The sequence below is a fragment of the Amycolatopsis sp. MJM2582 genome (assembly GCF_000754115.1).
GTDB classification, from domain to species: Bacteria; Actinomycetota; Actinomycetes; order Mycobacteriales; family Pseudonocardiaceae; genus Amycolatopsis; species Amycolatopsis japonica.
In genome coordinates this window covers 2013360-2111476 of record NZ_JPLW01000001.1, presented here as the reverse complement: position 1 = coordinate 2111476, position 98117 = coordinate 2013360, and the positions used below count along the sequence as shown (strand labels likewise).

The following is a 98117-nucleotide window of genomic DNA, read 5'->3' as shown; positions in this document are numbered from 1 at the left end:
TGGATTCACGTGGTGGTTGCAACACGCATTGTTTGTTGGTTGAACAGTAGTGCTTCGAGGGCTTCGGTGGGTGTGTGCCAGTCGAGGGTTTGGCGGGGGCGTCCGTTGAGTTCGGTGGCGACGCGGGCGAGGTCTGCGGCGGTGTGCTGGGTGAGGTCGGTGCCTTTGGGGAAGTATTGGCGGAGCAGGCCGTTGGTGTTCTCGTTGGTGCCGCGTTGCCAGGGTGCGTGCGGGTCGCAGAAGTAGATGTCCATTCCGGTGGCCAGGGTGATCTGCTGGTGGTGGGCCATTTCTTTGCCCTGGTCCCAGGTCAGGGATTTGACCAGCAGGGGTGGCAGGGTGTGGATGATCTCGGTCATGGCGGTGGCGACGGTGGCGGCGTCTCTGCTGTGGGGCAGGTGCAGCAGCATCACGAACCGGGTGGTGCGTTCGACCAGGGTCCCGATCGCGGATTTGTTGTCCTTGCCCAGGATCAGGTCGCCTTCCCAGTGGCCGGGGACGGCGCGGTCGGCGGCCTCGGCGGGGCGTTCGCTGATGTTGACCATGTCCTTGATCCCGCCGGGGGTGCGTTCCCGGCGGGCCTGGGCCTGCCGGCGGGGCATCCGCAGCGCCCGCCCGGTCCGCAGTGCCTGGGTGAGTTCACGGCGCAACGCGCCCCGGCCCTGGACATACAGTGCTTGGTAGATCGTTTCGTGTGACACCCGCATCTCCGGCTGGTCGGGGAACTCCAGCACCAGTCTCCGCGCGATCTGACGCGGGGACCACTTGCGGTCCAGCCTGTCCTGCACCACCTGACGCAACACCGGGTCCGCGGCCAGTTTCGCGGTCTTCGGGCGGGTCGCGCGTTCCTCGGCCGCGTGCTGGGCACTGACAGCCCGATACACACCCGACCGGCCGGTGTTACGGGCCAGCTCGCGAGACACCGTCGAGGCCGGGCGGCCGATCGCCCGCCCGATCGCCCGGGGCCCCAGCCCCGCCGCGGTCAGACAGGCGATCTCTTCCCGCTCGGCCAGACTCAACCGGACCGGCCCAGGCCGACAAGGTGCGTTACCGATCACCCCGCCAGCCTGCCGGAACAACCGCACCCCCGTCGTCGGGGACAACCCCACCGCCCGCGCCGCCGGCTTCGCCGCCACCCCCGCACGAACCTGATCCCAAAACCCCACCCGCACCGACCGCGGCAACCACCGAAACACCCGCACAACCCGCCCCTTCCCAGCAGACGGTGTTGCAACAACCCCATGACTCCGAGAGGCCTTCACGGACTGGGACACCCAGGCGTGGCGTGAGCGAAGGCGTGACTCACGTGATCGAGGACGTGACTCGCGTGATTGGAGGCCGCACTCGAGGTGTTCCGCCGCCGATCACGCGAGTTCCGGCTTCAATCACGTGAGTTGCGGCTTCAATCACGTGAGTGCGGTGCCACGGCGCCGGTGGTAATGCCACGTCACCGCCGCGAGCAGCGGTCCCCAAAGCACCAACGGCGCGTAGAGGACGACGACCAGCCAGTACGCCCAGGGCTCGCCCGCCATTTCACCGATGAAGGTCGTGTACACGAAGAAGCCTCCGTAGACCGTCGTGGCCAGTGCGCCGAGCGAGGAGACGACCACCACCTTGCGAGCGGAAACGGGTTTGCCGCCGACGAAAGGAAGCCATCTCGGCCAGGTCTCACCCCACGGCTGGATGAGACCGAGCGCCAGGAAGGCGACGGCTTCCGAAAACACGGCGAGGAACACGAGATAGAGCGAGCCCCAGCCGGGAGTGTTCAAGCTGTCCAATTCGGACTGAGCCAGCCCGAACGGGATCCCGACCGCGAGCCCCAGCCGCCAAAGGCCGGACGGGACGTTCACCAGTGCGACGGTGTGCGCCGACCACTTCGCCCATCCGGGCACTCCTGGAACGCTGCGAAACGCTGTGCTGTCCATAGCTTGAAGCCTCGTCGGACGCGCTTCGCGGCGGTTCCCTCCGGTGGTGCTTCGGGCTCCCCCACGAGAGGGGAACGCACCTGACTCGTGAGTGGTAAAGACGGTTCTAGCCGTCCTTACCACTCACGAGCGTTTGGGCGTTTCGCCGGACACCTGGCGCCCGACGGACTAGCTTCACCCCCGTGGCGACCCCGAACGACTACCGCGCCATCGCGCGCAAGACCGACCGTCCGATGTGGATCTGGGCGGGCTGCGCGCTGGTCAGTGCGCTGCTGCTGTTCGGTGTCGGCATCGTCGTCGCGATCACCGTGCTGAACCGGGACGACGAGCCCGAAGCCGAGCTCCCCGCGACCTGGCCGTCCAAGTCCGGGCAGGCGCTCCGCCCGGTCACGATGCCGACGGGCGAGATGGTGGCCGCGCTGACGGACGAAACCGCCGCGCAGGTGCTGTGCCAGGCGATCCCGGAGCAGCGCTGGGAGGAGATCCTCGGCGGCCGCACGCTTCGCGAGGCCGGCCGGTCCTGCCACGCGGTCACCGCGCAGCTCGACGTCAGCGCGCAGATGGCGCCGGCGCTGCCGGACGACACGAGCCGCGGGCTGCCCACGAGGACCACGGTCGCGGGCAAGCTCGCGGTCATCGCCACGAACGAGGACGGCACCAGCCTGAGCGTCGAACTCGTCGAGGTCGCGCCGCACAACGGCGCCTCGCCCGTGCTGCATGTCTCGATCCGCGGCAGGACCGTGAAGAGCCCGGAAACCGAGAAGAAGGCGAGGGCGCTCGCCGAAGCGCTGATCGCCGGTGCGATGCCGCCGGGACCGAAGTTGCCGAAAATCGGCGAGGACGGCGAGATCCCGCTGGAGAAGACCGAACCCGGCCCGATCAAGGACAAGCCGCTGCCGGTGATCTCCTGGCTGCTGTGCGGTGAACTCGGCCGCGCGCTCGGCGTGCCCATCGACACCGCGAAGCCGAACTTCTTCGCCTCGTGCGAGTTGAACGGCGTGACCGCGGACTACAGCGAGTTGTCCACCGCCGTCGCCCCGACCACGACCGTCGCCGGGCTGCCTGCCCAAGTCGACGGACGAGGCGTCGTCGTGCAGCTCACCGACGATCCGGCCGGGCAGACGCTCAGGTTCAAGGGCACCGGCGACCTCGTGGCACTCGCCGAGAAGGTGGTGCCGCCGCTGCTCGGCCGTTAGGCGCGGTAGTTCGACAAGAGGTCGCCGAGCAGCGTCTCGTACGCCGTCCGCTCGAAGCGGGCGCCGGTGAACCGGTACTCCTCCGGGTCGTCGAACGGCTCGTAGTCGGTTTGCCAGCCGAAGGCCCGCCACTCGACCACGTCGTCACCGAAGACGACCTCGACGCTGTAAGCACCGCAGCCGAGATCGCCGCACAGCGGACACACCAGCAGCGCGACCCGGCCGTCGTCGAAATCGCCCGGCAAGCCGCCGAGGAGACGGCGAAGCGTACCGACCGCCGCCTCCCGCCACAGCTCGTCGTCCAGGAACAGCGGCGTCCGCTGCTCAGCGGGAACCATCGAGCGCAGCGCGACGCCGTCGATCGTCCAGTCGAGGAACCCGGTCCCCGACGGTTCGACGCCGAGCCGATTCACACCCGCTCCCGCTTCAGCACGCGCAGTCCGTTCCCGAACCGCCGCACCGGCAGGCTCACCCCGCCACGCCGGATCAGCACGACGGCGCACACCACTGCGGCGAGCGCCGAAATCGCGCCGCCGATGTAGAACGGCGAGCGGCCGCCGAAGGCGTCGGCCATCCAGCCCGTCATCGGGCCGCCGATGGGGTTGCCGCCGATCAGCACCAGCACGTACAGGCCCATCACCCGGCCGCGCATCTCCGGGCTGACCGCGGTCTGCACGAGCGCGTTCGCCGTGTTCAGGAAGGTGATCGTGGCGAAGCCGAGCGGGATCAGCGCGAGCCCGAAGGTCAGGTACGTCGGCATGAACGCGGTGATCACCTCGAACGCGCCGAGCAGGAACGCCGAGACCAGCAGCAGCCGCACGCGCGGACCGCCGCGGCTGTTGCGACGGGCCGACATCAGCGCGCCGGTGAAGGTGCCGACGGCGACCAGCGTCGACAGCAGGCCATAGCCGTCGGCGTTGGTGTGGAAGACGTTGGCGGCGACGATCGGCAGCGACGTGAAGTACGTGATGCCGAACGTGCTCACGAAGAACACCAGCACCATCACGGTCATCAGGTCACTGCGCCGCCGGACGTACCGCAGCCCCTCGACGAGCTGCCCCTTCTCGCGCGGGATGGCCGGGCCGCGGAAGAGCTTGTCCGGGTTCATCAGCACCAGCGCGGCGATGACGGCGCCCGTGCTCACCGCGTTCGCCATGAACAGCCAGCCGGTGCCGACCCAGGTGATCGCGAAACCCGCGATGGCCGGGCCGACGATCCGGGCCATGTTGAAGATCGACGAGTTGAGCGCGACGGCGTTGGTGACCTTGTCCCTGCCCACCATCTCGGCGACGAACGACTGCCGCGCGGGCACCTCCAGCGAGGCCGTCACACCGAGGGTGAAACAGAGGAGGTACACGTGCCAAAGCGCCGCGATCCCGCTCAGGTCGAGGGCACCGAGGATCACCGCCTGCGTGAGCACGGCGATCTGGATACCGATCAGCAGCCGTCGTTTGTCGACGCGGTCGGCCAGCACACCCGCCCACAGCGAGAGGAACAGCGTCGGCGCGAACTGCAGCGCGACCGCGATGCCGAGCGCGATCGGGTCGTTGCCGCTGAGGGTGAACACCAGCCAGTCCTGCGCGATGCGCTGCATCCAGGTGCCGATGTTCGAGATGACCTGGCCGGTGAAGAAGAGCCGGTAGTTGCGGACCTTCAGCGAGGAGAACATGCTCCCGCGCGGCTTCTCGCGCGCGGGAGGTGGCGGTGGTGCGGGTTCCCGGGTAACGGTGGTCTTGGAAGGACACTGTGTTTCGCTACCCGTGGTCGTCACCGCTGTTAGTTCCCCGCCATCCTGTCGATGATCTCGGAGGCGCGAGAGAGCACTTCGCGTTCTTCGGCGCTCAACTCCGCCAATTGCTTGTCCAGCCAGATCTCCCGCGCGGTGATCTGCTCGATCACGTAGGCCCGGCCGCGATCGGACAGTTCGACGATGGCCTGGCGGCCGTCCGTCGGATGCGGCCTGCGCTCGACGTAACCCATCTCCTCGAGCGCGGCGATCACCCTCGTCATCGAAGGTGGCTGGACACCTTCCTTCGCGGCGAGCTGGCCAGGGGTCAGCGCACCGCATTTGTGCAACGTCGACAACGCGGACACCTGGGTCAGCGAGATGCCGTCACCGGCACGCTGGGCCCGTAGCCGTCGATTGAGCCGCACCACCGCGAGACGCAGGCGGCTCGCCAGTGAGCGCTCGTGCGTGTCTCCGGACATATAGTTAGCATACCTCACGATCGGATCATCGGCCCGTGAGATCGCCCACGGATGACATAACCGCTGGTCAGTTGAACGCGGCCTGGATCGGCCCGACCGCGAAATAGGCCACGAACATCGCCGCGATACCCCACATCAGCGGGTGCACGCCCTTGGCCTTGCCGGTGACCGCGCGGATGACGACGTAGCTGACGAAGCCGGCGCCGATGCCGTTGGCGATCGAGTAGGTGAACGGCATGACCACGATCGTCAGGAACGCGGGCAGCGCGACGGTGAAGTCGGAGAAGTCGATCTCCTTGACCTGACTCATCATCAGCGCGCCGACGACGACCAGCGCCGGAGCGGCGGCCTCGACCGGGACGACCTGATACAGCGGGGTCAGGAACATGGCCGCGATGAACAGCACGCCGGTGACGACGTTCGCGAGCCCGGTCCTGGCGCCCTCGGCGATACCGGACGCGGATTCGACGAAGACGGTGTTCGAACTCGACGACGCGAAGCCGCCCGCCACCGCGGCGGTGCCGTCGACGAACAGCGCCTTGCCGACGTTCGGGAGCTTGCCGTCCGCCGGGAGCAGCCCGCCCTCCTTCGCCAGGCCGGTCATCGAGCCCATGGTGTCGAAGAAGTCCGCCAGCACCAGCGTGAACACCAGCAGCACGACGGTGATGATCGGCAGCCGCGTCCAGGCGCCGAAGGAGATCTCGCCGACCAGCGAGAGGTCCGGCAGGCCCAGGACCTGATCCGGCAGCGCCGGGTAGCCGAGGTTCCAGCCCAGCGGGTTCACGCCCTTGGAGGGGCCGACCTTGGTGATCGCCTCGACGACGATCGCCAGCACGGTCGACGCGAGCACACCGATCAGGATCGCGCCCTTGACCCGCTTCGCCACCAGGATGCCGGTGACCAGCAGGCCGACGACGAACACCAGCGTCGGCCACGAGGCGATCGAACCGTTGATGCCCAGCCCGACCGGCACGGTCGTCTTCGCGTCGTCCGGCACGCGGCGGACGAAACCGGCGTCGACCAGGCCGATCAGGCAGATGAACAGGCCGATGCCGACCGCGATCGCGGATTTCAGCGGCGGCGGCACGGCGTTGAACACCGCCGTCCGGATGCCGGCGAACACCAGCAGGACGATGACCAGGCCTTCGATCACCACCAGGCCCATCGCCTCCGGCCAGGTCATCTGGGAGGCGAAGGTGACCGCGATCAGGCTGTTGATGCCGAGGCCGGTGGCGATGGCGAACGGGTAGTTCGCGACCAGGCCCATGATGATCGTCAGCACGCCGGCGACCAGCGCGGTCACCGCGGCGACCTGCGGCACGGGGAGGATGTTGCCGAGGACGTCCTTGTGCGCGCCCGCGTCTTCGGCGGAGAAACTGCCGAGGATCAGCGGGTTCAGCACCACGATGTAGGCCATCGTGAAGAAGGTGACGATCCCGCCGCGGATCTCCCGCCCCGGTGTCGAGCCGCGCTCGCTGATCTTGAAGAACCGGTCCAGTGTGGACCGGGTGCGCTGCTCCGCCATCGCGTACCACCCTTCGCCCGTTGCCGGGTACCCTTCCCCACGTGGGCGAATCGATCAATTCCGGGGAAGTAAACGGTTCATTGCGGCCAACGCCGGAGCTGCCGAAGCGGCTGACCGACCTGACGCCGGTCGTGATCGTAGGTACCTCGCTCTGGGCGGTCGCGACCGTGGTCCTGTTCTTTGTGACCGACGGCATCTGGGTGCAGACGGCGTTCTCCGGCGTCGTGCTCGGCTTCATCGGGCTCGCGATCATCGCCTGGCAGCGCGCCGCCGCCCGCCGGGGCTCGAAGAGCGCCCAGCGCCTCTAAGGACCGCATTCAGAGGACGAAACGCGGTCAGTTCAGGAGGGCCGAGGGCGAGGGGTCGTCGAGCAGGGCCGTCAGGACGTGACGGTCGGCCCAACGGTCTGTGGCCCAGGCGAAGGCCCGGCCGAGGCCCTCCGGAGTGTCGGCGGCGTGCAGCCTGCCGTCGGACCACCAGGCGACCTCGTGTTCCGCGTCCTCGAAGGTCACCGTCAGCGCCTCGTGCAGCAGCACGCCACCCTCGGGCAATTCGACGCCCAGCTGATCGGCGGCCAGCCGGAGCGCGGACAGCTCCGTCCACGGCACGTACTCGCCGTCTTCGGTGACCTTGGCGTCGAGACCGCTCGCCACCGGCAGGTCCAGCAGTTCCGCCAGCGCGGCGGCGCCGCTCGCCGAGACGACCATCCGCTCCGGCGGCAGCACGGCCGCGAACCACGGCACGTCGAGCACGACGGCGTCGCGAGCATCGACGGCCGAGCCGTCCGCGGCGCGGACCCGGTCCGGCGCGGGAACGTCCACTGTGTACTCGGCGAGGGCCGCGTGCGCGCGGGAAGCGAGCCCGGGGCTCACCTTGCGCTCGGGATCCCCGAGCCGATCCAAGAGATCCTCGACGTCTTCGGCATCCGCGCCCAGCTCCGTCCGGACACCGGCGGCGAGCAGGATCTCCTTGCTCAGCCCCGAATCCGGGACGACGTCGTAGAGCCCGGCCAGCGCCGACGCTTCCGGCATCCGCCAGTCGAGCGGGGCGTGCCCGTCCAGCAACGCGTACCGCGCGAGCCACCAGCCGGTGTGCCCGCCGGGTTCGGTGAGGGCCCGCCAGGTCTCGGGACGCGCCGCGAGCAGGCGCAGCGCCTCCGGCCAGGCGTCGTCACCGACGAGGTCGAGGTCCCGCACGGCGAGCACCCGTGACGGTGGCCGTTCCCGGGAGTCCCACCACTCGTGTTCCTCGGGCAGCCCGTGTTCGGGTTCGAGGGGTTCGTCGTCGGTGACGATCGCGAACGAATCGAGCACGCCGACCGCGACGAGCGTGGCCACCGGCCAGTCTTCGGCGAATTCCTCGTCCAGCACGGACAAAGCGCCGTCTTCTTCGAACACCTCGGGGTCGAAGATGTCGCCCAGCGGTGACGTCGGCAGCACGAGTTCGTCCGCCCGACGCCAGCCGTCCTCGCTCGGCAGGGCCAGCGCACCCGCCCAATCGGGGGCTTCGTCGCCGACCTCGGCGATCAGGCGGAGCACCGCGCCCGCGAGCGCCATACCGTCCAAACCGGACCGGACGTCTTCGACGCTGCGTTCGACGGCCGCGCTCAGCGCGTCGGCTTCCAGCAGGTCGCTCGCCTCGGCGTGCTTGGCACCCAAGCGTTCCAGCAACGGATGCGCGGCGGCCGGATGCACCAGCCGCAGGCCGATGATGTCCACATCGGACAGGAGTTCGAGCAGTTCCGCCGAGCCGCCGACAAGCAGCGCGTCGCGGACGCCGGGCAAGGTACGGCCGTCGGACATCGGCACCGGCAGCGCGCCGAGATCGTCCTTGGTGAGGTCGTGTGCTTCGAGCGCCGGGAGCAGCACGTCGTAGAGCGAACGCCACCACGAGGGCTCGCGCTGGGCCCCGGTCAGCAGTTCGATGGCTTCGGCGGGCGAAAGCGTCCGCGCGCCGACCGCGCGAAGGTCCACACCGGACAGTGAAATCAGTCCGGGTACGAGATCGGCCAGCAGCGGCGCCAATCCCGGCACGTCCACCGAAAGGACACGCGCCTGACGCCCCGGCAGATCGTCACCCTCCTGCGCGGGAAGCCAAGGCGAGTCGGTGAGATTCTCCAGGATGGCCTCGCGCAGCGTTCCGTCCACAGTGGAACGCGGAAAGCCGGCGCCGGGCACGAGCGCCAGACGTTCCTTGCCCGGCAAGGAACAGACGAGATCGACGTACTCCCGGGCGGCGTTCTTCAACGCGGCGGTCAGCTCCGGCCCCGGAAGCGCGCGGCGCCGGGACGGCTCGATCGGAAGCGTCGCGATCAGCCTGGCGGGCAGGGAGAGCTCGTCGTCCGTGGGGGTCGGCGCGTGCAGGACGTCTTCGCCGAGCGGCCGGGGCGAACCGGATCCGTCGAGCGGGACGGCCCAGACGACCTCGCCGCGATGCACCTGCCAGTGCTCGGAACCGTCCGGCGACGCGAGCTCGACGACGCCGTCACCGAGATCGGAGCGGCGCCAGACACCGCCTTCGACCTCGACGCTCTCCAGCCAGGGCAAGGTGAGCAGGAGATCACCGATGTCGTTCTTCAGATCCGCCAGCAAGGCCCGGACATCGACGCCTTCGCGCAGCGGAAGGCGGACTTCGGTGGCGAAACCCTCGGGCACAGGAGGCTCGTCGTCGGCGACCGGCCACGGCAGCCGCAGCACGGGAACGTCGCCGGTGCGATCGGCTTCGGCCCGCGTGCGTTCCGCGGAGAACGCGACCCCACCGGTCACCGAAACGATCCTCGGCTCGGCGGAAACCGTGAGCACGGCGGCGAATCCGACGCCGAACCGGCCGACGGTCTCCTCCCCTTTGCCGGAAGCGCGAAGGGAGGCAAGGGATTCGACGCCGCGTGCGTCCAGGGGCGCACCTGTGTTGGCGAACCTCAGCTCACCGTCCACAACGGACACCCGGAGCGTGCCACGATCACCGGCGGCCAGGGCGGCGTCGGCGGCGTTCTGCGCCAGCTCGACGAACAGCCGGTCGCGATAGCCGCCGACCCGCAGGTCGTTCTCGGTGTTCGTGTCCTCGGTGAACCGCGTCGGCGAATCGGCCCACGCCCGCAGGACGGCGGCGCGGAGCCGCTCGGTGCCGAACGGGTCAGTGCTCACTGGCGCTTTCGGCCTCGACCTGCGCTTCGTCGGCGGTTTCCACGACCGGCTCGGCGGCCTCGGGTTCGACCTCCGGCTGGACCTCGGCGGTCTCGGGCGCCTCGGCCACCGGGGCCTCGGACTCGTCGACGACCGTGGCTTCGGCGGGCTCGGGTTCGGGAGCCTCGGCCGGCGTTTCCGGAGCGGGCTCGAAGTCCATCAGCGAGTCGTCGTAGACCAGTTCCGCCACCGGCACCGACGAGGTCACCTCGACCTCGATCTCGGAGTGTGCGCCGCAGCCGTACTCCACGTCGACGACGTGGCCGTCCGCCGGGGAGATGTCGTTGGTGCACGCGCCGAAGGCCGCGCTGAGCGACCCGGCGAGCGGCACGAAGAACCCGCAGCTCCCGCAGACGTCCGGCGCGCTGCGCGCCATGTCCGACCGCGGGCCGAACTCGCCGCTGTGCCAGCGGGCGGCGGCGTCGAGCCTGCCGTGCCGGGACAGCACGTGGACCCGGCCGAGCCCGATCTCCTTGGCGACCGCCTCGACCGCGGGGTCGTCGGACTCCAGGTACGCCGGGGCGAGCCGCGGGTCGTCCTTCTCCACCGGGAAGATGTCGCCGACGCCGAGGTCGCCCGCCTGCACCCGGCGGTCCCACGGCACCCAAGCCGGGGCGACACGCGCGTCCGGACCGGGGATCAGCACGACCTCGCTGACCGTGATCGGCTCGTCCTCACCGGCGAGCGCGACCGTCACCGACCAGCGCCAGCCTCGATACCCCGTCACGGTCGCCTCGAACAGGTGGCTCGCGGAGACCGCGTCCTCCCGGTCCACGCCGACGTGCGCGCCGACCTGTTCGGCACCGGCGTCCTCCAGCACCGCCGCGCGGGCCAGATCGACCGCCTCGGCGAGTTTGCGCTGGATGGAGCCGTCGTCCAGGGTCAACAGCAGGGTCATGCCCCCATTCTGCCGCACGCGATATCGCGGTCCATGTCAGGCTGTCCGCGTGCGCACGCTGATGACCACCTCGCTCCTGCTGGCCGCCGTCCTCGGTGGCTGCGCCGCCGCGCCGGTGAGCGACGCCGCGCCGCCCGCGCCCGAGAAACTGAAGGTGCGGGTGCTCTCGACGTTGCCCCACGATCCGGGCGCCTTCACCCAGGGCCTCGAGTTCTCCGGCGAGACGCTGTACGAGGGCACCGGCCTGGTCGGGAAGTCGTCGATGCGGGCCGGGCCCGCGGGTGCGGCGCCGGCGGTCCGGCAGGAACTGCCCGGTCTGTTCGGCGAGGGCATCACCGTGCTCGGGGCGACGGCCTGGCAGATCACCTGGAAGGACGGCGTCGCGATCGAACGGGACGCCAAGACGCTGGCCGAGCTGAGGCGGGTGACGTACACGGGCGAGGGCTGGGGCCTTTGCCATCACGACGGGCGGCTGGTGATGAGCGACGGCTCGTCGAAGCTGACCTTCCGCGACCCAGTGTCCTTCGCGCCGACTGGCGGTGTCGATGTCGGCCGTGACCAGCTGAACGAGCTGGAATGCGTCGGCGACTCCGTGTACGCGAACGTCTGGCAGACCGACCGGATCCTGCGGATCGACGCCGCGACCGGGCGGGTCACCGGCGAGATCGACGCCTCCGGCCTGCTGGACGGGGCCGAGCGGGGCGCCGCGGACGTCCTCAACGGCATCGCGGCGGTGCCCGGGACCGACGAATTCCTGATCACCGGCAAGCTCTGGCCCAAGATGTTCCGCGTGAAATTCGTCCCGGTCCCCTAGAAAGCAGTGGTGAACGCGCGAAGCGAGTCCCGCGTAAGGCAGGATTGAAGCGTGGGAATCTTCGGCTCGAACTCTGGACCCGACGGCACGCGTAACGGCCGGTCGGGCAAGGAGCGTGGCCGCAAGAGCAAGCGGAAGTGGACGCCGGAGCCCGGCGCCGCCCAGGCACGCAGCTGGTCCGCACCGCCGACGACCAGGGTCGATCAGCAGCCGGTGCCGCCCCCGCCGCCGCGCGCGGCCCGCCCCCACCCCCAGTACCAGCCGCATCCGGCCGGGCCGACCGCCGACGAGGCGCGCACCGGCGCGATCCCGATGGGACACCATCAGCCACCCCCGCCCCCGCCGCCGAGGACTCCTCCGCGTGGGGCACGGCCGTACCCGGATCCTTCGCAGCGGCAGACCGAACCCGTCCGGCGTCGTCCGGGCGGGTTCTACGACGAACACCCGCCGGGCAGCGGCGAGTACGAGCACTACGACACCGGCGGTTACGCGGGCGAGCCGCGTGAGGTGCCGGAGCCGCCGCACGAGCATCCGACGACCGCGGTCCCGCCACGCGCCGGCTCTCTGCCGAAGATGCCGAAGAAGATCACGGTCACCCGGGTCGCGGCGATGCGCAGCCGTCAGCTCACCGGGCAGGCCGTCGGCGCGTTCCAGCGCGCGACGAAGGCGGACGGTGCCGACAAGTCGGGCCTCACTTCGCTGACGTACGCGGTGATGCTGAACTACGCCAGCGACGCCGCGATGGCGATCGCGCTGGCGAACACCTTGTTCTTCGCCGCCACCAGCGGGGAGAGCAAGGGCAAGGTCGCGCTCTACCTGCTCATCACCATCGCGCCGTTCGCGCTGGTCGCGCCGGTGATCGGCCCGGCGCTGGACAAGATCCAGCGCGGACGGCGGCTGGCGATGTGCGTGTCCTCGGCGGGGCAGGCGCTGATGGCGATCGTGATGGCGCTGCACTTCGACGACTGGCTCCTGTACCCGGCGGCGCTGGGCATGATGGTGCTCTCGAAGTCGTTCACAGTGCTCAAGGCAGCGGTGACCCCACGGGTGCTGCCGCCCGAGATCACGCTGTCCAAGACCAACGCGCGGCTGACCGTGTTCGGCCTGGTCGCGGCCGGCGCGTTCGGCGCGCTCGCGAGCGGGGTCAACGCGATCTGGGGTTCGCAGGGCGCGTTGTGGTTCACCATGCTGATCTGCGTCGCCGCCGCTGTGCAGTCGATGCGCATCCCGTCCTGGGTCGAGAAGACCGAGGGCGAGGTGCCGGCGTCGCTGTCCGCGCATCCCGAGCGGCGGGTCAAGAAGCAGCGGCAGCCGATGGGGCGGCAGATCGTCGTCTCGTTGTGGGGCAACGGCACCGTCCGCGTGCTGACCGGATTCCTGATGATGTTCTCCGCGTTCGCGGTGAAGGCGCAGGCCGAAGGCAGCGGGCAGAGCCCGTTCGACCAGTTGCTGCTGCTCGGCATCATCGGCGCCGCGGCGGGCGTGGGTGGTTTCCTCGGCAACGCGCTGGGTTCGCGGCTGCACTTCGGCAAACCGGATCAGGTGATCCTGGCCTGTGTCGGAGCCTGTCTCGGCATCGCGATCATCGCCACCGTGGCGGCCGGACTGGCGACGGCGGCGATCGTGGCGCTCGTCGGCGCGACCGCGAGCGCGCTGGCGAAGATCAGCCTCGACGCCGTCATCCAGGAAGACCTGCCGGAGGAGTCGCGCGCCTCGGCGTTCGGGCGGTCGGAGACCGTGCTGCAGATGTCCTGGTGCTTCGGCGGCGCCGTCGGCCTGCTGCTGCCGCCGACGTACTGGATCGGCTTCCTGGTGCTGTCGATCCTGCTGGCCGTCGGGTTCACGCAGACGTTCATGGTCCGGCGCGGGACCTCGCTGATCCCGGGTCTCGGCGGCGACCGGCCGCTGCGCCCGGAGCCGACCAGCGAAACGCCGGTCCCCTCGCAGCCCGGTGACTCCCGGTGGCGGCCGGGCTCGTAATCTTCACCGTATGCGGCGACTTCGTATTTTGGCCCTGCTCGCGGCGGGTGGTTTCGTGGTGGCCGGTTGCGCGGCCCCCGGCCCCGAAGAGGTGACCTTCTTCGCCGACGGCAAGACGGTGAACGTCGGCCCGCTGGCGTCGTGCGACATCAAGACCGCCCAGTGCACCACCAGGCCCGACGCCGCGGGCAAACTGCGGATCCGGCCGGGGAAGCCGGTGCAGATCTCGGTGCCGAGCGCGATCGCGGAAACGCCGTGGAAGGTCACGGTGCAGTACGTGAACGGCCAGGGCGAGCCGCAGGAGCTCAAGCAGGACATCATCACGTCGCTCGACCGGTTCGCCTACACCGTGACGACGCCGCGGCCCGACGACCAGATCCTCGTCGTCGAGGTCGCGCAGGCTTCGGTGCTCAGCCGGACCGGACGGCCGGAGGACGCCGAGGCGGTCACGACGGCCATCTGGTCGCTGCAGGTCGAGCCGCCTGCCGCCTGAGGGAGCAAGGGACCTTTGCTACCACCGCGCGGCGTCCCTGAGCTGATTGCGCGTGAAGGCCCCCTTCCCTCGACTGAGCCGAGGGAAGGGGGCCTTCACGCGCGATGAGGGTGGGGAGCGCCGATCAGGGATCGAGGTCCCGCGCGACCGCGCGCATGATCTCGGCGATCTGCTTGGTGTTCTTGCGGTCCGGGTAGCGGTTGCGCCGCAGATCCGGCTGCACCTTGAGTTCGAGCAGCTTGATCATGTCCTCGATGAGCCCGTGCAGCTCCTCGGCGGGGCGGCGGCGCGCCTCGGCGACCGAAGGCGGCGGATCCAGCAGCCGGACGGAGAGCGCTTGCGGGCCGCGGCGGCCGTCGGCGACACCGAACTCGAGGCGCTGCCCGGCCTTGAGCCCTTCGACGCCCTGCGGCAGCGCGGCTTTGCGGATGTAGACGTCGGCGCCCCCATCCTGGGTGACGAAACCGAAACCCTTCTCCGCGTCGTACCACTTGACCTTGCCGGTCGGCACTTCCCTCACCAATCCTTTGCTGTCCCGCTCACAACGAACGCGCCCGGGGGCGTACCCAGGGCGCGCGTCCCATAAGCGTATCTCGCCACAGGCCCTGTGGAGAAGCGGATACCGGCGGATACCCTCTCCTTCATGGAGACCGCAGTAAAGGAGGCCGCTGTGGCCGTCCCCGAAAAGCCCGGCAAACCGATCCTCATGCGCGTCGGCATCGGCCTGTTCGCGCTGGGCATGATCGCCGTCACAGCGGTTTTCGTCATGTTCGCCGCCGGGCTCGAGAACCTGCCGGTGTGGCTCTCCGCCGCGGCGGGCGTGATCACTCCGCTGGGGCTCGCCCTCGGCCTGATCGCCCTTATCCGCGAGGCTCGCCGAAAGAGCTGAGCCAGCCGGGGAACTCGGTCAGCGAGTCGAACACCACGTCGGCTCCTTCCGCGAGCAGCTCGTCCTTGGTGCACGGGCCCGTTGTGACCCCGATCGGGACCGCGCCCGCCGCCAGCGCGCCGCGGATGTCGCCGACGTGATCCCCGACGTAGACACTGGCGCCGTGCTCGGTGAGCGCGGCGGCCTTCTCCGTCGACCACAGTTCCCCGACCAGGACGTCGACCTCCAGGCCGAGCGCGTCCAGGTGCAGTTTCGCGTTGGGCGCGTATTTGCCGGTGACGACGACGGTGCGCCCGCCCGCCTCGCGGACGGCGTGCAGTGCTTCGGCCGCGCCGGGCATCGCGACCGTCACGGGCACGACCGTCTCCGGATACATCGCGCGGAACCGTGCCACCAGCTCCGGGATGCGCTCCTCCGGCGCGCCGAAACCCCGCAGGCTGGCGTCGAGGGGCGGGCCGAGGTTGGCCGCGAAGTATTCGCCGTCCAGCGGCAGGCCGGATTCCACGCCGAGCGCGTTCATCACCGCGACCATGCCCGGCCGCGGATCGATCAGTGTCATGTCGAGGTCGAACCCCACGGTGATGCCCACACGATCACGGTAGCCGCCACCACCGACCGATTTACACCGGACGGACACCCGTCAACTTCTTTGACATGCGCGTGATCTGTGTCAAGCTGGAAATGTGGGCGAGATCACGAGCTTCTCCGATCGGACCAAGGCCTCCCTGCGGGAGGCACTGCTCGACGCGGCCACCGAGCTGCTCACCGAACACGGCTACACGGCCCTGCGGATGGCGGACGTCGCCGCCCGCGCCGGTGTGAGCAGGCAGACCGTCTACAACGAGTTCGGCAACAAGGGCACGCTCGCCGAAGCCGTGGTCCTCCGGACTACTTCGGAGTTCCTGGAAGGCATCCGCCTGCGCGTCCAGGACGCACAGGACCTGCGCGACGGGATCCGCGAGGCGGTCGTCTACACGATCGAGCACGCCCGTGAGAACCGGCTCGTCGCCACCACGCTGGGCACCGAAGCGGGCGAGGACCTGCTTCCCCTGCTCACCACCAAGGGCGAACCGATCCTGACCGCGGCCACGGAGGTCGCGGCCGGGCAGTACCGCGAGTTCGAGCCGTCGCTCTCCCCGGAATCCGCCACGTTGCTGGCGGAGACCGTGGTGCGGCTTTCCCTGTCCCATCTCGTCATGCCGACGCATTCGGCCGACGAGGCGGCGGCGGCGGTCGTCGCCGTGCTGGCACCCGCGATACGGGCGCTGACCACCGATTCGAAGGGGACATCATGACCGACACGCTCTCCGAACTGCGGACCGGTTTCTCCTCACTGCGCAAGGGCGGGCTGAACTGGGACTCGTTCCCGCTGCGGCTGTTCGTCAAGGGGAACAAGAAGTTCTGGAACCCGGCCGACATCGACTTCTCCCGTGAACGCGAAGGCTGGGAAAGCCTCAACCCGGAACAGCAGCGATCGACGACCTATCTGGTGGCACAGTTCATCGCGGGCGAAGAGGCGGTCACCGAAGACATCCAGCCGTTCATGCGGGCGATGTCCGCGACCGGCCGCTTCGGCGACGAGATGTACCTGACTCAGTTCTGTTTCGAGGAGGCCAAGCACACCGAGGTGTTCCGTCGTTGGATGGACTCCGTCGGGCTGACCGAAGACCTGCACCCGTACGTCGCGGAGAATCCCCACTACCGCAAGCTTTTCTACGAAGAGCTGCCGCAATCCCTGCGCGCGCTGGAAGACGATCCCAGTCCGCTCAACCAGATCCGCGCGAGCGTCACCTACAACCATGTCATCGAGGGCAGTCTCGCGCTGACCGGGTACTACTCGTGGCAGCTGATCTGCACGCAGCACGACATCCTGCCGGGTATGCAGGAACTGGTGCGCCGTATCGGCGACGACGAACGCCGCCACATGGCGTGGGGCACCTTCACCTGCCGCCGTCACGTGGCCGCCGACGATTCGCTGTGGGACGCGGTGCAGCAACGGATGGGCGAACTGCTCCCCCACGCGCTGGGCATGATCCAGTGGGTGCAGGACCAGTTCGAGGAGATCCCGTTCGACAACGATCCCGAGGAGATCATCCAGTACGCGGCGGACCGGGCGCAGCGGCGTCTCGGCGCGATCGAGTCCGCGCGCGGGATGCCGGTGGAGCAGATCGACCTCGACTACTCACCGGAGAACCTCGAAGAGACCTTCGGCGAAGAAGACGCGAAGGCGATCGCTGCGGCTGCGGCCAACTCCGCGGCCTGAGGAGTGCCGAAGGACGCTTTCACATGCGGGTCATCTTGGGCTGAAGGGGCCCTTCACCGCATCTGACGCGGTGAAGGGCCCCTTCAGCTCGTTAGGCTCAGAGCCCGATCGCGCCGAGGGTGCCGCTCAGGACGCCCTGGTCGCCTCCGCCATGAGTACTGGAGTGGGTCTCGCTGGACCCGGCACCGTCCTGGCCCGCCCAGCCGCTGTGCTGCCGGTACTGGCTGTCGCCGTTCTCACCGGCGGTCGCGGACGTGCTGCTGTGCGCGGCCCCGTCCGGCCCCGCGGCGGCCGAGTTCTCGTGGAACGAGCTCGATCCGCGATGGGTGTCGGACTGCACGCTGTGCGTCGCTGCGCCGTCCGGTCCGGCCTGGACCTCCGTGCTGCCATAGGTGTCCGCCGAGGCGATACCGGCGGCTCCGAGTGTCAGCGGCAACGCCAGTGCCGAAGCGACCAAAGTGCGGCGAATCGTACGCATGAGAATTCCCCGTTTCCTTACGGTTGTGGGATTTCTGTTCGGGACGCTGTCACCGTCCTGACCATAGGCTGCCCGTCGCGGCGGAAGCCCATGCGCACGAAAGCTGTGAACGATCACACCGCTTCGGAGGCCCATCCGAAGCGGTCAGGCCTCCGAAACGGCGGTCAGGCGTGTTCGGTCGCCGCCGCCTTCTCCAGCCCGAGGATGCTGATCGACTCCGCCCGCATCTCGACCTTGCGCACCTTGCCGGTCACCGTCATCGGGAACTCCTCGACGACATGCACGTAACGCGGGATCTTGTAGCGCGCCAGCTTGCCCTCGCAGAACTCCCGCACCGCTTCGGCCGTCAGCGGCTCCGCACCCTCGCGCATGCGGACCCAGGCCATGAGTTCCTCGCCGTACTTCTCGTCCGGGACGCCGATCACCTGCGCGTCGAGGATGTCGGGATGCGTGTAGAGGAATTCCTCGATCTCGCGCGGGTACAGGTTCTCGCCGCCGCGGATGACCATGTCCTTGATGCGGCCGGTGATGTTGACGTATCCGTCGGCGTCCATGATCGCGAGGTCACCGGTGTGCATCCACCGCGCCGCGTCGATCGCCTCGGCCGTCTTGTCGGCCTGTTCCCAGTAACCCAGCATCACCGAGTAGCCGCGGGTGCAGAGTTCGCCCGGTTCGCCGCGCGGCACGGTCAGCCCCGTCTCCGGATCGACGACCTTGACCTCCAGATGCGGTCCGACCCGCCCGACCGTCGACACTCGCCGCTCGACCGAGTCGTCCGCGCGGGTCTGCGTCGAAACCGGCGACGTCTCGGTCATGCCGTAGCAGATCGACACCTCCGCCATGCCCATCCGATCGATGACCTGCTTCATCACCTCGACCGGGCACGGTGAGCCGGCCATGATCCCCGTCCGCAGCGAGGACAGGTCGTGGGAAGCGAAGTCCGGGTCGGCCAGTTCGGCGATGAACATCGTCGGAACCCCGTACAGGGACGTGCATTTCTCGGCCGCGACGGCTTCGAGGGTGGCCTTCGGCTCGAACGCGGGCGCCGGGATGACCATGCAGGCGCCGTGGCTCGTCGCCGCGAGATTGCCCATCACCATGCCGAAGCAGTGGTAGAAGGGCACGGGGATGCAGATCTTGTCGGCTTCGGTGTAGTTGCAGAGTTCGCCGACGAAGTAGCCGTTGTTGAGGATGTTGTGATGGCTGAGGGTGGCGCCCTTGGGGAAGCCGGTGGTGCCGGACGTGTACTGGATGTTGATCGGGTCGTCCGCGGAGAGTTCGGCCTGCCGCTTCACCAGCGGCGCGCGGTCGGCCTTGCGCCCGATCTCCAGCATCGACGGCCACTCCGGGCTGTCGAGCAGCACGACGTGTTCCAGCGCCGGGCACTTCGGGCCCGCTTCGGCGATCATGCCCGCGTAATCCGAGGTCTTGAACGAGTTCGCGGCCACGATGAGCTTGATCCCGGCCTGGTTCAGCACGTATTCGAGCTCGTGCGAGCGGTACGCCGGGTTGATGTTGACCAGGATCGCGCCGATCTTCGCGGTGGCGTACTGGACGCAGGTCCACTCCCAGCGGTTCGGCGACCAGATGCCGACGCGGTCGCCCTTGGCGATCCCGAGGTCGAGCAGGCCCAGCGCGAGCGCGTCCACTTCGGCCGCGAGTTCGGTGTACGTCCAGCGTTTCCCGGCAGCGCGGTCGACGAGCGCGTCCCGGTCGCCGAAGGCGGCGACGGTGCGATCGAAGTTGTCGCCGATGGTGTCCCCCAGCAGCGGGGTGTCCGAGATTCCCGATGCGTAGCTCGGTACTGCGGGGGCGTCGGGCATGGAGACTCCTGCGTTCGGCGGCATCGACGCGTCGAGTCTAGGAACGTGGCGTGACGGCGGCCACCTGCAAGTGGAGACCACCTCAGGGGAAACCCGGAGGCCCGCTCCGGCGGCGGCCGATATCGTCGAGGGCATGCGCCTCTACATCGTCGACGCCTTCACCTCCGAAGCCTTCGCCGGTAACTCCGCCGGCGTGGTGCTGCTGGACGCTCCGGGCGACGCGGGCTGGATGCAGTCCGTCGCCGCCGAGCTGAAGCACGCCGAGACGGCCTTCGTCGAGGTCGGTGGCGACGGGCCGAAGTCGCTTCGCTGGTTCACGCCGGAGACCGAAGTCGACCTCTGCGGGCACGCGACGCTGGCGACCGCGCACGTCCTCGGCGGCGAGCAGACCTTCACGACGAAAAGCGGCGAGTTGCGTTGCCGCGCCGAGGACGGCTGGGTGTCGATGGACTTCCCGTCGGATCCGCCCCGCGAGTCGGACGACGATCTGTCGTCGATCCTGCCGGGGCTGGAGTTCGAGTACGTCGGGCGCAGCAAGCACAACCTGTTCGCGGTGGTCGACGACGCTTCCGTGGTGCGCTCGCTCGCCCCGGACCTGGCCGCGCTGCGCGCGCACTGGACCGGACGGCTCATGGTCACCGCACCGGGTGACGTGGACGGGATCGACTTCGTCACCCGGTTCTTCGCACCGGGCGTCGGCATCGACGAAGACCCGGTCACCGGCTCCGCGCACTGCGTCCTCGCGCCGTACTGGGCCGCCCGGCTCGGCCGCGACAAGCTCGTCGGCGAGCAGGCCTCGGCCCGCGGCGGCATCGTCCGGGTGAAACTCGAAGGCGACCGTGTCCTGCTTTCGGGGCAGGCGGTCACCGTGGCCAGCGGGGAGTTGCACGTCTGATGCGCCTGATCCTCAACGTCATCTGGCTCGTGCTGTGCGGCCTGTGGATGGCGCTCGGCTACATCGTCGCCGGCATCATCTGCTGCATCCTGATCGTCACCATCCCGTTCGGACTGGCGTCGTTCCGGATCGCGGCGTACGCGCTCTGGCCGTTCGGCCGCACCGTGGTGGACCGGCGAGACTCCGGCGCCGCGTCGACGATCGGCAACGTCATCTGGTTCATCTTCGCCGGCCTTTGGCTCGCCATCGGGCATGTGCTGACCGGGGTGGCGCTGTGCATCACGATCATCGGGATCCCGCTGGGCGTGGCGAACTTCAAGATGATCCCGGTGTCGCTGATGCCGCTGGGCAAGGAGATCGTGGAACTCCCCTGAGGCTCAGTCCTCGGGCTCCCACGGCAGCGGGATGATCAGGCACGGACCGCCGACGAACAAGCCGCCGTCGATCCCCAGCGCCTTCCCGCCCGCGTAGAGATACGGTCCCTCGATCTGCGCGGGGTGGATCCCCAGCTGGTCGGCGATGACGCTGTGCCCGTGCACGATCCGCTCGCCGCCGAGCCGGTCCATGAGCTGTTGCGCGACGTCGGCGCCCTCCGGGCCACGGAAGGCGTACCGCGTGGTCATCCGCCGCCACACGTCCCACCAGGCTTCGATGTCGCTGCCTTCGAGGATCTCGCGGCCACGCGCGTTGATCCCGTCGATGTCCTCGCCCCAGCCGAGGTACTCGAGCGTGTCCGAATGCATCAGCAGGTGATCCGCGGCCAGCGTCAGCAGCGGGCGCGAGGTCAGCCACTCGATATGCTGTGGGGTGAGCCTGTCCTGGTCTTCGAGCAGCCCGCCGTTGATCTCCCAGCTGCGGGCGAAGCTGCGCGGCCCGAAGTCGGACGGCACCTCCGTGTCGCCGAAGTGGTACATCCCGAGCAGCAGGATCTCGTGGTTGCCCAGCAGCGTCCCGCAGTGCCCGCCCGCCGTGGCGGCCTGGCGTTCCAGCCGCATCACGAGGTCGATGACGCCGACGCCGTCGGGCCCCCGGTCGACGAAGTCGCCGAGGAACCACAGTGTCGCTTCACCGCCGGCCCAGTCGTCGTCGGAGTCGAGCAGCCCCTTCTCCCGGAGCGCCTCGGCCAGCTCGTCCCGGTGTCCGTGCACGTCACCGACCACATAGGTCGGGGACGTGGGCTGATCGTCGTGCATCGTCTGACGATAAGCCCTCCGCATGCCGTCGTGTCGCTCAGCCTTCGCCGAACGGGTCGGCGGTGCGCCCGACCAGATCGGCGATCGAGTCGATGATCTTGGTCGGCCGGTACGGGTAGTGCTCCGCGCTCTCCCGCGTGGAGATGCCGGTGAGCACCAGGATCGTCTGCAATCCGGCCTCGATTCCCGAGTGGACGTCGGTGTCCATCCGGTCGCCGATCATCAGCGTCGACTCCGAATGCGCGCCCAGCCGCCGCAGCGCGGAACGCATCATCAGCGGGTTCGGCTTGCCGACGTAGTACGGCGAGCGGCCGGTCGCCTTCTCGATCAGCGCGGCGACCGAACCGGTGGCGGGCATCGAGCCCTCCATGCTCGGGCCGGTGGCGTCCGGGTTGGTGGCGATGAACTTCGCGCCGCCTTCGATCAGCCTGATCGCGCGGGTTATGGCGCTGAAGCTGTACGTCCGCGTCTCGCCGAGCACGACGTAGTCCGGGTCGCGTTCGGTCAGCACGTAGCCGACCTCGTGCAGTGCCGTGGTGAGCCCGGCCTCGCCGATCACGAACGCCGAGCCGTTCGGCCGCTGCGACGCGAGGAACTTCGCGGTCGCCAGCGCGGAGGTCCAGATGGCCTCCTCGGGGATGTCGAGACCGGTCCGCTCGAGCCTCGCCCGCAGGTCGCGCGGGGTGTAGATCGAGTTGTTGGTCAGCACCAGGAAGCCGATGTCGTTGGCGCGCAGCTCCTTGAGGAACTCGTCCGCGCCGGGCACGAGATGCTCCTCCTGCACCAGCACGCCATCCATGTCGCTGAGGTAGGTCCAACGGCGCTCGTTCATACCTCTCACCCTAATGATCCGAGACGGCGTGAACAGCCACGGACGCCGCCTTGACCGAAAGATTGACCGGTGTGCCGGGTTCGAGCGCCAGTTCGGCGACCGCGGCCGGGGTGAGGTCGGCGGCGAGACCCGCCGCCCAGCCGTCACCGCGGGCCCGGACACGGATCACCGGTCCGTGTGGTTCGAGCGCGTCGACGATTCCCTCGACGGTGTTGCGCGGGCTGCCCCGGTGCTCGCCGTCGCGCAGGTACACGGCGACGGCGCTGGGCGCGAAGACGGCGACAGCTGCTTCGCCCTCGACGACGTCCTCGGCCGGGATACCGGCCAACTGCCCGCCTGACGTGCGCAAACCGCCTTCGACGGCGACGCCGGGCACCAGGTTCAGCCCGGCGATCCGCGCGGTGAACGCCGTGCGCGGCGCGGAAAGGACCTTGCGGGTCTCGCCGCGTTCGACGATCCGGCCGCCGTCGAGGACGGCGACGTGATCGGCCAGCGCCAGCGCGTCGAGCGGGTCGTGCGTGACCAGGACGGTCGGCGGTCCGGAACGCAACACCCGGCGGAGCAGCCCCCGGATGGCGGGCGCCGCGTCGACGTCCAGCGCCGCGAAAGGCTCGTCGAGCAGCAGAAGTCCGGGTTCGGCGGCCAGCGCCCGCGCGATCGCGACCCGCTGCGCCTGCCCGCCGGAGAGCTGGGCGGGCCGTCGATCGGCGAGTTCGAGCGCGTCCACTTCGGTCAGCCAGTCCCGCGCGCGCCGCTTCGCCTCGGCGCGCCCGGCTCCGGTCGAGCGCGGCGCGAAGGCGACGTTGTCCAAAGCCGACAGATGAGGGAAGAGGAGGGCGTCCTGGGAGAGCAGGCCGATCCCGCGCGCGTGCGGCGGCAGGCCCGCCAGGCCGCGCCCACCGAGCGTGATCCGTGCCTGGTCCGGCCGGAGCAGACCGGCGAGACAGCCGAGCACGCTGGACTTGCCCGACCCGTTGGGGCCGAGCAGCGCGAGCACTCCGCCGTCGGGGACTTCGAAGCCGACGTCCAAGGTGAACTCGCCGCGCCGGAGCGCGATCTCGGCCGAGAGGGTCACGACCGGACTCCTTCGAGCGCACGCGGCCGGGCGAGCGCGATCACCGCGACGGCGACCAGGATGAGCAGCAAGGCGAGCGCCACGGCGCTGTCGACGTCGACCTCGGCCTGGGTGTAGACCTCCAGCGGCAGCGTCCTGGTCACCCCTTCGAGGCTTCCGGCGAAGGTGATCGTCGCGCCGAACTCGCCCAGCGCCCGCGCGAAGCTGAGCACGATGCCCGAGCCGAGCGCGGGCAGCAGCAGCGGCAGCGTGACCCGGCGGAACACCGTCCACGGCTTGGCGCCGAGCGTCGCGGCGACCCGTTCGTACCGGTCACCGGCGCCGCGGAGGGCGCCTTCGAGACTGACCACCAGGAACGGCATCGCCACGAACGTCTGCGCGATGACCACCGCGGCCGTGGTGAACGGCACCTGCTCGCCGGTCAGCGTGGTCACCAGGACGCCGAGGAAACCCTTGCGGCCCAGCAGGTACAGCAGCGCCAGGCCGCCGACCACCGGCGGCAGGACCAGCGGCAGCAGCACCACCGCGCGCAGCACGCGGACACCGCGCGCCCCCGAACGCGCGAGCACCACGGCGAGCGGGACACCGAGCAGCACACAGGCCACAGTGGACAGTCCAGCGGTGAGCAACGAGAGCTTGAGCGCGTTCAGCGACGACGTCGAGGTGATGAGGCTCGGGAAGCGCGTCAGGTCCGACCGCACCAGCAGGCCGACGACCGGCAGCACCACCAGCGCCAGTGCGCAGATCGCCGGCGGCCAGAGCACCCACGACACCCCCGCATTTAGTCCTCTGAATGCGGTCGTTGCGCGTGCATCTACCGCATCCAGAGGACGAAACGCGGGGTCACGGCGCGCCAAAACCGACCTTCGCCAATTCCTTCTTGCCTTCCTCACTGAGGACGAAGTCCCTGAACAGCCCGGCGAGCTGAGCCTGCGGAGCGTCCTTCACCACCGCGATGGGATAGCTGTTGATCGCGCCCGCGGCCTCGGGGAAGTCCACTTTGTCCACCTTCGCGGCCGCCGATGTCGCGTCGGTGACGTAGACGAGCCCGGCGTCGGCGTCACCAGACTGCACCTTCGCGAGCACCGACTTGACGTCCTGCTCCTCACTGGCCGGTTTGAGCGTGACCCCGGACGACTGCTGGACCTTCTTCGCGGCCGACCCGCACGGCACCTGCGGAGCGCAGACGACCACGGTCAATCCGTCCTTCGCGAGGTCGGCGAGGCCCTTGATGCCCTTGGGGTTGCCCTTGCCGACCGCGATGGCGAGCCGGTTGGTGGCGAACACCGACGGCTGCCCGTTGAGCAGCTCTCCCTTGGCAGCCTTGTCCATATTGGCCTGATCGGCGGAGGCGAACACGTCCGCCTTCGCGCCCTGGGTCAGTTTCTGCACCAGCGCCGAGGAGCCCTCGAAGCTGAACTTCACGGTCACCCCGGAGTTCTGCGCCTCGAACCGCTTGCCCAGCGTCCCGAACGACTCGGTCAGCGACGCCGCCGCGAACACGGTCAGCGTCTTGGCCTCCGCGGCCGGCTCCCCGGAACCGCAGGCGGTCGCGGCCAGTGCCAGCGCGAGCAGGGCGGGGGCGAGTCTCCTCATCGGCTTCCTTCCGGGGTTTCGATCACGACGGTGGTCGCCTTGACGACGGCGACCGCGAGCACCCCCGGCCGCAGCCCGAGTTCGCGGACGGCTTCGGCGCTCATCAGGGAGACCACGCGATGCGGGCCGCACTGCAGCTCGACCTGTGCCATCACCTTGTCCGTGACGACTTCGGTGACGAGGCCGACGAAGCGGTTGCGCGCGGAGCGGCCGACGTTCGACGGATCCTCGGGCTGTTCGGCCTGCGCCTTGGCGAACGCGGCGAGCTCGGCGCCGTCGACGACCTTGCGGCCCGCCGAGTCGTCGAACGCGGTGAGCTGGCCGGCGCGGACCCAGCGGCGGACGGTGTCGTCGCTGACGCCGAGCAGACGAGCGGCCTCAGACAACCGAAATTGCGGCATGCCTGGAAGATTACTTCCGCAGATACGGAAAAGCTATGTGGAACCGGGGAGTTCGTCGCGAAGACCGTCGAGCACCGCGCTCTGGAATCGCTCCAGCACTTTCCGCTCTTCGGGAGAGAACTGTTCGAGCACCGACTTCATGTTCGTGTACGCGGATTCGAAGAGCGGCGCGTACCGCTCCATGCCGCCGGGAACGACCTCTATCAGGACCTTCCGGCGGTCGGCGGTGTCGCGGACGCGGCGGGCGAGACCCGCCTTCTCGAGCCTGTCCATGACGCCGGTCACAGCGCCCGTCGACAGCCCGGTCAGCTCCGCGATCCTGCCCGCTGTCAACGGTCCCGGCGCCTGCCCGGCGAGTTCGAGCACCTTGTGGTCGGTGGCGGACAGGCCCATCCGCTCGGCGATACGCGCGTGCCGGAGAACGGTCAGTGTGCTGCTTTCCCTCCCGAGATGGGCGAACCGGGCCAATTCGTCCGCCGAGAGCGGATATTTCGCCATCCGGAAACCCTTCCGATTCGGTGCGAAATGAGATTCTAGACAGTCGGTTTTCGCCCGCTTCGGGGTTAGTCTGGTGTCAATGACAGCAGTCGATCTCGGGTTTCCCCGTGTCCCCGGTACACGTGGTCGCCCCAGCGTGCCCAGGCCGGACAACCCCGCTCTGATCGACACCTTCGGCCGCGTGGCGACCGACCTGCGGGTGTCGCTCACCGACAAGTGCAATCTGCGCTGCACCTACTGCATGCCCGCCGAAGGGCTCGAATGGATGCCGAGCGCGGACGTGCTGACCGACGACGAACTCGTGCTCCTGCTGCGGATCGCCGTCGAACGGCTCGGGATCACCGACATCCGGCTCACCGGCGGCGAACCGTTGCTGCGCCAAGGGCTGGAGAAGATCGTCGAGCGGGTCGCGGCGCTCGAACCGCGACCGCGGCTTTCCATGACCACCAACGGGATCGGGCTCGCGAAACGCGCGAAGTCGCTCGCCGACGCCGGGCTGGACCGCATCAACGTCTCGCTGGACACCGTCGACCGCGCGCTGTTCGAGACGATCACGCGTCGCGACCGGCTTTCGCACGTACTCGCCGGGATGGCCGCCGCACGCGAAGCCGGGCTGGACCCGGTGAAGGTCAACGCGGTGCTGATGCGCGGGCTGAACGAAGACCAGGCCGTGCCGCTGCTGAAGTTCTGCCTCGCCGAGGGGTATCACCTGCGGTTCATCGAGCAGATGCCGCTGGACGCGCAGCACGGCTGGAACCGGGGCGACATGATCACCGCGGAGGAGATCCTCGGCATGCTCGGCGAGGAGTTCTCGCTGTCGCCGTTCCCCGCCGCGCGGGGCGGGGCGCCCGCCGAACGCTGGCTGGTCGACGGCGGCCCCGGCGACGTCGGCGTGATCGCGTCGGTGACCCGGCCGTTCTGCGGCGCCTGCGAGCGGACCCGGCTGACCGCGGACGGCGCGGTGCGCTCGTGCCTGTTCAGCAACGACGAGACGGATCTGCGTGCCCTCGTGCGCGCGGGCGCGCGCGAAGAAGAGGTGGCGGACGCCTGGCGGGCGACCATGTGGGGCAAGCTCGCCGGACACGAGATCAACGAGGCCGGGTTCGCGCAGCCGATCCGGCCGATGAGCGCGATCGGCGGCTGACATGGTGACCATCGTGGTGCGGTACTTCGCTTCGGCTCGCGCAGCCGTCGGCCTCGACGAGGAGAAGGTGACGCTCCCGGACGGCGCCCGCGTCGCCGACGCCGTCGCCCGCCTTCGCGAACTCCACCCGGAGAAGCTGCCGAAGCTGCTCGACGCGGTCTCCTATCTACTGGACGGCGTCGCGGTGCGGGATCTCACGCGGCCGCTGACCGACGCGGCCGAACTGGACGTCCTGCCCCCGTTCGCCGGCGGCTGACCCGCCGCCGACCATCGCTGACCTGCGCGAACCTCGAAAGTGGTAGCAAAGGTCCCTTGCTCGCCGTCTCGAGTTCACCGTCCGGTCGCCGAAGCAGCCGAGGATGCGCCAGTGATCACTCCCCGCCGTATCCTCGCCGCGCTGCTCGCCGCGGTCGCCGCCACGAGCCTCGCGACCGCCCCGGCCTCCGCCCATGAACGCGCCGTCAGGCCGCTGCCGCAGGCGCACAGCCACAACGACTACGAGCACACCCGTCCGCTGCAGGACGCGCTCGATCAGGGCTTCACCAGCGTCGAGGCCGACATCTACCTGGTGGACGGGCAGCTGCTGGTCGCCCACGACCTCGCGGACACCCGCCCGGACCGCACTCTGGAATCGCTCTACCTGGAGCCGCTGCGCAAGCGCGTGCTGGCCAACCACGGCGTCGGCGTCTACCGGCAGCGCGCGGAGTTCCAGCTGCTGATCGACGTCAAGGGCGACGCGAACAGCACCTACGCGGCGCTCGAGAAGCGGCTGTACGACCCGCGCTACTCCTTCCTCTTCTCCCTGTACGCGTTCGGTCACGTGAAGAAGCGGGCCGTCACCGCCGTGATCTCCGGCGGGCGACCCAAGGACGTGATGCTCGGGCAGAAGTTCCGGCTCGCCTTCTACGACGGCCGGATCAAGGACCAGAACGACCTCGGCATCGGCTCGGACCCCCGCGTCACCCCGCTGGTCTCGGACTCCTGGACGGGGCTGTTCACCTGGACGGGCGAAGGCCCCTTCCCCGCCGAGGAGCGGGCGAAACTGCACGACCTGGTCAAGCGGGCCCACGCGGCGGGTCAGCGCGTGCGCTTCTGGGCCACGCCGGACGCCGCCGGGCCCGGCCGTGACGCGTTGTGGAAAGAGCTGGTCGCCGCCGGGGTCGACCACCTGAATACGGATGACCTGCCAGGGCTGGCGAACTTCTTGAGGTCTCGCTAAAGTGCGCGGCCCATTCGCGCGCGAAGGCGCACGAATGGGCCAGTCATCCCTTAATCCACGTGATGCAAGCCTCACGATCCGTGAATTATCTCGGTCAGGAAACGGCCAGATAACGGCCCGCTGACCTGCGTAAACAGCCGAATCGTTATAGGTTGCGTGCTGTTACTGTGATGTAGGTCACAGCTCGAATAATTTCCGTCCCGGCCGTTCGTTACGTACCGTCGCTTTTCGGTTGGCCCCGACCGACCACGCAACACCGGGAACCCGTAGCGCCGAGCCCTGTCCAACGGATTCCCGGACCCAACCCCGAGCGAAAGCATTTCCGGACAGGGACGAGGGGACCGAGCCGACGCGTCGTGCGTCAGGCGAAGTCAGCCGGCCCGCAACGGCCGGCCAAGACCCGCGGGTCTTCCCTCAGCACCGACTCGTAGGCGCAGGGAGCGAGATTTATTCACATGTCTTACCGAGGCAAGCACCGCAAGATGTCCGCCGCCACCCGTCACATCGCCCGCGTCGCCATTGCGGGTGTCGCGGTCGGCGCTCCCCTCGCAATCGCCGCGACCCCCGCGTCGGCGACCAACTGGGACGCCATCGCGCAGTGCGAGAGCAGCGGCAACTGGAGCACCAACACCGGTAACGGCTACTACGGTGGTCTGCAGTTCTCGCAGAGCACCTGGCGCGCCTACGGCGGCACCGGCAGCGCGCACAACGCGTCGCGTGAGCAGCAGATCGCCGTCGCCGAGCGGGTCCTCCAGGGCCAGGGCATCGGCGCGTGGCCGCACTGTGGCAAGAAGGGCGGCTCCGCCAGCCCCGCCAAGGCCAAGTCGAGCGCCCCGAAGGCCACCAAGAAGGTGACCCCGAAGAAGTCGACCGCGCCGGTCCAGAAGCAGCAGGCTCCGGCCCCGGCCGCGAACGTCGCCAACTCGAACCCGGCGGGTGACTACACCGTCGTGGCCGGCGACACGCTGTCGAAGATCGCTTCCAAGTTCAACGTCCAGGGCGGCTACCAGAAGCTGCAGGAGCTGAACAAGGACTACGTGTCGAACGCCGACTTCATCGTCGTCGGCCAGAAGCTCGCCACCAAGTGAGCTCTTGAGCACGAGTAAGTCGTGATGCCCGCGGGATTCCCCGCGCGGCCACGTCACGACTGACAAGGCCCCACCGCGCCATTCCCCCGGCGGTGGGGCTTTGTCGTGTCCGGGGCCGGTCGTGCCTCCAAGTGTCATGAAAGGGCCGTTCAGGACGAAAAACGTCCTGAACGGCCCTTTCATGACACTTGGCGGGCCCGGGGCCGGCTCACCCCACTACGGCGAGTTGACCCATTCGTCGCTGCCGTCGCTGAAATGCTGGTGCTTCCACACCGGCAGCCGCGCCTTGACCTCGTCGACCAGCTCCGAGCAGGCCGCGAAGGCCTGGCCCCGGTGCTCGGCCGCCACGGCGCACGCCAGCGCGACGTCCCCGATGGCCAGCGCGCCCAGCCGGTGGCTGACGGCGACCGCCCGCACACCTTCCCATTTCCCCGAGAGGTCCGCGACGACCTCCGCGAGCACGTCGGCGGCGCTGGGGTGCCCTTCGTACGCGAGCCGCTCCACCGACCGTCCGCCATCGTGGTCCCGGACGACCCCGCCGAAGGTGACGACGGCGCCCGCGGCCGCGTCGTCCACCAGCCGGGCGTGTTCTTCGACCGAGAGCGGCTCGTCGACCACCGCGATCCGTGCGACCCGAACGCTCACTGCTGTGCCTCCCGTGGGTGGTCGCCGCCCGCCAGCTGGTCGACGGCGTGGTCGAGGATCCCGTCCAGTACGCCCAGGCCGTCCTTCACCCCGCCGCGTGAACCGGGCAGGTTCACCACGAGGGTCAGGCCCGCGACGCCCGCGACGCCGCGCGAGAGCACGGCGGTGGGCACCTTGGGCAGTCCGGCGGCGCGGATCGCGTCCGCGACGCCGGGCAGTTCGTAGTCGAGGACGGCGCGGGTGACGTCCGGGGTGCGGTCCGTCGGCGAGATACCGGTGCCGCCGGTCGTCACGATCACCTGGACTCCGGCCGCGACGGCGTCCCGCAGGGCTTCGCCGACCGGTTCGCCGTCCTGGACGACGACGGGCGCTGGCACTTCCCAGCCGCGTGAAGCGAGCCAGTCCGTGATGACCGGGCCGGTCGTGTCCTCGTAGACGCCCTTCGCGGCACGATTCGACGCCACGATCACCCTCGCGACCCGGTTCACGGCCGCTCCCAGGTCCCGGTCTTGCCGCCGTCCTTGCGGATCAGGCGGACGTCGTCGAGGGTCGCCGCCGGATCGACGGCCTTGATCATGTCGTGCAGGGTCAGCCCGGCGACGGCGACGGCGGTCAGCGCCTCCATCTCGACGCCGGTCCGGTCGTTCGTCTTCGCGGTCGCGGTGATGTGCACGGCGGTCTCGTCGAGGACGAACTCGACCTTCACGCCGGACAACGCGATCTGGTGGCAGAGCGGGATCAGCTCGGGCACCTTCTTCGCGCCCATGATGCCCGCGATCCGCGCGGTCGCGAGCGCGTCGCCCTTGGGGAGCCCGTCCGTCGCCAGCAGGCCGAGCACCTCGGCCGTGGTGTGCACGGTGCCGCCCGCCAGCGCGGTGCGGGCGGTGGGCGTCTTGCCGGAAACGTCGACCATACGGGCGGCGCCCGTATGGTCGACGTGGCTGAGTTCACTCACGCCCAGCAGGCTAGTCCTCAGTACCTGTCGGCGGAGCCGAGGTCTGTCCGGCGAGGCGCCCACGCGTGAACCCGCCCGGCCGAAGGCCTCGCTATCGCGGTGGCAGGCGCCCTACCGGCTCACCGTGAGGTGGATTACCGGCCGGCGCCTGCCGACGCCGATCGCGATCGCGGGTTCACCTCAGAAGGTTCAGAACATCCGCTGCTTCGAGCGAACCTCGCCGAGGGCCTTCTCCCGTTCCTGCCGCTGCTCCGGCGTCATCGAGGCGAAGAGCCCGCCCCGGTCCGCGGCACAGGCCGTGTCGTGCGCGGGACGCTTGCCGTCCACGAGGAACCGGTTGACGGCGTTGTTGCCGCAGGCGTTCTCCGAGCTCAGCCAGACCCCGTGCCCGCCGTCGTCGACCGACACCATCCGCGCCCGGTCGCCCAGCGCGCGCCGCATCTCCTTGGCCCCGCTCAGCGGGGTCGCCGGGTCACGCAGGTTCTGCACGACCAGGATGTTCGACGGACCCCGGTCGCCGATCCGCACCTGCGGCTCGATCGGCTCGGACGGCCAGTAGGCGCACGCCCAGATGTTCGCCGCGGCGGCGCCGAACATCGGGTACCGCACCCGGTCCTTCTCGACGTTGCGCTGGTAGGCCGCGACCTTCTCCGGCCAGTTCACGTCGTTGCACACCACGTGCAGCTGCGCGGACAGCAGCTGCGCCACGTCGAGCTGCTGAGCCTGAGCGGTCTGCTTCACGACGCCTTCGGTGTCGAGCGCCTGCCACTGCTGGGCCAGCACCGGGAAGGAGCCGGTCGAATACAGCGAACCGAACGTGCCGGCCCGGAAGGCCGCGCCGTCCACCCCCGGCACCGCGCCGCCGTCGAGCTTGGCGACGAGTTCGTAGAACTTCGCCGTCACCTGCTGCGGAGTGCGGCCGAGCCCGTAGCTCGCGTGCCGCGCCGCCGCCCACTTCGCGAAGTCCGGGAAGCGGTCCTGGAACCCCTCCGCCAGCCGGCGGGACCCGGTCGTGTCGAGCCCGCCCGGACCGGTCGCGCTGTCGAGCACGACGCGATCGGTCTGCCGCGGGAACAGCGTCGAATACACGGCGCCCAGGTACGTGCCGTAGGAGACGCCGTAGTACGAGAGCTTCTCCTCGCCCAAGGCCTCCCGGATGCGGTCCATGTCGCGGGCGGTGTTGGCCGTGGTGATGTACGGCAGGTTCGCGGCCGTCTTCGAGTCGGCGCACTGCTTCGCGACGCCCTTGACGTACTTCGCGCGTTCCGCCACCGCTGCGGCGTCGCGCGCGTACAACGGGACGTTGCTGACCTGCTGCTCGGGCTTGAGATCGCAGGTGACCGGCGTGCTGCGGCCGATCCCGCGCGGATCGAAGCCGATGATGTCGTACGCGTCGAGCACGCTCGACGGCATGCCCGCCGCCCGCAACCCCGCGGGCATGGTCAGCCCGGGGCCGCCGGGGCCACCCGGGTTGGTGAGCATGATGCCGCGCCGCTTCGCCGGTTTGGTGCTGGCGAGCTTGGAAATGGCGACGTCGATGGTCTTCCCGCCCGGGTTGCGGTAATCGAGCGGGACCTTCAAGGTGGCGCATTCCACGCCGGGCGCGGCCGCGTCCTCCGGACACGGCCCCCAGCTGACAGACGAAACCGCGGCGGACGCCGTGGCCGGTACGAGTACCGCCATGGTGACCGCCGCGGCCGTGAGTGTCCCGATCCTGCTCAGGACAGAGCGAGTCATCCCCAAACCCCCGTCATGATCGACTTCCTGGTCGGAGCCGAGCCTATGAGCGGGCCATCGGCGGAGTCGTCACCCTGAAGTCGGCCTCGATGTCGGTCTCAGTGATGACGGCGCCGCCGAATGGAGCAAGGGACCTTTGCTACCACGTCCTACGACTGAGCAGCCTTCGCTGCTTTCGCCGCCTTCTTCACCGCTTCGGCGACCGCGGGGGCGACGGCGTTGTCGAACACGCTCGGCACGATGAACGAAGCGTTCAGCTTGCCGTTGTCCACGACGTCCGCGATGGCGTCGGCGGCCGCGAGGAGCATCGAGTCGTCGATGTGGTGCGCCTGCGCGTCGAGCAGCCCGCGGAAGACGCCGGGGAACGCGAGCACGTTGTTGATCTGGTTCGGGAAGTCGCTACGACCGGTGGCGACCACGGCGGCGTGCTTCTGCGCCTCCAGGGGGTCGATCTCCGGGTCCGGGTTGGCCAGCGCGAACACGACGGCGTCGGACTTCATGGTCGCGACCTGCTCGGCCCCGAACAGGTTCGGCGCGGAGACCCCGATGAACACGTCGGCGCCGACGAGCGCCTCGTGCAGCGTGCCCGCCTGCTGTTCCTTGTTCGTGTGCCCGGCGATCCAGGTCAGGTTCTCGTCGAGGTTGCCGCGCGCGGAGTGCACGATGCCGTCGATGTCGGCGGCCACGATGTCGCCCGGGTTCTTGCGCAGCAGCAGGCGGATGATCGCCGAACCCGCCGCGCCGACGCCGCTGACGACGATCTTGCAGTCTTCGATGTTCTTCCCGACCACGCGCAGGGCGTTGCGCAGCGCGGCGACCACGACGATCGCGGTGCCGTGCTGGTCGTCGTGGAAGACCGGGATGTCGAGCTGTTCACGCAGGCGCTTCTCGATCTCGAAGCAGCGCGGCGCGGCGATGTCCTCGAGGTTGATGCCCGCGTACACCGGCGCGAGCGCCTTCGCGATCATGATGATCTCTTCGGTGTCCTGGGTGTCCAGGCAGACCGGCCACGCGTCGACGTCGGCGAACTTCTTGAACAGCGCCGCCTTGCCCTCCATCACCGGCAGCGCGGCGGCCGGGCCGATGTTGCCGAGCCCCAGCACCGCGGAACCATCGGTGAGCACCGCGACGGTGTTGCGCTTGATGGTCAGGCGGCGCGCGTCCTCGGGGTTCGCCGCGATCGCCTGGCAGACGCGGGCGACACCCGGCGTGTACGCGCGGGAGAGGTCGTCACGGTTGCGGAGCGCGACCTTGGGGCTGACCTCGATCTTGCCGCCGAGGTGGATCAGGAACGTCCGATCGGAGACCTTGCGCACGCGGACGCCCGGCAGCGAGTCCAGGGTCTGCGTGATGTCCTGCGCGTGGTTCTCCGACAGGGCGTTGGCGCTGATGTCGACGACGATCGAATCGGGGTGCGACTCGACGACGTCGAACGCGGTCAGCACGCCGCCGACCCGGCCGACGGCGGTGGTCAGATCACCCGCCGCGGTGGACGACGCGGGGGCCTCCACCCGGACGGTGATCGAATATCCCGGACCGGGAACCGGCATGGCACTACCCCCGCTGAGGAAAGCTCGAATAGGTCGATCGAAAACCTACTCCCGTGACGACCGCCACGAACCCTCGCAGGGGTAACCCGCCAGTAGCTTCTTACCGGTTGATCTCGGTCTCGGGGTGCACGTACGGCACCGCGTCGAGGGGGAAGGTCACGTCGCCGAACGGGGACAAGGCGCCCTGCCGATCGGACGCGAGCTCGGTGACGGGGTGCTCCCCGTCCTCACCGGGCCACGTGGGGTCGATGCCCGCGCGCTTCTTGTTATCGCCCTTCGCCACAACGTCCTCCAGAGCATGGTCAAGCCGTTCTCGAGGGACAGTCTGCCCGAACGCGGCTGCCGGGCCACCACCCGCCCGGTATCCTGGTCTTCTATGCCCGCGCCATCCCTGGCGGACTGGCTGCGCCAGGAGTCCGACGACGCCCTCGCCGCGCTGCTGCGCACGCGTCGCGACCTGTCCACGCCGCCCCCGTCCGACACCATCGTGCTCGCCACCCGGGCAGGCACGCCGGGCTCCGTCGCGCGTGCCTGCGAAGACCTCGACACGTTCACCCTCGCCGTCCTCGACGCCCTGCTGCTGGCCGGAGCGGACACCGAGCCGGTCCCGGCCGCCGAGGTGGCGCGGCTCGCGGGCACGGAGATCGGCGAGGCGCTGACACTGCTGCGCAAGCGGGCCCTGGTCTGGGGCGAGGACGACGCGCTGCGCGTCCCGCCGTCGGCCCGCGACGCGCTCGGCCCCTTCCCCGCCGGGCTCGGGGCGTCGTCCCCCTCGCTCGCCGGAACGGATATCGAGGCCGCGCTCGCGGAGGTCGGCGAGGACGAACGCGCCCTGCTGACGACGCTGGCCGCCGGGCCGCCGATCGGCCGCACCCGCGACGCGTCGGCCGACGTCCCGCTGGAACGGGCGCAGAACCCCGTCCAGCGCCTGCTCGCCAGGGGACTGCTGCTGCGCCGGGACGATCAGACCGTCGAGCTGCCGCGTGAGATCGGGATCGCGCTGCGCGGCGGGGTGGTCTTCGAGCAGGCGTCGCTGCGCGAACCGGAGCTCCCCGTCCATCCGCATCAGCAGTCCACTGTGGACACGACGGCGGCCGGCGAAGCGATGGAATTCCTGCGCCAGACCGAAAACATGCTTCGCGCCTGGTCCGAGACGCCACCGCCGGTGCTGAAGTCCGGCGGGCTCGGCGTCCGCGAACTGAAGAAGCTCGCGAAGGATCTCGACGTCGACGAGGCGCGGGTGACCCTGCTCGCGGAGATCGCGGTCGGCGCCGGTCTGGTGGCCGACAGCGAAGCGACCACGCCGGAATGGGTGCCGACGACGCTCACGGATTCGTGGCTCGCGTCGCCGACCGCGCAGCGCTGGATGACGGTCGCGCAGGCCTGGCTCGAACTGCCCCGGCTGCCCGGTCTCGCCGGCGGGCGGGACGCGAAGGACAAGCCGATCGCGCCGCTTTCGGAAGACCTGCGCCGTCCGCTGGCGCCCACTTCGCGGCGCCGGATCCTCCTCGCGCTGGCGGCGCTGCCCGAAGGCGCCGGTGTGAAGAGCACCGACGAACTGGTCGCGGCGCTCGCCTGGCGCGCGCCGCGGCGGGGCGGGCGGCTGCGGGACGAGACCGTGCGCTGGACGATGGCCGAGGGGGCCGCGCTCGGCCTGATCGGCCTCGGCGGGCTCACCACAGCGACCCGGGCGCTGCTGGCCGAGGACCGCCCGGGGGCGATCGAGGCGATGATCGACGCGCTGCCGCGTCCGGTGGACCACGTGCTGGTCCAGGCCGACCTGACCGTGGTCGCGCCGGGGCCCTTGGAAGCCGAACTCGCGGCCGAGATGACCGCCGTCGCCGACATCGAATCGGCCGGGCACGCGACCGTCTACCGGATCACCGAGACGTCCGTGCGGCGCGCGCTCGACACCGGGCGGACCGCGGGCGAGCTGCACCAGCTGTTCACGTCGAAATCGGCGACGCCGGTGCCCCAATCGCTGAGTTACCTCATCGACGACGTCGCCCGGCGGCACGGGCGGCTGCGTGGCGGTGCCGCTGAGTCGTTCCTGCGCTGCGACGACGCGTCGCTGCTCGCGGAGGTCATGGGCAGCCCCGTCGCGACGGAGTACGGCTTGCGGATGATCGCGCCGACCGTGCTCATCAGCGCGTACCCGCTCGCCGAAGTCCTCGACGCGCTTCGCGCCGCCGGGTTCGCTCCGGCCGCCGAAGGCCCCGACGGACGCGTCATGGACATCAGGCCGTCCGGACGTCGCCTGCCCGCGAAGGCGCGTGCCGCGCGTCGCGCGCCTGGAGAGCCTGCCGGGCTGACCGACGAACAGGTCGGCAAGATCGTCGCGCACGTCCGGGCAGGCGACGCCGCTTCGGCGCGCCGCCGGGGCGAGACGGTGCGCGCGCCGCAGGGAGGCGGCGCCGGGGACACGTCCGCGACGCTGGCGTTGCTCTCCCAGGCGACCATCGAGCGCCGCGAGGTGTGGATCGGGTTCGTCGACTCACGCGGGACGGCGAGCCAGCGGGTGGTGCGGCCGCTGCGGGTCGGCGGCGGGGTCCTCGAAGGGACCGACAACGAGCGCTACCCGCTGCACCGGATCACGTCGGCCGCCCTCGTCGAGGACTGACCACCCCGCATTTAGTCCTCTAAATGCGGGGAGTCAGGCACACCGTGAAGCGGCGTCCCGAAGGCCACCCTTGAGACATCCAACGTCCTGAAGGTGGCCTTCAGGACAGCCACGGCCGAGAGCACCGGCACGCATTTAGAGGACGAAATGCGGGCGGTCAGAGGGCGCGCAGGCCTTGCAGCACGCGTTCCATGAAAGCGCGCGAAGAGGAATCACCGAGGATCAGCTCCGTCTGGTGGATCAGCACCAGGCCGGCGTCCGCCATGTCGCCCACGAGCACCTTCACCACGCCTAACGGCAGCCGCAGATGCGCGGCGATCTCCGCGATCGAGCGGGTGTCCAGGCAGAGGTCGCAGATCTGCCGGTGTTCCGGGGTCCGCACGCCGCGGTACCGGCGGCCGTCCTCACTGGTCGACACCAGCGCCTCCAGCGCCAGGTCGTGCGCGGTGCGGGTGCGCCCACCGGTGCGGGTGTAGGGCCGGACCCGGGAGCCCGAAGCCGGCGGCAGGTAGACCGAAGCCGGGGCGACGTCAGTGGGCCGTGGAGGAGGCGACTGCCGGATCGGTGAGGGCATCGGAGGCACCGGCTCGGGAGGCGGCGCGGGCGGGCGCCGCGGCATCACCGTGCTGATCGAGCTCAGCTCGAACCGGCTCGGCGAATCGAAGGCCTCGCGTTCGGTGCCCTGATAGAGGGAGTCCCAGCCGGAGGGGTCCGGTTCGGTGAATCCGCTGATCTTCATCGGTCACCCACGTACGCCGCCCTGCAGCTGCGCCCGCAGCTCGGGGGTGATCTGCTGGCCGACCCGCTCGACGAGCAGCGTCATCTCGTAGGCCACGGTGCCGATGTCACAGGTCGGCGCGGCCAGCACGGCGAGTGACGAGCCGTCGGCGACCGACATGAGGAAGAGGTAGCCGCGTTCCATCTCGACGACGGTCTGGTTGACCCCGCCCGCGTCGAAGCAGCGGGCCGCGCCGGCGGTGAGGCTGATCAGCCCGGAGGCGACCGCGGAGAGCTGTTCGGCCCGTTCCTGCGGCAGCCCGTCCGACGGCGCGAGGAGAAGCCCGTCCGCGGAGACCAGCACGGCGTGCGCCGCACCGGGAACCCGGCGCGCGAAATCCGTGATGAGCCAGCCGAACGAGCTTTGCTGCCCGGATGCCGTCACAAGTCCCTCCTCGCTGCGTCAAGACCACCTGGGCGGCGTGGTCCGGGCGTCTCCCGCCCACCAGCACCGATCCCGGTGCCGACGAGCCGAAAGACGCCTCCACCCAGCGTATTCGTCCCGTCGATCGTGTCGAGCCCGCCACCCGGCCGACCGCGTTAACCGAACGTAAACGTCCAGCCGCGCACCGCGTCGACACATCGTGAACCACGCATTCGTGGGTCACCCTGTGGTGGCCTGGCGCGACCAGGTGTGAACCGGCGTCCGCGCAGGTCACCGACGTTGTGACCACTCGATCGGGGGTCGTCGGCGCCGGATCGCGTGAAAGGGGTCGCCCCGCGTTCGATCCGACCGGTGACGCCACTCCCCGAAGCGGGTGAAGCCTGCCGAGTTCACTCCAACGGCCGCATCCGCTCCGGGCTTTTGTCCCTTTTACCCAGCGCGCAACGCCGAATCGTGTGCGATGGCGTGCTGCACGACCGAGATCAACACCTGCTTGGCGGACTCACGTTCCCGGGCGTCACAGGCCATGATCGGCACGGACGGTGAGATCGTCAGCGCGTGCCGGACGTCCTCGATCTGGTGGTGCAGCAGCCGGTCGAAGCAGTTGATCGCCACGACGTACGGCAGCTTCCGGTTCTCGAAGAAGTCGATCGACGGGAACGCGTCGGCGAGCCGCCGCGTGTCGACCAGCACGACGGCACCGATGGCGCCGACCGCGAGGTCGTCCCACATGAACCAGAACCGGTGCTGGCCCGGCGTACCGAACACGTACAGCACCAGGTCCGAGTCCAGCGAAATCCGGCCGAAGTCCATGGCCACGGTCGTCGTCGACTTGTTCGGGGTGGCCGAATTGTCGTCGACGCCGGTACTGGCCTCGGTCATCATGGCCTCGGTGGTCAGCGGATCGATCTCCGAAACCGCTCCGACCAGCGTGGTCTTCCCCGAGCCGAATCCGCCAGCGACCACGATCTTGGCCGACGAAGTCGGTCCGGTCACCTGCGGCGCATTCGCGTCGGAGTCAAATTCTCCGAAGCCCACTGAGCACCCTCTCCATGAACTCGATACTCGGCCGGTCACCCACGTTCTGGCTGGCGGTGTGCACCAGGACCAGACCGAGGCCGGCCACGTCTCCGATCAGCACCCGGACCACGCCGAGCGGCAGGCGCAACAGCGCCGCGACTTCGGCGACGGACCGGGTGTCCAGGCAAAGGTCGCAGATCGACCGGTGTTCGGGGACGCGTACCCGGTCGAGCACACGTCCCTGTTCGCTGGTCGAGATCAACGCCTCGATGGCAAGGTCGTACGTCGGCTTGGTCCGGCCCCGCGTGCGGAAATACGGCCGGACCAGGCCGGAGGATTCGACGTCGGTGGTGTACTGCTCGTCGACGAACTCGTTCTGCGCCTGCTGCGGCAGGGCCGCGGCGAGCGGGTCGGCGGCGGCCGCCGCCGCCCGGCGCTCCTCCTCCTTGTCGAAGGAGAACTTGGCGAACTCGCCCGAGTCGTAGAGCGGACCGCTGCCACCACCGAACAGCTCCGCCCCCGGCCCGCCGAGCAGGCGTTCCCGGTAGTCCGAGACGCTGAAGTCGGCGGGTCCCTGTCCCGCGTTCGAATCGGTCAGCCAGCGGGAGGCTTCGTCCGGGGCCACGGGGTCGTTGTCCGACCCCTGTGCCCTTCGCGATCGCCATTCGCGGTCGACCCGGTCCCGGAAGGACGTCCAGTCCTCCCGGCCGTCGTCTCGTTCCGACCACCCGCCGGAGAAGTCGTCACCGAGCCGGCCATCGCCCCTCAAGCGCCCGTCGTCCACGGCATTCTCCTCGGTTCCCGGTCGCTCAGCGGCGGACCGACGCGCCCTGCAGCTGCGCGCGCATCTCCGGTGTCAGCTGTTGCCCCACCCGTTCCACCAGCAGGGTCATCTCGTAGACGACCAAGCCGATGTCGCTCTCCGGCGACCCGAGGACCGCCAGGCAGGAACCGTCGGACACCGACATCAGGAAGAGGAAGCCGTTGGCCATCTCGACCACCGTCTGCGCGACCGTGCCGCCCTCGAACACCTTCGCCGCACCGCGCGCGAGGCTCGTGAGCCCCGACGCGACCGCCGCCAGCTGATCGGCCCTGTCCTTGGGAAGTCCCTTCGAGGATGCCAGCAGCAAACCGTCCGCCGACACCACCACGGCATGCGCCGCGCCCGGGACCCGGTGCACGAAATCCGTGATCAGCCAGGCAAAGCTGCTCGTGTGTCCTTTACCCTGCGCCTGGCCGCCAGGCTGCGCCGGACCACCCGGCTGCATCGCACCCGCCCGTGTCACTGTCACTCCTTACTGCTGTCATCGGCAGAGGTATCCCTGCCGGTCACCGGAACGCCGTTGTCATCCAGCGCATCGAGCGGGCGTTCCTTCAACGCGTGCCGTCCCGACGTGTAGCCCTTCTGGAAGCTTGCCATCCGACTCCGCGCCGCCGTCGCCGAGCGGGCGATCGCACCCGTTCCCGGCATTCCGGAGGTCTTGTCGGCGAACGAGTCTTCCTTCTTCGGCTCGTTCCCGCCGATCGAGCCGGGGACGAGGTACTGGTTCGGCACCCGTTTGGGCAGGCCCGCCGGGGTGATCTCGTCGTTCCGGTCTTCGTACAGGACCTGCGCCGCCTGCCAGCCGTCGTCCGACGCGCTGCGCCAGCCATTGTCCTGGAGCACCGTCTCCGGCGGAACACTCCGTGGGGTCCGAGTGGGCAATGCCTCTCCGGAAGTGTCCTCGGCCGCGGATTCCGCCGCTTCGGCGCCGCCGTTGGGGGTCCGCACGGGCAGTTCGGACTCGACCGGCTCGGTGTACGTCGTCGGGGAGTCGCCCCCGGTCTCGTCACCTTCGCTGAACCAGCGCGAGAGCACCGACTGGTAGATCGGCAGCCGCCGGGTGGGCACGTCGTCGTCGAGCGCCGACTTGCCCGCGTCCGAAGACTCCGCGGGCTCCTCAGGCTTGTTCCGCGGCTCGACCGGCGTGTACTTCGGCTCCCGCTTCGGCAGCACCAGTGACGCGAACTGGGTCTCGGTGCCGCTGGAGGCGCCGTCGCCGTTCGCCGGCGAGATGTCTTCGGCCGTCGGCCACGCCGGGGCCTCTTCGGCGGGGGACGCGGGGCTGAGGAACGGCCCGGCCGCGTTCTTGCCCGCGACCAGGTCGTCGAGGCTGATCGGCTGATCGAGCGGGACGAGCCCGCCCTGCGACGCGACCGGCTGCGGAGCGGCCGGCGGCTTCGACGGCGGCGGCGGGGTCATCTCCAGGCCGCGGTCGGAGGCGGGGATGTTCGGCAGCGAGGTCGACATCTCCGACACCGACGGCATCGAAGGCATCGACGTTTCCGACCGGTTCGCCGGCGGCGGGGTGTTGCGCGCGCCGGGCCGCATCTGCGTGAGCAGCTCCGCGGGTACGACGACCCGCGCGATCACGCCGCCCTCGATGTCCTCGTTCTCCCGGAGCCGGACCTCGATGCCGTGGCGTCGCGCCAGGCGCGCGACCACGTACAGGCCCATCCGCCGGGTCACCGAGACGTCCAGGTCCGGCGGGTCGGCCAGCCGCTGGTTGACCTCGGCGAGCCGTTCCTCGGTCATGCCGACACCGTGGTCGGTGACCTGGATGGCGAGCGCCTTCTTGCGGGTGATCACCGCGCGGACGGTCACCTTCGTCTCCGGCTCGGAGAAGTAGGTGGCGTTGTCCAGGAGTTCCGCGAGGACGTGCACGAGGTCATGGATCGTCAGGCCCTGGACGGCGACCTCGGGGACGATCCCGATCTCGATCCGGGCGTACTGCTCGATCTCCGAGACCGCGGCGCCGATGACGTCGGCGGCGGGCACCGGCTTGGGCACCGACTTCGCGAGACCGGCGCCCGAGAGCACCAGGAGGCTTTCACCGTTGCGGCGCAGCCGCGTGGCGAGGTGGTCGAGCTCGAACAGGCTGGCCAAGTGGTCCGGGTCCTGCTCGTCGGCCTCGAGCCGGTCGATCACGCCCAGCTGGCGTTCCACCAGCCGCTGCGACCGGCGGGACAGGTTCACGAAAATGCCGTTGACGTTCTCGCGCAGGAGGGCCTGTTCGGCGGCCATCTTGACGGCCTGTTCGTGGACGACGTCGAACGACCGCGCCACTTCACCGATCTCGTCACGCGAGGTGACGGGCACCGGCTCGACCGACCGCTTCGAGGCGTTGACCGGGTCCGGGTCGTCGAGGATCGCTTGCACGGTTTCCGGCAGTCGTGTGTAGGCCACGTCGAGCGCCGTCTTCCGCAGCACCCGCAGCGGGCGCAGCATCAGGCGGGCGATGACGAGCATCAGGAACAGCGCCGCGAGCAGCGCCAGCAGCACGACCGCGCCGCCGATCCAGGCCGAGTTGATCGCGTCGGTGGCCAGGCCGTCGGCCTGTGCCCGCAGCTGGCCGAGCAGGTTGGTCTCGACCGCGCGCAGCTTGTCCAGCGCGACCCGGCTGTCGTTGCCGAGGGCGACGTTGTCGATCGCCGGCGGCTCGTTCTGCTGGTGCAGCGAGAACGCCATCGTGGTGATCCGGCGCCGGTCGTCGACCTCGGGACCGGAGAAGGTGTCCGAGTAGAGCTGCCGCTGTTCGGGGCTGGCGTTGTTGAGGAACGCCGCCGTCGAGGCGTCGCCGCTGGCGACCGCCGAACGCGCCTGGTCGAACAGGTCGCCGGGGAATCCGGAGCGGAAGGAGGCGATCAGCAGCGCCGCGTCACCGCGGGCGATGAACTCCTTGCTCTCACTGATGGCCTGCACGGTGACGCCGAGCCGGAGCACGTCGCGGTTCGCCACCGCGGTGGTCACCTCGCGGCCGAGCTGGACCAGCGAGTCGAGGATGCCGGAGTAGGCGATGAGGATCGGGGTGTCGCCCAGCAGCGAGGTGTTCATCGCGCCGCGCAGCGGGCGCAGGGCGTCGAGCCGCTGCAGACCACGCGAGTAGCGGTCCCTCGTGTCCTGATCGTCCGGGTTGATCTGGTTCGCCGAGGCACGCAGGTCGTCGATGGCGCGGTCGACCTTGGCGATCTGCGCGTCGAGACCGTTCTGGCGCGACGGGTCACCGGAGGCGATCTTGGCGACGGCGAGCGCGCGTTCGCTCTGCAGCTCGTGCACCACGAGGGTGATCTTGTCGGCGAACGCGACCTGGTCGGCCGTGTCCTGGAACCGGGCCGCTTCGCTGCTGTCGTCGATCACGCGGAGCGTGCCGAGCGCGAGCGCGGTCAGCGTCGGAATGATCAGGACGGCCGCGAGCTTCGATCGCAGACGCCAGTTACGCAGGCCCAGGAACGACCCGGCCTTCCCACCAGGACCGTCTCCGGTTTCCCGCGCAGGGGTCCCTCCCACCCCCGCGGTGTCTTCGTTCGGCACCGCCGCACCACCATCATCTTCATTCGGGCCGGGAAAGCCCATTTTGGACATGCCGTTCTGCTGCTGCCTGGGTCGGTTGTCGGAGACCACTACCCGCACGCTCCTGCCACCCGGCAGGGAGACGTTGGACGCGAGTGCTCACTCTGACGAATGAGGAAGTCGTCTTTGACGCAGTCTCTCAAGTGCACTTGGCCGAAATCCCGCCTGACGTCATTGGTCTATTCGGCCTAACCCGCCAGTGCGCGGGCGCGCACCAGTGAAGCACGGTCGTGTCCGACATCAGGATCGCGTTCGACACAGAGTGCCTTGCACCTCGGGAAAGGTCCAGAGCGTTCGGCCATCCAAGGCACTCTCTTTCACTACATCAGTGGTCCACACCTCACTACCGGTGCATGAGGGTAGCGAACGGGCGGCCCAGATGTAACCCTTCGGTCAAGACCTGCAAGTAAGCCCCGGACGGGTCTTGACCCGTTGACGCTCATTCGTCAACAAGTCCCCGCCTCGAACACGCCCCGTTGTGTTCACTTCTGACAAACAACCTGTTCGGGTGATCGTTACCACTTGGGATCATGGGATGACCACCCATTGTGAGCACAGTGTGTGTTCTCTACAGTGGGCCCGTGACTCGACAAAGAGTCACTTCCGAATTCCACATCAGGCCACGTCATCACGTGTCCTCCCCCTCGATCAGGAGCACCACTTTGCTTGGCTCTGCAAGCTCGAAGAAGGCCTTGGGCATCAGCCGGGGTCGACGTGGAGCCCTCGCATTCGCGATGGCGGCCGTCGTCTCGGTATCGGTCAGCGGCTGCGGCCTGCTCGGCGGGGACGATTCGTCCTCCTCCGGCGGCTCGGGGAGCCTCGAGAAGTCGAAGATCAAGATCGCCGTGATGTCGACCATCGACCTGGCCCCGCTGCGCCTCGCCCAGGACGGCGGCTACTTCAAGAACGAGGGCCTCGACGTCGAGGCGGTGGAAGCCGCGACCGGCCAGGTCTCGCTGACCAAGCTGATCGGCGGCGAGGTCGACATCGCGTACGCGAGCTACACGCCGTTCTTCATCGCGATGAGCAAGGGCACCGCCGACATCAAGCTGGTCGCGGACGCTTCTTCCGCGGGCCCGAAGAGCACGATGCTGGTCACGCTGCCGACGTCGTCGGTGAAGAGCGTCAGCGACCTGGCGGGCAAGAAGATCGGCATCACCGCGCCGAACACCGTGTCCGACACGCTGTCCAAGTCGGTCATGAAGGACCACGGCGTCGACGCCAGCAAGGTCCAGTGGGTGCCGATCCCGCTGCCGAACATCGGGACCGCGCTCAAGAACGGCGACATCGACGCCGGCTTCCTGACCGAGCCGTTCATCACCCAGACCGCGAAGCAGGCGGGCACCGTCCCGGTCGTGGACACCGCCACCGGCGCCACCCAGGACTTCCCCACCGCGGGCTACGGCTCGCTCGGCAAGTTCGTGTCGGAGAACCCGAAGACCGTGGCCGCCTTCCAGCGCGCCATGCAGAAGGCCACCCGGGACGCGGCGGACCGCTCCAAGATCGAGCCGCTGCTGGTCAAGTACGCCAAGATCGACCAGGACACCGCCGCGCTGACCACGCTGCTGACGTTCCAGTCCACCCTGGACCCCCGCCGTATCCAGCGGGTCCCGGACCTGCTCCTGCAGATGGGCGCGATCCAGACCAAGATCGACGTCGGCCCGATGATCGCGGCGCAGGCCACCAGCTGACGACGCGGCATTACATCTAATAGTCACATTTCTCGGAAATTGATCACTGAAAGTAATGATGTCCAAGCGGGTGATCAGGTGATCGGGCGAATGGCCTAAAATGATCACCCGCTCACGACACCCATTGTGAGCAGGTGGGCAAATCTCTAAGGTGACCGCGTGCCTGGCGGAATGAAGCCACGACACGGATGAAAAAACCCAACGGTGATTCATTGTTTCCGAGGAGCTGGCTTTGTTTCGAAACGCCATGAGCAGGAGCGGTGTACGTAGAGGACGGGGTGCCATCGGCGTCGCCCTGAGCGCGCTCATGCTGGCCACCTTGGGCGCCTGTGGCGCACTCGGCGGCGAGGACACGTCCAAGGCGTCGGGTGGCGAAGGCGGCCTTGAGAAGCCGAAGATCAAGGTGGCCCTGCTGCCCGTCGTCGACCTCGCGCCGCTGCGGCTGGCGCAGGAAGGCGGCTACTTCAAGGCCGAAGGTCTCGAGGTCGAAGCGGTCGACGCGCCCAGCGGCCAGCAGGCGATGACCAAGATGATCGGTGGCGAGGTCGACATCGCCTTCTCCACCTACATGCCGTTCTTCGTGGCGAAGAGCAAGGGCGCGGCCGACATCCGCCTCGTCGCCGACGCGGTTTCGGCCAGCCCCAAGAGCAACGCGGTCGTCACCGTGCCGACCTCCTCGGTCAAGACGATCAACGACCTCGCGGGCAAGAAGATCGCGATCACCGACAAGAACACCGCCTCCCACCTGCTCACCGTCTCGGTGATGAAGGACCACGGCGTCGACACCAGCAAGGTCCAGTGGGTGCCGATGGCGCTGCCGAACATCGCCTCGGCGCTCGCGGCGGGCCAGGTCGACGCGGGCTACCTGCCCGAGCCGTTCCTGACCCAGGCATCCAAGGTCGTCGGCGCGACCCCGGTCGTCGACATCTCGACCGGCGCCACCCAGGACTTCCCCCTGGCGGGCTTCGGCGCGCTCGGGTCCTTCGTGGACAAGAACCCCAAGACGCTGGCCGCGTTCCAGCGCGCACTGGGCAAGGCCGTGCGCGACTCGGCCGACCGCTCCAAGATCGAACCCCTCATCGTCAAGTTCGCCAAGGTCGACGCGGAAACCGCTTCACTGCTCACGCTGCCGACGTTCGGGTCCACTTTGGACGCCCGTCGCCTGCAGCGGGTACCGGATCTGCTGCTGCAGACCGGAGTGATCGGGGCCAAGCTCGACGCCGCTCCGATGCTCGCCCCTCAAGCTGGATAAAGGTAAAGGTGTCACGACTTCTCCGTGCCCTTGCCGGTCTGGCCGGTTTCTTCCTCGTGTGGGAAGTGATCGTCCAGGCCGGCCTGGTCCGTAAAGAGTTCCTCCCCCCGCCGTCCGTCGTCCTCGTGACGATCTTCGAACAGTTCGGCGAGACCCAGTTCGTCCGGGACCTGATCGCCACGTTCCTCGCGTGGGCGATCGCCCTGCTGATCGCGGTCGCCATCGCGGTGCCCGCCGGCCTGCTGCTCGGCAGCATCCCCGGCCTGCGCACGGCGACCGCGGTGGTCATCGAGTTCCTGCGGCCGATCCCCGCCGTCGCGCTGATCCCGCTGGTGCTCCTGCTGATCGGCGGCGGGCCCGAGGCGAAGATCACGCTGGCCGTGTACGCGTCGTTGTGGCCCATCATGTTCAACACGATCTACGCGCTCGGCGAGATCGACCCCGTGCTGCTGGAGACCGCGAAGGCCTGCGGTACGAGCAAGTTCCGGACGCTGACGTCGGTGGCGCTGCCGCATACCGCGCCGTTCGTGTTCACCGGGGTCCGGCTGTCCGCCAACATCGCGCTGATCGCGGTGGTCAGTACCGAGTTCCTCGCCGGGGCCAAACTCGGCATCGGCAACTTCATCATGCAGGCCAGCACCGGCTCCACCAGGTTCGACCTCGTGCTCGCCGGCACCGTGGTGGTCGGCGCGCTCGGCTTCCTCATCAACGGCGGGCTCGAGATGATCGGCAGGCGGGCGTTCCGCTGGAGCACGGTCGACCGGGAGGCGGTCTCGTGACGACCCTCACGCTGACCAGCCGCGTCGGCAGGCGAGTGGGCCGGGGTATCGGCATCCTCGTCCGCAACTGGCTGCTCTTCTTCGCCCTGATCGGGATCTGGGAGCTCGCGACCCGGCTCGCGGAAAGCCCGTTCTTCCCGCCGCCGAGCGAGATCCTGAGCACTTCGGTGAAACTGTGGTTCACCGGCCCGGCCTCGCAGCTGTTCCTGACCGACACGGTGTTCGACAACGTGCTCCCCAGCCTCGGCCGGACCCTCGGCGGCTGGCTGCTGGCCGGCGCGTTCGGTGTCGCGCTGGGTGTCCTTTTGGGACGGTCCAAGACGGGGATGGACTACGTCGGACCGCTTTTCGCGTTCTTCCGCTCGGTCCCGCCGCCCGCGCTGATCCCGGTGTTCATCGTCCTTTTCGGACTCGGTCCGGGGATGCAGACCGGGTCGATCATCTTCGGCGCGATCTGGCCGGTGCTGCTCAACACCGTGGACGGCGTCCGGTCGGTGGACCAGGTGAAGATCGACACCGCGAAGTCGTTCCGGACCCCGCGGTCGTACTGGGTGCGCTCGATCGTGCTCCCCGCCGCCGGGCCGAAGATCTTCGCCGGCCTGCGGCTGAGCCTGTCCATCTCCCTGCTGCTGATGGTGATCTCGGAACTGGTCGGTTCCTACAACGGCATCGGCCGGTCCCTGATGGACGCCCAGCAGGCGTTCGACTTCCCGCTCATGTGGTCGTGGCTGGTCCTGCTCGGACTGCTCGGCTTCGGGTTCAACGCGGCCTTCCTCGCGGTGGAGCAGAGAGTGCTTCGCTGGCAGCCCACCCGCAACGGCCGTATCTAGCTTTCGAAGGGTCAGCAAGATGTCAACCATGCTCGAAGTCTCCGGGCTGAACCACCGGTACGGCGCGGGAGAAAAGGCGCACGTCGCGGTCAACGACCTGTCGTTCACCGTGGAAGCGGGACAGCTCGCGAGCATCGTCGGCCCGTCGGGCTGCGGCAAGTCCACGCTCCTGCGCTGCATCGCCGGGCTGATCAAGCCGACGTCCGGCCGCGTCAGCCTGCACGGCGACGACGTCTCCGGCGTGCCGGAGGACCTGGCCGTCGTGTTCCAGGACTACAGCCGCTCGCTGTTCCCGTGGCTCTCGGTCGCGAAGAACGTCGAGTTCCCCTTGCGGTGGCGTAACTTGAGCCGCGCCGAACGCCGGACGCGGGCGCAGGAGGCGCTGGAGTCGGTCGGCCTGTCCGGGGTCGGCTCGAAGTTCCCGTGGCAGCTCTCGGGCGGTATGCAGCAGCGGGTGTCGATCGCGCGGGCGCTGGCCAGCCGTCCCGCCCTGTTGCTGATGGACGAGCCGTTCGCGTCGGTCGACGCGCAGACGCGGTTCGAACTCGAGGACCTGACGCGGCGCGTGCAGCGCGAGAACGGGAGCACGGTCCTCGTCGTCACGCACGACATCGACGAGAGCGTCTACCTGTCGGACCGCGTGCTGGTGCTGTCGAAGTCGCCCGCGAAGATCGTCGCGGACCTGCCGGTCGGGCTGCCCGCGGAACGGGACCAGATCACCACACGCGAATCGGCCGAGTTCGTGACGCTGCGCGGTGAGGTCGCGCGGCTGCTGCACGGTGGTGCCCCGGAAGCGGTCGCCGCCGCTTCGGACGCGGCCGAGTACGAGCTGGCGCAGCAGGAAGCGGCGGCCGACACCGCCGAGGCCGAGGCGCGCGCGAAGAGCTGAAGCCTTCTTGATCGTCCATAAGGGACTCTTCCAGGGCGACAGCGCCTGGTTTGGGCGATTTGCACGGTCTGACCGGCGGGTCGTGAGTGGCAATGAGGGTTAGAACGACCCTTACCACTCACGACCCGATCGAAAACCGTACATACAAGCATTAAATGGACCCGGTTGCGTCCTTTTTGGACACTTGGGCCGCGATCGGCTAAGACGACGAGTCCGGACCGGGCTGCGAAGGCCGCCACTCCTGCGGCTGCCATGTCGCGAAAGCCACTTTCGGGACGGCAGATGTCCTGAAAGTGGCTTTCGCGACACCCTCAGTACAGCGTGCGCGGGTTCGCGTCGATGCGGACGTGCACCAGATGCGGCCGCTCGTCCGGCAGCGCCGCTTCCAGCGTCGACTTGAGGTCTTCGGCCTTCTCGACGACCGACGTCCGCAGCCCCAGGCTCTTCGCCAGCGCGGGGAAATCGATGCCGCCGAGGTCGACGCCCGGCACCTTCTCGCCGCCCGCGGCCTCGCCGAGGATGCGCACGGCGGCGTACTGCGAGTTGTCGAAGATCACGAACGTCACCGGCAGGTTGTGCTGCGCCGCCGTCCACAGTGCCTGGACGCAGTACATGCTCGACCCGTCGCCGAGGATCGCCACGACCTTGCGGTCCGGGCGGGCCAGCGCGGCGCCGACGGCGGCCGGGAGGCCGTAGCCGAGGGTGCCGCTGGCGACGGTGAGGAAACCGGTGTCGGTGGACTTGATCGGCAGGTGGTCGTGCAGTTCGTTGCGGTGGCTCGGCGTCTCCTCGACGACGATCGCGTCGTCCGGCAGGACTTCCGAGATCACCGCATAGGCGAAGCCGGGCGTGATCGGCGTGACCGCGGCGGGCTTTTCCAGCCGGGTGCGGGGTTTCGGCGCTTCCCTCGGCGCGGCGCGGTCCAGCAGCGCGCGGATGGTGAGCTTCGGCGTAGCGCGGATGCCGGTGCCTTCCGCCGCCCTGGCGAGGATCTGCTCGTCGTCGCTGACCAGGAACAGCGGCGGCAGCGCGGTTTCCGACTCGCCGCGGTACACGTGGTAGGTGAACGCCGGGGCCCCGATGACGACCACGAGGTCGTGGTCCGCCAGCGCGCTCGCGAGCGCTTTCCGTTCCGGTTGAAGGAATCCGAAGAACTGCGGGTGGTCCTCGGGGAAGGAGCAGCGCGCCCCCATCGGCGGCGCCCAGACCCCGGCGCCGACCTTCTCGGCCAGCTCGACGACGTCCGGCACGGCGCCTTCACCGTCGATACCGGGGCCGACCACGATCGCCGGGCGCTCGGCGGCGTCCAAGGCCGACACCAGTTCGTCCAAAGCGGACGGATCGGGCGCGAAACCGCGGATCTGCGGCCGGGACACGATCGGCTTCGTGGTCTCGACGTCCCAGTCGTCCACCGGCACCGAAACGAACACCGGACCCATGGGCGCCTGCGTCGCGATGTGGTACGCCCGCGCCAGCGCCGCCGGGACGTCCTCGGCCCTGGCGGGCTCGCAGCTCCACTTCACGTACGGCTTGGGGAAGTTCGCCGCCTCGACGGCGCCGAGGAAAGGATCGTCCGGCAGGAGCGACCTGGTCTGCTGGCCGGCGAGGATGATCAGCGGGGCGTTGTTGCGGTACGCGGTGAAGATGTGCCCGAGCGCGTGCCCGACCCCGCCCGCGGAGTGCAGGTTCACCAGCGCCGCCCGCCTGCTCGCGCGGGCGTACCCGTCGGCCATCGCGACGACGGACGCCTCGTGGAGCGCGAGCACGTAGGTGAAGTCGTCGGGCCACTCCGTGAGGAAGGCGATCTCGGTCGTCCCGGGATTGCCGAAAACGGTGGTCAGGCCCAGATCGCGCAGCAGTTCCCTGGTCGCGTCACGTACGGTGCGGGTAGCCATGGCCACACGCTATCTGGTCGGCACCCGATAGTTGAAGATGCAACCTCGTATCACCGTATGTGGTCTGGACCTGACCCCCTGCGTACGTCCGGCAACCCCCGCATTTCGTCCTCTGAATGCGGTAGTCGCACGCGCAAGGAATCCGGTGCGTACGCCTGCTCCTTGCGGCGATGCGGTGCAGCAAGCCAGCCGGCGCAATGTCCGTGAAGGCCTCCTTACCTACCTTGAGGGTAAGGAAGGAGGCCTTCACGGCATGCGGAAGCGGTGTGGCACGGGGCGGAGCCGCGCCCCTGGGAGCCCCGCATTTCGTCCTCTGAATGCGGTAGTCGCACCCGCAAGGAACGCCCGGCCTACTCCTTGACCAGCGCGGCCCATTCGCGCACGGCGGCGACGTCCACATCGGACTCCCAGCCACCCGGCCGCACCGCGCTGCCGACGTGGAAAGCGCCGACGCCGCCCGCCCGCAGCAGGTGCACCTGCTGCGGCCGCAGGCCGCCGCCGACGAGCAGCCGCGGCCCGTCCTCCCGCCGGGCGAGCCGCTGCAGGACCGAAAGCCCGTGCGCCACACCGTGCGGATGCCCGGCCGCGAGCACCGTGTCGCAGCCGAGCGCGGTCAGCTGGTCGTAGGCGCGCAACGGGTCCCGCGCGCGGTCGATGGCGCGGTGGAAGGTCCACGGCAGCCCGTCGAGCTCCTTGACCAGCGTCTCGCAGGCCTCGACGTCGATTTCGCTTTCCAGGTCCAGGAAACCGAAGACGAACTCCCGCGCACCCGCGTCGATCAGGCGCCCGGCGTCCGCGCGCAGCCCGTCGAGGTCACCGGCGGCGAAGGACATGTTGTCGCGCAGCATGACCCGCACCGGGAGATCGGTGGCGGCGAGCACGTCGCGCAGCGTCTCGACCGACGGGGTGAGTCCGTCGCTGGCCATGTCGCTGACCAGTTCGAGGCGATCGGCCCCGCCCTCCTGTGCGCGCTCCGCGTCCACCGCGGTCAGCGCGATCACTTCCAGCAGGCCGGTTTTCGGGCTCATGACCATCCAATTCGCTTATACCGAGGGGTTGTCGTCACCCCTGGCGTGGCGACCGCGCCGGAAACCGCCTTGCAGGCTGGTCATCCGTTCGCGGACCGCTTCGGGGGAAAGTGAGAGTATCGGCCTCTCCCCCCGCGGTTTCTCCGGCCTGTCGTCCTGCGTCCGAGCCTCGGGGACGACGGCGGGCAGCACCGGCCAGGTCTCCTCCGCCCCGTCCTCCTGCTCCAGTTCGGCGGGCGTCGGCCAAGCGGGCTCGGGCTCCGGTGCCTTTCCCTTGGGCTCCAGCGGCTTCAACGTCGGCTCGGTCGGCTCGTCCGGATCCTGCGCGGGCTCCTCGGGCACGGCGTTCTTCACCGGTTCGAATGACGGCAGCGAGGGCGGGCCGGGTTCGGCGGGCGAAGGCCCTTCGCGCGGGCCTCCGTGGTCGAACCACTGCGAAAGCACGCTCTGGTACTTGGGCATCCGCTCGGTCGGCGAGTCCAGTTCGAGATGGTTGACGGCGTCGTCGTCCGAAGACGGCCACTCCGGCGGGGTCTCGCGCTCGACGACCGGCGCACGCCGCAGCGGCCCGGGATCCAGCACGGGCGCGAACCGCGATTCGTCCGCACTCTCCTGGGGTTCCGGCAGCGGCGGCACTTCCAGCGGCGGTTCGGGTTCCGGCTCCGGCACGACGACGGTGACGGGCGGGGGCTCCGGCAACGGTGCTGGGCGGGGCGCTTCGACGATGAGTTCGGCGGGTACGACGACCACCGCGGTGATCCCGCCGCCGTCGGCGGACCGCAGGCGGACGTCGATATGGTGCCGGACGGCCAGCGTCGCGACCACGAACAGACCCATCCGCCGGGAGACCTCGACGTCGACCTCCGGCGGGTTCGCCAGCCGCGTGTTGGTCCGGTCGATCTCCGCCTGCGGCATGCCCGCGCCGTGGTCGGTGATCTCGATCTGCCATTCGCCGCGGTCGGTCTCGTGCCCCTCGACCTGCACCATCGTGCTCTGGTCCGAATAGCGGGTCGCGTTCTCCAGCAGCTCGGACACCACGTGCACGAGGTCGTTGACGGCCTCGCCGCGCACCGCGATCCGCGGCGCCGCACCGAGTTCGATCCGCTGGTAGTGCTCGACCTCCGACAGCGCGGCACCGATGATCTCGTCGGCGACCACGGCGCCGCCGTCTTCACGGACGACGTCGGTTCCGGAGAGCACCAGCAGGTTCTCGCTGTTGCGGCGCATCCGGGTCGCGAGATGGTCGAGTTCGAAGAGGCCGGCGAGGGTGTCGGGATCCTGTTCGTCGGCCTCCATACGGTCCAAAACGGACAGTTGCCGCTCGACGAGATCCTGGCTCCGCTGCGACAGGTTCACGAACATCGCGTTGATGTTCTCCCGCAGCATGGCCTGTTCGCCCGCGAGCCGGACGGCCTCGCCGTGCACCGCGTCGAACGCGCGCGCCACCTGGCCGAGTTCCTCGCGGCTGAACACCGGGACCGGCGCGACGGCCAGCCGACGCCGCAGGTTCTCCGGCTGCGGTTCGGGATCGCTCAGCAGGCCTTCGACTGCCGCCGGGAGCTGGTGCTCGGCGACCTGGAGCGCGCTGCGGCGCAGGATCCGCAACGGCCGCAGCAGCGACCGCGCGATGATCACCGAGAGCACGCCGGCGACGATCAGCACGGCGAGCACGATGCCGCCGTCCCAGATCGCGGACGTCCTCGCGCGCGCCGCGAGGGCGTCGGTGCGTTCCTGGAGCTGGACGAGCAGCGCCTGCTGCACCTGATGGGCCAGATTGACCGTGTACGTGGCCGAGGTGTCCCACTGGTTCGGGTCCAGCCCGCCGAGCCCCTGATCGTTCTCGGCGCGGATGAGCGCCGACTCCACCATGTCGTTGCCGATGTCGACGATCAGGCCGATGACCGTGTCGTCGTACATGCGCTGCTGTTCGGGCGTCGCGAAGGTGCGGTAGTCGCTGCGGGCGGCGGCGAGTTCGGCCTCCGCGCCGAGCAGCGCGCGGGTCCGGTCCCGGTTGAGGCCGCCCTGCGCGAGCGCGGCCGCCATGATCGCGCGTTTGACCGACATCTGATCCTTGACCCGCGCGAGCGCGTTGCCCGCGAGCCGGAGCTTCCCCAGATCCGGGTCGGAGACGTCGGCGGCGGTGGCGTCGCTGATGTCGAGCAGGCCGGAGATGAGCTCGCTGTAGGACCGCAGCACCGCGTCGGCGGGAAAAGCCGAGTGTTCCGCGGAAAAACGGAGCCCGGTCAGCACGCGCAGGCGGTCGCTGGTCTGTTGCAGGCTCGTCGCGGCCTTGTCGCCGAGCCTGCTCTTGCTCTCGCCGAGCGTGCGGTCGAACGTGCCGATGGCCTCGTCGGCCCGTTTGCGCTGTTCGGTCAATTCGGAAAGATCGCCCTTGCGATCGCCCGCGACGAACCGGACGGTGAGGTCGCGTTCGCGCTGAAGCTGATGCACCGCTTCGGCGACGGTGCTGTCGACCCGGCCGCGGGTGGCGAATTCGGCCAGCTGCCGCGCGTCCCGCAGATCGGAGTTGACCCGGAGCCCGACGAGCGCGACCACCGCGAGCGCGGGAATCAGGAGTACCACGAAGAGTTTGGTACGCAGGTGCCAGTTCCGCAGCCGCCAGCGGCCGCCGACACGGGGATGCCGTTCCGCCGCGTCGCCCCCACGGGGACGCTTGTCGCGACGGGCCACCTGGTTTCCTTTTCCCACCACGGGACCCTTTCCCATGGCTGACATCGGGGACGAGAGCCCGAACCTACTGTAGAGTAACAAGGTTCGAGAACGATCGAAAGCCGCGCCATCCGGCGTCTCCCGCAGGCGATCGTATGGGGCACGGACCATACGATCCAGAAGGAGGAGCACATTCTCTCGGTAGGTGAGCGGTGACGAAGATGCGTGTCTTGGCGATTCCGCTGGTAGCGGCTCTGCTGGCGACCGCCGGTTGCGGAGTGTTTTCCGGTGGTGACGCAAGCACCGACGCGCCACTCGAACGGACGGAACTGCGGATCGGCGTCGGAAGCCCCATCGACACGGCGCCCTTGCGGGTCGCCGTCGCCGCCGGGAAGTTCACCGCGGCCGGCCTTTCCGTGACCCTCGTCGAGGTTCCCGCCGACCAGGCGATCGGCAAACTCTCCGCCGGCGAGGTCGACCTCGCGTTCGCCAGCGACGTGTCGATCTTCCGCGCCGCCGCGGCGGGGACGGCGTTGCAGTTGCAGGGCGAGGCCTACACCGCCGGCCGCAACACCATGGCGCTCGTCACACTCCCCGGCTCCGACTACACCGAACCGACGCTCAAGAAGTCACCGAAGATCGCGGTGAACATGCTCGACGACGTCGGCGTGCTGGCGGCCAGGTCGGTGCTGGGGACCGCGGGCGTCGACGTGAACCGGATCCAGTTCAAGCAGAACCCGTTCGACCGGATGCCGCAGGCGTTGCAGGCGGGCGAGGTCGACGCCGCGTGGATGGTCGAGCCGTACATCACCAGGGCCGAGAAGGAGCTCGGGGCGAGCATCCTCGCCGACGGCGCCCGCGGCGCGACCCTCGACTTCCCGATGTCGTCCTACGTTTCGATGGGGGCTTTCGCCCAGGCCAACGCCCGCACGCTCGCAGTGTTCCGGAAGGTGCTCAGCGAGGCGCAGGTGCGCGCGGCCGACCCCGCCGTCGTCCGCGACGCGCTGCCGTCGTTCTCCGACATCGACCGGACGACGGCTTCGCTGATCTCGCTCGGGACGTACCCGGTCTCCCTCAACGGCATCCGGCTGCAGCGCGTCGCCGATCTGATGCACAACTCGGGCAGTCTCGGCGCCCGGCTCGACGTGCAGTCGATGGTGGCGCGCTAGATGTTTTCGCCGGTCGGCCTGAGGCACACGGTGCGCTCGGGCGGCCCGGTGTAGTGCAGGGCGGTGTCTTCCGACGAACAGGCGGTCTCCGACGATCCCCGCGTGACGACCGCCCGCGCCTCCGCGCTGATGTCGGTGCAGCGGACCTTCGCGATCCGCGTCTCGTGCACGACGTCGCGCAGGCAATCCCCGGTCTCGACGTTCAGCGCGAGACAGAGCGTCTTCTTGGCCGTCCGGCTGGACGAAGACCCGTAGAGCTCGAACTGGATGTAGTCCGCGTCGCGGCAGTCGGACGAACCCGTCCTCACCTCGTCGATGCGGAAGGTCGCGCGGTTCGAACTGCAATTGGCCGTCGTGTAGCTCTGGTTGCCGCCCGCCTCGTCGGTCAGGTACAGGCACTTGCCCGCCTCGACCGTGGCGAAACTGCTCGACCGCGAGATCCCCCAGGCGGCCAGGCTCCCCAGGCCCAGCGCGAGGACCACACCCAGCACGATCGAGACCCTGGCCAGCACGCTCAGCGGCGCCGGTCTGGGGAACGGCGTCGGCGGTGCCGCCTCCGGCATCGAGGGCAGGGGCGCGGGCGCGTTGAACGGGTCGTACTCGGGCGTCCCGCCGGTCGGTGTAGTCGTCAAGGTCCCCTCCAGTCACCTTGCGTACATCCTTCCACCAGCGGTGCCGCGACGGGAGCCGGTGTGGCCGGAACGTATAAAGGAGGATGTGACCGATGGCCCGCTGATCGTCCAATCCGACAAGACCGTGCTCCTCGAGGTCGACAACAGCCAGGCCGACGACGCGCGGATCGCCATCGCGCCGTTCGCCGAACTGGAACGCGCGCCCGAGCACGTCCACACCTACCGGATCACGCCGCTCGCGTTGTGGAACGCCCGCGCGGCGGGTCACGACGCCGAACAGGTCGTCGACGCGCTGACCACGTACTCGCGGTTCCCCGTGCCGCAGCCGCTGCTCATCGACATCGTGGACACGATGGGCCGCTTCGGGCGGCTGCAGATCGCCAACCACCCGGCGCACGGCCTGGTCATGTCGACCATCGACCGCGCGGTGCTGGAGGAGATCCTCCGGCACAAGAAGATCAGCCCGATGCTGGGCGCGCGTATCGACGACGACACCGTCGTCGTGCACCCGTCCGAACGCGGACGGCTCAAGCAGGCGCTGCTGAAGGTCGGCTGGCCCGCGGAAGACCTCGCCGGTTACGTCGACGGCGAAGCGCATCCGATCGACCTGGCCGAGGACGACTGGGAGCTGCGCGACTACCAGCGCAAGGCCGCCGAGGCGTTCTGGGCGGGCGGATCCGGTGTCGTCGTGCTGCCGTGCGGCGCGGGCAAGACCCTGGTCGGCGCCGCGGCCATGGCGCACGCGAAGGCGACCACGCTGATCCTGGTGACGAACACCGTCGCCGGCCGGCAGTGGAAGCGGGAGCTGGTCGCGCGGACCTCGCTCACCGAGGAGGAGATCGGCGAATACTCCGGGGAGAAGAAGGAGATCCGGCCCGTCACCATCGCGACGTACCAGGTCGTCACGCGCAAGACCAAGGGCGAGTACAAGCATCTGGACCTGTTCGATTCGCGGGACTGGGGCCTGGTGGTCTACGACGAGGTCCACCTGCTGCCCGCGCCCGTCTTCCGGATGACCGCGGACCTGCAGTCACGGCGGCGGCTCGGGCTCACCGCGACCCTCGTGCGCGAGGACGGCCGCGAAGGCGACGTGTTCTCCCTGATCGGCCCGAAGCGATACGACGTCCCGTGGCGCGACATCGAGGCGCAGGGCTGGATCGCGCCGGCCGAGTGCACCGAGGTCCGCGTGACGCTGACGGACGCCGAAAGGCTCGCGTACGCGACGGCCGAGGCCGAGGAGCGGTACAAGCTGGCGGCGACCGCGGACACCAAGACCAAGGTGATCAAATCGCTGGTCGACCGGCATCCCGGCGAGCCGACGCTGGTCATCGGGGCCTACCTCGACCAGCTGGAGATGATCGGCGACGAACTCGACGCGCCGGTGATCCAGGGCGCGACGCGGAACAAGGAACGCGAGGAACTGTTCGACGCGTTCCGGCGCGGCGAGATCAGGACACTGGTCGTTTCGAAGGTCGCGAACTTCTCGATCGACCTGCCGGAGGCGTCGGTCGCGATCCAGATCTCCGGGACGTTCGGCTCGCGGCAGGAGGAGGCGCAGCGGCTCGGACGGTTGCTGCGACCCAAGGGTGACGGACGGCAGGCGCATTTCTACTCGGTCGTCTCGCGGGACACCGTCGACACGGAGTACGCGGCGCACCGGCAGCGGTTCCTGGCGGAACAGGGGTACGCGTACCGGATCGTGGACGCGGACGACCTGCTGCGCCCGATGTAGGGCTTCGCTTCGGCTCACGGTGGTCGTGAGTGGCGATTCGGGTTCTAAGCCGAATCGCCACTCACGACCACCCGCACCGATCCTGCTGTCCTGCGGCAAGAGAGCAAGGGACCTTTGCTACCACTTGCGGCTCCGTCCCAGCAGTAAGTCCGGGCACCCGAGCACAACGAGTCCACTGTGGACACCGGCTGGTGCACGTGTGACTCCAGCGACGCCTGAGGCGACCATCCCGAGATCCCGCAAACGGGGTATCGAAAACTGTCGGTGCTTCGAACTAGTGTTCGGTAGAGTTGACCGAACACCAGTTCGAGGGGAAGCCGATGACCATCGCACCGTTCCGACCGGGTACACCACCAGTCCAGACCCTGCCGCCCGGCCGGTGGCACGGCCGGATCTGGGTTTCCGACCTGCCGCTGGCCAGGCCGGAGCGCTACACCGGCTGCGTCGCCGAGTTCGACCGGTCCGGGCTGTGGCCGGTGCTGATCCCGCACGACCAGCGTTTCGCGGCCAACGGCGAGGACTGGATCGACGATCGCGGCAGGCTCGCCCCCGCCGACCACCGGATCGACTCGGTGGATCCGGCCGAGGTGCTGGCCCGCTGGTGGGACACGTCGTGCTGCGACGGAGCCTGCCTGCGCCCGTTCGGCGCGAAGTTCCCCGGCCTCGCCCGCCGTCCGTCGCGCCGGGCGGATCCGCTGGCCGAGGCGGGTAACACCGGGTCGATCCTGGCCGCGCGCGGGCAGCACCGGCTGGCTTTGGTGCAGACCGAGCGGCCCGCCGACATCCCGGCGATCCTCGGCTGGACGGGCATGATCAAGGCGACCGACCAGGTCCACGAGCTGTCCGCCGTCCTGCGCAGCTGGGAAGACCGCTTCGGCGCCACGCTCACGGTGCTGGGCTTCGATTCGATGGAGCTGTCGGTGGCCGCGCCGCCGCGGACCCAGGGCCGCGCGCTCACGGTCGCCGCCGAGCACCGCTCGTTCTGCCTGCCGTCGTTCGCCGGTCAGCCGGGCAATCTGCGCGAGTTCGCGGCCGGCCTGGTCCAGACCCGCCGGTGGCGGTTCTCGTGGGCGTGAGTGGTCGTTTATCCCGAGGAGAGAGGGGGAATCAGGGCGACACGGGAAGGCGGTGATCGACGTCGCGGAGCTGAGGATCGGCACTTCGGGCTGGCGCTATCCACCGTGGCGCGGGGACTTCTACCCCCGCGGCCTGGTGCAGCGGCGCGAGCTGGAATACCTGTCGTCCCGGATGAACTCGGCCGAGATCAACGGCTCGTTCTACTCGCTGCAGCGTCCCGAGCGGTACCGCGCGTGGGTCGAGCAGACCCCGGACGACTTCGTCTTCGCCGTCAAAGGCGGCCGCTTCATCACGCATCTGAAGCAACTGCGCGACGTCGAGACACCGCTGGCGAACTTCTTCGCCTCCGGTGTGCTGGCGCTCGGCCGGAAACTGGGGCCGTTCCTCTGGCAGCTGCCGCCGCGGCTGGCGTTCGACGCCGAGCGCGTCGAAACGTTCTTCAAGCTGCTGCCGCGCACCAGCCATGCCGCCGCCGAGCTCGCGAAACAACACGACGACAAGCTGAAGGCCGAACCGCATACCGATCCGAGCCCTCGCCGGAAGCTCCGGCACGCCGTCGAGGTACGGCATCCGAGCTTCGCCGAGCCCGAAAGCCTGGACCTGTTCCGGAAACACGGCATCGCGCTCGTGGTCGCCGACACCGCGGGCAAGTTCCCGTACATCGACGAGATGACGAGCGAAGAGTTCGCGTACGTCCGCCTGCACGGCGACGAGGAGCTGTACGTCAGCGGATACAGCGACAGGGCCCTCGAAAAGTGGGCACGGAAGATCAAGGGCTGGGGCCGCGACACGTACGTCTACTTCGACAACGACGTCAAGGTCGAGGCGCCGAAGAACGCGATCGCCCTCGCGGAACTCCTGGCTTGACCCTCGCAAGCTGCACAGTCAGCGCGCAGTGAGCGGTGTCCTGTTCACTGGCTCGTGAGGTCACGGGCGTACTCGCGTGCTGGTTCTGGGGGTCGGCACGCCGGGCGCCCGTGCCTCACTCAGCCTTCACGGTTTCGCCCACGAGCGAGGCGAGCTTGGTGCGGACGTCCTCGGCGTCGGGATGCGCGAGTTCGGTCAGCACCCGCACCGAACGCAGCCAGCATTCACGCGCCGACGAGGGATCACCGAGCCGCAGATGGATTCCGCCGAGCTGGGCCAGCACGTCGGCCGCCTCGTAGAGCTCTCCGTGCGCGAAGAACATCTCGACGGCGCGCCGCATGCAGGCGATGCCCTCGTCGCCGCGGCCGAGCCCGACCAGCGCGGTTCCCTTGGTGTGCAGGGTGAAGCGGGCTTCGTCGGGCAGTGCGTGCGCCTCCAGCGCCAAGGCCTGGTCGGCGAAGTCGAGTGCCTGCTCGAAGCGGCCGGCCTGGGCGCAGATGTCGCCGAGCGCCTGCAGCGCGCTGGCCTCCATGCCGGCGCCGACGTTGCTCTCGCGGATGAGCCGCAACGCGCGCGTGCCGTAGTCCCACCCCGTGTCGGGATCCTGGCTGGCCAGCGTGAGGTTGTAGAGGGCCCGCGCCTCTCCCTGCCGGTCCCCGACCTGCCGCTGCAGTTCGACGACCTGCTCCAGGTAGGCGATGCTGTCCCCGTATTGGCGGGCGACCCCACAGGCCACGCCGAGCCCGCTGAGGATGGCGGCCTCGCCGGACCGGTCCCCGAGATCGCGGGCGGCACGAAGCGCGACGCCGAACACCGAACGCCAGTCATCCAGCCGCGCCCGCACGATGAAGTACGACTGCAGCAGCCACGCCAGCTGCCAGCATTCCCGGTATCGCCGCTCCCGGTACGCGATGTTCACCGCGGCGATGAGGTTCCCGGCCTCCTCGTCGAACCAGTCGAGAGCCTGTTCGTAGTGCCCGAACTTCAGCCCGGCGCCATCGAACCGCTCCGGCTGGACGAGCCGGTAATGCCGTTCCGAGCGCAGCAGCCTCGACGCGTTCAGCGCGGAGGCGAGCGACGCGTGGAGCAGCCTGTCCAGTACGGCCGTCCGCGCCTCGGGCCCGTCGAGCTCCGCCGAAAGTTCGGCCGCGTACGCGCGGATCAGGTCGTGGAACTGGTACCGGCCCGGTTTGGACCGCGCGATCAGATGCGCGGAAGCGAGTTTCGCCAGATCCTCGTGTGCTTCCGCGATGTCGACGCCGGCCACCGCCGCGGCGGTGGGCACGCTGAAGTCGCCGCCGGTGGGCAGGCCGAGCAGCCGCAGCATCCGCGCGGCCCGCTGGTCGAGCGCCCGGTACGAGTACGAGAAGACGGCCCGGATGTTCGTCTCGTCGCCGTCGGCGAGGTCGAACGAACCCAGCCTGTCCTGTTCGGCTTCCAGCAGCCGGACGAACTCGCCCAGCGCGAGGTTCGGGAACTGCGCCGCCCGCACCGCGAGGATCCGGATGGCCAGCGGCAGCCCGCCGCAGTACCGGATGAACCGTTCGGTGGCCTCGGGATCCTCGGCGACCCGGTCCAGCCCGATCGTCGACGCGAGGAGCGCGATCGCGTCCTCGTCCGGCAGCTCTTCCAGCGCGACGCGCCGGGCGCCGTGGGTCGCGACGAGCGCTTGGAGCTGCCATCGGCTGGTCACCAGCACCAGGCACCCGGGGCCGGGCAGCAGCGGCCGGATCTGCTCGGTGCTCGCCGCGTTGTCGAGCAGGATCAGCATCCGGCGGCCCGCGCTGTACGTGCGCCAGGTGGCCGCGCGCCCGTCGACGTCGGCGGGGATCCGGTCGGCGGGGACGCCGACGGAGACCAGCATGGTTTCGAGCGCGGCGGCGGCCTCGACCGGCTCGCCGGGACCGTAACCACGCAGGTTGAGGTACACCTGCCCGCCGGGGAAACGGTCTCCGACCTCGTGGGCGAAGTGGACGGCGAGTGTCGTCTTGCCGATACCGCCCATTCCCTCGATCGAGGCGATGGACGTCGACCGCTCGGTGTCCAGCGCCTCCGGGACGAGCCCGTGCAACGCCTTGAGATCGCGTTGGCGCCCGGAGAACACCCGCAGATCGGCGGGAGCTGGCGAGGAATCAGCGGTTCGGCGCCGAGCCGGTACCGCGTCAGTTCGGAGTCCAATGTGGTCTCGACGGACTCCTCGCCGGTCAAGATCGCCTGGTGCGCCCGCTGCAGCGACGCTCCGGGGTCCAAGCCGAGTTCTTCGGCCAGCACCGCGCCGATCCGGCGGTAGACGTTCAGCGCCTCGGCCTGCCTGCCGGAGCGGTAGAGCGCGATCATCAGCTGTTCGTGCAGCCGCTCCCGCAGCGGGTTCTCACGGCACAGTCTGATCAGCTCGGGCACGACGACGTTGTGCTCGCCGAGCGCGATGAGCGCGTCGGCCCACTGCTCGCACACGCGTAACCGCTCTTCGCCCAGCTGGTCGGCTTCGTCGCGAAGCAGCGCTTCGGAGTGGACGTTCTGCAGCGCCGGGCCCCGCCATTCGGCCAAGGCGGACGCGAACCGGCCCGCGGCCTCGCGCAGGTCGCCGTCCCGTGCGGCCTCCGCCCCGGCCGCGGCGTGGGCACGGAAGCGGGCGAGGTCGAGCAGGTTTTCGTCGAGTTCGAGCAGGTAACCGCCCCGTTCGGTGCGGATGGTGACCTCGTCGCCGAGCGCGCGGCGGACCCGCAGGACGTAGGTCTGCAGCGCGCCTTTGGACCGCCGTTGGTCGTCCGGCCACAGCCAGCGCCCCAGTTCGCCGACCGGCACCACCGTGTTCGCGCGCAGCAACAGGCCTGCCAGCACGATGAGCGGCCTGCTGCCGCCCAAGGGCACCGGCAGCCCGTCCGCCGTGACCTCGGTGGGCCCCAGCACGCGAAAGTCGAGTGCCACGTCGCTCATTCTGTCCGGAACCGACGAAATCGGCACGCGATTCCCGCGGTGGCATGATCGGTGCCGATGGACGTCTACGCTATCCCCCTGCGCACACGGTTCCGAGGCATCACGGTCCGCGAAGGACTGCTGGTCCGCGGCGACGCGGGCTGGGGCGAGTTCTGCCCGTTCTCCGACTACTCCGACGCCGAGAGCGCGCCGTGGCTCGCGTCCGCGCTGGAGGCGAGCGAACGCGGCTGGCCGTCGCCGGTGCGGGACAGCGTCGAGGTGAACGCGACCGTGCCGGTGGTGTCCCCGGAGCAGGCGTACGAACTCGTTTCCGCTTCGGGCTGCCGCACGGCGAAGGTGAAGGTCGCCGACCCGCGGGTGAGCCTCGCCGAGGACTGCGCCCGGGTGGAGGCGGTGCGGGCCGCGCTGGGCCCGCGGGGTGCCGTCCGCGTCGACGCGAACATGGCCTGGGACGTGGACACCGCGGTCAAGGCCATCGGTGAACTGGACCGCGCGGCCGGCGGACTCGAATACGCCGAGCAGCCCTGCCCGTCGATCGACGACCTGGCCGCCGTCCGGCGCCGGGTCGGGGTGCGGATCGCCGCGGACGAATCGATCCGCCGGGCCGAGGATCCGCTGAAGGTGGCCGTCGCGGGGGCGGCCGACGTCGCCGTGCTGAAGGTCGCGCCGCTGGGCGGGGTGCGGCGCGCGCTGGAGGTCGCCGAAGCCTGCGGCCTGCCGTGCGTGGTGTCTTCCGCCGTCGAGACGAGCGTCGGGCTCGCCGCCGGGCTGGCACTCGCGGGCGCACTGCCCACTTTGGACTTCGCGTGCGGACTGGGCACGATGTCGTTGCTGACCGGAGACGTCTGCGGCGATTCACTGTCCCCTGTGGACGGTCGGCTGCCGGTGCCGCTTCAGGCTCCCGCTCCCGATCTGTTCACCGCCCACGCCGCCGCTGCGGACGTCCAGGCGGCCTGGGAAGCCCGCTTCACCCGCGTCCGCGCCCACCTCCGGATGTCATGAAAGGGCCGTTCAGGACAAAAAATGTCCTGAACGGCCCTTTCATGACACTTCCGAGATCAGGTGCAGTGTTCGAAAGGCGATTCGTAGCTGGCGGATCCCGCCGAGCCGCCCCACCGGACGCATTTCGCGCCGGCGGCCGCGCTCACCGGACCCGCGTAGTACTCGAAGCTGCCGGAGTCGGTCTTCCTGGCCAAACCCTGTACTTCGAGGAAGGCCGAGACCGCGCTGCCCGTGCCGACCGAGGTGGACTTGATGGTGGTGACGCAGTTGTTCTTGTTCGTGGCGTTGTACAGCAGGTACGCCGTCGCGGCGCTGCCGACCGCCTGCGAGTCGATCACCTTGTAGCCGTCGCCGCACACCTCGACGGCGTCGTACGGGTTGGGGTTCCCGTTGCCGCTGCAGGTGTTCTTGGAGGTCACGTTGGCGTTGGGGTAGCCGAACTTCACGCCGTTGAAGTACGCGGGCTTGATGTTGCTCGGCCACGACGAGTCGTTGGTGCGGACTTCGTAGTGCAGGTGCGGGCTGATGTTGTTGCCCGGCTTGGAGGTGTTGCCGACCTCGCCGATCTTCTGCCCCTGCGCCACCTGCGCGTTGAGCGCGACCGAACGGACCTTCAGATGCGCGTAGTAGGTCGACCATCCCCCACCGTGGTCGATCTTCACCAGGTTGCCGAACCCGTTCGCGGAACCCTGGTGCGCCGAGATGACGACCTTGCCCGCCGCGGCCGCGACCACGGTGTCGCCCAGATCCGCCCCCGCGGAGCTGCCCCGGTTGAAGTCGATCTCGTAGGCCCGGTGCGCGCTGCTGTTGTCGTTGTCGCCGTTCCACACCTGGTTGCAGGGGAACGGAAGCTGGAAGTTGGGACGCGGCCCGACGGCGGCTTCGGCCGACGTCGCGGTGATCGCCAGCCCGGCCATGCCCAGCAAGGCGGTGGCGGCCGCCGTGAGCACTCGTCTGAATCTCATCGGATGTCCTTTCTCGGCGTTTCGCGAGAAGCGTCCCGAAAGGGCGTACAAGCGAGATACAAACGACCACGAGCCCTCCTGGCCGAGGGGACCAGGAGGACTCGTGCCGCCTCCGCACCGGGACCGTCCGCGTCTTCCCCGTCCCGGTGCGGGTGTCTCAGCCGACCCGCTCGATGGTGGCGCGGCGGATCAGGAACTTGCCCGGTTCGCGGACCTGCTCGAAGGCCGCGTTGTTCAGCAGCGCGCAACTGCCGGAAACGCCGGTGACCTCGACGGTCGTGGACTTGTCGTTGTCCAGGTTCGTCACCTTCAGCTTGGTCCCCGCCGGGAACTCGCTGCTGGACGCCGCGGGGGCGCCGCCCTCGCCGGACAGCGTCACCGTGGAGCCCGGGCAGACGACCTCGCCGTCACCGGCGGCCGCTTCCTCCCGCGGGGCCGCTTCTTCCTTCGGAGCCGCCTCGTCCTCGACCGCCATGGCGTCGTCCGCGGCCTGCTTCCCGCTGTCGGCCTGTACTTCTTCGGTGCACCCGGCGGCTTCGCGGCGCTGCTGGATGAGGTCGACGACGGCCTGCCTGTTCGCGATCCGCGCCTCGGACAAGGCGTCCGGCTGCGCCTTTTGGCCCGCGATGAAGGTGAGGTTGTTGCGGAGAGCGGTGTCGAGTCCCTGGCAGCTTTCCGCGGCCTCTCCGTCCGGAGTGCTGATCGCGAACATCGCCGCGGCGATGGCGGCCACCCCGAGCACGGACGCGATGCCGATCGTCGCGCGTTTGCGGTGTTTCCCGGCGCTGTTCATCATCGGTGTCTTCCTCCGGTCTGGTTTCCTCCTCACCCACATCCAGGGATACGGCCGGATAACGAAAGTGGTTCAAACCGATTTCAGCCGAGCCAGGGCTTCGCGATACGCGCGTACGTGCCGTCGTTCAGCGCGAGATGCAGCCACTGGTCGGTCCACTCCTTGAACACGACGTCGCGCGGCAGGAGGTACGCCTTCTCCGAGAAGGTGAACGGCTCGTCGGGATGCACCGCGCACAAACGCGGGTTTTGCTTCGCCTGCCAACGGGTTTCGGTGGCGTCCGTGATCATCAGGTCGGCCCGGCCCGCCAGGATCTCGGCGAAGATGGTGTTGTTGTCCGGATGCCGCACGATGGTCGCGCGCTTCAGGTTGGCATCGGCGAACTGTTCGTTGGTACCGCCCGGATTCACGATCGCCCGCACGCCCGGCTGGTCGATCTGCTCCAGGGTCTGGAACCGCTTCTCGTTCTCGCACAAGGTGATCGGCGTCTTGCCGTCGCGAAGATAGGGAACGGTGTAGAAACCCTTCTTCGCGCGGTCCAAGGTCACCGAAACCCCGCCCATCGCCAGATCGCATTTCCGCCCGACGTCGTCGGCGATCGCCTTCCAAGTGGTCTGGACCAGCTGGAGCCGGACGCCGAGCCGCCGGGCGAGGTCGCCCGCGAGGTCGATGTCGATCCCGCTCCACGCACTGGTGGCGTCCCGATAGGTGAACGGGCGATAGTCCCCCGTCGAACACACGCGGATCTCGCCGCGCGCTTGAACGACGTCCAGCCTGCTTTGCGCGCCATGACCTTCGGGCGCGGCACCGGCCGTGCCGATTCCCAGCACGGTCAGCACCGCGACCCCGAACGTGAGCGCTTTCGCCTTGATCGTCATCAAGGCATCTTCCACGCCCTGAGGTAAGCGCGCACCAGCCAAGCGTCGGCCCACTCGGCGTCCGGCTCCTCCGGCAGCGGCGACGCGCCGCGTACCAGCTCGTCGAGACGGCGCTCCAGCGACTCGGCCGCTTCCAGCGCTTCTTCGCGGGTTTTCTTGCCCTGCCTCAGATCGCGGAGCCAGCCGAGCCACGGTTCGGGGACCGGCAACGTGATCCGGCCGGTCTCCAGCAGCTCCACGCCCTGCACGCCGAGCCGCACCATGTGCATGGCGAACTTCGTGTCGAAGCCGTATTTATCGATCAGTTCCAGCCTGCCCGCTTTGCCGCGCAGCCCCAGCATCCGCTCGCGCTGGGCGCGGGAGTAGCCGAGGAACCGCAGCCCGGCCCGGCGCGAGACGATCCGGTGCGCCTGCTCGCGCAGTTCGGCGCCCAGTTCGTCGATCACCACGATCTCGGACTCGGGTACGAACAACGGCAGGAGGACGGTCGGGTTCCCGTTGAGCACGAGCCGCATCCACTTGCGCAGCGAGTAGACGATCAGGTCGAGGTCACCGGGGCCGGATCGGGCGCCTTCGGGTTGCGTGCGGAAGATGTACTGCTCGAACCGCTTCAGGCCGATCACGTGGTCCGGCGGCTCGACGCAGATGCCGAGCTCGTCCCGGTCGTCCTGGCCGAGCACGGCGGTGCCGTGCAGCCCGGACCCGACCTGGCAGCGCAGGATCGTGCCCTGCTCGGCGATGGCGGCGAATTCGGGGCTGTCGTGTTTCACCGGACAAGTCATACTCGCGGGCGGGGGCGCCGGGCATCCGGTTTTCGGCCCCTCAGGGTCGGATTCCAGGGTCGGGTCGGGGCCGTTCCCCGATGTGCCGGGGGTCGTTCCGGAGCGAACATGGAGCCATGACGAACAGCGTGTACACCCCCCAGGCCACCAAGAAGCTCTACCGCAGCCGGACCGACAAGATGCTCGCGGGCGTCGCGGGCGGCTGGGCCGCCTACCTCGGCGTGGACGCCGCGATCCTGCGCATCGCCCTCGTGGCGGGCGTCTTCTTCACCGCCGGATTCGCGATCCCGCTCTACGCCGCCGCTTGGCTCCTGACTCCGGAACAGCCGGGCGAATCCTGAGCGGGGCGGACGCCGTGCGCAGGGGGCGCGGCGTCCGCCGGATCGCGTTTAGCCCGCTACCGCGATCCGCCTGGGGACCAGGGGGATGGAGAAGGGCCCGGACATGGGGATGTCCGGGCCCTTTCCGGTTTTCGGCCGCGGGATGGCGCGCCCGCCGTTACACTTCCCCTGACTTTGTCACAGGGAGTGGGAAGCGGGGACCTCCATGGCCGGGTATCTGAGCCTCAGCGAGTACAAGCGGATGCTCGAAGGCGCGCTGGACGACTTTTGGCAGGCGCTCACCAAACGCTGGCTGGAAGACGCCGTCGACGCCATGACGCACCTCTCGCCCGCCGTTCCGTGCTCCGCGGAACCCTGGGCGTGGCAGTGGCCCGCCGAATCCTACGGCCATCTCTCGGGCGCCGACGATTTCTGCGGCTACCTGACCTGGGTCATGGACGGGATGCACGGCCGCTACAAGGACGTCCACTGCGACGGCTGGAACCCGCAGACCCAGAAGTACGTCGAGTGCCACGTCGAACGGAACCTCGCGCAGATCGAGCGGCTGGCCTGGAACCGGCGGCAGGAGGTCGCCAAATTCGTTCCGCAGCTGGAGGGGCCCGACCTCGCGAAGCTGGAGGCCGCCCACAACACGTTCCTCAACGTCGCGGGCAACCTCGGCTTCCATGACAAGAACGGCCGGGTCGCCGAGCTGCTCGGTCAGGGCGCCGTCGTCCGGAACGTCGAATGGCTGGACGGCGCGACCAGCGCGACCGAGCCCTGGTTCATCGAGTGGACCGGGCTCGCCGCCCAGCAGTTCAGGGAAGGGTTCTTCGCCTCGATCGCGCCGACCATGGCGAACCAGTCGCTCATCCTCGCCAGCTTGTCCACGCTGTACTCCACCCGCGCCGCGACGATCCAGGCGACCCGGCTCAACATCGTCAAACGGCTCAACTGGGCCACCAAGAAACTGGACGAGAAGGTCACCCTTAAGGTCTTCACCGCGGACTCGATCCTGGAGAAGGTCGACCAGGCGAAAACGCTCCACGGGATCGCGACCACTCTGCTGTCCGCGGGAGCGAAACTCAGCAAAGTCGTGAAGACCGTCGACGAGGCCGGCGGGAAGGCCAGCGGCCTGGCCGGTGCCGTTCTCGACCTGGCCGTTTTCGCCGGCGGGATCATCAAGGGACTCACCGTCGAGCAGGACGCCATGTCGCTCCAGGACATCCTGCAGAAACTCACCACGTCGATCCAGGACGAGCACAACGCCTTGTCCGGCCTCGAATCCGACTTCGGCGCGAACGTGCTGACCCTGCAGAAGGCGATCGCGAGGGTGCACAGCTACAACCTCGAACTCTACGACCTCACCGCGAACAAGCTGCCGAACCAGACGGACCGCGCGAAGTACCACGGCGTCCAGGTCCAGGTCTACTTCGTACTGCGGTTGGCGCAGACCTGCTTCGAAGCGGCCGAAGCCTATTCGGCGCAACTACGGATCCTCTCCGAGGCCGACAGCGCCGACCGGCACCTCGCGGGCCGCGACGAGCAGACGTGCACGGGCGACGACACGACATTGGAGATCCGGGACGCCGTCGAGCAGTTCATGAGGACGAGCTGCGCGCGATTCCTTCTCGCCGGTGAGCAGCTCAGGACTGCGGCCGAGGCCTACGCACGAACGGACGGCGAGCTGTCCGACGACCTCAAGAGGATGTTCGCCAACTGGGAAAACGCCAACAAGGACCGGGGGAAGATCGATCCCAACCCCGAGACGGTCGAACGGGAGAACCCCGCCACGGAGGCCGGCGGGACCGACCGGACCGGCCTCGAGCCGAGGAAGCCTTCGGAGCCGAACTCCACCGATCCATACGAGGAGGACCGCCGGAAACAAGGCGGGAAGTACGCGGTGGACGGGCAGCGGTAGGGACCGCACCTCCAGCTGCCACGACGTCTTTGCGCGTGAAGGCCCCCTTCCCTCGGCTGAGCCGAGGGAAGGGGGCCTTCACGCGCAAACAGGTGGGCAGAGGACAGGGGCCTGAACGGTCAACGTCCACAAAGGACACCAGCCATCAGGTGAATGTCCGCTTGATGCCTATCTGCACGAATTCGACCGGGGGTCGTGAGTGGTAATGGTCGTTCTAACCCTCTTTATCACTCACGACCCGACGCGAAACGCCCGAATCGGGCGCGCGTGACTCGCGTGATCGGACGGAACAAGGCGGGCAAAGGAAAAGCCCGGACGCGCGAGGCGCGTCCGGGCTTTCCGGTGGTACTACAGGCTCGAACTCAGAAGTCCATGCCGCCCATGCCACCGGACGGGTCGGCGGGAGCGGCCGAGGCCTTCTCCGGCTTGTCCGCCACGACGGCTTCGGTGGTCAGGAACAGCGCCGCGATGGAAGCGGCGTTCTGCAGCGCGGAGCGGGTGACCTTCGTCGGGTCCGGCACGCCGGCCGCGAGCAGGTCCTCGTACTCGCCCGTGGCGGCGTTGAGGCCGTGGCCCTGCGGGAGGGACTTGACCTTCTCCGCCACGACGCCGCCTTCGAGGCCGGCGTTGATCGCGATCTGCTTGAGCGGCGCCTCGACGGCGACCTTGACGATGTTGGCACCAGTGGCCTCGTCGCCCTCGAGCTTCAGACCGGCGAAGGCGGCCTCGGCGGCCTGGATGAGAGCGACGCCACCACCGGCGACGATGCCCTCTTCGACGGCGGCCTTGGCGTTGCGCACCGCGTCCTCGATGCGGTGCTTGCGCTCCTTCAGCTCGACCTCGGTGGCGGCACCGGCCTTGATGACGGCCACGCCGCCGGCCAGCTTCGCCAGACGCTCCTGGAGCTTCTCGCGGTCGTAGTCCGAGTCCGAGTTGTCGATCTCGGCGCGGATCTGGTTGACGCGACCCTGGATCTGGTCGGCGTCGCCCGCACCCTCGACGATGGTGGTCTCGTCCTTGGTGATGACGGCCTTGCGCGCCTTGCCCAGCAGGGAAAGGTCCGCGTTCTCCAGCTTGAGGCCGACGTCCTCGGAGATGACCTGGCCACCGGTCAGGATCGCGATGTCCTGCAGGATCGCCTTGCGGCGGTCACCGAAGCCCGGGGCCTTGACGGCGACGGACTTGAAGGTGCCACGCATCTTGTTGACGATGAGGGTGGCCAGGGCCTCGCCCTCGACGTCCTCGGCGATGATCAGCAGCGGCTTGCCGGACTGGATGACCTTCTCCAGCAGCGGCAGGACGTCCTTGACGGTGGAGATCTTGGAGCCGAAGAGCAGGACGTACGGGTCCTCGAGCTCGGCTTCCTGACGCTCCGGGTCGGTCACGAAGTAACCGGAGATGTAGCCCTTGTCGAAGCGCATACCCTCGGTGAGCTCGAGCTCGAGGCCGAAGGTGTTGCTCTCCTCGACGGTGACGACGCCTTCCTTGCCGACCTTGTCCAGCGCCTCGGCGATGAGCTCGCCGATGGTGCGGTCCGCGGCGGAGATCGACGCGGTGGCGGCGATCTGCTCCTTGGTCTCGATCTGGACGGCGGCCTTGTGCAGCTGCTCGGTGATGGCCTCGACGGCCGCCTCGATGCCGCGCTTCAGGCTGATGGGGTCGGCCCCGGCGGCGACGTTGCGCAGACCCTCGCGGACGAGAGCCTGGGCGAGCACGGTGGCGGTGGTGGTGCCGTCACCCGCGACGTCGTCGGTCTTCTTGGCAACTTCCTTGACGAGCTCGGCCCCGATCTTCTCCCACGGGTCCTCGAGCTCGATCTCCTTGGCGATGGAGACACCGTCGTTGGTGATCGTCGGCGCGCCCCACTTCTTTTCGAGCACGACGTTCCGGCCCCGCGGGCCGAGGGTCACCTTGACGGCTTCGGCGAGGGTGTTCAAGCCGCGCTCAAGACCGCGGCGGGCGTCCTCGTCGAACGCGATCAGTTTGGCCATTGCGGTGTGGTCCTCCGGTATTGGGCGCCGCCGCACGCCTACTACAGCGCGGCGGCAGGACTCTTCCTCGGCCAGGCTCGGTGCCCGCGACGGACGACCCACCCGATCAAGGGTGCGGCCTCACCGTCCCGACCTTCAGGCGAACGGTCGGTGACCGCTCCGCCTGGCACTCGACGGCGTCGAGTGCCAATGTCGTGTTTAGCACTCTCCTGGGGAGAGTGCAAGAACCGCAGGTCAGCGCGGTGGTATTCAGCTGCTCGGCTTGATGGAGATCGACGACGGCGGCGGCTTCAACGACGAGCCGGGACCCTGCGTTTGGGAGCCGCCGGGGCCGACCGGGATGTTCGGCGCGGTGGTCTGCGGGCCGTTGCCGCTGTTCGAGTCACCGAAGATGAAGATGGCGGCCACGATCGCGCCCGCGATCACGAGGGCGCCGACGACGATCCAGATCCACTTGGCGCCGCCGCCCTTCTTGGGCTGCTGCTGGAAGCCGCCCTGCTGCGGCGGCGGGCCGTAACCGGGGGGCGGGCCCTGCTGGAACCCACCCTGTTGCTGGAAACCGCCCTGCTGCGGCGGCGGGCCGTAACCGGGGGGCGGGCCCTGCTGGAACCCACCCTGCTGCTGGAAGCCACCCTGCTGCGGCGGCGGGCCGTAACCGGGCGGCGGGCCCTGCTGCGGGGGACCCTGCGGTCCCGGTCCCTGCTGGCCGTAGCCGGGCTGCTGTCCTCCGTACGGGTGCACGGGGCCCCCCTCTCCCTGTGGCGGCGTGTTCTGCCGTGGCGCCTGCTGCGGTACCGCCTGCTGGACGGTCGCGGCCGCCGCCTGCCCGGGCGCGCCGGGAGGCTCGTTCGAAGTCGCGAGCGGACCGAGCGCGCGCCTGGCGGCCGCGATCATCTCAACACAGTTGGGGTAGCGATCGGCGGGATTCTTCGCCATTCCCTTCCGGACGACCTCGTCGATCCCGGCGGGCAGGCCGACGATCCGCGAGATGGCGGGAGGCTCGCCGTTCAGGTGCCCCTTGATGACCGTCTGCACGTCGCCCTTGAAGGGCGGGCTGCCGGTCAGGCAGGCGTAGAGGACACAGGTGAGCGCGTACTGGTCGGTGCGGCCGTCGAGCGGCTCGCCGCGCAGGTGCTCGGGCGCCGCGTACGTGGGCGAGCCGAGGAAGTCGCCGCCGCGGGTCCGGTGCCCGGTGGCGCCGCGGCGGGTCAGGCCGAAGTCGGCGACGTAGACGTGCTCGCGCGAGGTCTCCTTGCTGGTGACCAGGACGTTCGCCGGTTTGACGTCGAGGTGCACGAGACCCCGGTTGTGCAGGGTGTCGAGCGCGTCGGCGACCTGGTCGAGCATGTTTAGCGCACGGGCGGGCGCGATCGGGCCTCCGGAGATCAGCCCGGCGAGGTCGCCGCCGTCGACCATCCGCATGGCGATGTAGAGCATGCCTTCGAGCTCGCCGAAGTCGTACAAGGGCACGACGTTGGCATGGTCGATCGCGGACGTGTTCCGCGCCTCGTCGACGAAGCGTTCGCGGAATTCGGCGTCGGCCCCTAGGTGATCACCGATGACCTTCAGTGCCACCTTGCGCCCGAGCCGCACGTCCGTGGCCTTGTAGGTCACGCTCATGCCGCCCTTGCCGAGCACGCCGTCGATGCGGTAGTTGCCCAGCCGACGACCCGTCAGGTCCCCCGACTCATCGCCTGTCACGCAGCGAAGCCTAACGCGCCAGTTCCGGGCGCCGCCGGGGGTCGCCCGAAGTCTCCTTAAGAGACCTTGCGTACGTCCGCGGCCTGACTCCGCCCGTCGCGGCCGGACTGGACTTCGAATTCCACGCGGTCACCCTCGTCGAGCGTCCGGAATCCGTCGGCCTGAATGGCCGAGTAGTGGACGAAGACGTCGGGCCCTTCGGTGGATTCGATGAATCCGTAGCCCTTTTCCGAGTTGAACCACTTGACGGTGCCGACTGCCACGGCGCACTCCCTCAGCACAGGATCCGTCGGCCTTCTCTGCCCCGGCCGGCGGTTTCGAGTGCAGTTCACGCTACCCGAATTACCGGCTTCGGCAATGCTCAATTCGTCCCAAGGTCATCCGCGAGAAAGCCGCCTATTGCGCGCTTGCACGAGGACGCGTCCTGGTCCCGCGAAGTCCAGCGCGAGCCCTTCGCCGGTGCGCACCGACTGCGGGCCGGATTGGTCGACCGCGCGGAGACGGCACTGCACGGTGTCCGGATAGGCCAGCAGGAAGTCCGGCCGCACGGTGACGAGTTCGCCCGCGGTGAGTTCGAAGGCGTCGACCGGGCCCCGCGCGGCCAGTACGAGCGGGCCGGTTCCGCTGTAGTGCTCCAGGAAACCGGAATCGGCGCCGAAGAGCTTCTGCAGCGGTGCCCAGCCGGGGTCGTGCCGGACGGTCGCCGGCCGGGCGAGGATCGCGTCCCGGCTCACGCACCAGCCACCGCCGCCGGTGAACTCCAGCGGGTAGACGTCTCCGGCGGCCAGCGGCGCGAAGTCGATCCAGCCGCCGCCCTCCGGTGCGTTGAACACCGACGGGGCGGCCTTGCCCGCCCGCGAGCCACCGCGGGAGGGGACGGTTTCGGTGATGCCGAAACTGCTGGCCAGCATGGTGTCCCCGGCGGCCTGGACGGCCTCGCCGGGGGACAGCAGCACGCGTGCGACCCCGAAGTTCGGGGTGTGCCTCGTCTGGACCCGCATGCGGTCAGCGGGAGGGGACCTGGGCGATCACCCAGGCGGACAGCGCCGACGGGTTGCGGGTCTGGGTGAGCAGCTGGCCCGGACCGGCGAAGTCGAAGACGAGGCCTTCACCGCTCTTCATCGACTGGATGACGCCGGTGGCGACCTTGCGGATCTGGTACTGCACGGTGTCGGCGAACGCGACGACGTGCCCGGTGTCGATGGTGATCACCTCGCCCTGCTGCAGGGTGACCGTCTCCAGCGCGCCGTAGCAGGCCACGACGAGCGGGCCCTGTCCCGTCGCGTGGGTCAGGAAGCCGCCCTCGCCGCCGACGAGGTTCTTGAGCCCGCCCCATTTGGTCTCGGTCTGCACGCCGTGGGAGGACGCGAGCCACGAACCGCGCGTGACGCACCAGCCGGTGCGGCCGTCGAGGTTGATGATCTGCATGTCGCCCGGCAGGTTCGCGGCGACGTCGACCCAGCCGCCGTTCTGCGGTGCGGTGTAGGTGGAGATGAAGAAGGACTCGCCGGAGAGGAAGGCGCGGCCGAGGCCCTTCATGATGCCGCCCTGCGCCTGGGACTGGACCTGCACGCCGTAACTCGTCGCCATCATCGCGCCCGACTCGACCTGCGCCGGCTCGCCCGGGGCGAGGATGAGCCTCGCCACCGCGAACGATGGCTGGTGACGGATCTGAACCTGCATGTCTTCTTCTCCCCGGATGGTCGTTGTGACGCGCAGAGTCTTGCATGCGGGGCCCGAGGCGGGAGGATGGTCCGGTGATCTCCGTCGACGCCCACCGTGAGACCGTCACCGGCCTGCTCGGAAACGCCCCCGTCATCCGCCTTCCGCTCGCCTCCGCCGCCGGGCTCGTGCTCGCCGAGGACGTCCGCGCGGGGGTTTCGCTGCCGCCGTTCGACAATTCCGCGATGGACGGTTACGCCGTCCGAGCCGAAGACGTCGCGGAGGTGCCCGTGACGTTGCCGGTCGCCGAGGACATCCCCGCGGGGCGGGTCGACAGCACGAAACTGGAGCCGGGCACCGCGCACCGGATCATGACCGGCGCCCCGTTGCCGCCCGGCGCCGACGCGGTGGTGATGGTGGAGCACACGGACGGCGGTGTGACGGACGTCCGGGTTCTCAGGACGGCTGTCCTGGGCGCGCACATCCGGCGCCGGGGCGAGGATGTCGTCGAGGGCACGGTGGCGCTTTCCGCGGGGACGGTGCTGGGCCCGGCGCAGCTGGGTCTGGCGGCCGCCGTCGGGCTTGCCGAGGTTCCGGTGTACCGGCCGTTGAAGGTGCTCGTGGTGTCCACCGGGACCGAACTCGTCGACGCGCCGGAACCCTTGCGGCACGGGCAGATCTACGAGTCGAACAGCATCATGCTGGCGTCCGCGATCCGCGCGCTCGGCTGCGAGGCCGAGGTCGTGCGCAGTGTGGTCGACGACGTGGACGAGTTCCGCTCGGTGATCGAGCCGCGGCTGGCGGAGGCCGATCTGCTGGTGACCTCGGGCGGCGTGAGCGCGGGGGCGTACGAAGTCGTCAAGGACGCGCTGACCGGACAGGGCGTGGAGTTCCGGAAGGTCGCGATGCAGCCGGGCGGGCCGCAGGGCTGCGGCCACTGGAACGGCGTGCCGGTGGTGACGCTGCCGGGCAATCCGGTGAGCGTGCTCGTGTCGTTCGAAGCCTTCCTGCGGCCGGCGTTGCTCGCGGCGATGGGGCACGCGGGGGTCGACCGGCAGCGGGTGCGGGCCCGGCTCACCGAGGCGATGACCTCCCCCGCCGGACGGCGTCAGTTCCGGCGGGGCTTCTACACGCATTCCGAAGGTGAGGTCACCGGGATCGTCGGCCCGCGCGGCGGGCCGGGCTCGCATCTGCTGGCGTCGTTCACGCAGGCGAACTGCCTGATCGTGCTGCCGGAGGACGTGGACTCGGCCGAGCAGGGCGACGAGGTGGACGTCCTCCTGCTCTGACCTGCGTTTAGCGGGCTAAAGGGTGTCTCCCGAACTGAAGTGGGCAGGTCAGGCGAGGACACACGCGCGCGTTTCTTTTCGGCCGGAGGCCTCGGATTTGCGGAGGCGGGCCGCCGACACGGCTGAGCGAGTAGCTCCGCCATGCCGCGGCCCGGCTGTGGAAATCCGAAAGCGCGCTTCGAGAGACACGGCCTAAACGCGATCCGTCGGGAAGTCGCGGCACCGGCCGACCGGGGTGAACAGCAGGACGAAGACGGCGACGACCTCGAGTCCGGCCATCAGCCCCAGCGTCTGCCGCACGCCCGCCGTTTCGCCGAGGATCCCGCCGAGCAGCCCTCCGAGCGCGACCGCGCCGAAGCTGAGCACGGACGAACTCGCGGTGACCCGGCCGAACATCCCGGCCGGGACGTAGCGCTGCCTGAAGGTGGCGTTGAGGACGTTCGAGCCGACGACGCCCGCGCTGACCGAGAACCCGGCGACGACGAAGAAGGCGAGCCCCCACCCGCCGTTCGCCAGCGGGCCGAGCAGCATCATCAGCGCCCCGAAGGCCTCGCAGAGCACGAAGGCGCGCGCGGTGCCGATCCGGGCGGCGAGTTTGCCCGACAGCGCGGCGCCGAAAACGCCGCCCGCGCCGACGAGCGCGAGCACGAGCCCGGCGGTGCCTTCCCCCACGCCGAGATCGCGGACGAGGAACACGACCTCGATCGACTGGTAGCCCATGAGCGCGACGTTCGAGATCGCGCCGAAGACCGCCAGGACACGCAAATACGGGTCGTGGACGACGAAAACGAGGCCGTCGCGGATCTCGTCACGCAGCCGTGAACGCGTCTTCGGCGGGCGCTCGGGCTCCCGATGCCGGATGGATCGCAGGCACAGCACGGAAATCCCGAAGCTGACGGCGTCGGCGAACACCCCGGCGACGGCGCCGAACCAGTGCGCCAAGAGCCCGGCGAGCCCCGGTCCGCCGATCTGCGCGGCGGATTCGCTGCCCTGCAGCTTTTCGTTGGCTTCCTGCAGTTGTCCCTTGTCGACCAGCGAAGGCAAGTACGCGCGATACGCGACGTTGAAGAACACCTTCGCGACGCCGCCCGCCAGGGCGACGACGATCAGCTGGGTCATCGTGAGCAGGCCGGACCACGCCGCGACCGGGACGCTGAGGAAGACGAGCATGGAAATGCCGTTGCACACCAGCATGACCGGGCGTTTCGGCCGTCTGTCGACCCAGGCGCCGGCGGGCAGGCCGATCAGCAGCCACGGCAGCCAGGCGGCCGCGGTCAGCAGCCCGACCGCGAACGTGCTCGCCTGCAGGGTGACCACCGCGACGAGCGGCAGCGCGACGACGGCGATGGAACTGCCGAGCACGCTGGTCGTCTCGCCGGTCCACAGCAGCCGGAAATCCCTGGAGCGCAGCAATCCGCCGCGTTCGCGGGTGGTCACGGGCGGGCCGGGACGACGCGGGTGGAGATGAAGACGGGGCGGCGTTCCTGGCCGTCGTCCGGGATCTCGCGGCCGCTGTAGGACTTGATCAGCTCGTGGACCTTCTGTTCGAGCTCGGCCAGCTCGGCGACCGACATCTTCGCCCAGCTGTCGGTGGCGAAGGCGGCGCGATGCCATTCCTCCGGATAACTGTCGCGTTCGGCGAACCATTGGCGCGCCATGGACACCTGGCGTTCGAGGGCGAGGGATTCGGCGGCGGCCGCGACCGGGTCGTCGGGGAAGTCCGAAGGCGACCAGGACACCGCGTAGCTCACGCGGCGCCACCAGCGCTCGCGACGGTCGCGGGCGAGTTCCGGCGCCTCCTCGACGAGATCGCTGGCGGCCAGCACCTTCAGGTGGTGGCTGACGTTCCCGACCGCCTGCCCGGTCCGTTCGGCGAGCACGGAAGCCGTGCACGGGCCGTCCAGGCGGAGGACGTCGAGCAGGCGGCGCCGCAGCGGATGCGACATCGCGGCGAGCACCTTCGAATCGTGGACTTCATGGACTTCGCGATCGGCCATAACGCACAACAGTAGTTGCACAAGAGCCGTTGTACAAGTCTCCTTGTGTGCTACTCCATCCGGGTCGGTAACCTCGATGGCATGGGTTTCTTCTCGTGGATCGTGTTCGGCGCCATCGCCGGCTGGCTGGCCAATGTCGTGGTCGGCGGCCCGGACCGGCGCGGCGGCTGCCTGTTCAGCATCCTGATCGGCGTGCTGGGCGCGGCCCTCGGCGGTTTCATCTACCGGCTCGCCACCGGGACCGAACGGACCTTCGAGTTCGACTTCCCCAGCTTCGGCGTCGCGATCCTCGGTTCGATCGTGCTGCTCGCCCTGCTGCGGCTGGTGCGCGGCTCCGGGCGGAGCGACTCGCATCGGCGGTGATCAACGGAGTAACCGTTGGTAACGGTTTTCTCGCGACCGGTGATCACCGGCGCGCGGGGCACTAGAGTGGGATGTTCGCTCAGTTCCAGTGGCCGCGTCCGGATGCATGTGCCGTCGGGGGGCATATGCATCCGGACGCGCGTGCCTCGGCGATGACGGAGGCGGCGCGGACGGGGTCGACGAGCGGTGGCATCGGCGCCGCCGAAATGTCCTTCTTCCAGGCGCGGAACAGCTCGGCGAGTCGCTCGCCTGCGGGGTCCGGGCTGGCGGGCATTCGAGGGTCCTCAAGGTCTGCTATCGGCGTCAATTACCTAGAGTTATCGCGTATTTCGACCTTCCGTTACCGGGATGTGGTCCCTCCCACCCGGCGCGGGGAAACCCTTCCGGGGGAGGCCACGGCCCGGCTCCGGACAGGGCGGTAGCGTGGTGGCTCTTCCTGTCCCGACCCCCCGACACGAACTGCGGTGAACCCGACCAATGAGCGGCAACCGGCCGGAAGCCACTGGTAATCCCCTCGCGCACGCCGTGAAGCTGGCCCGCGAGACCGTTCCGCCGATGCACCCGGCCGGCAGGCCGTTCGTGTTCGGCGGTCTCGCCGCGACGCTGGTGCTGCGGAGGTTCTCCAAGCGCCTCGGTGTCGTCGGCGCGCTCGCGACGGCCGCGACGGCCGCGTTCTTCCGTGAGCCCAAGCGGGTCCCGCCCGCTCAGTCCGGCCTCGCGGTCGCGTCGGCGGACGGCCTGGTCTCGCTGATCGAAGAGGCCGTGCCGCCGCCCGAGCTGGGGCTGCCCGCCGAGCCGCGGATGCGGGTGAGCGTGTTCCTGTCGGTGTTCGACGTGCACGTCCAGCGGATCCCGGCGCCGGGGGTGATCGAGCGGGTCGCGTACCGGCCCGGGAAGTTCCTGTCGGCCGACTTGGACAAGGCGAGCGACGACAACGAGCGCAACTCCGTGCTCATGCGCACCGAAGACGGCCACGAGCTCGTCGTGGTGCAGATCGCCGGGCTGGTGGCCCGGCGCATCCTCTGTGAGATCCGCGAGGGTGACAAGGTCGGCGTCGGCGCGACGTACGGCATCATCCGCTTCGGCTCGCGAGTCGACCTGTATCTGCCGCCGGGCAGCAAGGTTCTCGTCTCGAAGGGCCAGCGCACGATCGGCGGCGAGACGCCGATCGCCGAGCTGCCCACGGCGCCGCACCCGGAAGGCTGATCCATGGTCCGCGTGACCACTCCCGGCGTGCGGCTGCTGCCGAACGCCATCACGGTGCTCGCCCTGTGCGCCGGTCTGTCGTCGGTGCAGTTCGCGCTGATCGGCAACTATCCGATGGCGATCGCGTCGATCGGGATCGCCGCGGTGCTCGACAGTCTCGACGGCCGGATCGCGCGGCTGCTGGACGCGACGTCGAAGATGGGCCAGGAGCTCGACTCGCTGTCCGACGGCATCTCGTTCGGTGTCGCGCCCGCGCTGGTGCTGTACGTGTGGCACGCGGAGGGCGAGCGGATCGGCTGGGTGGCGTCGCTGATCTTCGCGGTCTGCATGATCCTGCGGCTGGCGCGGTTCAACACGCTGATCGAGGACACCGAGCAGCCGCCGTACGCGGGCGAGTTCTTCGTCGGTGTGCCCGCGCCCGCCGGTGGTCTGCTGGCGATGCTGCCGCTGATCCTGGAGCTGCAGTTCGGGCAGGGCTGGTGGTCGCATCAGTACGTGGTGTGGGTGTGGACGATCGCCGTCGCGGCGCTGCTGATCAGCCGGATCCCGACGCTTTCGCTGAAGACGGTGAAGGCGCCGCCCAAGGCGATCGCGCCGCTGCTGGTCGGGGTGGGCCTGCTGGCCGCCGCGATCATCCAGTTCCCGTTGGTGGCGCTGGCGATCGCGCTGATTCTGTACCTGGCGCACATCCCGTACTCGGTGTACCGGCACCGGTGGCTGGCGAAGCATCCGGAGGCGTGGATGGCGCCGCCGCGGGAACGGCGCGCGATCCGGCGTTCTTCGAGCCGCCGCCGTCTCGGCCTGCGGCCGCCGCTGCGGCGCGTGGTGGCCGGCGCCGCTCAGCGGGTCCGGCTGCAGCGCGGCGAACAGCACGTCGCACGCGCTCCGCGCACCATCCCGACCGACAAGGACCGGGACAACGGCCGGGGCCCGCGGCGCCGCTCGTGGCGGCGGATCGGCCTGCGGAAACGCTGACTCACCCGCCCTGACCGCCCACCCCCAGCCCCCCGCCCGTCCCTGGGGGACGGCCCCGCGCCCAGCGTACCGGGGGTGTCGGACGGGACCGGGGGAAACGGGGGCCGGGGGCGGGAGTTGTCCACAAGCGGGTGGGGCTGTGGACAACTTGGGGATCGCTGGAGCTGAAGTGTCAGGAAAGGGCCGTTCAGGACGAAAGATGTCCTGAACGGCCCTTTCCTGACATCCGGCCCCAGACCAGCCGAGCCGAAGCTCACCCCACCGAAGCGCGCAGACCGCCGATCACCAGGTCCAGCTGGGCCTCGAAGTCCTGCAGGCAGTCGCCATCCAGCAGCGACGGCAGCGCCCGGTGCAGTGACGGCAGCCCGTCCGCGGTCACCGACCGCTGGAACCACGCCACCACCGGCTCGGCGCGCTCCAGATCCGACGGATCCGGGACACCGGAAAGCCCCACCGTCTCGGTGAGCACGGCCCCGAACACCAGCCCGATCAGCGACCGGTAGCCCCGCGCGGCGCCGCGTTCGTCGAGTCCGGCGTCCAGCAGCGCGGAGAACATCGCGTCGATGAACTTCAGCGCGCCCGCCGAACGCGGATTCGCCGCGTCGGTCGCGAGCGCCCGCACCACCACCGGATGGCGCGAAAAGGCCGTGTACAGGCCATGCGTCAGCGCCCGCAGCCGCTCGTCCCACGGTCCGGGTTCGGGCAGTGGCACACTCTCGAAGACCCGCGCGGTCAGCCCGTCGAGCAGATCGCCCTTGTTCGCGACGTGGTTGTAGAGCGACATCGCCTCCACGCCGACTTCGGCGGCCAGCTTCCGCATCGACAGTCCGGCCAGTCCCTGCTCGCCCGCCAGCCGCAATGCGGCGTCGAGCACCTTCTCCCTGCTCAGCGCCATGTGTCCCAGTTTACCGGTACCCCCTTACACCGTAAGTACTTACATCGTATGCTTACAACGTAAGTCACCTGGAGGGATGTCATGGACACCGAAACCCTGCTCACCACCACCCGCTCGGTCCGCCGCAAACTCGACCTCGACCGGCCGGTCGAGGAAGGACTGCTCGAAGACTGCGTTCGCGTCGCGCAGCAGGCGCCCGCCGCGGGGATGCTGCTCGACGCCCAGCGCTGGGTCATCGTCCGCGACCCGGATCTCCGCGCGGAGATCGCGGAGGTCGTCCGCGCCGAGGCGATCCCGACCATGGCGAAGTACGGCCACCTGGCGAGCGAGGCCGTCATGCGGTCGGCCCGCCACCTCGTCGACAACCTCGGCCGCGTTCCGGCCCTCGCGATCCCGTGCATGATCGGCCGCCCGCCGGAGGATCCCGTGCTCCAGAACGGGTACTACGGCTCGGTGTATCCGTCGATCTGGAGCTTCCAGCTCGCGCTGCGATCGAAGGGGCTCGGCAGTTCGATGTGCGCGTACCACCTGCCCGCGCGCGAGGCCGAAGTCGCGAAGCTGCTCGGAATTCCCGAAGACGTCGCGCAGATCAGCCTGCTCGCCGTCGCCTACACGACCCAGCGCGACTTCTCCCCAGCCGCCCGGCGACCCGCCGGGGAGATCCTGTCCTTCGACCGCTGGGCACGGTCCGCGTAGATAGGGTGGCGGGGTGAGCGCACCCCAGATCACGCTGACCGTCCGGCACACCCCGTCCGCACTGGACTCCCGCCGCGGCGTCGTCCGGCTACACCCCGAAGTCCTCGACGCGCTCGGCCTGATGGCCTGGGACGCCGTCCGCGTCACCGGCGCGCGGGTCAGCTCCGCGCTGGCCGCCCCGTCGGACGCCGAGGGGATCCCGGGCGTGATCCTCCTCGACGACGTCACGATGTCGAACCTCGGAGTGACCGAAGGCTCGGAAGTGGTCGTCGCGCCCGCGGAGGTGTCGGCCGCGAAAACGGTCACCGTGGCGGGCTCGCGTATCGCGAGCGTGTCGCTCTCCCCGCACACCCTGCGGCTCGCCCTGATCGGCAAGGTGCTGACCGTCGGCGACGCCGTTTCCCTGCTCCCCCAGGATCTCGCGCCCGCGCCGGGCTCCGACGTCTCCGCGGTCCGCGGCCAGCTTTCCCGCGCCATCGGCATGACGTGGACGAACGAGCTGCTCACCGTCACCGCCACCGATCCATCGGGGCCGGTCGCCGTCGGACCGTCCACTGTGGTCAGCTGGCGCGACGGCGCCCGCACCGGCGAGGCCGGCGCCGCCGCCGCGCCTGCCCGCGCCGGGACGACGCTGGTACGCAGCACCCCCGCCACCCCGCACGAGGATTTCATCGACGCGGAGATCGTCGAAGACGAGCGGATCGACGAGGTCGCCGAGGAAACCGTGCCGCCGCTTTCGGATCTCGCCGGCTCCGAAGCGGCCGCACGCAAACTCGCCGAATGGTTCGACCTGGCCTTCCACCGCCCGGAGCTGCTGGCGAAACTCGGGACGTCGGCGCATCTCGGGGTCCTGCTGTCCGGGCCGGAAGGCGTCGGGAAGGCGACGCTCGTCCGCGCCGTGGCGCAGGCCGAGAAGGTGCGGGTGGTGTCGCTCGCGGCGCCGAACATCGCCGTCCTCGACCCGAACGTCGCCGCCGCGCGGCTGCGTGAAGCGATCGAGCAGGCCACCCGCGACGAAGACCCCGCCGTCCTGCTGATCACCGACATCGACGCGCTGCTGCCCGCGTCGCAGCCGCCGCCGCTCGCGACGGTCGTCCTCGACGATCTGCGCAAGGCCCTGCGCACCAAGGGTTTCGCCGTCGTCGCCACCACCGGCCGCGCCGAGTCCACCGATCCGAGGCTGCGCGCCGCCGACCTCCTCGACCGCGAACTCGGCCTGCCGCTCCCGGACGCGAAGACCCGCACCGAACTGCTGCGCGTGCTCCTGCGCGACGCCCCGCTGGAGCCCGGCGTCGACGTCGGCCCGATCGCCGAGCGCACCCCCGGTTTCGTGGCCGCGGACCTCATCGCGCTCCGCCGTGACGCCGCCCTCCGTGCCGCGCTGCGGCAGCGTGAGGCCGACGAGCCGAGGATCTCCCAGCAGGACCTGCTCGACGCGCTCACCACGGTCCGCCCCATCTCGATGTCCACTTCGGACAATCTGGCCACCGGCGGGCTGACGCTGGACGACGTCGGCAACATGACCGACGTCAAGCAGTCGCTCACCGAGGCGGTGCTGTGGCCGCTGCGCTACCCGGACTCGTTCGCGCGCCTCGGCGTCGATCCGCCGCGCGGCGTCCTCCTGTACGGTCCGCCCGGCGGCGGCAAGACGTTCCTGGTCCGCGCGCTCGCCGGCACCGGCGCGCTGAACGTGTTCGCGGTCAAGGGCGCCGAGCTGATGGACAAATGGGTCGGCGAGTCCGAGCGCGCGGTGCGGGAACTGTTCCGCCGTGCCGCCGAGGCCGCGCCGTCGCTGATCTTCCTCGACGAGATCGACGCGCTCGCCCCGCGCCGCGGCCAGTCGTCGGATTCCGGCGTGTCGGACCGCGTCGTCGCGGCCCTGCTGACCGAATTGGACGGTGTCGAGCCGATGCGCGAGGTCGTCGTCCTCGGCGCGACGAACCGGCCGGAACTGGTCGACCCGGCCTTGCTGCGGCCGGGACGGCTGGAGCGCCGCGTCTACGTCCCGCCGCCGGACGCGCACGCGCGTGAGGCGATCTTGGCCGCCAGCGCCAAGAACACGCCGCTGGCGTCCGATGTGGACCTCGCGGCGTATGCGGCCACTTTGGACGGTTACTCGGCGGCGGACTGCGCGGCGCTGATCCGCGAGGCCGCGCTGACCGCGATGCGGGAGTCATTGGAGGCCAAGGAGGTCACCGCCGCGCATCTGACGAAGGCGGCCGAGACGGTCCGGCCGTCGCTCGACCCGGCCCAGCTCGCAGCGCTGGAGGCGTACGCGCGGACCCAGGTCTGAAGCATGCGAAAAGGGCCCGCTTCCTCGCGAAGAAGCGGGCCCTTTTCACGTAGCGGCTAGGAGCCGTCTTTGTCGTTGGTCTTGTAGTCCTTGGTGAGGATGACGATCACGCCGGGACCGATGTTCTCGATCTCCTTGAACCGGGGCTCGGCGCGGAACCCGAACTCCAGCGCCAGCGCCTTCGCGGCCGCTTCCTCGTCGGTTCCCGGGCGGTAGTAGGCCACCGTCTCGGGGAGCCTGCCCGGGTAGCCCTTGACCTCGGAGACGTTCCAGCCGGAGGCGCGGAAATCCTTCGCGGCCTGCTCGGCGAGACCCTGGATCGTGCTGTTGTTGTAGACGCGCACCGTCACCCACTTGTGCGACGCCTGCTGGTCGCCACCGGGCTGGCCCGGCTGACCGGTCTGCCCCGGCTGGCTGGCCGGAGGCGCGGAACTCGCGGGCGCGCTCGACGGCGGCACCGCCGACGACGACGCGGGCGGCGTGCTGGCCGAAGGCGAGCCCGGCGCCGGTGACGAAGGCTGCGTCGCGCCGTCCGAAGACGTGGGCGTGGTGCCGGGCGGTGTCGCTGTGTCCGAGTCACCGCCGCCGCTGGTCAGGGTGATCCCGCCGATCACGGCGGCGATCACGGCGACACCGACCAAGGCCAGTCCGGCGGCCTTCATCGGCCGGGACAGGCCCGAAAACAGACTCATGAGAGATCGATCCCCAGTCGCCGGGCCGCGCGATTGCGCTGCCGGGCCGCTCGCGTCTTTCGCAGGCGCTTCACCAGCATCGGGTCGGCCTGCATGGCTTCGGTCTTCTCGAGCAGCCGGTTCAGCAGCTGGTAGTAACGCGTCGACGACATCGAGAAGCGTTCGCGGATGGCCTGTTCCTTCGCGCCGGCGTACTTCCACCACTGACGTTCGAACGCGAGCATGTCGAGCTCGCGCTCGCTGAGGCCGTTCACGGTCTCCGACGGGGACGGCTGGTCGGGCTCAGCCATCGACTCCGCGGCGTCCATCCGACTCCTCGCAATCAGGTCAGTGCTCGGCGGGCGTGAAACCACAGGCTTGTCATTCCGCGGCGCCATTAGACCACGGATGCGGCGCCCGGCCTCGGTAACGGCGTCGGCGCGTCACGGGTAAGGGTCTACCAGAAGGGTCCGACTAAACTGCGCGCGTGACCGTCCATCCCATCGTGATCGCCGGCGAGCCCGTGCTGCACAACCCGACTCGGGAGATCACCGAGTTCGACGACAAGCTGCGCACCCTCGTCGACGACATGTTCGAGACCATGTACGCCGCCGAAGGGGTGGGCCTCGCGGCCAACCAGATCGGCCTCGACCTGCGCGTGTTCGTCTACGACTGCCCCGACGACGAGGGCACGCGCCACAAGGGCGTCGTGGTGAACCCGAAGCTCGAGACGTCGGAGATCCCGGAGACGATGCCCGATCCGGACGACGACTGGGAAGGCTGTCTGTCGGCTCCCGGCGAGTCGTACCCGACCGGGCGCGCTTCGTGGGCGAAGGTCACCGGCTTCGACGTCGAGGGCAATCCGATCGAGGTCGAAGGAACCGGCTACCTCGCGCGCTGCCTGCAGCACGAGACCGATCACCTGGACGGCTTCATCTACCTCGACCGGCTGGTCGGGCGGCACGCCCGCGCGGCGAAGAAGATGCTGAAGTCGAACAAATGGGGCGTTCCGGGCAACTCGTGGCTGCCCGAGGCCCAGCCCTCCGACGACTGATCCCTCAGCGCATGTCATGAAAGGGCCGTTCAGGACAAAAGATGTCCTGAACGGCCCTTTCATGACATTTACGTGAGGGTCAGCACCCCAGGAAGTGGCACCGCACGACCCGCGGCTGCTCGATCACCTTCCCGGCCTCCACCGACCACGCGAGCCGGAGGTACTGGGCGTGCGTCCAGGCCAGTGGCGTCGCGGACGCGGTCGGCGTGCCCGCCGGGAAGCCCGGCCGCCCCGAAGGCGCGTTCTCGTCCCAGACCTGCTCCGGCATCGTGTCCCCGGAGCTGCTGACGCGCCCGAGGTCGCGAAGCCGCTTCGCGGCCGTACCCCGGTCACCGGCGGCGAGGTCGTACTCGCCGCGTTCACCCGCGAGCAGCGGCCACAGTCGCCCGAAGGTGGTCCGGCTTTCGGCCGGGAACGTGTAGTCCCACGGCGAGCCGTCGGCCTTCTCGCCGTATCCGTCCTTCGTGTAGCGGTGCCAGAACTGCCCCGTCGGGGTGGTGAACGCGATGTCGGCGTCGGTGACCTTGATGCTGTTCGTGATCACCGGATCGTCGGCGCGGTAGATGCCCAGCCTCACCAATTCGAGGAATCCGGCGTCGGTCACCGCACGCTGGTCCATGGTCACGCTGGAATTGCCCAAGTTGTACTTCGTGCCGTTGTTCGCGTTGCCGTCCTTGGTCAGCCGGACGAAGTACGGGTCCTTCGACAGCGGGCCGTTCGTGGTCACCGTCCACCGGGCGAGTTTCGCCTTGAAGGTGTCGGCGGTCGCGAGGTAGCGCGCCGCGTCGGCGTCGGCACCGTTGGCCTTGGCGAGATCGGCCGCGCAGACCAGTCCGGCGATCACCGCGGCGATCGTCGAAGGCGAATAGCCGTCCTGCTCCTCCCAGCGTTCCTGCTGGCTGTACGGCGACGCGTGCCCGTTGTCCGCCTTGTAGGACACCAGGAATTCCGCCGCCTTGCGCACTCCGCGCCAGGTCTTCGCGTCGGTGCGGCCGAGTTGCTGCGCGAGCACGATCGGCAGCGCGGTCTCGTCGAGCTGGATGGACGTCCAGTACGGCGTGCCGTCGACGTGGCTGTTCTGCGGCAGATGCCCGTCCGGCAACTGCTGCGTGCCGAACATGTAGTCGACCGACCGGCTCGCGGCGTCGCGATCGCCGGCGGCGAGCAGCCCGGTCGCGATCTGGTAGAGGTCACGCGGCCACACCAGGTGATACGTACCCGACGGCGACCATTCCGGGTCGTTGTTCCCGAACCGCCACGGCATGCTCGGTGACGCGATGAGCGCGCCCTGGTGGATCTTGTCCTCGCTCGCCGCGAGCATGAGCACGGACGCCTGGTAGAGATCGCGCTCCCGCTTGGTCTTCAACGAGGAGGGCGCGTCCTTCACCTGACGGAGGTACTGCTTCCAGCCCCGGTCGTACGCGCGGGCGGCGTCGGTGAATCCGCGCCGCAGAGAGGCTTTCGCATTGGCGAGCGCGTCGGAGTCCTTCGCGCCCATGCCCAGCGAAAGCGTGAAGTCACGCGAGCGGACACCGTCGGCCGAGGTCTGCCCGGTGATCAGCACGTTGCCCTTGGCCGCGGTCGCGTAATCCTTGAGGCTGAAGGATTTCGTCAGCTGCGTGACGCCGTCGGAGAAGCCCCCGAAGCCGACGGAAGTCCGCGAGAACGCCGGTTCCGCCGCCAGCGCGGCCGCCGTCTTCGCATCCGAAGCGACCGCGCTCGCACCCTGTGAGCGCGCGGAGTCGTCGGATCCTTCGTTGGTGAGATCGGGATCCGCGACCGCGTACACCTGGTACGGGCGGCCGGTCAGCGAAACGAAGTCGACGTCGATCAGCACACTCGCGCGCGCCGGGTCGGTGACGTAGGTCTTGCGGAGCTTCCAACGACGCTGGTCGTCGGTGACGGTCTGTTCGTAGGTGAGGCCGCCGGTGCGGCGCACCTGCTGGGCCTTGGCCGAGGAATCGACGGTCGCGAAGCTCGTCCCGTCGGTCACGACGAGATCCAGCGACCGCACGCCCGGCGTGGACAGATCCGGGTAGTAGACCTCGGACATCCGGCCGCCCTGCAGGGTGAACCAGACGTTGCTCGCCCGTTCACGGGCGGTGCCGAAGCCGGTCTTGTCGGCCGGGAGCCAGCTCGGATGAGCGCCTGGCGCACCTGGCGCCTCACCGCCCTGTGCCGCTGCCACCGCCGGGACCAGCCCCGCGATCACCACGCCTGTCAGTGCCGGGAGCACGAGTTTCCGCATATCCACCCCAGACTTCTGTAACGGTGCAGAACCTCCGGGATTCTGTCGTGAATCCCCGGCGCGCACAGGACCCGAACCGGTGAACCGTCAACGCTGTCGACAAGTCGTCACCCGAGGGCGGGTTGATTGATCCGGCCCCGGCGTGGCATGGTCGGGGCACAACCAAACAACCGCGGGAGCTCGCGCCATGGCGGGCTGAGAGGGCGGCTGGAGTCTTTCTAGAGGACCCGGCGCCGCCGACCGCATGAACCTGACCGGGTAATGCCGGCGTAGGGAGTGAACGTCGTTGACGACGCTTGAGAATGCCCAGGGCATCAAGCCGACCGTGACCACCGGTCCGATCACCGGTTCCCGGAAGGTCTATCACCAGACGGAATCCGGGCTCCGGGTCCCCGCGAGGCGGATCGATCTTTCGAACGGCGAGCATTTCGACGTTTACGACACCTCCGGCCCGTACACCGACGACGACGCGCAGATCGACGTCCACAGTGGACTTCACCGGCTGCGCGCCGGATGGGCCGACGGTCGTGAGCACAACACCCAGCTCGGCTGGGCGAAACAGGGCGTCATCACCCGCGAGATGGAGTACGTCGCGGCACGCGAGCGCTGCTCGCCGGAATTCGTGCGGGACGAGGTCGCGCGCGGTCGCGCGGTGATCCCCGCCAACCGCAAGCACCCGGAGACCGAGCCGATGATCATCGGCAAGAACTTCCTGGTGAAGATCAACGCCAACATGGGCAACTCGGCCGTCTGGTCCTCCGTGGAGGAAGAGGTCGACAAGATGGTGTGGGCGACCCGCTGGGGCGCCGACACGATCATGGATCTCTCCACCGGCAAGCGGATCCACGAGACACGCGAGTGGATCATCCGCAACTCGCCGGTCCCGGTCGGCACCGTGCCGATTTACCAGGCGCTGGAAAAGGTCAACGGGGAGCCGGAAAAGCTGTCGTGGGAGGTCTACCGCGACACGATCATCGAGCAGTGCGAACAGGGCGTCGACTACGTCACCGTGCACGCGGGTGTGCTGCTGCGCTACATCCCGCTGACCGCGCGCCGGGTCACCGGAATCGTCTCGCGCGGCGGCTCGATCATGGCGGCGTGGTGCCTCGCGCACCACAAGGAATCGTTCCTGTACACCAATTTCGCCGAGCTCTGCGAGATCCTGCGCGAGTACGACGTCACCTTCTCCCTCGGTGACGGCCTGCGGCCGGGCTCGATCGCCGACGCGAACGACCGCGCGCAGTTCGCCGAACTGGAGACGCTGGGCGAGCTCACGCACATCGCCCGCGAACACGACGTCCAGGTGATGATCGAGGGCCCCGGCCACGTGCCGATGCACAAGATCAAGGAGAACGTCGAACTCGAGGAGAAGCTGACCGGCGAGGCACCGTTCTACACCCTCGGCCCGCTCGCCACCGACATCGCGCCTGCGTACGACCACATCACCTCGGCCATCGGCGCGGCGCAGATCGGCTGGTACGGCACGGCGATGCTCTGCTACGTCACGCCGAAGGAGCACCTCGGCCTGCCGAACCGCGACGACGTGAAGACCGGCGTCATCACCTACAAGATCGCCGCGCACGCCGCCGATCTCGCCAAGGGCCACCAGTACGCGCAGGAGTGGGACGACGAACTGTCCAAGGCCCGCTTCGAATTCCGCTGGAACGACCAGTTCAACCTGTCGCTGGACCCGGACACCGCGCGTTCGTACCACGACGAGACGCTGCCCGCGGAACCGGCGAAGACGGCGCACTTCTGCTCGATGTGCGGGCCGAAGTTCTGCTCGATGCGCATCACGCAGGACGTCCGCAAGTACGCCGAGGAACACGGACTGTCCACTGTGGAGGCCATCGAGGCCGGCATGGAGGAGAAGTCGAACGAATTCGCCGAGCAGGGCAACAAGGTGTACCTGCCGGTGGTCAATCAGTGACAGCCACACCCAGGACCGCCCTCACTATCGCCGGATCGGATTCCGGTGGTGGTGCGGGCATCCAGGCCGATCTGCGCACCTTCTTCGCCAACGGCGTGCACGGGATGGTCGCGCTCACCGCGGTCACCGTGCAGAACTCGCTGGGCGTGCAGGGTTTCAGCGAGATCCCGGTCGACGTCGTCACCGGCCAGATCAAGGCCGTCGCCACGGACATGGGCGTCGACGCGGCGAAGACCGGGATGCTCGCGACGGCCGAGATCATCAACGCCGTCGCGAAGACGCTCGACGAGGTCCACATCGGACGCTCGACGGGCACGCCGTTCGTCGTGGACCCCGTCGCCGCTTCGATGACGGGGCACGCGTTGCTGCGCGAGGAGGCGCTGGAGGCGATCCGCACCGAGCTCTTCCCACGCGCCACGCTGATCACGCCGAACCTGGACGAGGTGCGGCTGCTGACCGGCGTCGACGTCACCGGGCCCGCGACCCAGCGGGAGGCGGCGGAAGCGTTGCTGGAATTCGGTTCCGAGTGGGTGCTGGTGAAGGGCGGGCATCTCGACGCGGCCCAGGACTGCGTGGACCTATTGTCCGACGGCGCATCCTGGGTCGAGCTGAGCGGCCCGCGCTTCGACACCCGGAACACGCACGGTGGCGGGGACACGATGGCTTCGGCGATCACGTCCTCGCTGGCGAAGGGGGCCGACGTGCCGACCGCTGTCGCCGAGGGGAAACGGTTCATCGAGCGGTGCGTGGCGGAGTCGTATCCGCTGGGGGCCGGGGTCGGCCCTGTTTCACCCTTCTGGACGCTGAAGTAGGAGTGCGGGAATGTCATGAAAGGGCCGTTCAGGACGAAAGATGTCCTGAACGGCCCTTTCATGACATCCGTTAGCGAGTGGTGAGGCGAGGAGCGTCCACCGCCCAGTACCAGTCGTTCCCCGCCGCGTAGAGCCGCCAGGTCAGCTTCACCGAACGCGCCCCCGCGGGCACCTTCACCGAAGCCGACGTCGGCACCGAAAGCACGTCACCGCCCTTGTTCGCCGTCCCGGACTCCGGCCCGTAGGCCAGCACGTTCTGCTCGGGACCACCGTCGAACGACGCCGTCAGCGCGCCCCGCTGCGTTCCCTCCTGCCGGTAGTGCGAAACGAACGCGACGTCCACAGTGGACTTTCCGGAGACGTCGAACGAAGGCGACACCAGGGAAGAGTCGAAGGTTCCACGCGACGAGGGCGAGCCCTTGTCGTCCCACTCGTCCGGATCCGCGACCGCGAAAACGCCCCGCGCTCGGGCGTTCGCCTCACGCTGCTGTCCGGGAGCGGTGCGGGTCCAGAAGTCGTCGGTCGTGAAGGCCCAGCCCTGCCATTCCGTCACACCGGCGGGCATTCCGGACGCGTTGCGCACGCTCCAGCCGCCGGGTGCGTCGTGTGTCCAGCCGAGCACTCCGGCCGGGACACCGGTTTCGTCCTGCCGGGGCTTCAGAACTGCGGTGTCGAAGACGTCCGAAGGCGCGGCGCCGAGCGGGTAGCCGTCGTAGACCGCCGGAGCCGCGATACCCAGATGCCGCAGCACCGTCGGTGCGATGTCGACGATCTTCGGTGCCACGGCGGGGGTTCCGGCCGGGACCCCACCGCCCGCGGCGATCACGAAGGTCATCCGCTCCTCGGGGCTGTCGCCGCCGTGTCCGCCGGAGGCCGTGTGGCCGTGGTCGGCGGAGATCATGATCAGCCAGTCCTCGTCCGCGCGGGCCGGCCGGGCGTCGACGGCGGCGAGCAGACGTCCGATCAACGCGTCGTCGGTGCGCAGGCTGGCTTCGTACTGCGAGGAGTCCGCGCCGTGCTCGTGGCCGGCGATGTCCGTCTGTCCGAAGTAGACGAACGAGGCGTCGGCCTTGTCCTGCTTGAGATGCTTCTCCGCGTCGACGGCCACCTGCTCGTCGGTCTTCTCGTAGCCCGCGCTGTCGCCGTTCAGGACGAACTTGCGGTCCTGGCCGGTGCGCAGGATCCGGTCGCCGATCGGCGTCCAGTCGACCGCCGCGTAGGTGTCGAGCGCCGGGTTCGCGGTTTCGGCGCGCGCGAGCCAGCTCGGATGCGAGGCGAGATCGTTGCCGGTGAAGGAGTTGTCCTTCACCTTGTGCTTGTCCGGCCAGACACCGGTGAGGATCGTGGACCAGCCGGGGCCGCTGACCGTCGGCGCCATCCCGCTGCCGTACAACGAACTGCGCGACACGTACCCGCGGTTCGCCAGCGCGTGGACGTTGGGGGTGTCGGCGGCCATCAGCTTGTCGAACCGGGCACCGTCCAGGCCGATGACCAGCACCTTGGGCGTTTTGGCCGCGGCGACGCCGACGCCGGACGTCAGCCCGGCGACGGCCACCAAGACCGCGAGAAGGGAAAGCGTTCTGCGCACGAAAGCCTCCGGTAACTTGTTCGAACCAATTGTTCGTCAAGTTAGTGCGCCGAACCGACTTCCCGATGAAGTCCGCGTGCCTTCGCGGAGGACGTCAGCCGACGGAAGCTCGTCCTGACCGTCTGAGATCGCGCATGGAAAATGGACCCATGAGCGAGAACCCGAGCCCGCCGTCGGCGCTGACCATCGCGGGGTCCGACTCCGGCGGTGCCGCCGGCCTGCAGGCCGACCTGCGCACCTTCCTCACCTGCGGGGTGCACGGTCTGGTCGCGGTCACCGCGGTGACCGTTCAGAACACCCTCGGCGTGCACGACCGCACCGACATCCCGGCGCATATCGTCGCCGGGCAGATCGAGGCGGTCGCGGCCGACATGGGCGTCAACGCGGCCAAGACCGGCATGCTCGCCTCGGCGGAGATCATCCACGCCGTCGCCGCGGCCTGCGACAAGGCCGAGATCGGCCGCGACAGCAAGGTGCCGTTCGTGGTCGACCCGGTCGCGGCGTCGATGCACGGGCATCCGCTGTTCGACGAGGCCGGGCTGGTGGCGCTGCGCGACGAGCTCCTGCCGCGCGCGACCGTCCTCACGCCGAACCTCGACGAGGTCCGCCTGCTGACCGGGATGACCGTGACCACCCGCGAGCAGATGCACCAGGCGGCCGTCGTCCTGCACCGGCTCGGGCCGAAATACGTGCTCGTGAAGAGCGGGCACCTCGTCTCCGACCCGGAATGCGTCGACGTGCTCTTCGACGGCTCCACGTTCGTCGAGCTGCCGGGTGAGCGATACGCCACGCAGCACACGCACGGCGCCGGGGACACGATGGCGTCCGCGCTGACGGCCGGTCTCGCGAAGGGGATGTCCGTCGTCGAGGCCGCCCGCTACGGCAAGTGGTTCGTCTCACACGCGGTCGAAAACGCCTACCCGATGGGTGCGAAGGTCGGTCCGGTTTCGGCGTTTTGGCGGCTTGCGCCGGAGCACTGAGCGCACGGACGGTTACCATCTGCGCCGTGACGGGACGCGAAACGGTGGCCAGGGTCGTCGAAGACCGCCGCTTCCAGAACTTCATCATCGCGGTGATCGTCTTCAACGCCGTCACCCTCGGCCTGGAGACCTCGACCAGGATGGTCGCCGAGTACGGGTCGCTGCTGCACACGGTCGACTACGTCGCGCTCGGGATCTTCGTCCTCGAGCTCGGCGCGAAGCTCTACGCCTACCGCGCGAAGTTCTTCCGCGACCCGTGGAACATCTTCGACCTGCTCGTCGTCGGCATCGCGGTGATCCCCACGACCGGCCCGTTCGCGGTGCTACGGGCGTTGCGGGTCCTGCGGGTCCTGCGGCTGATCTCGGTCGTGCCGTCGATGCGGAAGGTCGTCACCGGCCTGCTCGCGTCGATCCCCGGGATGGCTTCGATCGCCGCGCTCCTCGCGCTGATCATCTTCGTCGCGGGCGTGATGGCGACGAAACTGTTCGGCGCGATCTCACCGGAGAACTTCGGCGACCTCGGCACTTCGCTGTTCACGCTCTTCCAGGTGATGACGGGCGAGGCGTGGCCGGACATCGCGAAGGAGATCATGAAGGAAGCACCCATGGCCTGGGTGTTCTTCGTGGTCTACATCCTCGTGTCCAGCTTCGCGGTGCTGAACCTCTTCATCGCCGTGGTGGTCAGCGGGATGGAGGACGAGCTTCGCCAGGACATCCGCGAGGAAGAGGCGAAGCAGGCCGAAACCCAGGCTCAGGCCAACAAGGAGATCCTCGACGAGCTTCGCGCTCTTCGGGCGGAAGTCAGCGCTCTTCGTCGGCAATAAGCGCTTCGAGCGCCGGGAGAGCCGCCGCCAAGGCCGCCTGGTGCTCCGGAGTCAGCCGTTCGAGGCGTTTGCCGAGTTCGTTCACCCGCGTCGACCGGACGCCGGAAACCAGCCTCTCGCCCTCTTCGGTGGCCTCCGCGAGCCAGGCGCGCCTGTCGATCGGGTCCGATTCACGGCTGACGTAGCCCGCTTCGACCAGCGAAGCGACGATCCTCGACATGGTGGCCGCGGCGACGCCTTCCTTCGCCGCGAGATCCCCCAGACGGAGCTGCCCGTGGTGCACGAGCGTCGCGAGCGCGGAAATCGCACCGTGGCCTGGCCCGGGCACGCCGGCCTGCCGCAGTGACCGGGACAGCCTGCCCACCGCCAGGAACAACCTGCCCGAAACGTCCTGGACCGTTGACGTGGTCACCACTGGCTCCTCTGGGTACACGGCGGCGGGTGCGCCTCCGGAAAGTGCCGTCAACCATACGGGCTCCGGGGGCGTACTCGCGGTCAAGGCCGTGAACCGTACAAAAGGGTTATCGAGGAGGGCTCGAAGCGTGCGCCCAGAACCGCTGCGGGATCCGCCCCGCGCCGGCGGCCAGCCGCCCGGCGGTGACGGCGGCCCGCATCGCCGATGCCATCCGTTCCGGATCCGCGGCCCTGGTCACGGCGGTGGAGAGCAGGACGGCGTCGCAGCCGAGCTCCATCGCCAGCGTCGCGTCGGAAGCCGTGCCGATGCCGGCGTCGAGGATCACCGGGACCCCGGCGCGCGACACGATCAGCTCGATGTTGTGCGGGTTCCGGATGCCGAGACCGGTACCGATGGGCGCGCCGAGGGGCATCACCGCCGCACAGCCCGCCTCCTCCAGCCGCAGCGCCAGCACGGGGTCGTCGTTGGTGTACGCGAGCACGGTGAAACCGTCCGCGGCGAGCTGTTCGGCCGCGTCGAGGGTCTCGAACGGGTCGGGCAGCAGCGTGCGGTCGTCGGCGTGGACCTCCAGCTTGATGAGGTCGGTTTCGAGTGCTTCGCGGGCGAGCTGCGCGGTGAGGACCGCTTCGGCGGCCGTGCGGCAACCGGCGGTGTTGGGCAGCAGGCGGATGCCGAGCCGCCGAAGCAGTTCGAGGACCCCGGAGCCGCCTTCGGCGTCGGCCTTGCGCATGGCGACGGTGGTCAGTTCCGTCCCGGACGCCACCAGCGCGCGTTCCAGCACGGCGAGGTTGCCCGCGCCGCCGGTGCCGATGATCAGCCGCGACGAGAGTTTGTGCTCGCCGATGACGAGTTCGTCACCGTTCATGTCAGCCTCCTTGCACAGCGGTGAGGATGTCGACGCTGGCGCCCTTGCGCACCACCGATTCCGGCCAGTCGCCGCGCCGGACGACCACGCCGTCCACCGCGACCGCGACCCCCCGCGTCGCCGTGCCCAGCGCCTCCAGCACCCCCTCGACGGTGGTCCCGTCGGGAAACTCGCGCCACTGGCCGTTGACCTGGATCTCCATCACACCCGCTCCTCGCTTCGCCGCGACGGCGTGGCCGCCGCGACCTCGTCCGGCAACGGCCGTCCGTCCAGCCAGGCGACCGCGGCGTCCGCGGTGACCGGGGCCATCAGGAGACCGTTGCGATGGTGACCTGTCGCGGCGAAGACGCCTTCGCCCAGCTCACCGATGAAAGGCATCGTGTCGACGCTCGCCGCGCGAAGCCCGGCAGCCGTCTCGACGAGTTCGTATTCGGTCAGGCCCGGAAAGACGCGCTCCGCGCCTTCGAGCAGCTCACGCACGCCTCGGACGGTGACGGTCTCGTCGAAACCGGCCTCGTACTGGGTCGCGCCGAGTACGAGCTGCCCGTCGTCGCGCGGGACGAGGTAGATCGGGCGGCCCTCGACCATCGCGCGGACGGTCCGCTTCGGCGGCGGCAGGCAGCCCCGTCGCGGCCGCAGGCGGAGTATCTCGCCCTTCAGCGGGCGGACGGCGCCGTCGAGCGCGGGGTGTAGGCGTCCGGTCCAGGCGCCCGCGGCGAGGACGACGTCGCCGTCGAGGTCTTCGAGCCCGGTGACCGTCTCGTGGCGGAACTCCACACCGTGCGCGTCGCACGCGTGTTTGAGCGCGTGCAGCAGCTTTCTGTTGTCCACGGCCAGATCCCCGGGTACCAGGAGTCCACTTCGGACCGTTCCGGCGAGACCGGGCTCGGCGCGGCGGGCTTCGCGCCCGGTCAGCTGCTCCACCTCGCGGCCGAGTTCGGTGAGGTACGCGGCGAGCATTTCGAGGTTGCCCGCGTCGGCGCTGTCCAGCGCGACGACGAGTGTGCCGTGCGGGGAAAGGCCCGGATCGACGCCCTCTTCCGCCAGGTCACGGGCGAAATCCGGCCAGCGCCGCAGCGACGCCTCACCGAGGGTGAGCACGTCCTCCTCGCCGGGCCAGGCCTCGGTGACCGGGGCGAGCATGCCGCCCGCGAGCCACGAGGCGCCGCGTCCCGGATCCGGGTCGTACAGGGTGACGCGACGACCGCGCGCGGACGCACGCCAAGCGATCGCGAGGCCGATGACCCCGCCGCCGACAACCGAAAGTTCCTTCATGGAATCACGCTCCCTGCGCCGGCATGACCCGGATCAGGTTCCACGGTCGGAGCGGTCCCGGCTCCCTCTCAGCCCGTCCTCGGGCTCCCGTGCGGACCACCACACCGTAGCGCGCGAGTACCGTCGCCGCCATGCCCACCCTGTCTGGTTCGCCGATCCGCGCCCGGCTCGCGGACGCCCGCCTGTACCTCTGCACCGACGCCCGCCGCGACCGCGGCGATCTCGCCGAATTCGCCGACGCGGCGCTGGCCGGCGGGGTCGACATCATCCAGCTGCGGGACAAGACCGGCGGCGCCCCGATCGAGGCGAAACACGAGATCGCCGCCCTCGAAGTGCTGGCCGAGGCGTGCGAAAAGCACGACAAGCTGCTCGCGGTGAACGATCGCGCGGACGTCGCGCTCGCCGTCGGCGCGCATGTGCTGCACCTGGGTCAGGACGACATCCCGGTGTCGCTGGCGCGCCGCGTGCTGGGGGACGACGTGGTGATCGGCCGGTCCACCCATTCGGCCGAACAGGCCGCGGCTGCCGCCGGGGAGCCCGGCGTCGACTACTTCTGCACCGGCCCGTGCTGGCCGACGCCGACG

92 protein-coding genes, 2 pseudogenes and 2 riboswitches (1 of these 96 only partly in view) are annotated in these 98117 nt (G+C 69.3%); of the genes and pseudogenes, 39 read left to right on the top strand and 55 right to left on the bottom strand.

Features of this window, described 5'->3' with window-relative positions; genetic code table 11:
- Positions 1–5: 5 nt before the first annotated feature.
- On the bottom strand, positions 6–1202 hold the full coding sequence (locus ED92_RS10380; RefSeq protein WP_235213228.1) for an IS30 family transposase: 1197 nt from the start codon (positions 1200–1202) through the stop codon (positions 6–8).
- 204 nt (positions 1203–1406) lie between these two features.
- A complete protein-coding gene (locus tag ED92_RS10375; protein WP_052120338.1) occupies positions 1407–1892 on the bottom strand; it encodes a hypothetical protein in 486 nt (161 codons plus the stop codon).
- Positions 1893–2107: 215 nt separating this feature from the next.
- On the opposite strand from ED92_RS10375, the gene ED92_RS10370 reads away from it, so the two are divergent.
- A complete protein-coding gene (locus ED92_RS10370; protein ID WP_037335688.1) occupies positions 2108–3121 on the top strand; it encodes a hypothetical protein in 1014 nt (337 codons plus the stop codon).
- Here the strand turns inward: ED92_RS10370 and ED92_RS10365 are convergent.
- From ED92_RS10365 to ED92_RS10350, 4 genes are all read right to left on the bottom strand, one after another.
- On the bottom strand, positions 3118–3534 hold the full coding sequence (locus tag ED92_RS10365) for a hypothetical protein (protein WP_037335686.1): 417 nt from the start codon (positions 3532–3534) through the stop codon (positions 3118–3120). The two genes, ED92_RS10370 and ED92_RS10365, sit on opposite strands and share 4 nt — an antisense overlap.
- Positions 3531–4790: an MFS transporter gene (locus ED92_RS10360; RefSeq protein ID WP_037335683.1), complete on the bottom strand. Its 1260-nt coding sequence runs from the start codon at positions 4788–4790 to the stop codon at positions 3531–3533. The genes ED92_RS10365 and ED92_RS10360 overlap by 4 nt, the downstream gene beginning before the upstream one ends.
- Positions 4791–4897: 107 nt before the next feature.
- Entirely contained in the window at positions 4898–5329 is a 432-nt protein-coding gene (locus ED92_RS10355; protein WP_016337543.1) for a MarR family winged helix-turn-helix transcriptional regulator, read from the bottom strand.
- Positions 5330–5396: 67 nt separating this feature from the next.
- Positions 5397–6854 carry an NCS2 family permease gene (locus ED92_RS10350; RefSeq protein WP_037335679.1) on the bottom strand — a complete coding sequence of 486 codons (1458 nt, stop codon included), beginning with the start codon at positions 6852–6854 and terminating at the stop codon, positions 5397–5399.
- Positions 6855–6934: 80 nt separating this feature from the next.
- On the opposite strand from ED92_RS10350, the gene ED92_RS10345 reads away from it, so the two are divergent.
- The gene (locus tag ED92_RS10345; protein ID WP_037335676.1) at positions 6935–7162 is read left to right on the top strand and encodes a DUF2530 domain-containing protein; all 228 of its coding nucleotides are present in this window, start codon (positions 6935–6937) and stop codon (positions 7160–7162) included.
- Between the two features lie 27 nt (positions 7163–7189).
- On the opposite strand, the gene ED92_RS10340 is transcribed toward ED92_RS10345, so the two are convergent.
- Positions 7190–9997, bottom strand: a complete 2808-nt coding sequence (locus ED92_RS10340; RefSeq protein ID WP_037335667.1) for a sacsin N-terminal ATP-binding-like domain-containing protein — start codon at positions 9995–9997, stop codon at positions 7190–7192.
- A complete protein-coding gene (locus ED92_RS10335; RefSeq protein ID WP_037335666.1) occupies positions 9987–10934 on the bottom strand; it encodes a DUF3027 domain-containing protein in 948 nt (315 codons plus the stop codon). Before ED92_RS10335 ends, ED92_RS10340 begins: the two co-directional genes overlap by 11 nt.
- 49 nt (positions 10935–10983) lie before the next feature.
- On the opposite strand from ED92_RS10335, the gene ED92_RS10330 reads away from it, so the two are divergent.
- The 3 genes from ED92_RS10330 to ED92_RS10320 are packed head-to-tail and all read left to right on the top strand — an operon-like array spanning position 10984 to position 14221.
- Complete coding sequence (locus ED92_RS10330; protein WP_037335664.1) at positions 10984–11748, top strand: glutaminyl-peptide cyclotransferase; 765 nt, start codon at positions 10984–10986, stop codon at positions 11746–11748.
- 51 nt (positions 11749–11799) lie between these two features.
- The gene (locus ED92_RS10325) at positions 11800–13728 is read left to right on the top strand and encodes an MFS transporter (RefSeq protein WP_037335662.1); all 1929 of its coding nucleotides are present in this window, start codon (positions 11800–11802) and stop codon (positions 13726–13728) included.
- A 28-nt stretch (positions 13729–13756) separates the two neighbouring features.
- A complete protein-coding gene (locus ED92_RS10320) occupies positions 13757–14221 on the top strand; it encodes a DUF2771 family protein (RefSeq protein ID WP_052120336.1) in 465 nt (154 codons plus the stop codon).
- A 124-nt stretch (positions 14222–14345) separates the two neighbouring features.
- Here the strand turns inward: ED92_RS10320 and ED92_RS10315 are convergent, their stop codons facing one another.
- The gene (locus tag ED92_RS10315; RefSeq protein ID WP_016337551.1) at positions 14346–14732 is read right to left on the bottom strand and encodes a cold-shock protein; all 387 of its coding nucleotides are present in this window, start codon (positions 14730–14732) and stop codon (positions 14346–14348) included.
- Between the two features lie 132 nt (positions 14733–14864).
- Between ED92_RS10315 and ED92_RS10310 the strand changes: the two genes are divergently transcribed.
- Positions 14865–15110 carry a hypothetical protein gene (locus ED92_RS10310; protein WP_051972318.1) on the top strand — a complete coding sequence of 82 codons (246 nt, stop codon included), beginning with the start codon at positions 14865–14867 and terminating at the stop codon, positions 15108–15110.
- On the opposite strand, the gene ED92_RS10305 is transcribed toward ED92_RS10310, so the two are convergent.
- Positions 15082–15699 (bottom strand): HAD family hydrolase, encoded by a 618-nt coding sequence (locus tag ED92_RS10305; protein ID WP_037336335.1) that lies wholly within the window; start codon positions 15697–15699, stop codon positions 15082–15084. The two genes, ED92_RS10310 and ED92_RS10305, sit on opposite strands and share 29 nt — an antisense overlap.
- Before the next feature lie 94 nt (positions 15700–15793).
- Here ED92_RS10305 and ED92_RS10300 point away from each other — a divergent pair, with 94 nt between their 5' ends.
- Positions 15794–16405, top strand: a complete 612-nt coding sequence (locus ED92_RS10300; RefSeq protein WP_200882681.1) for a TetR/AcrR family transcriptional regulator — start codon at positions 15794–15796, stop codon at positions 16403–16405.
- Positions 16402–17373 (top strand): R2-like ligand-binding oxidase, encoded by a 972-nt coding sequence (locus ED92_RS10295; protein WP_016337555.1) that lies wholly within the window; start codon positions 16402–16404, stop codon positions 17371–17373. The genes ED92_RS10300 and ED92_RS10295 overlap by 4 nt, the downstream gene beginning before the upstream one ends.
- A 97-nt stretch (positions 17374–17470) precedes the next feature.
- Here the strand turns inward: ED92_RS10295 and ED92_RS10290 are convergent, their stop codons facing one another.
- Positions 17471–17851: a hypothetical protein gene (locus tag ED92_RS10290; protein WP_037335659.1), complete on the bottom strand. Its 381-nt coding sequence runs from the start codon at positions 17849–17851 to the stop codon at positions 17471–17473.
- A gap of 164 nt (positions 17852–18015) precedes the next feature.
- A complete protein-coding gene (locus ED92_RS10285; protein ID WP_037335658.1) occupies positions 18016–19674 on the bottom strand; it encodes an AMP-binding protein in 1659 nt (552 codons plus the stop codon).
- A gap of 133 nt (positions 19675–19807) precedes the next feature.
- On the opposite strand from ED92_RS10285, the gene ED92_RS10280 reads away from it, so the two are divergent.
- Together ED92_RS10280 and ED92_RS10275 are read left to right on the top strand one after the other, a co-directional pair.
- Positions 19808–20569 (top strand): PhzF family phenazine biosynthesis protein, encoded by a 762-nt coding sequence (locus ED92_RS10280; protein ID WP_037335656.1) that lies wholly within the window; start codon positions 19808–19810, stop codon positions 20567–20569.
- The gene (locus ED92_RS10275) at positions 20569–20943 is read left to right on the top strand and encodes a YccF domain-containing protein (protein ID WP_016337560.1); all 375 of its coding nucleotides are present in this window, start codon (positions 20569–20571) and stop codon (positions 20941–20943) included. Before ED92_RS10280 ends, ED92_RS10275 begins: the two co-directional genes overlap by 1 nt.
- A gap of 3 nt (positions 20944–20946) precedes the next feature.
- Here the strand turns inward: ED92_RS10275 and ED92_RS10270 are convergent, their stop codons facing one another.
- From ED92_RS10270 to ED92_RS10240, 7 genes are all read right to left on the bottom strand, one after another.
- Positions 20947–21762 carry a metallophosphoesterase family protein gene (locus ED92_RS10270; RefSeq protein WP_037335654.1) on the bottom strand — a complete coding sequence of 272 codons (816 nt, stop codon included), beginning with the start codon at positions 21760–21762 and terminating at the stop codon, positions 20947–20949.
- Positions 21763–21799: 37 nt separating this feature from the next.
- Positions 21800–22594, bottom strand: a complete 795-nt coding sequence (locus ED92_RS10265) for an HAD-IIA family hydrolase (protein WP_007033377.1) — start codon at positions 22592–22594, stop codon at positions 21800–21802.
- A gap of 10 nt (positions 22595–22604) precedes the next feature.
- Positions 22605–23669 (bottom strand): sulfate/molybdate ABC transporter ATP-binding protein, encoded by a 1065-nt coding sequence (locus ED92_RS10260; protein WP_037335652.1) that lies wholly within the window; start codon positions 23667–23669, stop codon positions 22605–22607.
- Entirely contained in the window at positions 23666–24433 is a 768-nt protein-coding gene (locus tag ED92_RS10255) for an ABC transporter permease (protein ID WP_037336330.1), read from the bottom strand. The genes ED92_RS10260 and ED92_RS10255 overlap by 4 nt, the downstream gene beginning before the upstream one ends.
- A gap of 79 nt (positions 24434–24512) precedes the next feature.
- The gene (modA, locus tag ED92_RS10250; RefSeq protein WP_037335651.1) at positions 24513–25265 is read right to left on the bottom strand and encodes a molybdate ABC transporter substrate-binding protein; all 753 of its coding nucleotides are present in this window, start codon (positions 25263–25265) and stop codon (positions 24513–24515) included.
- A complete protein-coding gene (locus tag ED92_RS10245) occupies positions 25262–25666 on the bottom strand; it encodes a molybdopterin-binding protein (RefSeq protein WP_005156143.1) in 405 nt (134 codons plus the stop codon). The genes modA and ED92_RS10245 overlap by 4 nt, the downstream gene beginning before the upstream one ends.
- A 33-nt stretch (positions 25667–25699) precedes the next feature.
- A complete protein-coding gene (locus tag ED92_RS10240) occupies positions 25700–26164 on the bottom strand; it encodes a MarR family winged helix-turn-helix transcriptional regulator (RefSeq protein WP_037335650.1) in 465 nt (154 codons plus the stop codon).
- A 79-nt stretch (positions 26165–26243) separates the two neighbouring features.
- Here ED92_RS10240 and moaA point away from each other — a divergent pair, with 79 nt between their 5' ends.
- The 4 genes from moaA to ED92_RS10220 all read left to right on the top strand — a co-directional run bounded on the left by moaA (position 26244) and on the right by ED92_RS10220 (position 29615).
- A complete protein-coding gene (gene moaA / locus ED92_RS10235; protein WP_051972317.1) occupies positions 26244–27308 on the top strand; it encodes a GTP 3',8-cyclase MoaA in 1065 nt (354 codons plus the stop codon).
- Position 27309: 1 nt separating this feature from the next.
- Positions 27310–27564: a MoaD/ThiS family protein gene (locus ED92_RS10230; RefSeq protein WP_037335646.1), complete on the top strand. Its 255-nt coding sequence runs from the start codon at positions 27310–27312 to the stop codon at positions 27562–27564.
- 111 nt (positions 27565–27675) lie between these two features.
- On the top strand, positions 27676–28527 hold the full coding sequence (locus tag ED92_RS10225) for a phosphatidylinositol-specific phospholipase C/glycerophosphodiester phosphodiesterase family protein (protein WP_037335643.1): 852 nt from the start codon (positions 27676–27678) through the stop codon (positions 28525–28527).
- Between the two features lie 455 nt (positions 28528–28982).
- Entirely contained in the window at positions 28983–29615 is a 633-nt protein-coding gene (locus ED92_RS10220; protein ID WP_037335640.1) for a transglycosylase family protein, read from the top strand.
- A 216-nt stretch (positions 29616–29831) separates the two neighbouring features.
- Here the strand turns inward: ED92_RS10220 and ED92_RS43745 are convergent.
- From ED92_RS43745 to ED92_RS10190, 5 genes and pseudogenes are all read right to left on the bottom strand, one after another.
- Positions 29832–30748: pseudogene (locus tag ED92_RS43745) on the bottom strand (molybdenum cofactor biosynthesis protein MoaE).
- Positions 30745–31215: a cyclic pyranopterin monophosphate synthase MoaC gene (moaC, locus tag ED92_RS10205; protein WP_016337573.1), complete on the bottom strand. Its 471-nt coding sequence runs from the start codon at positions 31213–31215 to the stop codon at positions 30745–30747. The pseudogene ED92_RS43745 and the gene moaC overlap by 4 nt, the downstream one beginning before the upstream one ends.
- Positions 31216–31404: 189 nt before the next feature.
- Positions 31405–32952 carry an alpha/beta hydrolase gene (locus tag ED92_RS10200; RefSeq protein WP_037335635.1) on the bottom strand — a complete coding sequence of 516 codons (1548 nt, stop codon included), beginning with the start codon at positions 32950–32952 and terminating at the stop codon, positions 31405–31407.
- Between the two features lie 149 nt (positions 32953–33101).
- Positions 33102–34502 (bottom strand): NAD-dependent malic enzyme, encoded by a 1401-nt coding sequence (locus ED92_RS10195; protein ID WP_037335633.1) that lies wholly within the window; start codon positions 34500–34502, stop codon positions 33102–33104.
- A gap of 100 nt (positions 34503–34602) precedes the next feature.
- A complete protein-coding gene (locus ED92_RS10190; protein ID WP_037335631.1) occupies positions 34603–34785 on the bottom strand; it encodes a hypothetical protein in 183 nt (60 codons plus the stop codon).
- Positions 34786–34878: 93 nt separating this feature from the next.
- Between ED92_RS10190 and ED92_RS10185 the strand changes: the two genes are divergently transcribed.
- A complete protein-coding gene (locus ED92_RS10185) occupies positions 34879–37122 on the top strand; it encodes a helicase-associated domain-containing protein (protein ID WP_037335629.1) in 2244 nt (747 codons plus the stop codon).
- Positions 37123–37279: 157 nt separating this feature from the next.
- On the opposite strand, the gene ED92_RS10180 is transcribed toward ED92_RS10185, so the two are convergent.
- The 6 genes from ED92_RS10180 to ED92_RS10155 all read right to left on the bottom strand — a co-directional run bounded on the left by ED92_RS10180 (position 37280) and on the right by ED92_RS10155 (position 43706).
- Positions 37280–37861 carry a DUF742 domain-containing protein gene (locus tag ED92_RS10180; RefSeq protein WP_052120332.1) on the bottom strand — a complete coding sequence of 194 codons (582 nt, stop codon included), beginning with the start codon at positions 37859–37861 and terminating at the stop codon, positions 37280–37282.
- A 3-nt stretch (positions 37862–37864) separates the two neighbouring features.
- Entirely contained in the window at positions 37865–38284 is a 420-nt protein-coding gene (locus ED92_RS10175; RefSeq protein WP_005156190.1) for a roadblock/LC7 domain-containing protein, read from the bottom strand.
- A gap of 429 nt (positions 38285–38713) precedes the next feature.
- Positions 38714–39322: an ATP/GTP-binding protein gene (locus ED92_RS10170; protein ID WP_007033392.1), complete on the bottom strand. Its 609-nt coding sequence runs from the start codon at positions 39320–39322 to the stop codon at positions 38714–38716.
- Positions 39303–40088 carry a DUF742 domain-containing protein gene (locus tag ED92_RS10165; protein ID WP_037335627.1) on the bottom strand — a complete coding sequence of 262 codons (786 nt, stop codon included), beginning with the start codon at positions 40086–40088 and terminating at the stop codon, positions 39303–39305. The genes ED92_RS10170 and ED92_RS10165 overlap by 20 nt, the downstream gene beginning before the upstream one ends.
- A 25-nt stretch (positions 40089–40113) precedes the next feature.
- Positions 40114–40572: a roadblock/LC7 domain-containing protein gene (locus ED92_RS10160; RefSeq protein ID WP_085939650.1), complete on the bottom strand. Its 459-nt coding sequence runs from the start codon at positions 40570–40572 to the stop codon at positions 40114–40116.
- A 20-nt stretch (positions 40573–40592) separates the two neighbouring features.
- Entirely contained in the window at positions 40593–43706 is a 3114-nt protein-coding gene (locus ED92_RS10155; protein WP_037336323.1) for a nitrate- and nitrite sensing domain-containing protein, read from the bottom strand.
- A 722-nt stretch (positions 43707–44428) separates the two neighbouring features.
- On the opposite strand from ED92_RS10155, the gene ED92_RS10150 reads away from it, so the two are divergent.
- The 5 genes from ED92_RS10150 to ED92_RS10130 all read left to right on the top strand — a co-directional run bounded on the left by ED92_RS10150 (position 44429) and on the right by ED92_RS10130 (position 49135).
- The gene (locus ED92_RS10150; RefSeq protein WP_037335625.1) at positions 44429–45385 is read left to right on the top strand and encodes an ABC transporter substrate-binding protein; all 957 of its coding nucleotides are present in this window, start codon (positions 44429–44431) and stop codon (positions 45383–45385) included.
- A gap of 247 nt (positions 45386–45632) precedes the next feature.
- On the top strand, positions 45633–46637 hold the full coding sequence (locus ED92_RS10145; protein WP_235213227.1) for an ABC transporter substrate-binding protein: 1005 nt from the start codon (positions 45633–45635) through the stop codon (positions 46635–46637).
- 8 nt (positions 46638–46645) lie between these two features.
- Entirely contained in the window at positions 46646–47416 is a 771-nt protein-coding gene (locus tag ED92_RS10140) for an ABC transporter permease (RefSeq protein ID WP_037335622.1), read from the top strand.
- On the top strand, positions 47413–48246 hold the full coding sequence (locus ED92_RS10135; protein WP_037335619.1) for an ABC transporter permease: 834 nt from the start codon (positions 47413–47415) through the stop codon (positions 48244–48246). The genes ED92_RS10140 and ED92_RS10135 overlap by 4 nt, the downstream gene beginning before the upstream one ends.
- Positions 48247–48265: 19 nt before the next feature.
- On the top strand, positions 48266–49135 hold the full coding sequence (locus tag ED92_RS10130) for an ABC transporter ATP-binding protein (protein ID WP_037335617.1): 870 nt from the start codon (positions 48266–48268) through the stop codon (positions 49133–49135).
- A 311-nt stretch (positions 49136–49446) separates the two neighbouring features.
- On the opposite strand, the gene mdlC is transcribed toward ED92_RS10130, so the two are convergent.
- From mdlC to ED92_RS10115, 3 genes are all read right to left on the bottom strand, one after another.
- The gene (gene mdlC, locus ED92_RS10125) at positions 49447–51030 is read right to left on the bottom strand and encodes a benzoylformate decarboxylase (protein ID WP_037335614.1); all 1584 of its coding nucleotides are present in this window, start codon (positions 51028–51030) and stop codon (positions 49447–49449) included.
- 350 nt (positions 51031–51380) lie between these two features.
- On the bottom strand, positions 51381–52058 hold the full coding sequence (locus tag ED92_RS10120; protein WP_037336320.1) for a copper homeostasis protein CutC: 678 nt from the start codon (positions 52056–52058) through the stop codon (positions 51381–51383).
- A 15-nt stretch (positions 52059–52073) separates the two neighbouring features.
- Positions 52074–54749 carry a nitrate- and nitrite sensing domain-containing protein gene (locus ED92_RS10115; RefSeq protein WP_200882680.1) on the bottom strand — a complete coding sequence of 892 codons (2676 nt, stop codon included), beginning with the start codon at positions 54747–54749 and terminating at the stop codon, positions 52074–52076.
- Positions 54750–54940: 191 nt separating this feature from the next.
- On the opposite strand from ED92_RS10115, the gene ED92_RS10110 reads away from it, so the two are divergent.
- Positions 54941–55897 (top strand): ABC transporter substrate-binding protein, encoded by a 957-nt coding sequence (locus ED92_RS10110; RefSeq protein WP_152610847.1) that lies wholly within the window; start codon positions 54941–54943, stop codon positions 55895–55897.
- On the opposite strand, the gene ED92_RS10105 is transcribed toward ED92_RS10110, so the two are convergent.
- Positions 55894–56529, bottom strand: a complete 636-nt coding sequence (locus ED92_RS10105; RefSeq protein WP_037335608.1) for a hypothetical protein — start codon at positions 56527–56529, stop codon at positions 55894–55896. The two genes, ED92_RS10110 and ED92_RS10105, sit on opposite strands and share 4 nt — an antisense overlap.
- Before the next feature lie 85 nt (positions 56530–56614).
- Here ED92_RS10105 and ED92_RS10100 point away from each other — a divergent pair, with 85 nt between their 5' ends.
- The 3 genes from ED92_RS10100 (at position 56615) to ED92_RS10090 (ending at position 60205) form a co-directional block, all read left to right on the top strand.
- Positions 56615–58261 carry a DNA repair helicase XPB gene (locus ED92_RS10100; protein ID WP_037335606.1) on the top strand — a complete coding sequence of 549 codons (1647 nt, stop codon included), beginning with the start codon at positions 56615–56617 and terminating at the stop codon, positions 58259–58261.
- Between the two features lie 320 nt (positions 58262–58581).
- Entirely contained in the window at positions 58582–59337 is a 756-nt protein-coding gene (locus tag ED92_RS10095) for a DUF4253 domain-containing protein (RefSeq protein ID WP_037336314.1), read from the top strand.
- 52 nt (positions 59338–59389) lie between these two features.
- On the top strand, positions 59390–60205 hold the full coding sequence (locus tag ED92_RS10090; RefSeq protein ID WP_081975732.1) for a DUF72 domain-containing protein: 816 nt from the start codon (positions 59390–59392) through the stop codon (positions 60203–60205).
- 115 nt (positions 60206–60320) lie between these two features.
- On the opposite strand, the pseudogene ED92_RS10085 reads toward ED92_RS10090, so the two are convergent.
- Positions 60321–63142, bottom strand: a pseudogene (locus tag ED92_RS10085) (BTAD domain-containing putative transcriptional regulator).
- Between the two features lie 57 nt (positions 63143–63199).
- On the opposite strand from ED92_RS10085, the gene ED92_RS10080 reads away from it, so the two are divergent.
- The gene (locus tag ED92_RS10080; protein ID WP_037336310.1) at positions 63200–64144 is read left to right on the top strand and encodes an o-succinylbenzoate synthase; all 945 of its coding nucleotides are present in this window, start codon (positions 63200–63202) and stop codon (positions 64142–64144) included.
- Between the two features lie 56 nt (positions 64145–64200).
- Here ED92_RS10080 and ED92_RS10075 read toward each other — a convergent pair whose 3' ends face one another.
- The 4 genes from ED92_RS10075 to ED92_RS10060 form a co-directional block, all read right to left on the bottom strand.
- Complete coding sequence (locus ED92_RS10075; protein ID WP_037335605.1) at positions 64201–65109, bottom strand: M23 family metallopeptidase; 909 nt, start codon at positions 65107–65109, stop codon at positions 64201–64203.
- A 157-nt stretch (positions 65110–65266) separates the two neighbouring features.
- Complete coding sequence (locus tag ED92_RS10070) at positions 65267–65905, bottom strand: hypothetical protein (RefSeq protein WP_037335603.1); 639 nt, start codon at positions 65903–65905, stop codon at positions 65267–65269.
- Between the two features lie 80 nt (positions 65906–65985).
- Entirely contained in the window at positions 65986–66780 is a 795-nt protein-coding gene (locus ED92_RS10065; RefSeq protein ID WP_037335602.1) for a transporter substrate-binding domain-containing protein, read from the bottom strand.
- The gene (locus ED92_RS10060; RefSeq protein WP_037335600.1) at positions 66780–67550 is read right to left on the bottom strand and encodes a DNA polymerase beta superfamily protein; all 771 of its coding nucleotides are present in this window, start codon (positions 67548–67550) and stop codon (positions 66780–66782) included. The genes ED92_RS10065 and ED92_RS10060 overlap by 1 nt, the downstream gene beginning before the upstream one ends.
- Before the next feature lie 128 nt (positions 67551–67678).
- On the opposite strand from ED92_RS10060, the gene ED92_RS10055 reads away from it, so the two are divergent.
- A complete protein-coding gene (locus ED92_RS10055; RefSeq protein ID WP_007033414.1) occupies positions 67679–67903 on the top strand; it encodes a PspC domain-containing protein in 225 nt (74 codons plus the stop codon).
- A 205-nt stretch (positions 67904–68108) separates the two neighbouring features.
- Complete coding sequence (locus ED92_RS10050) at positions 68109–69803, top strand: hypothetical protein (RefSeq protein ID WP_037335598.1); 1695 nt, start codon at positions 68109–68111, stop codon at positions 69801–69803.
- Positions 69804–70165: 362 nt separating this feature from the next.
- Here the strand turns inward: ED92_RS10050 and groL are convergent, their stop codons facing one another.
- The 5 genes from groL to ED92_RS10025 all read right to left on the bottom strand — a co-directional run bounded on the left by groL (position 70166) and on the right by ED92_RS10025 (position 75178).
- Positions 70166–71794 (bottom strand): chaperonin GroEL, encoded by a 1629-nt coding sequence (gene groL / locus ED92_RS10045; RefSeq protein WP_037335595.1) that lies wholly within the window; start codon positions 71792–71794, stop codon positions 70166–70168.
- A gap of 249 nt (positions 71795–72043) precedes the next feature.
- Positions 72044–73495, bottom strand: coding sequence for a serine/threonine-protein kinase (locus ED92_RS10040; protein WP_037335593.1), 1452 nt, complete (start codon positions 73493–73495; stop codon positions 72044–72046).
- Between the two features lie 56 nt (positions 73496–73551).
- Positions 73552–73758 carry a cold-shock protein gene (locus ED92_RS10035; protein WP_005164266.1) on the bottom strand — a complete coding sequence of 69 codons (207 nt, stop codon included), beginning with the start codon at positions 73756–73758 and terminating at the stop codon, positions 73552–73554.
- A gap of 114 nt (positions 73759–73872) precedes the next feature.
- Positions 73873–74496, bottom strand: a complete 624-nt coding sequence (locus ED92_RS10030; RefSeq protein ID WP_037335590.1) for an AIM24 family protein — start codon at positions 74494–74496, stop codon at positions 73873–73875.
- Positions 74497–74500: 4 nt separating this feature from the next.
- Positions 74501–75178, bottom strand: a complete 678-nt coding sequence (locus tag ED92_RS10025) for a TIGR00266 family protein (RefSeq protein WP_037335581.1) — start codon at positions 75176–75178, stop codon at positions 74501–74503.
- A gap of 74 nt (positions 75179–75252) precedes the next feature.
- Here ED92_RS10025 and glp point away from each other — a divergent pair, with 74 nt between their 5' ends.
- Positions 75253–76446 carry a gephyrin-like molybdotransferase Glp gene (gene glp / locus ED92_RS10020; RefSeq protein ID WP_037335578.1) on the top strand — a complete coding sequence of 398 codons (1194 nt, stop codon included), beginning with the start codon at positions 75253–75255 and terminating at the stop codon, positions 76444–76446.
- A 192-nt stretch (positions 76447–76638) separates the two neighbouring features.
- Here the strand turns inward: glp and ED92_RS10015 are convergent, their stop codons facing one another.
- Together ED92_RS10015 and ED92_RS10010 are read right to left on the bottom strand one after the other, a co-directional pair.
- Complete coding sequence (locus ED92_RS10015) at positions 76639–77883, bottom strand: MFS transporter (protein ID WP_037335577.1); 1245 nt, start codon at positions 77881–77883, stop codon at positions 76639–76641.
- Positions 77880–78443, bottom strand: coding sequence for a helix-turn-helix transcriptional regulator (locus ED92_RS10010; RefSeq protein ID WP_037335572.1), 564 nt, complete (start codon positions 78441–78443; stop codon positions 77880–77882). The genes ED92_RS10015 and ED92_RS10010 overlap by 4 nt, the downstream gene beginning before the upstream one ends.
- Before the next feature lie 81 nt (positions 78444–78524).
- Between ED92_RS10010 and ED92_RS10005 the strand changes: the two genes are divergently transcribed.
- The 3 genes from ED92_RS10005 to pssA all read left to right on the top strand — a co-directional run bounded on the left by ED92_RS10005 (position 78525) and on the right by pssA (position 80987).
- A complete protein-coding gene (locus ED92_RS10005) occupies positions 78525–78806 on the top strand; it encodes a GlsB/YeaQ/YmgE family stress response membrane protein (RefSeq protein WP_037335569.1) in 282 nt (93 codons plus the stop codon).
- Between the two features lie 477 nt (positions 78807–79283).
- On the top strand, positions 79284–80012 hold the full coding sequence (locus ED92_RS10000) for a phosphatidylserine decarboxylase (RefSeq protein WP_037335566.1): 729 nt from the start codon (positions 79284–79286) through the stop codon (positions 80010–80012).
- 3 nt (positions 80013–80015) lie between these two features.
- Positions 80016–80987, top strand: coding sequence for a CDP-diacylglycerol--serine O-phosphatidyltransferase (pssA, locus tag ED92_RS09995; protein WP_037335564.1), 972 nt, complete (start codon positions 80016–80018; stop codon positions 80985–80987).
- Between the two features lie 253 nt (positions 80988–81240).
- On the opposite strand, the gene ED92_RS09990 is transcribed toward pssA, so the two are convergent.
- Positions 81241–81882, bottom strand: a complete 642-nt coding sequence (locus ED92_RS09990) for a TetR/AcrR family transcriptional regulator (RefSeq protein WP_037335561.1) — start codon at positions 81880–81882, stop codon at positions 81241–81243.
- A gap of 81 nt (positions 81883–81963) precedes the next feature.
- Here ED92_RS09990 and ED92_RS09985 point away from each other — a divergent pair, with 81 nt between their 5' ends.
- Positions 81964–82578 carry a nitroreductase family protein gene (locus tag ED92_RS09985; protein ID WP_037335558.1) on the top strand — a complete coding sequence of 205 codons (615 nt, stop codon included), beginning with the start codon at positions 81964–81966 and terminating at the stop codon, positions 82576–82578.
- A gap of 13 nt (positions 82579–82591) precedes the next feature.
- Complete coding sequence (locus tag ED92_RS09980; RefSeq protein WP_037335555.1) at positions 82592–84871, top strand: AAA family ATPase; 2280 nt, start codon at positions 82592–82594, stop codon at positions 84869–84871.
- Between the two features lie 56 nt (positions 84872–84927).
- On the opposite strand, the gene ED92_RS09975 is transcribed toward ED92_RS09980, so the two are convergent.
- Both ED92_RS09975 and ED92_RS09970 read right to left on the bottom strand, forming a co-directional pair.
- Positions 84928–85563, bottom strand: coding sequence for a LytR C-terminal domain-containing protein (locus ED92_RS09975; protein WP_081975731.1), 636 nt, complete (start codon positions 85561–85563; stop codon positions 84928–84930).
- Entirely contained in the window at positions 85560–85871 is a 312-nt protein-coding gene (locus ED92_RS09970; RefSeq protein WP_005160574.1) for a DUF3263 domain-containing protein, read from the bottom strand. Before ED92_RS09970 ends, ED92_RS09975 begins: the two co-directional genes overlap by 4 nt.
- 158 nt (positions 85872–86029) lie before the next feature.
- On the opposite strand from ED92_RS09970, the gene ED92_RS09965 reads away from it, so the two are divergent.
- Positions 86030–86596: a peptide deformylase gene (locus tag ED92_RS09965; protein ID WP_037335552.1), complete on the top strand. Its 567-nt coding sequence runs from the start codon at positions 86030–86032 to the stop codon at positions 86594–86596.
- Between the two features lie 79 nt (positions 86597–86675).
- On the opposite strand, the gene ED92_RS09960 is transcribed toward ED92_RS09965, so the two are convergent.
- The gene (locus tag ED92_RS09960; RefSeq protein WP_037335546.1) at positions 86676–88844 is read right to left on the bottom strand and encodes a glycoside hydrolase family 15 protein; all 2169 of its coding nucleotides are present in this window, start codon (positions 88842–88844) and stop codon (positions 86676–86678) included.
- 162 nt (positions 88845–89006) lie between these two features.
- A riboswitch (TPP riboswitch) is annotated at positions 89007–89137 on the top strand.
- On the opposite strand from ED92_RS09960, the gene thiC reads away from it, so the two are divergent.
- Both thiC and thiD (ED92_RS09950) read left to right on the top strand, forming a co-directional pair.
- Positions 89131–90774 carry a phosphomethylpyrimidine synthase ThiC gene (gene thiC, locus ED92_RS09955; RefSeq protein WP_052120328.1) on the top strand — a complete coding sequence of 548 codons (1644 nt, stop codon included), beginning with the start codon at positions 89131–89133 and terminating at the stop codon, positions 90772–90774. Its footprint overlaps the riboswitch before it by 7 nt.
- A complete protein-coding gene (gene thiD, locus ED92_RS09950; RefSeq protein ID WP_037335543.1) occupies positions 90771–91586 on the top strand; it encodes a bifunctional hydroxymethylpyrimidine kinase/phosphomethylpyrimidine kinase in 816 nt (271 codons plus the stop codon). The genes thiC and thiD (ED92_RS09950) overlap by 4 nt, the downstream gene beginning before the upstream one ends.
- Positions 91587–91656: 70 nt before the next feature.
- Here the strand turns inward: thiD (ED92_RS09950) and ED92_RS09945 are convergent, their stop codons facing one another.
- Positions 91657–93174, bottom strand: coding sequence for an alkaline phosphatase family protein (locus ED92_RS09945; RefSeq protein ID WP_037335540.1), 1518 nt, complete (start codon positions 93172–93174; stop codon positions 91657–91659).
- 149 nt (positions 93175–93323) lie between these two features.
- Here ED92_RS09945 and thiD (ED92_RS09940) point away from each other — a divergent pair, with 149 nt between their 5' ends.
- Both thiD (ED92_RS09940) and ED92_RS09935 read left to right on the top strand, forming a co-directional pair.
- On the top strand, positions 93324–94154 hold the full coding sequence (gene thiD / locus ED92_RS09940) for a bifunctional hydroxymethylpyrimidine kinase/phosphomethylpyrimidine kinase (protein WP_037335535.1): 831 nt from the start codon (positions 93324–93326) through the stop codon (positions 94152–94154).
- 26 nt (positions 94155–94180) lie between these two features.
- Positions 94181–94978: an ion transporter gene (locus ED92_RS09935; protein ID WP_037335532.1), complete on the top strand. Its 798-nt coding sequence runs from the start codon at positions 94181–94183 to the stop codon at positions 94976–94978.
- Here ED92_RS09935 and ED92_RS09930 read toward each other — a convergent pair.
- From ED92_RS09930 to thiO, 4 genes are all read right to left on the bottom strand, one after another.
- Positions 94956–95390 (bottom strand): MarR family winged helix-turn-helix transcriptional regulator, encoded by a 435-nt coding sequence (locus ED92_RS09930; protein WP_037335529.1) that lies wholly within the window; start codon positions 95388–95390, stop codon positions 94956–94958. The two genes, ED92_RS09935 and ED92_RS09930, sit on opposite strands and share 23 nt — an antisense overlap.
- A gap of 109 nt (positions 95391–95499) precedes the next feature.
- Positions 95500–96258 (bottom strand): thiazole synthase, encoded by a 759-nt coding sequence (locus tag ED92_RS09925; RefSeq protein ID WP_037335528.1) that lies wholly within the window; start codon positions 96256–96258, stop codon positions 95500–95502.
- A 1-nt stretch (position 96259) separates the two neighbouring features.
- On the bottom strand, positions 96260–96460 hold the full coding sequence (gene thiS / locus ED92_RS09920; protein WP_016337629.1) for a sulfur carrier protein ThiS: 201 nt from the start codon (positions 96458–96460) through the stop codon (positions 96260–96262).
- Positions 96460–97533 carry a glycine oxidase ThiO gene (gene thiO / locus ED92_RS09915; RefSeq protein ID WP_037335526.1) on the bottom strand — a complete coding sequence of 358 codons (1074 nt, stop codon included), beginning with the start codon at positions 97531–97533 and terminating at the stop codon, positions 96460–96462. Before thiO ends, thiS begins: the two co-directional genes overlap by 1 nt.
- Positions 97527–97634: riboswitch (TPP riboswitch) on the bottom strand. It overlaps the preceding gene by 7 nt.
- A 30-nt stretch (positions 97635–97664) precedes the next feature.
- Between thiO and thiE the strand changes: the two genes are divergently transcribed.
- Positions 97665–98117 carry the 5' portion of a thiamine phosphate synthase gene (gene thiE, locus ED92_RS09910; protein WP_037335524.1) on the top strand. Its footprint extends 213 nt past the window's final position, so 453 of the gene's 666 nt are visible here — the first part of the coding sequence; the start codon lies at positions 97665–97667; its stop codon lies beyond the right edge, outside the window.

Excerpts from the sequence above, each read along its gene's own strand:
- ED92_RS10310 (WP_051972318.1), top strand. The coding sequence starts at position 14,865 with ATGGAGACCGCAGTAAAGGAGGCCGCTGTGGCCGTCCCCGAAAAGCCC.
- ED92_RS10065 (WP_037335602.1), bottom strand. The coding sequence starts at position 66,780 with ATGACGATCAAGGCGAAAGCGCTCACGTTCGGGGTCGCGGTGCTGACC.
- ED92_RS10150 (WP_037335625.1), top strand. The coding sequence starts at position 44,429 with ATGGCGGCCGTCGTCTCGGTATCGGTCAGCGGCTGCGGCCTGCTCGGC.
- ED92_RS10290 (WP_037335659.1), bottom strand. The coding sequence starts at position 17,851 with ATGCGTACGATTCGCCGCACTTTGGTCGCTTCGGCACTGGCGTTGCCG.
- ED92_RS10240 (WP_037335650.1), bottom strand. The coding sequence starts at position 26,164 with ATGGCGAAATATCCGCTCTCGGCGGACGAATTGGCCCGGTTCGCCCAT.
- ED92_RS10145 (WP_235213227.1), top strand. The coding sequence starts at position 45,633 with ATGAGCAGGAGCGGTGTACGTAGAGGACGGGGTGCCATCGGCGTCGCC.
- ED92_RS10335 (WP_037335666.1), bottom strand. The coding sequence starts at position 10,934 with ATGACCCTGCTGTTGACCCTGGACGACGGCTCCATCCAGCGCAAACTC.
- ED92_RS10055 (WP_007033414.1), top strand. The coding sequence starts at position 67,679 with ATGACGAACAGCGTGTACACCCCCCAGGCCACCAAGAAGCTCTACCGC.
- thiD (WP_037335535.1), top strand. The coding sequence starts at position 93,324 with ATGAGCGAGAACCCGAGCCCGCCGTCGGCGCTGACCATCGCGGGGTCC.
- ED92_RS10030 (WP_037335590.1), bottom strand. The coding sequence starts at position 74,496 with ATGCGGGTCCAGACGAGGCACACCCCGAACTTCGGGGTCGCACGCGTG.
- thiO (WP_037335526.1), bottom strand. The coding sequence starts at position 97,533 with ATGAAGGAACTTTCGGTTGTCGGCGGCGGGGTCATCGGCCTCGCGATC.
- ED92_RS10195 (WP_037335633.1), bottom strand. The coding sequence starts at position 34,502 with ATGCCGGTTCCCGGTCCGGGATATTCGATCACCGTCCGGGTGGAGGCC.
- ED92_RS10220 (WP_037335640.1), top strand. The coding sequence starts at position 28,983 with ATGTCTTACCGAGGCAAGCACCGCAAGATGTCCGCCGCCACCCGTCAC.
- ED92_RS10130 (WP_037335617.1), top strand. The coding sequence starts at position 48,266 with ATGTCAACCATGCTCGAAGTCTCCGGGCTGAACCACCGGTACGGCGCG.
- ED92_RS10070 (WP_037335603.1), bottom strand. The coding sequence starts at position 65,905 with ATGATGAACAGCGCCGGGAAACACCGCAAACGCGCGACGATCGGCATC.
- ED92_RS10155 (WP_037336323.1), bottom strand. The coding sequence starts at position 43,706 with ATGTCCAAAATGGGCTTTCCCGGCCCGAATGAAGATGATGGTGGTGCG.
- ED92_RS10080 (WP_037336310.1), top strand. The coding sequence starts at position 63,200 with ATGGACGTCTACGCTATCCCCCTGCGCACACGGTTCCGAGGCATCACG.
- ED92_RS10295 (WP_016337555.1), top strand. The coding sequence starts at position 16,402 with ATGACCGACACGCTCTCCGAACTGCGGACCGGTTTCTCCTCACTGCGC.
- ED92_RS10280 (WP_037335656.1), top strand. The coding sequence starts at position 19,808 with ATGCGCCTCTACATCGTCGACGCCTTCACCTCCGAAGCCTTCGCCGGT.
- ED92_RS10075 (WP_037335605.1), bottom strand. The coding sequence starts at position 65,109 with ATGAGATTCAGACGAGTGCTCACGGCGGCCGCCACCGCCTTGCTGGGC.
- ED92_RS10245 (WP_005156143.1), bottom strand. The coding sequence starts at position 25,666 with ATGCCGCAATTTCGGTTGTCTGAGGCCGCTCGTCTGCTCGGCGTCAGC.
- ED92_RS10355 (WP_016337543.1), bottom strand. The coding sequence starts at position 5,329 with ATGTCCGGAGACACGCACGAGCGCTCACTGGCGAGCCGCCTGCGTCTC.
- modA (WP_037335651.1), bottom strand. The coding sequence starts at position 25,265 with ATGAGGAGACTCGCCCCCGCCCTGCTCGCGCTGGCACTGGCCGCGACC.
- pssA (WP_037335564.1), top strand. The coding sequence starts at position 80,016 with ATGGTCCGCGTGACCACTCCCGGCGTGCGGCTGCTGCCGAACGCCATC.
- moaA (WP_051972317.1), top strand. The coding sequence starts at position 26,244 with ATGACAGCAGTCGATCTCGGGTTTCCCCGTGTCCCCGGTACACGTGGT.
- ED92_RS09985 (WP_037335558.1), top strand. The coding sequence starts at position 81,964 with ATGGACACCGAAACCCTGCTCACCACCACCCGCTCGGTCCGCCGCAAA.
- ED92_RS10350 (WP_037335679.1), bottom strand. The coding sequence starts at position 6,854 with ATGGCGGAGCAGCGCACCCGGTCCACACTGGACCGGTTCTTCAAGATC.
- ED92_RS10000 (WP_037335566.1), top strand. The coding sequence starts at position 79,284 with ATGAGCGGCAACCGGCCGGAAGCCACTGGTAATCCCCTCGCGCACGCC.
- mdlC (WP_037335614.1), bottom strand. The coding sequence starts at position 51,030 with ATGGCTACCCGCACCGTACGTGACGCGACCAGGGAACTGCTGCGCGAT.
- ED92_RS09925 (WP_037335528.1), bottom strand. The coding sequence starts at position 96,258 with ATGAACGGTGACGAACTCGTCATCGGCGAGCACAAACTCTCGTCGCGG.
- ED92_RS10270 (WP_037335654.1), bottom strand. The coding sequence starts at position 21,762 with ATGCACGACGATCAGCCCACGTCCCCGACCTATGTGGTCGGTGACGTG.
- ED92_RS09970 (WP_005160574.1), bottom strand. The coding sequence starts at position 85,871 with ATGGACGCCGCGGAGTCGATGGCTGAGCCCGACCAGCCGTCCCCGTCG.
- ED92_RS10360 (WP_037335683.1), bottom strand. The coding sequence starts at position 4,790 with ATGTTCTCCTCGCTGAAGGTCCGCAACTACCGGCTCTTCTTCACCGGC.
- ED92_RS10285 (WP_037335658.1), bottom strand. The coding sequence starts at position 19,674 with ATGCCCGACGCCCCCGCAGTACCGAGCTACGCATCGGGAATCTCGGAC.
- ED92_RS10095 (WP_037336314.1), top strand. The coding sequence starts at position 58,582 with ATGACCATCGCACCGTTCCGACCGGGTACACCACCAGTCCAGACCCTG.
- ED92_RS09960 (WP_037335546.1), bottom strand. The coding sequence starts at position 88,844 with ATGCGGAAACTCGTGCTCCCGGCACTGACAGGCGTGGTGATCGCGGGG.
- ED92_RS10200 (WP_037335635.1), bottom strand. The coding sequence starts at position 32,952 with ATGACTCGCTCTGTCCTGAGCAGGATCGGGACACTCACGGCCGCGGCG.
- ED92_RS10180 (WP_052120332.1), bottom strand. The coding sequence starts at position 37,861 with ATGAAGATCAGCGGATTCACCGAACCGGACCCCTCCGGCTGGGACTCC.
- ED92_RS10120 (WP_037336320.1), bottom strand. The coding sequence starts at position 52,058 with ATGAGCCCGAAAACCGGCCTGCTGGAAGTGATCGCGCTGACCGCGGTG.
- ED92_RS10265 (WP_007033377.1), bottom strand. The coding sequence starts at position 22,594 with ATGAACGAGCGCCGTTGGACCTACCTCAGCGACATGGATGGCGTGCTG.
- ED92_RS10005 (WP_037335569.1), top strand. The coding sequence starts at position 78,525 with ATGGGTTTCTTCTCGTGGATCGTGTTCGGCGCCATCGCCGGCTGGCTG.
- ED92_RS10025 (WP_037335581.1), bottom strand. The coding sequence starts at position 75,178 with ATGCAGGTTCAGATCCGTCACCAGCCATCGTTCGCGGTGGCGAGGCTC.
- thiS (WP_016337629.1), bottom strand. The coding sequence starts at position 96,460 with ATGGAGATCCAGGTCAACGGCCAGTGGCGCGAGTTTCCCGACGGGACC.
- ED92_RS10185 (WP_037335629.1), top strand. The coding sequence starts at position 34,879 with ATGCCCGCGCCATCCCTGGCGGACTGGCTGCGCCAGGAGTCCGACGAC.
- ED92_RS10230 (WP_037335646.1), top strand. The coding sequence starts at position 27,310 with ATGGTGACCATCGTGGTGCGGTACTTCGCTTCGGCTCGCGCAGCCGTC.
- ED92_RS09990 (WP_037335561.1), bottom strand. The coding sequence starts at position 81,882 with ATGGCGCTGAGCAGGGAGAAGGTGCTCGACGCCGCATTGCGGCTGGCG.
- ED92_RS10050 (WP_037335598.1), top strand. The coding sequence starts at position 68,109 with ATGGCCGGGTATCTGAGCCTCAGCGAGTACAAGCGGATGCTCGAAGGC.
- ED92_RS10275 (WP_016337560.1), top strand. The coding sequence starts at position 20,569 with ATGCGCCTGATCCTCAACGTCATCTGGCTCGTGCTGTGCGGCCTGTGG.
- ED92_RS09975 (WP_081975731.1), bottom strand. The coding sequence starts at position 85,563 with ATGAGTCTGTTTTCGGGCCTGTCCCGGCCGATGAAGGCCGCCGGACTG.
- groL (WP_037335595.1), bottom strand. The coding sequence starts at position 71,794 with ATGGCCAAACTGATCGCGTTCGACGAGGACGCCCGCCGCGGTCTTGAG.
- ED92_RS10010 (WP_037335572.1), bottom strand. The coding sequence starts at position 78,443 with ATGGCCGATCGCGAAGTCCATGAAGTCCACGATTCGAAGGTGCTCGCC.
- ED92_RS10160 (WP_085939650.1), bottom strand. The coding sequence starts at position 40,572 with ATGCAGCCGGGTGGTCCGGCGCAGCCTGGCGGCCAGGCGCAGGGTAAA.